General features: G+C 40.7%; 84 protein-coding genes, 2 tRNA genes, 1 rRNA gene and 1 riboswitch (1 of these 88 running past the window's edge). Of the genes, 10 read left to right on the top strand and 77 right to left on the bottom strand.

From position 1 onward, the window contains the following. The 9 genes from G586_RS0104905 to tsaE all read right to left on the bottom strand — a co-directional run. Positions 1-185: ribosomal RNA gene (locus tag G586_RS0104905) — 16S ribosomal RNA — on the bottom strand; the annotation flags it as partial. Positions 186-370: 185 nt separating this feature from the next. After that, a tRNA-Ser gene (locus G586_RS0104900) sits at positions 371-459 on the bottom strand. 38 nt (positions 460-497) lie between these two features. Beyond that, positions 498-583 (bottom strand) — tRNA-Ser (locus G586_RS0104895). A 141-nt stretch (positions 584-724) separates the two neighbouring features. Further along, on the bottom strand, positions 725-1,441 hold the full coding sequence (ispD, locus tag G586_RS0104890; protein ID WP_026526832.1) for a 2-C-methyl-D-erythritol 4-phosphate cytidylyltransferase: 717 nt from the start codon (positions 1,439-1,441) through the stop codon (positions 725-727). Positions 1,442-1,456: 15 nt separating this feature from the next. Beyond that, positions 1,457-2,542, bottom strand: a complete 1,086-nt coding sequence (gene tsaD / locus G586_RS0104885; RefSeq protein ID WP_051204543.1) for a tRNA (adenosine(37)-N6)-threonylcarbamoyltransferase complex transferase subunit TsaD — start codon at positions 2,540-2,542, stop codon at positions 1,457-1,459. Between the two features lie 63 nt (positions 2,543-2,605). Continuing rightward, positions 2,606-3,196, bottom strand: a complete 591-nt coding sequence (locus tag G586_RS0104880; protein ID WP_026526830.1) for a DUF6715 family protein — start codon at positions 3,194-3,196, stop codon at positions 2,606-2,608. 37 nt (positions 3,197-3,233) lie between these two features. Next, a complete protein-coding gene (locus G586_RS0104875) occupies positions 3,234-4,163 on the bottom strand; it encodes a ribonuclease Z (protein ID WP_026526829.1) in 930 nt (309 codons plus the stop codon). Further along, positions 4,156-5,391 carry a tRNA (adenosine(37)-N6)-threonylcarbamoyltransferase complex dimerization subunit type 1 TsaB gene (gene tsaB, locus G586_RS26520; protein WP_026526828.1) on the bottom strand — a complete coding sequence of 412 codons (1,236 nt, stop codon included), beginning with the start codon at positions 5,389-5,391 and terminating at the stop codon, positions 4,156-4,158. Before tsaB ends, G586_RS0104875 begins: the two co-directional genes overlap by 8 nt. A 4-nt stretch (positions 5,392-5,395) precedes the next feature. After that, positions 5,396-5,836: a tRNA (adenosine(37)-N6)-threonylcarbamoyltransferase complex ATPase subunit type 1 TsaE gene (gene tsaE, locus G586_RS0104865; protein WP_026526827.1), complete on the bottom strand. Its 441-nt coding sequence runs from the start codon at positions 5,834-5,836 to the stop codon at positions 5,396-5,398. Between the two features lie 92 nt (positions 5,837-5,928). Beyond that, positions 5,929-6,057: riboswitch (FMN riboswitch) on the top strand. 116 nt (positions 6,058-6,173) lie between these two features. On the opposite strand from tsaE, the gene G586_RS0104855 reads away from it, so the two are divergent. Continuing rightward, positions 6,174-6,944 (top strand): ECF transporter S component, encoded by a 771-nt coding sequence (locus G586_RS0104855; RefSeq protein ID WP_035772509.1) that lies wholly within the window; start codon positions 6,174-6,176, stop codon positions 6,942-6,944. 134 nt (positions 6,945-7,078) lie between these two features. Beyond that, positions 7,079-8,155 carry an HD-GYP domain-containing protein gene (locus tag G586_RS0104850; RefSeq protein ID WP_026526825.1) on the top strand — a complete coding sequence of 359 codons (1,077 nt, stop codon included), beginning with the start codon at positions 7,079-7,081 and terminating at the stop codon, positions 8,153-8,155. Between the two features lie 65 nt (positions 8,156-8,220). Here the strand turns inward: G586_RS0104850 and G586_RS0104845 are convergent, their stop codons facing one another. The 34 genes from G586_RS0104845 to G586_RS0104680 form a co-directional block, all read right to left on the bottom strand. After that, positions 8,221-9,513, bottom strand: a complete 1,293-nt coding sequence (locus tag G586_RS0104845) for a UDP-N-acetylglucosamine 1-carboxyvinyltransferase (protein ID WP_026526824.1) — start codon at positions 9,511-9,513, stop codon at positions 8,221-8,223. Positions 9,514-9,626: 113 nt separating this feature from the next. Next, entirely contained in the window at positions 9,627-11,186 is a 1,560-nt protein-coding gene (locus G586_RS0104840) for a peptidoglycan DD-metalloendopeptidase family protein (protein ID WP_242831972.1), read from the bottom strand. 21 nt (positions 11,187-11,207) lie between these two features. Beyond that, positions 11,208-11,783: a hypothetical protein gene (locus G586_RS0104835; protein ID WP_026526822.1), complete on the bottom strand. Its 576-nt coding sequence runs from the start codon at positions 11,781-11,783 to the stop codon at positions 11,208-11,210. Positions 11,784-12,126: 343 nt separating this feature from the next. Continuing rightward, on the bottom strand, positions 12,127-12,762 hold the full coding sequence (locus tag G586_RS0104830; RefSeq protein WP_035772507.1) for a GTP pyrophosphokinase: 636 nt from the start codon (positions 12,760-12,762) through the stop codon (positions 12,127-12,129). Between the two features lie 27 nt (positions 12,763-12,789). Next, entirely contained in the window at positions 12,790-13,719 is a 930-nt protein-coding gene (locus G586_RS0104825; protein WP_035772505.1) for a glycosyltransferase family 2 protein, read from the bottom strand. 60 nt (positions 13,720-13,779) lie between these two features. Next, entirely contained in the window at positions 13,780-14,871 is a 1,092-nt protein-coding gene (locus G586_RS21775; protein ID WP_051204536.1) for an LCP family protein, read from the bottom strand. Positions 14,872-14,949: 78 nt separating this feature from the next. Then, positions 14,950-16,353 carry an undecaprenyl-phosphate glucose phosphotransferase gene (locus G586_RS0104815; protein ID WP_026526819.1) on the bottom strand — a complete coding sequence of 468 codons (1,404 nt, stop codon included), beginning with the start codon at positions 16,351-16,353 and terminating at the stop codon, positions 14,950-14,952. A 63-nt stretch (positions 16,354-16,416) separates the two neighbouring features. Further along, entirely contained in the window at positions 16,417-17,403 is a 987-nt protein-coding gene (locus tag G586_RS0104810; protein ID WP_026526818.1) for a glycosyltransferase family 2 protein, read from the bottom strand. A 21-nt stretch (positions 17,404-17,424) separates the two neighbouring features. Continuing rightward, positions 17,425-18,807, bottom strand: coding sequence for a glycosyltransferase (locus G586_RS24645; protein WP_051204534.1), 1,383 nt, complete (start codon positions 18,805-18,807; stop codon positions 17,425-17,427). Between the two features lie 56 nt (positions 18,808-18,863). After that, the gene (locus G586_RS0104800) at positions 18,864-20,603 is read right to left on the bottom strand and encodes a phospho-sugar mutase (RefSeq protein WP_026526817.1); all 1,740 of its coding nucleotides are present in this window, start codon (positions 20,601-20,603) and stop codon (positions 18,864-18,866) included. A gap of 73 nt (positions 20,604-20,676) precedes the next feature. Next, entirely contained in the window at positions 20,677-22,740 is a 2,064-nt protein-coding gene (locus tag G586_RS0104795; RefSeq protein ID WP_035772503.1) for a glycosyltransferase family 2 protein, read from the bottom strand. Further along, positions 22,740-24,824 (bottom strand): glycosyltransferase family 2 protein, encoded by a 2,085-nt coding sequence (locus G586_RS0104790; RefSeq protein WP_026526815.1) that lies wholly within the window; start codon positions 24,822-24,824, stop codon positions 22,740-22,742. The genes G586_RS0104795 and G586_RS0104790 overlap by 1 nt, the downstream gene beginning before the upstream one ends. Positions 24,825-24,850: 26 nt before the next feature. Further along, entirely contained in the window at positions 24,851-26,977 is a 2,127-nt protein-coding gene (locus G586_RS25525) for a class I SAM-dependent methyltransferase (RefSeq protein ID WP_081674198.1), read from the bottom strand. A 3-nt stretch (positions 26,978-26,980) separates the two neighbouring features. Further along, on the bottom strand, positions 26,981-28,342 hold the full coding sequence (locus G586_RS0104780; RefSeq protein WP_026526814.1) for an ABC transporter ATP-binding protein: 1,362 nt from the start codon (positions 28,340-28,342) through the stop codon (positions 26,981-26,983). A 27-nt stretch (positions 28,343-28,369) separates the two neighbouring features. After that, positions 28,370-29,392, bottom strand: coding sequence for an ABC transporter permease (locus G586_RS0104775; protein WP_051204532.1), 1,023 nt, complete (start codon positions 29,390-29,392; stop codon positions 28,370-28,372). Further along, positions 29,392-29,958: a dTDP-4-dehydrorhamnose 3,5-epimerase gene (gene rfbC, locus G586_RS0104770; RefSeq protein ID WP_026526812.1), complete on the bottom strand. Its 567-nt coding sequence runs from the start codon at positions 29,956-29,958 to the stop codon at positions 29,392-29,394. The genes G586_RS0104775 and rfbC overlap by 1 nt, the downstream gene beginning before the upstream one ends. Before the next feature lie 21 nt (positions 29,959-29,979). Beyond that, entirely contained in the window at positions 29,980-30,309 is a 330-nt protein-coding gene (locus G586_RS0104765) for a hypothetical protein (protein WP_026526811.1), read from the bottom strand. Continuing rightward, positions 30,299-31,168 carry a glucose-1-phosphate thymidylyltransferase RfbA gene (gene rfbA / locus G586_RS0104760; protein ID WP_026526810.1) on the bottom strand — a complete coding sequence of 290 codons (870 nt, stop codon included), beginning with the start codon at positions 31,166-31,168 and terminating at the stop codon, positions 30,299-30,301. Before rfbA ends, G586_RS0104765 begins: the two co-directional genes overlap by 11 nt. A gap of 139 nt (positions 31,169-31,307) precedes the next feature. Then, positions 31,308-32,237, bottom strand: coding sequence for a glycosyltransferase family 2 protein (locus G586_RS0104755; RefSeq protein WP_026526809.1), 930 nt, complete (start codon positions 32,235-32,237; stop codon positions 31,308-31,310). 124 nt (positions 32,238-32,361) lie between these two features. Next, a complete protein-coding gene (gene rfbB / locus G586_RS0104750; protein ID WP_026526808.1) occupies positions 32,362-33,450 on the bottom strand; it encodes a dTDP-glucose 4,6-dehydratase in 1,089 nt (362 codons plus the stop codon). A 160-nt stretch (positions 33,451-33,610) separates the two neighbouring features. Beyond that, positions 33,611-33,961 (bottom strand): multidrug ABC transporter, encoded by a 351-nt coding sequence (locus tag G586_RS0104745; protein ID WP_035772500.1) that lies wholly within the window; start codon positions 33,959-33,961, stop codon positions 33,611-33,613. Beyond that, positions 33,958-34,338, bottom strand: a complete 381-nt coding sequence (locus tag G586_RS0104740; RefSeq protein WP_026526806.1) for an EamA family transporter — start codon at positions 34,336-34,338, stop codon at positions 33,958-33,960. Before G586_RS0104740 ends, G586_RS0104745 begins: the two co-directional genes overlap by 4 nt. Next, entirely contained in the window at positions 34,328-35,302 is a 975-nt protein-coding gene (locus G586_RS0104735; protein ID WP_026526805.1) for an SGNH/GDSL hydrolase family protein, read from the bottom strand. Before G586_RS0104735 ends, G586_RS0104740 begins: the two co-directional genes overlap by 11 nt. 18 nt (positions 35,303-35,320) lie before the next feature. Next, positions 35,321-36,403: a hypothetical protein gene (locus G586_RS0104730; RefSeq protein WP_026526804.1), complete on the bottom strand. Its 1,083-nt coding sequence runs from the start codon at positions 36,401-36,403 to the stop codon at positions 35,321-35,323. An 18-nt stretch (positions 36,404-36,421) separates the two neighbouring features. Further along, positions 36,422-37,852 (bottom strand): MBOAT family O-acyltransferase, encoded by a 1,431-nt coding sequence (locus G586_RS24640; protein ID WP_051204530.1) that lies wholly within the window; start codon positions 37,850-37,852, stop codon positions 36,422-36,424. A gap of 141 nt (positions 37,853-37,993) precedes the next feature. Next, positions 37,994-38,749 (bottom strand): hypothetical protein, encoded by a 756-nt coding sequence (locus G586_RS0104720; RefSeq protein ID WP_026526803.1) that lies wholly within the window; start codon positions 38,747-38,749, stop codon positions 37,994-37,996. 9 nt (positions 38,750-38,758) lie between these two features. Further along, entirely contained in the window at positions 38,759-39,943 is a 1,185-nt protein-coding gene (locus tag G586_RS0104715; protein WP_026526802.1) for a DUF6077 domain-containing protein, read from the bottom strand. Positions 39,944-39,945: 2 nt separating this feature from the next. Then, the gene (gene udk, locus G586_RS0104710) at positions 39,946-40,572 is read right to left on the bottom strand and encodes a uridine kinase (protein WP_026526801.1); all 627 of its coding nucleotides are present in this window, start codon (positions 40,570-40,572) and stop codon (positions 39,946-39,948) included. A gap of 24 nt (positions 40,573-40,596) precedes the next feature. Continuing rightward, the gene (locus G586_RS0104705) at positions 40,597-42,102 is read right to left on the bottom strand and encodes a hypothetical protein (RefSeq protein WP_026526800.1); all 1,506 of its coding nucleotides are present in this window, start codon (positions 42,100-42,102) and stop codon (positions 40,597-40,599) included. Between the two features lie 11 nt (positions 42,103-42,113). Beyond that, positions 42,114-43,517, bottom strand: a complete 1,404-nt coding sequence (locus G586_RS0104700) for an MBOAT family O-acyltransferase (RefSeq protein WP_026526799.1) — start codon at positions 43,515-43,517, stop codon at positions 42,114-42,116. 54 nt (positions 43,518-43,571) lie between these two features. Continuing rightward, entirely contained in the window at positions 43,572-44,789 is a 1,218-nt protein-coding gene (locus G586_RS0104695; protein ID WP_026526798.1) for an SGNH/GDSL hydrolase family protein, read from the bottom strand. Positions 44,790-44,829: 40 nt separating this feature from the next. Beyond that, positions 44,830-45,771, bottom strand: coding sequence for a glycosyltransferase family 2 protein (locus G586_RS0104690; RefSeq protein ID WP_026526797.1), 942 nt, complete (start codon positions 45,769-45,771; stop codon positions 44,830-44,832). A 15-nt stretch (positions 45,772-45,786) separates the two neighbouring features. After that, a complete protein-coding gene (locus G586_RS0104685; protein ID WP_026526796.1) occupies positions 45,787-47,544 on the bottom strand; it encodes a DUF6044 family protein in 1,758 nt (585 codons plus the stop codon). Between the two features lie 20 nt (positions 47,545-47,564). Continuing rightward, positions 47,565-48,560 carry a radical SAM/SPASM domain-containing protein gene (locus G586_RS0104680; RefSeq protein WP_026526795.1) on the bottom strand — a complete coding sequence of 332 codons (996 nt, stop codon included), beginning with the start codon at positions 48,558-48,560 and terminating at the stop codon, positions 47,565-47,567. A gap of 144 nt (positions 48,561-48,704) precedes the next feature. On the opposite strand from G586_RS0104680, the gene G586_RS0104675 reads away from it, so the two are divergent. Further along, positions 48,705-50,531: an ArnT family glycosyltransferase gene (locus G586_RS0104675; RefSeq protein WP_026526794.1), complete on the top strand. Its 1,827-nt coding sequence runs from the start codon at positions 48,705-48,707 to the stop codon at positions 50,529-50,531. On the opposite strand, the gene G586_RS0104670 is transcribed toward G586_RS0104675, so the two are convergent. From G586_RS0104670 to G586_RS0104655, 4 genes are read right to left on the bottom strand one after another with little or no spacing between them, the layout of a single operon-like run. Next, positions 50,528-52,072, bottom strand: coding sequence for a glycosyltransferase family 39 protein (locus G586_RS0104670; protein WP_026526793.1), 1,545 nt, complete (start codon positions 52,070-52,072; stop codon positions 50,528-50,530). The genes G586_RS0104675 and G586_RS0104670 overlap by 4 nt on opposite strands. Next, the gene (locus tag G586_RS0104665; protein ID WP_026526792.1) at positions 52,065-53,318 is read right to left on the bottom strand and encodes a DUF2029 domain-containing protein; all 1,254 of its coding nucleotides are present in this window, start codon (positions 53,316-53,318) and stop codon (positions 52,065-52,067) included. The genes G586_RS0104670 and G586_RS0104665 overlap by 8 nt, the downstream gene beginning before the upstream one ends. Positions 53,319-53,377: 59 nt before the next feature. Then, on the bottom strand, positions 53,378-54,967 hold the full coding sequence (locus G586_RS0104660) for a hypothetical protein (protein WP_026526791.1): 1,590 nt from the start codon (positions 54,965-54,967) through the stop codon (positions 53,378-53,380). Positions 54,968-55,014: 47 nt separating this feature from the next. Next, complete coding sequence (locus G586_RS0104655; RefSeq protein ID WP_026526790.1) at positions 55,015-56,073, bottom strand: NAD-dependent epimerase/dehydratase family protein; 1,059 nt, start codon at positions 56,071-56,073, stop codon at positions 55,015-55,017. 65 nt (positions 56,074-56,138) lie between these two features. Here G586_RS0104655 and G586_RS0104650 point away from each other — a divergent pair, with 65 nt between their 5' ends. Then, positions 56,139-57,674, top strand: a complete 1,536-nt coding sequence (locus tag G586_RS0104650) for a lipopolysaccharide biosynthesis protein (protein WP_026526789.1) — start codon at positions 56,139-56,141, stop codon at positions 57,672-57,674. Beyond that, positions 57,671-58,813 carry a glycoside hydrolase family 88 protein gene (locus G586_RS0104645; protein WP_026526788.1) on the top strand — a complete coding sequence of 381 codons (1,143 nt, stop codon included), beginning with the start codon at positions 57,671-57,673 and terminating at the stop codon, positions 58,811-58,813. Before G586_RS0104650 ends, G586_RS0104645 begins: the two co-directional genes overlap by 4 nt. Before the next feature lie 3 nt (positions 58,814-58,816). Here the strand turns inward: G586_RS0104645 and G586_RS0104640 are convergent, their stop codons facing one another. Next, on the bottom strand, positions 58,817-62,329 hold the full coding sequence (locus tag G586_RS0104640; RefSeq protein ID WP_026526787.1) for a glycosyl hydrolase 115 family protein: 3,513 nt from the start codon (positions 62,327-62,329) through the stop codon (positions 58,817-58,819). Between the two features lie 283 nt (positions 62,330-62,612). Here G586_RS0104640 and G586_RS0104635 point away from each other — a divergent pair, with 283 nt between their 5' ends. Next, positions 62,613-64,283: a putative bifunctional diguanylate cyclase/phosphodiesterase gene (locus G586_RS0104635; RefSeq protein ID WP_026526786.1), complete on the top strand. Its 1,671-nt coding sequence runs from the start codon at positions 62,613-62,615 to the stop codon at positions 64,281-64,283. Between the two features lie 90 nt (positions 64,284-64,373). Here G586_RS0104635 and G586_RS0104630 read toward each other — a convergent pair whose 3' ends face one another. Further along, positions 64,374-65,321, bottom strand: a complete 948-nt coding sequence (locus tag G586_RS0104630; protein ID WP_051204528.1) for a phospho-N-acetylmuramoyl-pentapeptide-transferase — start codon at positions 65,319-65,321, stop codon at positions 64,374-64,376. A 152-nt stretch (positions 65,322-65,473) separates the two neighbouring features. Between G586_RS0104630 and G586_RS0104625 the strand changes: the two genes are divergently transcribed. Further along, the gene (locus G586_RS0104625; RefSeq protein ID WP_026526784.1) at positions 65,474-66,556 is read left to right on the top strand and encodes a GGDEF domain-containing protein; all 1,083 of its coding nucleotides are present in this window, start codon (positions 65,474-65,476) and stop codon (positions 66,554-66,556) included. A gap of 101 nt (positions 66,557-66,657) precedes the next feature. Next, positions 66,658-67,833 (top strand): DUF3048 domain-containing protein, encoded by a 1,176-nt coding sequence (locus G586_RS0104620; RefSeq protein ID WP_026526783.1) that lies wholly within the window; start codon positions 66,658-66,660, stop codon positions 67,831-67,833. A 39-nt stretch (positions 67,834-67,872) separates the two neighbouring features. Here the strand turns inward: G586_RS0104620 and G586_RS0104615 are convergent, their stop codons facing one another. Next, positions 67,873-69,759 carry a putative bifunctional diguanylate cyclase/phosphodiesterase gene (locus tag G586_RS0104615; protein WP_026526782.1) on the bottom strand — a complete coding sequence of 629 codons (1,887 nt, stop codon included), beginning with the start codon at positions 69,757-69,759 and terminating at the stop codon, positions 67,873-67,875. A gap of 198 nt (positions 69,760-69,957) precedes the next feature. Between G586_RS0104615 and G586_RS0104610 the strand changes: the two genes are divergently transcribed. Next, positions 69,958-70,674, top strand: a complete 717-nt coding sequence (locus G586_RS0104610; RefSeq protein WP_026526781.1) for an ABC transporter ATP-binding protein — start codon at positions 69,958-69,960, stop codon at positions 70,672-70,674. Positions 70,675-70,699: 25 nt separating this feature from the next. Then, positions 70,700-73,384 carry an ABC transporter permease gene (locus G586_RS0104605; RefSeq protein WP_026526780.1) on the top strand — a complete coding sequence of 895 codons (2,685 nt, stop codon included), beginning with the start codon at positions 70,700-70,702 and terminating at the stop codon, positions 73,382-73,384. A gap of 53 nt (positions 73,385-73,437) precedes the next feature. Here G586_RS0104605 and G586_RS0104600 read toward each other — a convergent pair whose 3' ends face one another. The 27 genes from G586_RS0104600 to pseB form a co-directional block, all read right to left on the bottom strand. Continuing rightward, on the bottom strand, positions 73,438-74,430 hold the full coding sequence (locus G586_RS0104600) for an ABC transporter ATP-binding protein (RefSeq protein WP_026526779.1): 993 nt from the start codon (positions 74,428-74,430) through the stop codon (positions 73,438-73,440). Then, a complete protein-coding gene (locus tag G586_RS0104595; protein ID WP_026526778.1) occupies positions 74,430-75,593 on the bottom strand; it encodes an ABC transporter ATP-binding protein in 1,164 nt (387 codons plus the stop codon). The genes G586_RS0104600 and G586_RS0104595 overlap by 1 nt, the downstream gene beginning before the upstream one ends. A gap of 11 nt (positions 75,594-75,604) precedes the next feature. Next, on the bottom strand, positions 75,605-77,344 hold the full coding sequence (locus G586_RS25520) for an ABC transporter permease (RefSeq protein WP_081674188.1): 1,740 nt from the start codon (positions 77,342-77,344) through the stop codon (positions 75,605-75,607). An 18-nt stretch (positions 77,345-77,362) separates the two neighbouring features. After that, on the bottom strand, positions 77,363-78,349 hold the full coding sequence (locus G586_RS0104585) for an ABC transporter permease (RefSeq protein ID WP_026526776.1): 987 nt from the start codon (positions 78,347-78,349) through the stop codon (positions 77,363-77,365). Between the two features lie 255 nt (positions 78,350-78,604). Beyond that, complete coding sequence (locus tag G586_RS21755; RefSeq protein ID WP_051204526.1) at positions 78,605-81,061, bottom strand: ABC transporter substrate-binding protein; 2,457 nt, start codon at positions 81,059-81,061, stop codon at positions 78,605-78,607. Between the two features lie 161 nt (positions 81,062-81,222). Continuing rightward, positions 81,223-81,783, bottom strand: coding sequence for a hypothetical protein (locus G586_RS0104575; RefSeq protein ID WP_026526775.1), 561 nt, complete (start codon positions 81,781-81,783; stop codon positions 81,223-81,225). A 243-nt stretch (positions 81,784-82,026) separates the two neighbouring features. Further along, the gene (locus G586_RS26910) at positions 82,027-83,589 is read right to left on the bottom strand and encodes a WecB/TagA/CpsF family glycosyltransferase (protein WP_242831971.1); all 1,563 of its coding nucleotides are present in this window, start codon (positions 83,587-83,589) and stop codon (positions 82,027-82,029) included. A gap of 39 nt (positions 83,590-83,628) precedes the next feature. Continuing rightward, a complete protein-coding gene (locus G586_RS0104565; protein WP_026526773.1) occupies positions 83,629-84,912 on the bottom strand; it encodes a DegT/DnrJ/EryC1/StrS family aminotransferase in 1,284 nt (427 codons plus the stop codon). 30 nt (positions 84,913-84,942) lie between these two features. Further along, entirely contained in the window at positions 84,943-86,886 is a 1,944-nt protein-coding gene (locus G586_RS0104560) for a polysaccharide biosynthesis protein (RefSeq protein WP_026526772.1), read from the bottom strand. Between the two features lie 14 nt (positions 86,887-86,900). Next, positions 86,901-89,621, bottom strand: coding sequence for an O-antigen ligase family protein (locus G586_RS0104555; RefSeq protein WP_026526771.1), 2,721 nt, complete (start codon positions 89,619-89,621; stop codon positions 86,901-86,903). Further along, positions 89,618-91,294, bottom strand: a complete 1,677-nt coding sequence (locus G586_RS0104550; RefSeq protein ID WP_026526770.1) for a DUF6020 family protein — start codon at positions 91,292-91,294, stop codon at positions 89,618-89,620. The genes G586_RS0104555 and G586_RS0104550 overlap by 4 nt, the downstream gene beginning before the upstream one ends. Continuing rightward, complete coding sequence (locus tag G586_RS0104545; RefSeq protein ID WP_026526769.1) at positions 91,275-92,225, bottom strand: glycosyltransferase family 2 protein; 951 nt, start codon at positions 92,223-92,225, stop codon at positions 91,275-91,277. The genes G586_RS0104550 and G586_RS0104545 overlap by 20 nt, the downstream gene beginning before the upstream one ends. Before the next feature lie 19 nt (positions 92,226-92,244). After that, complete coding sequence (locus G586_RS21750) at positions 92,245-92,790, bottom strand: GNAT family N-acetyltransferase (protein ID WP_196811543.1); 546 nt, start codon at positions 92,788-92,790, stop codon at positions 92,245-92,247. 61 nt (positions 92,791-92,851) lie between these two features. Then, positions 92,852-94,708, bottom strand: a complete 1,857-nt coding sequence (locus tag G586_RS0104535) for a hypothetical protein (protein ID WP_155834021.1) — start codon at positions 94,706-94,708, stop codon at positions 92,852-92,854. Between the two features lie 23 nt (positions 94,709-94,731). Then, entirely contained in the window at positions 94,732-95,868 is a 1,137-nt protein-coding gene (gene rffA, locus G586_RS0104530) for a dTDP-4-amino-4,6-dideoxygalactose transaminase (protein ID WP_026526767.1), read from the bottom strand. A gap of 3 nt (positions 95,869-95,871) precedes the next feature. Beyond that, positions 95,872-96,351, bottom strand: coding sequence for a GtrA family protein (locus tag G586_RS0104525; protein ID WP_035772495.1), 480 nt, complete (start codon positions 96,349-96,351; stop codon positions 95,872-95,874). A 45-nt stretch (positions 96,352-96,396) separates the two neighbouring features. After that, on the bottom strand, positions 96,397-98,157 hold the full coding sequence (locus G586_RS0104520) for a hypothetical protein (RefSeq protein WP_026526765.1): 1,761 nt from the start codon (positions 98,155-98,157) through the stop codon (positions 96,397-96,399). Between the two features lie 31 nt (positions 98,158-98,188). After that, positions 98,189-99,940, bottom strand: a complete 1,752-nt coding sequence (locus G586_RS0104515) for an ABC transporter ATP-binding protein (protein WP_026526764.1) — start codon at positions 99,938-99,940, stop codon at positions 98,189-98,191. 63 nt (positions 99,941-100,003) lie between these two features. After that, entirely contained in the window at positions 100,004-101,146 is a 1,143-nt protein-coding gene (locus tag G586_RS0104510) for a glycosyltransferase family 52 (protein WP_026526763.1), read from the bottom strand. A gap of 457 nt (positions 101,147-101,603) precedes the next feature. Next, positions 101,604-102,713 (bottom strand): glycosyltransferase, encoded by a 1,110-nt coding sequence (locus tag G586_RS0104505; RefSeq protein ID WP_026526762.1) that lies wholly within the window; start codon positions 102,711-102,713, stop codon positions 101,604-101,606. 71 nt (positions 102,714-102,784) lie between these two features. Further along, on the bottom strand, positions 102,785-103,999 hold the full coding sequence (locus G586_RS0104500; RefSeq protein ID WP_026526761.1) for a hypothetical protein: 1,215 nt from the start codon (positions 103,997-103,999) through the stop codon (positions 102,785-102,787). Between the two features lie 45 nt (positions 104,000-104,044). Further along, complete coding sequence (locus tag G586_RS0104495; RefSeq protein ID WP_026526760.1) at positions 104,045-105,301, bottom strand: ATP-grasp domain-containing protein; 1,257 nt, start codon at positions 105,299-105,301, stop codon at positions 104,045-104,047. Between the two features lie 4 nt (positions 105,302-105,305). Then, on the bottom strand, positions 105,306-106,487 hold the full coding sequence (locus G586_RS0104490) for a PseG/SpsG family protein (RefSeq protein WP_026526759.1): 1,182 nt from the start codon (positions 106,485-106,487) through the stop codon (positions 105,306-105,308). Beyond that, complete coding sequence (gene pseI, locus G586_RS0104485; protein WP_026526758.1) at positions 106,480-107,517, bottom strand: pseudaminic acid synthase; 1,038 nt, start codon at positions 107,515-107,517, stop codon at positions 106,480-106,482. Before pseI ends, G586_RS0104490 begins: the two co-directional genes overlap by 8 nt. A 394-nt stretch (positions 107,518-107,911) precedes the next feature. Beyond that, a complete protein-coding gene (gene pseF, locus G586_RS0104480; protein WP_035772492.1) occupies positions 107,912-108,616 on the bottom strand; it encodes a pseudaminic acid cytidylyltransferase in 705 nt (234 codons plus the stop codon). A 25-nt stretch (positions 108,617-108,641) separates the two neighbouring features. Next, entirely contained in the window at positions 108,642-109,871 is a 1,230-nt protein-coding gene (gene pseC, locus G586_RS0104475; protein ID WP_026526756.1) for a UDP-4-amino-4,6-dideoxy-N-acetyl-beta-L-altrosamine transaminase, read from the bottom strand. A 166-nt stretch (positions 109,872-110,037) separates the two neighbouring features. Then, positions 110,038-110,655: the 3' portion of a UDP-N-acetylglucosamine 4,6-dehydratase (inverting) gene (pseB, locus tag G586_RS0104470; RefSeq protein ID WP_026526755.1), read on the bottom strand. Its footprint extends 384 nt past the window's final position; 618 of the gene's 1,002 nt are visible here — the last part of the coding sequence; the start codon falls outside the window, past its right edge; it ends in the stop codon at positions 110,038-110,040.

Raw genomic sequence — 110,655 nt, 5'->3', positions numbered from 1 at the left:
TAACAGTCGTTTCCAACTGTTATCCCCCAGTACGAGGCAGGTTGCCCACGCGTTACTCACCCGTCCGCCACTAAGATTTAACAAGCTTTGACCGAAGTCTCTGCAGCGTCAAATCTCCGTTCGACTTGCATGTGTTAGGCACGCCGCCAGCGTTCATCCTGAGCCAGGATCGAACTCTCACGTTTAAATGTATCTTTTCGCTAAATGCGATCAGATCGTTCGTCTGACCAGAACTTAAGCTTGGCTTTTGTTCTGTCCGTTTTACCTTTAGTTAGGTTGTTTTGTTCTCTGAATATTCTTTTTGGAATTTTCAGGGTTGCATTACTATTTTATTGTCAAAGTGCTGCTCATCAGTATTACTGATGAGGAACGCAGAAGGAGGGATTTGAACCCTCGCGCCGCTGTTAACGACCTGCACCCTTTCCAGGGGTGTCTCTTCAACCTCTTGAGTACTTCTGCAAAAGTGTTGACTTATTTCTTCACTCTTCAATTTTGAGCGGAGCGAGAGGGATTCGAACCCTCGTGGCGTTGCCGCCAAACGGTTTTCAAGACCGCCTCGTTATGACCGCTTCGATATCGCTCCATATTTTGTTTCGCTGTTGTTTTGCTTTCCTCAGCAGCGCGAAATTTATTATATCCATATGGCAAAGGGTTGTCAATACAAAATTGATTATTTTTTTATAAATTTAATTTTCCCAGTATTTATGCGGGTTTCAGAGCCTTTTTAAGCTTGATTTTTTCTCTTAATAATCGATTCTGCCAAAATAATATCATCGGGAGTAGTAATTTTTATATTGTCGTAAGACCCATCGACCAGTTTCACCTTTCGTTTTCCGAGTGTCTCCATTACCATAGCATCATCGGTAATATTGATTCCTCTATCAAGTAATTCTGATTCTCTTCTTGCAAGTTCTTCATATAGATCTAGAATTTCAGGATACAAAAACGTCTGTGGGGTCTGTATCATCCAAGTTCTTGCCCTGTCGACAGTTGTCTTTGCAAAGCCATTCTCATCCGATAGCTTAATCGTATCCTTTACAGGCATTCCGACTACACAAGCTCCGAATTCTTTTACTGCGTCCAATGCTCTTTCCAGAATATCGCTACTGACAAATGGTCTTGCTCCATCATGAATAAAAACAGCCTCTGTATCTTCAGAGGCCGCTTCAAGTCCAAGTCTTACACTGTGATATCTTGTGCTTCCGCCAGATACCAGCGCTTTTATTTTAGAAAAACCGGCTGGCTCTATAATATTCTCTTTTATATGCTGTATATCCTCAGCAGGCAGTACAAGAATAATCTCATCAATGAAGCTGTTTTCAAACTCCTCGAGAGCATACAAAAGTAATGGTTTCCCCATTATTTCCATATACTGCTTTCTTACACTACTTTTCATTCTGCTGCCACTTCCCGCAGCGAGTACGATAGCCGTTGTTTTCATATGTTTTCACCTATATCATGATCTTCCGTGATACCTTCTCTCCCTATTTCCCAAAGGAAGATTGGGAACTGCATTTAAATCCATACCGCTACGAACTCCCTTGAGGAATTCATAGTAGCCCGCAGAGCCAATCATTGCTGCATTATCCGTACAAAGTACAGGTGATGGTCTATAGAACGTGTATCCGCGTTTCTTGCACTCCTCTTCAAGCCTCTCTCTTAAAGCTGTATTTGAAGCCACTCCACCTGCTATAGCAATTTTGTTGCAACCATACTCAGCTGCAGCTTCCATTGTATGCTCTGTGAGCACATCAACAACAGCCTTCTGAAAAGATGCTGCAACATCGTTTTTGTTTACCTCTTCACCCTTCATCTCCGCCTGATTAAGGTAATTCAAAACAGCAGATTTCAATCCGCTGAAGCTGAAATCATAGGATTTTTCTGTAGTCTTTGCTCTCGGAAAAGCGATTGCATCAGGGTTACCCTCTTTTGCAGCAGCATCAACCTTGGGGCCACCGGGATAACCAAGTCCTATTGCTCTGGCTACTTTGTCAAAAGCTTCACCTGCTGCATCATCTCTTGTCTGGCCAATAATATCGTATTCGCCGTAGTCCTTTACATATACGAGGTGAGAATGACCGCCTGATGCCACAAGGCACATAAAAGGAGGCTTAAGGTTCTTGTCCTCTATATAATTTGCACAGATATGTCCTTCAATATGATGCACTCCAACAAGCGGTTTTCCCGTGACAAAGCTAAGGGCCTTGGCTTCCGACACGCCAACAAGAAGCGCACCGACCAGTCCGGGGCCATATGTTACAGCAATAGCGTCAATATCATCGAGCTCAAGATGTGCCTCATCAAGTGCTGCTCGTACACATCCATTAATCTTTTCCACGTGTTTTCTGGAAGCAATCTCAGGTACTACGCCTCCATAAATTGTGTGGAGCGCAATCTGAGACGAGATTATATTAGACAGGACTTCTCTTCCGTTCCTTACTACAGCGGCTGCGGTTTCATCACAGCTACTTTCAATAGCAAGAATAGTGATATCCTTATCGGTCTCACCTTCTGCTCTGTTTTCTTCATTTTTAATTGACATAAAGATTACGCCGTCCTCTTCGGTACGGCGCGTTATCTTTTCAGGATTCATATTTTCCATAGTTTACTTTTCCGTGTCCGTTGCTTCTGATATTGTCCAGCCCAATATTTTCCAGAGTCCCTCTGAATCTTTGCGCAGGACAAATAAATAATTATATGGTGTTGTATGTGTACCATGCCTAAGGTTTATCTTTGCAAGTACATTGGCGATTTCTTCACCGTTAGATCTCTTCTCCTGTAGATCCGAAGTAAGAACTTCATAATTTGGGATGGAATAATCTCCTGCCCGCTTTTCATTGACCTCGTTTCTGAGGCTATCAGGCCAATTACTCTGATTTGCCAACAGTTCACTATCAAATGTGCCAGCAAGAACATTGGCCATCTGTTTGAACTCATCATCGGTGTACTCCTGTTTGTACATCACTTTCATGATACGCGCATAGAGATCAACCACTGTTGAAGGAGTTTGGGGATAGTTTTTTGAAAGATCAAGGGTTGTTATCTTCTGAACCTCAGTAAGCTCCTGATCCTCCGTAGTTGTATTTGGGTCTTTACGGTTTCTTGTAATGATCACAAACACAGATAAAACTATCAGTGCTGCAAGAACCATGATTATTATTGCTCTGATAATACCGCTCTTTGTTGACTCTTCCATAGTTCCTCCTCATATAGAATCTCACATGGAAAAAAACTTATTCAGTATCGTCATCAAATCTTAACGTTATCGTTCGGCCATCTTTTGTAGCAATCGTGTTCTTAAAGATTTCCTTGGCTTTTGGTAAAAATTCCTTTGGATTAACAAGCGATGGGCTGTAATGCGTAAGCCACATTTCCTTAACATGAGCTTTTTTTGCAAGCTCCGCTGCTTCATATATAGTCATGTGTCTATTTTCCTTAGCCTTCTGAAGCTTATCGGGCTCACCATACATTCCTTCACATATAAATAAATCTGAATCCATGGCATTTTCGATTATTCCATCGGTAGGTCTTGAATCCGTAACATAGGTAAGGTGAATTCCCTTTCTTGCTTCTCCAAGAACCATATCGGGGGTAAAGACTCTGCCATCCTCAGTGTGGATTATTGCTCCTTTCTGAAGAGGATTCCAGTATTTTTGCTCTATTCCATTAGCTTTTGCAGCCTCAACATTGAACTTTCCAATTCTATCAAGGTTCATAGAATATCCATAGCAAGTGATATTGTGATTGACCTTAAAAGCCTTGATCCTGAATTCAGGCATTCCAGGCAAGGTCATCTCATCTGTTGCATCTGTTATTTCATGATATTCTATAGGAAATGGCAGTTCAGGCGCGATTGTTCTTAAAGCCTTAACCACACGCTCGAGACCTTTAGGGCCTGCTATAAGTAAGGGCTCTGTTCTCTCTGCATTTCCCATGGTAAGCAGCATTCCGGGAAGTCCCGAAATATGATCCGCGTGATAATGAGTAAAACAGATCATATCTATAGGCTTGGGACTCCAGCCGCTTTTCTTTAATGCAATCTGCGTGCCTTCACCGCAGTCTATTAATATGCACTTTCCGTTATATCTAACCATAAGTGCAGTAAGGTATCTGTTTGGGAGCGGCATCATTCCGCCAGTTCCAAGTAGACATACATCAATCATTCGTATTATTTCTCTTCCAATAAATTATTGCGTCATCCTTTGGGCTCTCATAAAAGCCTGGTCTTGCACCTTCATTAGCAAATCCGAGTTTTTCATATAAGCCTCTGGCTGCTTTGTTTTCACCGCGCACTTCCAGAGTAAAGTTTTCACAACCTATTGCTTTGCCACGAAGAAGGAGTTTTTCAAGCATTTCAAAGGCAATTCCTTTTCCTCTGTAGCGCTCTGATACAGAAACGTTAGTTACTTCTCCATCGCCTGATATGTTCCTCACACCACAAAGTCCGACAACTTCTCCTGAAACCTCCGCAACAAGATATACCGTATCGTCTCTTGTGCTTGCTTCCAAAAGCTGCTTCTCAGTCCAGGCCTCAGCCTTAAGACACGCTTTCTCAACTTCAGCCGCAGCAGTGATGTCTTCAGCCTTAAGGTCTCTTATATAAACTGATTTGGCAGAAGTTACGGATTTTTTATCGCTTCTCTTAACAGGCTCTTTTCCTGCGGCCTTCTCCTTAGCTTCACGTTCAGCTTGCGATGATCTTAGATATTCAGGTGAAAAGCTGTCCGCATCAACAGTTTTTCCTTCTCTGAAATACACTTCAGCAAGAGCAGCAAGTGCAGATGCACGTTGTCTGTTCATATGCGCAGGTGCAAGAATATAGTTCACCTTCAAAAGTTCGTCAAGCTTGTCTCTGTAGACAGGTATACCATCACCAAGTAATATCACAGTTTTTCCAAGTCCATTAAGCTCTGCTGCAATCTCATCCACTGCCATGGCCGACTGAGGCTTAATGGTCTTCATTGTGAAATACATTTCGTTTGTTTGTTCACTTTCCTTTTCAGGGATAAATGAATAAATTCCGGTGTACACCTGACTACGTCTGGCATCCATCATAGGACAGATTACATATTCACTTCCATAAAACTGGTATGCCATTGCATCAAGGGTAGGAACTGCTATCATAGGCTTGCCCATGGCAAGGCATAATCCTTTAGCAGTCGCGCATCCGATGCGAAGTCCTGTAAATGATCCGGGACCTGCCGAAACAGCCACGGCATCTATTGTATTTAAATCGAGGGCTATTCTGTCTCTGATCTGTTCCATCATTGGAAGTAAGAGTTCAGAATGTGTTATCTTATGCTGAATAGAAAACTCCGATAAGAGTCTGTCGTCCTCCATTACAGCAACTGTGCAGACAAGCCCTGATGTATCCAGCGCCAATATCTTCATAATTTTATCTGTTATCTATCGTATCAAGCGTAATGCGACGATATTCCGTTCCTTTCTTAAGATCCTTTTCAATTCGAATCTCCATGTATTTTTCGGGAAGTATTTCTTCAATGAGGTTTGCCCATTCTATGAAGCAAAGTCCCTGTCCATAGAAGTAATCCTCATATCCGATCTCATCCATCTCACTGACATCACCTATTCTGTAAACATCAAAATGATAGAACGGAATCCTTCCTTCATCATAAACCTGAAGAATTGTAAAGGTCGGACTGTTAACCGGCCCCTCTATTCCCAAACCCGCTGCAACGCCCTGGGTAAGTACTGTTTTGCCCACACCAAGATCCCCAATCAGCGTGTAAACTGATCCGGGTGCAGCTGTTTCTCCTATGCGCTTACCAAATGCGAAGGTCTCCTCCGCAGAATATGTTTCTAAAATTGTACTCATATAATCAGAATATTCCAGCGTTCAAAAAAAAGCAAGTCAGAGCCCAAAAGGTATTGACGATAGGCTTATGTGTTATATAATGAATGGGTAAAAATAATCTTCGGGGCAGGGTGCAATTCCCTACCGGCGGTGACTGTTTTCAGAAGTCCGCGAACCACTTCGGTGGCCGATTTGGTGAGATTCCAAAACCGACAGTATAGTCTGGATGATAGAAGATGTCGTTTATGATTTTTTCAGTTCCCCGAATCAGCATCTTTGTTGATTCGTTTTTTATTTTCTGAATTAGAGCGCATAGTCTAGTCATTATCCTCCCCGATATAATCAGGAGGAACACACCATGAAAAACAACTTATTAACTTCAATTATGGAGAATACCGCTATGGTCGCAGTTTTTATACTGTTGATAGTAGCCATGTTTGCAGTTTCAAAACTCGCTGAAGCATATGTAGCTAAGCGAAACGGTAGCATCAATACCGGGTTGACCACAAGAAAGATAGTAATCATTGGAATATTCTCAGCAATATCCGCCGTTCTGATGTTCTTTGAGCTTCCAATGCCTTTCGCACCCAGCTTCTACAAGCTTGACATCTCAGATTTACCTGCAGTTATCGCAGGATTTGCGTTTGGACCTATGACAGGTGTTATGATCGAGTTTGTTAAAATCCTGCTTCATCTTATTCTTAACGGTACAAATTCAGCTTTCATCGGGGAGCTTGCAAACTTCATTATCGGCTGCAGCTATGTCCTTCCCGCATCTATAATTTATATTTTCAGAAAAAATCGTCAGACAGCCATGATCTCCTGTCTCGCTGCTACAATGTTCATCACCATTGTAGGAAGTTCATTAAATGCTTTCTATCTGCTTCCTGCTTATGCCAAACTTTACGGTGGAATACCTGTTGAGTCACTTATAGAAATGGGAACAATTATCAATCCCGCCATCAACAACATGTTTACTTTCATCCTTTTCGCAGTCGCTCCTGTCAATCTGCTTAAGGGTTCAGTGATCAGTATCATCACTCTTCTTGTTTACAAGCAGCTTAGTCCGGTAATAAAGAACTCATCACTTGCTTCAGTAAGAAAAGAAACTGCTAAAACAGAGATTTAATTGACATATTTTATATATTATTTATCGATTTTTTATAGCATGAAAATGGCGCCTTTATTGACTTTTGTACCAGTGAACAATAAGATTAATTTGTATCTTTATTCACTAAAAATTGTCAATGAGGCGCCTTCTTGATGAAACGGTTGATTACTAAAAAACTTGTTCCCGGCATGGTTTTGTCGGACAACGTATATGCTCATGATAACAACCAGCTGATTTTACCTAAAGGGACTGTTCTGGACAATCAGGCTATCACAAAACTTTCTTTTTATTCGATTTTGAACGTTCTCGTCGAAGATCCACCAGATGACCTGATTCCTCCACAGGACAACAGTCGTTCTTATGCTGCCAGGCTAAGACAGACTGAGGAGTTTAAAGAGTTTAAGCGTGACTTCGAGAATTGTGCATCCAAATTCAAGGCTGGAATAGAGGTGCTTATAAATGACAAGGAACACTTTGATGTGGATTCTATGATTTCTCCGATCTATGATCTGATCCACAAGAGCAACAGCTCCTCTAATCTTTTTGATATGATCCACAGTTTAAGAAGCTATGATGATGCCACCTACGTTCATTGCATAAGCGTTGCAATGATCTGTAATATTCTCGGACAGTGGCTTAAGATGAGTGAAGATGACATTCTGGTTCTTACAGAATGCGGGCTTTTGCATGATATCGGTAAGCTTCTTATTCCTAATGAAATAATTACAAAGCCATCAGATCTTACTTCTGCAGAATATACTGTAGTCCAGACGCATCCTGCCCAGGGTTATGTAATACTTACAGACCTTAATCTGAGCGACCATGTTAAAAATGCCGCACTTATGCACCATGAGCGCTGTGATGGAACAGGATACCCGGCAAGACTAAAGGGGCCTCAGATCGATTTCTTTGCAAAATGTGTATCGATTGCTGATGTCTATGATGCGATGACTTCCGCAAGAGTGTACAGAGATCCTCTGTGTCCTTTCATCGCGATAGAGATGTTTGAGTCAGAAGGTCTTCAGAAATACGATACTAACGCAATAATGACTTTCCTTCAAAACATCGTTAACACTTATCTTCTGAATAGAGTAAGACTAAACGATGGTCGTGAAGGTGAAATAATCTTCATAAACAGGGATCATTTATCGAGGCCTACTATAAAAATCGATAATGATTATCTTGACCTGACTCAGCATCCTGAGTTGTATATCGAAGAAATTTTATAAAAAGGATTTTCTATCAAATAAAAAGCCACCATATGACATCATTTTCAAGTCATATGGTGGTTTCATTATGCAAATTTCAATTTGAACTTCTGCAGTTCTCTTTCAGTATCTACTTTTTCAATCTGAGCTCCAAGTTCCCTTAGCTTGGCATCAAAATCTTCATAGCCACGCTCTATATATCTGATATCCTCAACAGTGGTAAAGCCTTCAGCTGTCAATCCTGCAATTACAAGGGCAGCTCCGGCACGAAGATCAGGAGCAGCAACCTCAGCTCCGGTGTACTGGTCTACACCCTCTATAATGGCTGTACTTCCTTCTACCTTAATAATGGCTCCCATTCTTGTGAGCTCATCAACATATTTAAATCTGTTTTCAAAAAGCGACTCGGTAACAAGACTTATTCCACTGGCAAGCCCAAGAACTACAGTGATCTGAGGCTGCATGTCAGTAGGATATCCGGGATATGGCAATGTTTTAACATGCGCATTTTTCATACGCTTAGTTGCTACTACTCTTACCGCATCATCAGACTCAAGTACCTGGCATCCCATCTCTATGAGCTTGGCACTGATCGATTCAAGGTGCTTAGGTATTACATTTTTAATGGTCACATCACCCTTTGTAGCTGCTGCTGCCATCATAAATGTTCCAGCCTCAATCTGATCAGGAATAATTGTATACTCTGTTCCATGAAGGCGTTCTACACCTCTGACACGGATGATGTCAGTACCGGCACCCTTAATATCCGCACCCATGCTGTTCAGGAAGTTTGCAAGATCAACGACATGTGGCTCTTTTGCAGCATTCTCGATTATAGTCTTACCTTCAGCCATTGAAGCAGACATCATAATGTTGATAGTTGCGCCAACACTGGCAATATCAAGATAAATATGATTAGCAATCAGCCTCTCAGCCTGAGCACTTATCATACCATGCTCGATTGTTACATTGGCGCCAAGTGCCGTAAAGCCTTTGATATGCTGGTCAATAGGCCTTAATCCGATATTGCATCCGCCGGGAAGAACAACCTGAGCACTTTTATATTTGCCGAGAAATGCTCCTATCATGTAATAGGATGCTCTTATCTTCTTAATATATTCATTTTCAATTCTGTATGCACTGACATGTCCTGCATTGATCGTTACCGAATGACGACCAGTTCTGTTGACCAGAACACCAATGTTCTCCATAGCTTGAAGCATTACATTAGTATCAGCTTCATCAGGCATATTATCAATATATACGGTTTCATCGGTCATTGTAGCAGCAGCCAAAATCGCAAGTGCAGCGTTTTTAGCGCCGCCAATCTCGACCTCTCCTACAAGCGGTGTACCGCCTTTAATCACGTATTTTTCCATAATTTTTTATCGTTCACGCCTTTGTGAATCATTAAGTTGATAAACTTTCTCCCCTAATTTCATTAACGGCTTATGTTATACCACAAAAAACATTATTTGTAAAATCAAGTTTATCAATTCAAGTAATTGAGCGGATTTACCTGAGCTCCATTTATTAGAATCTCAAAATGGAGATGCGCACCGGTACTTACACCGGTATTACCACTAAGTGCAATCTTCTGTCCCTGAGAAACACTCTGTCCGGGCTTAACCAGTATCTTGGACAGATGTCCATATCTGGTTTCCCTACCATCTGCATGGCTTATATAAATTACATAACCATATCCGCGTCCCCAACCTGCTCTTGTTACAACACCTGCATTGGATGCCATAACTGCAGTTCCAACAGGAGTTGCCCAGTCAATGCCCTTATGGAAGGTACTTGCGCCCTTAGTAGGTGCATTTCTTCGACCGAATCCGGAAGACTGTCTTCCTCCGGAAATGGGTTTTATATAAGTAGGCGGTACAATAGTTCCACGCTCTACTATCTTTGGAACAGCTTCATAGGTCACTTCCTCTTTCTGAATATCGCGACCTGTCTCGGTATTGTTGATATATGAAACCTTTGCAACCACCTTACGATGGCCTGCAGATGGTTCCTGAATCACTTCTGTTCTCGTAGTGTACCACGAATCGTTATCTTTATAGATTATGTCTGCCTCATAATCCTCTTCATAATACTGTTGAGTTGTATATACAACAGCCAGTTCCGGCTCAGGAACAGTAACAATAATCTCATCCCCTGCCCTGATCTTAGATTCTTCATTTTCAATAGTCTCATTCATTGCAATGAGTTTATCCAATGGCAGTCCAAAATCCTCTGCTATTGTGCCAAGAGTATCACCTGATTTTATCTCATAAATCTGATTAGTCTCCTGATCCTTAGTCACTTCGTCAATTGCAGTAGCGATATCTGTAATCTCAGAAGCGGGTAAATAGCTCTCAACGACCTCAACCTTATCGCCAAAATCTATTGACATCAGTCCAAGTTGATAATCTTCAAAGCTTTTTTCTTCTATTAATGGTTTTATCTTTCTAAATACATCGGAAATAGCCTGATCAATTCCTGCCTCAGGGAGCTTTAGCTCAGCCTCTTCCTTACGGGCTTCTTCAACAGAAACAATCTGCGACGTAAGCACATTAACTTCTCTTGTAGGATCCGTAACAAGATCCACTTTATATTCACCTTCGGTATCATATTTCCCAAGTGCCTTGGACAGAAGTGTAAACACATCATCCTTACTTGAAAGATTAACCGAATATTTATTTATCTTAACCGTATAAGAGCGCTCAAGTGTTGATGACTTACTCTTTTCAAGGACCTCAATCATCCTGTTTTTCACAGATTTTCTGGAATCAACTTCACCGAAAAGAACATCATCACCTTTAAGTGTTAGTTCGGCATCAGCCAAAATCAGTTCTTCACTTCCTGATGCAAACTGCCTTCTGGCATCACGAAGACACTTTTCAGCAGTCTGTCTGGAGGCAAGTGTTCCTACTTCAACTCCATTTAAATACACCGTAAAAATATTGTCACCGGTATCTTTTATAGGAGAATAAACAGGCAATATCATTAATATCCAGATAACAACTGCATAAACTGTGCCCTTGATTATACCTATACGAGTTTTCATGTGCCTACGAAGCTTCATTCTTTAAACCAAACCTATAATTCTTAAAATTATCAATACCAGATTAGCTATTGTAGCCAAAAGGATAATGACTGTAAGAGGCATAAGCCCTCTGTTTTTTGCCCTGTTAGCTCTCTGCATGGAATCAAGCTGTCTTACAAGTACTGTAAACTCACTTCTTATCGACTCCATCTGCCGTTTGAAATCTTCCTTTATCTCATCAAGCTGTTTCTTTTGTTCATCAGCAACTGATGCCTGAACATTCCTATATATACGTACACCTACGTCATGAGTAGCTTCATCACTTTTGTTGAATCTGTCACTCAGATTATCACTCAGCTCTTTAACTGCTGTGCCAAGTTCTTTAGTTGTTTTCTCAGCATCATTCTTGCCTGTTTTCAGGTCAGCCAGAACATCTTCAATATTATTTAATCTGTCTTCCAGCTTTTTGGCATTTTGACGAAGAACTGCAATTTCTTCCTCATATTGCTTGTTCTGGTTCTCAATCTGCTCTCTGTGAGCTGCTTCAGCAGCTGTGTTAGCCTTGATCATCTCTTGAGCACTGATCTTCCCTGCAACATTTCCCATCATATTTTCCATAGCTCCTCCCATAAGTGAACGAATTCTCTTATAAATATGTCCGCGGCATTAGCAGCTAAATATTAGGTTACAACATTTATGCATTTCGCACAATAATAGTTTCATATCAACTATTCTTTTGTAGATATTAACCTCTAGTTTAAACTTTGTTAATAATTTGTTCATAAATGATTGTTATAATTTAACAGAACCAAACAAAAGAAGGTTCATTTGCGAAGCTCTGATAGTAGCTCCGAAAGATAGATAAATTTTTTCATAATAGCCCGGGTGCCGAGAGGTGCCTGGGCACTCCTCATTAATGGAGCAGTTTTTCTAAAACTGCTTATATTTCTGTAAATATATATTATCCTTGAGGAGTTATCGACTGAATCTCCTCGTTCAAAGATAACATTCTGTCATCAAGTTCGGCAACCATTCTGGCACACTCAAAAAGCTGCGCTTTTATATTAGCAGGCGCCTTTGTTTCGAATTTATACTGTATTTTGTGCTCAAGACTGGCCCAAAAGTCCATGGCTACGGTTCTGATCTGAACCTCAACCTTAACCTCCGCTGCGTGATCCGAAAGATAGACCGGAACTGCCACTATCATATGATAACTCCGGTATCCACTTGTCTTCGGATTCATAATATAGTCTTTTATTGTAAGGACTTTTATATCCTTCTGATTACTGATCATGTCAGCAATTCGGTATATATCCGATGTGAAGGAACAGATTATTCTTATTCCTGCAATATCATTAATATACTTCATCATATTTTCCAGAGTAGATTCATAGCCATGACGCTTAAGCTTTTTGACTATACTCTCCGGAGTTTTGATTCTGGATTTGATATGTTCTATAGGATTGTACCTATGAACCTCCTGGAACTCGTCATTTAATATCTCTATCTTCGTGTTTATCTGCTTAAGAGCAGAATTGTACAAAAGACTGACTTCTTCCCAACTTTTTATATCTCCATCCGATAATCTGGATTCCATAATGATTTCCCCCTTAATACCATTAGATTACTTGTCCCAGTAACCTTTATTCATTGAACAGGCTCGTACAAGCCCTTTAGGAAGTCTCTTATATCTTCTTCCCATTCTATATCCCACAAATCTAAAGCCACACATAACTACATAGTGAGGCACCAGGTAAAGTTTTCCAATATGCTGGAAGTGCCTTATGGTATCTCTTACCATACGCTTTCCCTCAGTCTCAGACTTGATACCGGAAAAAATCTCCGGATGGTCTGTCTGTGAAACACCAAGATCAAAGTTTCGATGAAATTGCTGTGCACATGAATAATTGTGTGAATGTATAACACCGGCCTCAGGAACGTAACAGATAGCATATCCCTGATACATAGCATTCCCGGCATAGACCATATCTTCATTAAAGATCGCTTTATGTAAAAAGCCACCCACTTTGTCAAATACATCTCTTCTGTACATCGCACAGACATTGGAGCAGAAGAACGTCTTTATCCCCAACTTAGGCAGATCTTTAATAGTCTTCCTCATTGCTACTGTAGGGTAGTTAAACTTCCTTGAATAGCGCTCAGCAAGATTGCAATCTGATTTAGGATATTGTCTTGCGTAAGCAGCCGCAACCTGCGGATCCTCAACTGCCTGAACGAGATTTGAGATAAGAGACAGATCTCTAGGCACAGCATCCTGAGTAATCATGAGAAAAAGATCAGCATCAGACATGCTAACCCCCAAATTCCTGGTCTCACCATGATCAAATTCTTTTTTTGTGATGTGATGAACGATGATATTGTCATACTTAGCAATTGTGTCCATCGCATCCTTCCTCTCAACAAGGAAATGCTTCTCTGTATTTACTATTATTATCTTTCCGGGTCTGTAAGCCTGCTTTTCAAGCTCATCAATAAGCATGGATAGTTCCGGTCCCGGTTTATAAGTTGGAATTATTACATCTACTGTCTGCATTTGCACCCTTTTTTCTAAAAAAAGCCCCGGCTGATACCGGGGCCACATTTCGAAAGTCGTTTATCTGTCAATATACTCATCCGTATCAGCAGCAATCTTCTGACTATATTCTTCTACACTTGGTGACACAACATATTCTGTATCATCAAATAAAAACTCATGAAGCCACTTAACATTTGATGAAAGATTTTCAGGAAGAACGCAGCTTCCTTTCTTACCAATTGTTCCTGTTGCTCTCATATCAGCATGCGGGAAGCCGTCACTTGAAACAACATTGTAATTCGTTATATTAGCTAATAACTTTAAAATATCCTCAAGGTCAAGAGATGTATATGTCTCACCAAATACCTTGCTGGCTACATTCTCAAGCTCAGGCAGGCTGATTGTTTTTGCCTTAGTCAAAATTGCCATGAGAACAGTTCTCTGTCTCTCAGCTCTTTTGAAGTCATCTCCTGCTGTATATCTGATACGGCAATATGCTGTTGCCTGAAGTCCGTTCAAAGTCTGTCTACCTGTCTGAGTAACAGGAGTATACTTTACTCCAAGTTCCTCAGCCATTGTTGACTGATAGTTATTGAGGTGAGTTATCTCATTCTCCTCAATGGTGATATCTACACCACCGATCTCATCAATGACATCTGTAAGTCCGCCAAAACCGATAGTAACGAAGTCAGTAATATCCATATCAAGGTTCATGTTCAGCATGGAAATAGCCTGCTGAGGTCCGCCTGTTGCATATGCAACATTACACTTGTTATATGAATCATTACTAAGATTAAGATATGTATCACGATAAACCGATACAAGTCTGATCTCTCCGTTTTCATTATTAATAGAAGCAATAATGATGGTATCACTTCTTGTATTCTTATCAAGATCTCCCTGACGTGAATCAACTCCGAAGAGAGCCAGATTAGTGTATCCTGTCATCTGCTCATTCTCTTCAACTCCGGTATTAACACTCTCAGCGATCTTTTCCTCATCAAGATTGACCTTGCCAACCTTGTCTACCTTCATCTTGCCAAATAAAGTCCAAACTATAAAAAGAAGTATAAGTAGAACTACTATTTCAACACCAAAAATAATCAGTGCTCTCTTTGTGTTCTTCTTTCTGCCTCTTCTGCCTGAGTTTCCACTCCTGCGATTCGACATATCAAAAATCTCCTTTAATTTATGTTTTCCACTGACCTATTTTGCCATAAAAACATAAATTATACAAGCGAAAGGTCATCAATAAGCATTCTTATTAATAAATCCATGGAAGATTGTCCCGACCAGTATTCTGAAATCAAATTCCATTGACCAGTTCTCGATATAATAAATGTCGAATTCAATACGCTTTCTAATAGAAGTGTCGCCTCTGTATCCGTTTATCTGAGCCCAACCGGTAATTCCCGGACGAACCTGGTGTTTAACCATATAACGCGGTATTTCCTGTCTGAACTTAGCTACGAACTGAGGTCTCTCAGGGCGAGGCCCAATGAGGGACATATCTCCGATCAAGACATTCCACAGCTGAGGAAGCTCATCAATACTGGTTGATCTCAAAAATCTTCCCACCTTGGTAACCCTGGGATCATCCTTTGTAGTCCAGCCCTTCTTCTCAGACTTCTCATTCTGTAACTCCATGGTTCTGAATTTATACATCATGAACTTCTGCCCATGAAGCCCAACTCTCTCCTGCTTAAAAATGATAGGTCCGGGGCTTGAGATTTTAACAGCAATGGCTGCCATAAGCATTAACGGTGAAGCCACCACCATACCAATGATTGATCCGACTATATCAACTATTCGCTTAACAAAAATATTAAAGCCATTGGTAAGCGGCACATATCTGATATTTATTACAGGAAGCCCTAAAATGTCCTCTGTATACGGATTACTCGGGAAAAGACTGGTATAATCCGGAATAAACTTAGTGTGAATTCCGGACTTTTCACAGATGTCCACCAGCTCCTCCAACTTATCGTATCTATCCAGAGGAAGTGTGATGGTTATCTCATCATATTCATTTTCTTTAATAAAGTCTGTCAGCTTACTTATCTTAGCTATAACCTTAACGCCATGATATGTGGTACCGAGAGGTACTATATCATCAAGTATGCCGCTGACAACATATCCCCACTGAGGATTATTATTGATTCGGCTTATATAGCCTTCAGCGGTCCTGGAATACCCCACAAGCAAAATATGCTTGAGATTGTAGCCCTTACGTCTGATATACTTAAGAAACTTTCGCAGAAATACTCTGGAAAGACTCATAAATATCACATTAATTACCGAGAACATGGCAATCATCGTTCTGGAGAAGTCATTTTGCTTCAGCATGAACAATGCAACGATAAATGCAATGAAGCCTAATACATTGGCTTTAAGAATATTGTACAGCTCATGTCTCAGTCTGGTAGCACGGCGAGGTGTATACAGGTTCACCAGGTTGTAGAGAACCATATATGCAGGCACCAAAAAATAGAGGGCGGTGAAATACGTCCCCATGGAAAGGTAGCCTCCCTCAGGTTCTGAAATCGGTGACTCGAATTTCAGATAAAAAGCCAGCATATAGGAACAGGCTACAATGATGCCGTCCCCTACGACGTGCAGCATGTTCAAGTTTTTCTGGTTATCTTTAATCATATCTACATTATTTTATAACATTTTATAGTGAATGACAAAAAGTCTTTGCCATTTTATCGCATTTTATCCCACAAATCTACGGATGCAATTAAATAAAAGCTCCAATTCCAGGACAAAATAATTGATAAGGTTCTTCTTATCAAAAGGTACCTTTTTATTAACGCCCTTTGAAATCTTTTTAAAGCCTCTAAGAAGCCCCATAAAATAGGACTTTCCCAAACCTTTTCTTGAAAAATATATTTGTTTCACAATTATTCCAACAAGAAGGAGTGGCAAATTTATAAGAATCTGTAACGCAGGCATATTCTTATAAATCAGATATATATTGTTTGCCGAAGTAAGTTCTTCTTTAAACTCATTGTACCTTGATCCGCTTGTTCCGCTTCCGGCATGATAAACATATGCTGACGGATCATATAAATTTTTGTATCCATATATTCTGGCTCTGTAGCCAACATCCACATCCTCAAGATAACAGAAGTGAGCCTCGTCAAATAGTCCGATTTTGTCAAATATGGATTTTCGATAAATTGCTGCTCCTGCACAGGCTGAAGTCACAGCTGTTTTTTTACCATAACTTTTTGCAGGTTTATCCCTTCCAGGAGAAAAAGCCCATCCGAGGGCACAATATAAATCCCCGCAATCATCTATATTATGTGGTTCCTTCATTTGAAGCATCTTAGCACCTACAGAAAACACTTTTTCATTCTCTGAAATTGCCACAAGAAGCTTTTCTGTCATCTTCTCATTTGCTACTGTATCATTGTTGAGCAGTATCACATATTCTGTCTGCGAAAGCTCTATTCCAACATTAACCGCATTAGCAAAGCCGGTGTTATCTGAAAGCTCATGGATAGTAATCTCAGGATAGCAGTCGGTATGCCTTTTAATAGAGCATCTGAGTGTTTCAATACAGTCATCAGTTGATCCGTTATCAACCACAATAACCGGTGCAGCTACTGTCTGTTTTTTAAGGCTTCTAAGACATGCATCTAGATATTTACTGCCGTTATAATTCGGAATAACTATTGTTACTTTATTATCTGCCAAAACTCATCCCTCTTATAATGATCAAATAGTCGTTTCATAACCGGGATCCCAAAGCACCTTATACCCAAGCTGTCTGACTGCCTGGCCGAAACGAATACATTTATCTCTGACTTCCTCATCACTTCCAATCTTTGAGATATTAATGGAAACACCGTCTAAAGTCTCAACATATGAAATGCCAAATATCTCCTTATATAGTCCCTGAAGATCCGGCCTTATTTTCATACATCTGATATCAACTGCATCTGTATCCTGTTCGAGTACGGCAAGATGCTGCAGACCACCGCTGAATCCCTTTGGTAGATCTTTGAATCTTATTTTTCCATCGGCTCTATAGTTACCACCGATAAGTCTGCCATTTTTATCAGCTATTCTTCCACCTATAACACCAATATCTTTTCTGGACTCAAAAATATCATCATAATTAACGCGGTAAAATCCCACGTGTTTCAAATGACTTACCTTTGCCGGAATTCCGCTCACATCAAGAAAATCCTGAAGAGCTCTTAGTCCCGCATCATAAGCATACATCTTGCTCTGTGGATTACCGGATGTAGAACCGTCATGACTTCTCCAATGGTATAGAACCTTTGGAATATGAACAATCTGTTTCTCATAGTCGGAGCTCCACATAATTCTTCCCACAGCTCTTAAGAAAAGATCATAATCCTGCGCACCATCATATTCACTCCTGAATCTGCAGGTATGGATAACATCTGATCTTATCGTAGTAAAATGACAAATATAGTTATTTGACATAAACAAATCAGGATTGAACTTTTTCTTTCTATGGTAGTCAAAGAACTTGCTTCCGTCAGCATTACATTTATCCTCGTCAGAATAGATCATCCTGGGATAATTCTTTATTGCGACGATCGCCACTTCACAAAGTGCATCCTTAGTAAGCACATCATCATGATCAAGAAGTGCCATATAGTCACCCCTTGATGCATCCAGTGCTGCATTTGTATTCTCTGAAATACCGGCATTGGACTTAAGGCGTACATGCCTGATTCGTCCATCAATTGCAGAGTATTGATTAATAATTTCAGTGAGAGGATAATTCGGTTTTCCTCTTGAAATAACAGGTGCTTCTGCAAGAATAAGCTCCCACTTACCATAAGTCTGGCTCTGTACTGATTCAATCATAGCCTTAAAATATTCTCTGTTAGTATTGTAACAGGGAACAAGAATACTTATGAATGGAAGCATTCTGGATTTCTCTGCATTATTAAGTAATGCCCGATACCATTTTCGCTGTTTTTCCAACTCTTCCTCAGATGGCTCAGAATAGGTATAATTCTCTTCTCTCTGATTTCGAAGTCTCTCCACAGCGGCGACAACAGCATTACTTACGCCATTTCTCCGCGCATATGAAATTGTCTTCTTAATATTATTGATCATATCGGATAAGAAAAAAGGGCTGCCAGGCAAACTGACAGCCCTAAACTAATTTTTTGTTATTCTATAAGAGCCTTAACTGCTGCAGTTAATTCTTCCTGCTTCTGTTCAGCATCTTCAAGACTTGTACCCTTAACACCCATGTAGAACTTAATCTTGGGCTCTGTTCCTGAAGGACGTGCACAGCACCATGAATCATTATCAAGAGCAAAGTACAGAACATTGGACTGCGGAAGACCTGTGCTTCCCTTCTCACCTGTCTGAGGGTTAACAGTCTCTCCTGTCTTGTAATCACGGAATTCCTCAACTGTCCATGAACCAAAGCTCTTAGGCGGATCATTTCTGAGCTTATCCATAAGCGCTGCAATCTCCTTTGCTCCCTCAAGTCCCTTCATGGTAATTGAATACTGACCTTCCTTATAATAGCCATAGTCCTCATACATATCGATCATGGCATCCCAAAGGGTCTTATTATTCTTCTTGCAGAATGCAGCTACTTCGCAAAGCATCATAACAGCTACGATGGCATCCTTGTCACGGGCATGTGTGCCTGCAAGGCATCCATAGCTCTCCTCAAGTCCGAATACATAGTTGTATTCCTGATTATTTTCCTCAAAGAGTCGGATCTGCTCTCCAATATATTTAAATCCTGTAAGAACTTCAATGTAATGAAGACCATATTTTTCAGCAACGCGCTTAGCCATGTTAGTTGTAACGATTGTTGTAACAAACGCCGGTCTCTCAGGCATAGTGCCTGTAGCCTTTCTCTCACGAAGAATATATTCTCCGATAAGCATTCCAGACATGTTTCCTGTAAACGGTACATACTCTCCGGTCTTAGTATCCTTTGCATAAACACCAAGACGGTCAGCATCGGGGTCAGTTGCAAGAACAATGTCAGCATCCTTCTCCTTGGCAAGCTCAAGAGCAAGCTTAAATGCCTTGGGATCTTCAGGATTAGGATAATCAAGTGTAGTAAAATCAGGATCCGGAAGCTCCTGCTCCGGAACTATAAATACATTCTTAAATCCAAGCTCAGCAAGAACTCTCTTAACAGGAACGAGACCTGTTCCGTGGAAAGGAGTATAAACTACTGTGAGCTTTTCAGCCATCTCCTTGATTACATCAAGGTGAATGATCTGCTTTTTCAATTCAACCATGTATGCATCATCGATATCTTTACCAATGATCTCATAAAGACCTGCCTTCATGGCATCATCTTTGGACATAGTCTTAACATCATTGTAATCGGTTATAGCCTTAACCTCAGTAATAATTCCTGTATCGTGCGGAGGTGTAACCTGAGCACCATCCTCCCAATATGCCTTGTAGCCGTTATATTCCGGCGGGTTATGACTTGCTGTGATCATTACACCTGCAATGCAATTAAGCTTTCTAAGTGCAAATGAAAGCTCCGGAGTAGGTCTGAGCTCATCAAATACATAAGCTTTGATTCCATTTGCTGCAAGGCATCTTGCTGTCTCATCAGCGAACTCTGGAGAAAATCTGCGGCAATCATATGAAATTGCAACGCCTCTCTTAGCACCATCAGCTCCACCATTTTTCTTAATGTAATTTGCAAGTCCCTGAGTAGCCTTGCGAACAACATATTTGTTCATTCTGTTTGTTCCGGCTCCGATTACGCCTCTAAGACCACCGGTACCAAACTCAAGCTCCTGATAAAATCTATCCTGAACTTCTTTCTCGTCATTTCGGATTGATAATAACTCGTTTTTTGTATCCTCATCAAAATAAGGATCATTTAACCAATATTCCAGCTGTTTTGATACGTCACTCATCTCTATCCTCCTTATAAGTGAGGTTTATCCCCTCAACATATTTAGTTAATCATTACTAACAGTAAAAGTCAAATCATGCATCACGTAAACTGCTATAACCTTCAACATTCAATGAATAATCGCTTCTGTCCAATGAAAAATTGGGGTTGTAGTAGGGATCTCCCTTATCGAGTACAGCCTTCCATTTTGTACGGAAGTGCTCTGATTCCGCATCATAGCGCTTAGCGTTTTCGCCCTCAAGATCAAGTCCTCTTGAAGCTGACTCATAATGATACATCTCTGCAAAAGGTGTGAATATATTAAGGTAACCTTTATCGCGTAATTTCAAACAGAAATCAACGTCATTAAGCGAAACTTTGAATCCTTCATCAAAGCCCCCAACTTCATCATATTTCTGTCTGGAAACCATGAGGCATGCCCCTGTTACAGCTGACACATCCTGTGCATAACACAGTCTTCCCATATATCCAAGATTCATTCCCTCCTGACCATAATGGGAATGTCCTGCGGTTCTATGTGCGCCTAATCTCAAAACAATTCCGGCATGCTGTATTTTTCTATTAGGGAAATACAATTTTCCTCCAACAGCACCTACATCAGCACGCTGGGCATACATCAGGAGCTCCTCCATCCAGTTAACAGTAATTACCTGTGTGTCATTATTTAGAAGCAGTATGTAATCTCCTGTAGATTTTTTAACGCCATAATTAACTACAGCTGAGTAGTTAAATGGCGGCTTAGATCCATCTTCATTCAGATTGTTCTTATCTTCATAATAATCAACAATCTTAAGAACAGAACTCATAGCTCCGTTTCTCAGCTCATCATAATAAGCTCTGATTTCCTTGGAGGTGCTTCCGTTTTCAACAACAATAATCTCATAATTATCATATGTTGACTTTTCATATATAGAGGTAAGACATCTCTTCAAATCCTCCATGTGCTCACATGTAGGGATCACTATTGAAATCTTCGGCATCCCCTCAACTTCATAAGCGATTTTGAAAATTGTCTCAAATGCTCTGGTACTTGTTATCTTAAAATGCTCATAACCATGCCTTCTTAAATGATCAGCTACGGCGCCTCTTGCAGCATCAATTGCGTAGCTCTTGGCACTTATATCTGATGCGACACTTCCTGGATGGGATCTCCAATAATACAGAAGTCTCGGGATATGAACAATATGCTCGGCATTATCAGTAAGCCTGAGTATCATATCATGGTCCTGGCTTCCGTCAAATTTAGACCTGAAAAGTTCAGTGCCATCCAAAAGTGAACGCTTAAATACACTGAAATGGCATATGTAATTATTTGCTCTCAGATTATCCGGTGCGTAATCAGGCTTAAAATGCATGGTTATCATGTGATCTATACTTTTTCCCGAGAAGGTAGCTTCGTCACAATACAGATAATCCGCATTTTCATCATTGATTGCTTTAACATAGTAGTAAAGAACTTCAGGGTGGAGTATATCATCATGATCAAGCAGACCTATATACTCTCCGACTGCGAGTTTTAAGCACTCGTTGGTATTACCTGAAATTCCTGTGTTTTTCTCAAGCCTGTGATAAAGAATTCCCGATTCCTTGTCTATGCCTCTTCCGGATCTTGAATCTTTCTGATATTCCTTGACGATAGCCTCAACATAAGCATGCTCTGCATCAGAGCCATCAGCGAGACAAAGCTGCCAGTTCGTATATGTTTGCTCAAGAACCGACTCAATCATATCCCTTAAGAAATTCTCAGGAGTATTATAAAGCGGCACAAGAATGCTTATAAGCGGCATTTTCTCAAACTTGGCATTTCTCTCGATGTTAATAGTCTCTTCCGTCGGGAAGCTTTCCGTTCCGTAATGAACCTTTGCTTTTCTCTCAATCTGCTTATACTTGATTTTAGCGATAACACCTCTGACCGAACCGGCATTCTTCAAGCGGTCCTTCTGTCTAATCACAAAGTGCATTGCATTTCTGGCAGGTGTACTAGCCTTCCAGATTGGATTGCTCTTAATTCTGTTAAGCTTGAACTCAAGCTCCTGGTTCTTATCTTCAAGATCAGCTATTCTCTGAGCGAGATCTGCGCTCTTTAGCTTCTCTTTTTCATATGCTGTTTTAAAATCAAAATCTGTATTTTCAGTCATTATTTCACCTTAAGTAAATTTGGTACCCAATTTATAAGCTTGAGGCTTCCGGTCTGATCCAGAGCCGCCATTCCCACCTGATAATACCCCGGCGCAAGCTTTCCCGTCGCGATTCTCACCTTGTATCCGGTAAGATCAACGTCAATCTGATCCTGAAGTCTAAGCTTGATATCAGGTCTGTACCATGTATAAACAGGCATGCTGTATACAACTGAAGATGCAGGCCTTGCGCCTTCATCTGACCGTTCAACCTGCCTTAAAACCAGCCTTCTTTCAAAAAATGCATTATCAGAGCCGATAACAAAGCTGTAGCCCTTCACAAAATAGCCATCCTCTGCATTGCCATCTCTAATACCATACATCCAGTTTTCCATGGTTCCGGCATATTCCACGCCAACTCTGAGGCACGCATCCTCTCTTGCTTCAGCATAACCATTTTCATGAACCTTGACATTGTGGAAAGGAATATCCAATACAGATGTAAAATCTTCACAGGGTATGATAGCGCTTATAGTCTCGTCATCAGTCAGGTACTTACTATAAAACGGATCCATGTTATAAAAACCGGGATGTCTCTTCATAAGCACTTCATACTCAGCTGCAAGGCGCTCCATCTTTTTTATGTCAAGTGTATCAAGTCCTCTGCTAAGGGACTCATGATGGTACAGACTTATATGATTGCAGCAGACATTGTAATAGCCCTTCTGAAATACACTATAACAGAGATCAACATCATTAAATGCAACAGGCAGTTCCTCAGGAAAGCCGCCAACCTCATTGAACTTCTCACGGCTTAGCATAAGGCAGGCTCCGGTTGCGCCTATAAGATTATGAATACCTCTGTTAAATCCAAAATAATGTGATTTCTGATCGTGCATCTTCTGCAGCTTATGCACAGGGCCAAGTCTTACATTGGTTATTCCAGCATGCTGAATAAGGTCGGAATCGGGATACAATAGCTTTGCTCCTACAACGCCGACATGACGAAGCTGAGCCTGAGACAGCATCTCACGCATCCATCCGTCCTGAGTAGCTTCGATATCATCGTTAAGGAATAACAGATATTCGCCGCCCGATCTTGCCGCACCGCGATTGCACATATGAGAAAAGTTAAATTCCTCAACCTTATAAAGATATGTAATATTTGTTAATCCATTAACTTTATCAATCTGATTTATGTATGAGCCATATCTTACACGGTTAAAAGCACTGCTTCCGTTATCAACTATTACAACCTCATACTTAATATTCTTCTCATGAGTTGTGTTTACAATTGATTTAAGACACTGAAACAGAATCTCCGGATGATCCTTAGTGGGAATCACGATACTTAACGTAGCCGGCTTCATCAGCATATGTCTTGAATTATGAAAGCCTCTTCCATAAAAAACATCTGTGTCGGAATTTCTGTGAAACAGTATCTCACCTATATGACCTATGGGGAAGGACGTGTCATGCCTTTTCCCGAATGCCCGCTCTTCAATCGCAAGCATACAAAATAAAACATCTGCCGAAAGCATGCTGGCTTCCCGGCCCATCGCTTCAGGAGAATTCTTCTTGACTCCCGATGTTCCGCCAAGCATCCTTAGTGCATTGTCATACTCTGAGGCAGCTGCTTCATAAGTATTAGCCCTGCACGCAAATACGCTCCCTATGTAGAAAGCATTCAGGTAGGTATCAGGTGACCAGTCCGGCTTAAAATACGGGTGTCCATACTTTCCTCTGCTGATGATTTCATCCTCATCACCATAGGCAACATTTATTTCCGGATGTGCCTCAAAATATCTCCGTATATTCTCAACAGCATGCCCTGCAAGCCTTCCTTTAGGGCTCACGAAAATAAGGATCTTCTCAGCTGTGGCAGATGGATCCGCTTCTCTCCACACCTTGGTGTAAGAAACGACCTCTGTTACAAGCTGAAGTCTCCCGGTAACCTCGCTGGCACTCCCCCCTGTGACAAAAATAGGATGCTTCTCCTGCCGGTGCTCCCAGATATTGTAAGCGTTTTTACAATCCTTAACCTTATTCTGGTAGCCTCTTTTTCTGTTGTTAATAAGAAAATTCTTTGCTATCTCTTTAAGCATCTCTTACTGCCTTTTCAGGCATCCCCTTATTTAGGAAGAAGTTTTCTTTTGATTTTTTCGAAAAATTCTCCCCTCTCCTCTACAGTATCATCTTCACCTGATCTAAGTGAATCCTCAAGGGTCACTGCTGTATCCTTGGGAATAAGTGTAGTCATCATTGTAACCTTAAGATGGTTTTCTCTCTTTTTAGTCACCTTGTCATCAGCAAAGCCAAACTCAATATTAGGGTCTTCCGTTCCAAAAACAATGCTATCTTCAGAAATCCATGATCCGTTGGGATGAATCGAAATAAAAGTATCGCCTTCCTCAACAGACACCCCATTCCAGACAACCTTCTTGATTGTAACAATACAGCTAGAAAAAGCAGGATCAATTCTGATATTCTGAATACTGTCGTTACACTCTATATCTATTGTAACCTCGTTGTGCTCATCATAAGTCTCATCAGGAAAAATGGAACTATCTTCACTATATCCATCTCCTTCATCAACATAGACCTGTATTTCCTCTGCACTTCTTGCAGTATCACTGCTTCCGGCCAATTCCTTTGGTACAATTGCTGTTCTTCCTATTGCCTTCCATAACTCGACAGAGGATTTTCTCCGTCCTGTCACGTATTTCTGGAAATCAGCCTCTTCGCTAAGCAGTGCCTTAATATCATTTTCCGAGAGTTCAATCTGATCATAAAGAGCCTTGACATCTAATTTATCTCGGCTTCTGTCCTCAAGCATATAGCTATATAGAGCCCTGAACGCAATCTCCTTTGGCGGAATACATTTACCATAAGTCCACTCATAGTCGATAATCGTCCATATAGGACCATTTACAAGAATATTCGGGAAAATAAGATCATAATCCGTAACCGGATAATCCGGTCTATATCCCATCCTCCTCATATACTCTCTAAACAATGCATTGAATGAATCCATATCATCGGACTCAAGACAAGCATCAAACAGCGCTGTGAGCGGAATTCCATTAACATACGAAAACATTGCGCACCTTGACTTTTCATCAAGCTGACAATCGTTAACCTCTAAGTCACCGCCCCTGTATCTCTCACGTAGTGCATAATATGCATCCTGCATACCAAAAATATGGTCCTCAGCAGCCTCTGTAAGAGGATATTTCTTGATAAGCTTTCTTCCAAGCTTATCTACAGTAATATCTGTTCTTATTTTAAACTCATCTGCCCTGTCATTAGAATACTTACAATATACCGTATCAAATCCGGGGCCTAAAATAACTTCGAAGGAATTGGCAAAATCGCCGTACATTCCATCATTTATCAAACATTCATAGGCTCTCTTTTCATTGAAAAGAAGAAGTCTGTCTCTATCGTAATTGCGTACATTATCCTGCAGTTCACCGTATGCAGGCAAATATCTGTCAGAATGCAGGGAAGTCATCAGCTTATAATCAGGGTAAGGATAGTAGAAATGATAATCCTTAATTCCGCACTTCTTGAAAATGCGGATAAGTCCGTTCCTGGTAAACGTCCTGGCAACTGAATCTTTTGAATATCCTTCGATTCCGTCGAAATATCCTCCAAGGTGATCCTCCGGAGCGCCTGCAAAATACTTAAGGCCGATTCTATTCTCAATTGCTATAACAATACGGCCATCCTTCTTCAAATGCTTCTGAAGCATTGAGAGGAAGTTCTCATAGGGATTGTCAGTACCAATGTAGCCTTGACCATACTCAAAAACACCTATAAGAAAAATAAAATCAAAATTATTGGGAAGATCTGGCTCTATATCCCTGAAATTACCTACATGTATAGTTACATTATCGCACTCGGAATTTCTGGTGGCATTGATCTCACTTCTCCTTCTGGAGAGATCACAGGCTACAACTTCTCCGGCTTTTTCTGAGAGCATGCCTGTAATAGCGCCACAGCCGGCACCTACCTCCAGTACCTTTTCCTTTCCGGTCATCGGAATCCATTCAACTATATTACTTCTAAGTTCAGAGAGGTGATATAGTATCGGCCAACTTGCCTTCTTTTCGATGATCTCAGGATATTCTTCCTTCTTATGCTTCCTTACAATTTCGAAGATTTCCTTCTCAACAGGGCCATCGCTGTAGAGATCAAGTCCGGCGTAATGCTTGAAATTCAGTTTTACATTGCCAATAAATACTTCTTCCTGCATGTCTTAATCCTTTTTCGCATCGGTTACGCATACTGCCGACTCCATATCGACATAGCCAACCGTGTTCTTGTCAGAAACTACAGTAATGCTCAGTGCATCATACAAACGATGATAAACAACAAAGTCATCCTGTTCAAAACCGGTTACTCCAAACGAGATCAGATAATCTCCCCCCTGTAAGAGCATTCTCTGCTTAAATGTAATATATTTTTCATCTCCGGCTTTAACGGGTTCAAGGAACGCCTTTTCCACCATAGAATTAGTTCCGGTTATCTCTATACCCATAATGTTCTTAATTGTGTAAGCAAAAATGGGTGCACTTATATCCTTAAGGAATTTCACTTTCATGTGGATAGTAAACTCGCTTCCCTTAATAATGGAATTGGTCTTAAGTCCTTTGGAATCAGTAATAAATATCTCAGATATCTGGGCACCACTATTACCATACTCAAGAAGCTCCGGATTCTGCTCGCCAAAGGCTATTGTTCCTTTGCCCTCCTCATTATCCTCAGCCTTGTCTTTTGTAGCGGTCTTGTCTGCTTTTTTACCGTCAGCCTTTTTTCCTGCTGCCTCCCTGATATCATCGTCCTCAAGAAGTGACTTAAAATCATTTTCCGGAAGTGGATACTGTCCAACTAAAACCTGCTTGTAAATATCTATCATTTTCTTGGGCGTTCCCTCTCCGAGGATTACACCCTGATTGAGCAAAACTGCTCTGTCACAATATCTGCTGATAGTCGATAGATCATGAGATACAAAAAGAATAGTCTTACCCTGCTTTTTGAACTCTTCAAATTTGTGATAACACTTTGCCTGAAAGAATACATCTCCAACAGAAAGCGCCTCATCAACTATAAGTATCTCCGGGTCGATATTGATAGCTACAGCAAATGCAAGTCTTACAAACATACCACTTGAGTATGTCTTAACCGGCTGATACACATAGTCTCCAATATCCGCAAACTCGAGAATCGCATCCATCCTGGCTTCAATTTCTTCTTCAGAAAAGCCAATCATCATACCGTTAAGGTAAATATTATCTATTCCGTTGTATTCGAGATTAAATCCTGCTCCAAGTTCAAGAAGAGCTGAAATATGTCCATCTACTTCAACGGTTCCAGACGTTTGTGATAAAACGCCTGTTATTATCTTAAGAATTGTCGACTTACCTGAACCATTAGTTCCGATAATACCTATTGTCTCACCCTTTTTAACAGTGAGATTAACATGATTTAAGGCCAGATGCTCAGTGCAGGAATCACCTTTCAAAAGTCCAAGCGCATCCTTTAGCCTGTCGGAATTCTTATTATAAAGTTTATACATTTTTGTCAGGTCAGTGACCTGAATCGCTATATCTTTATCCATAAACCAGACTTTCTATGCAGTCGGTAATTATAATACGTCTGCAAAATGTGATTTGGAACGCTTAAAGATCAGTGATCCTATGCAGAACAGCACCACGACTACAATCCAAAAATAAGTGCTTGAGTAAAAATGCTCAAAAAACCACTCATCTCCATAAACCGCATTCCTGTAGCCATTTACTATATATGTCATAGGATTAAGCTTTATGATCCATTTGAGATTATCGGGAAGCATGTTAATATCCCATAAAATAGGCGTAGCCCACTGTCCTACCTGCAAACATATTGCCAGAATCTGTGTCAGATCCCTGAAAAAAACAACTACAGAACATGTGGTATAGCAGATAGACAAAACGAGAATAAACTCGCATATAGCATAATAAAATATCTGAATGGTATAAATTGTTGGTGTATAGCCATACATTATAGCTACCACAAGCATTACACCTGCAAAGAATACATGTATAAAAAGCGCTGCAATTACCTTTATCAGCGGTAATATACTAATCTTAAACAAAACCTTTTTAACAAGGTAATTGTATTCCAAAAGTGATGTGGTTCCATTCATCAATGCTTCATTAAAGAAGAACCATGGAACAAGTCCTGTTGTGAGGAACAAGACATAAGGAACATCCACACCCCCGGCAACCATCTGAGACTTAGTCTGAAAAATCCTGTCAAAAACAAACCAGTACATCAAAACAGTGACCACCGGTTGAACCAGTGCCCACACAACGCCCATATAAGAGCCGGCATATCTTTTTTTGAAATCATTGACTGCCAGCCTTCGTATAAGTTTTCTGGAGTTATAAAGCTCCACAGGCAGGACCATGAGCTTATCATACCAAACCGTAACCAATATCATTGACATTACGATAAGAATGCATGCACAGATTTTTTTAAGCATCTCCGTATGCTGATCTGCAAGTGTATTGGTATGCATGACAATTATCAGCATTAAAACTACTGCAATAGCATAGAAGATGCCAAGTCCAACCTGTTTGGGAAGCTCACTAATAATTGGCAGTTTCTCAGCTTTACCCTTCGCCATTATTCAACTCCGTGGCTTTTTTTATAGTCTGCAAAAGAACCTCTCTTGGTATCTTTCTCTGAAAGAATGAGTTCTGATTCATCCTTGAAAGGCCACTCAACGCCAATGTCGGGGTCATTGTACATAATTCCGCCTTCATCCTCCGGATGATAGAAATCTGTACATTTATATGCAAACTCCGCATAATCAGACATAACTAAAAATCCATGAGCAAAGCCCTTGGGAACAAAGAACTGTTTCTTATTTTCTGCTGAAAGCACAACTCCGAACCATTTTCCGAAAGTAGCTGAACCCTCTCGAAGATCAACGGCAACATCAAAAACTTCACCCTTTAAAACACGGACAAGCTTATCCTGCGGATAATTATTCTGGAAATGAAGACCTCTTAAAACACCCTTTTTAGATGCTGACTGATTATCCTGTACAAATTCATACGGGATACCAATCTTCTCGAAATCTCTCTTTGAGTAGGTCTCCATAAAATAGCCTCTCTCATCCCCGAAAACCTGAGGGGTGATAACCTTAAGGCCTTCTATTTCACATGTTTCAACATTCAACTGTCCCATTATAAATAAATCCTCCAAAAATTAGTAATCTGAATTTCCATCCGACACATCTGGATCCGCATTAGCAGGCACAGGAACATTATCAACAACAATAACAACTGAAGGGCGCTGCTCACTCTTATCAAAAAAATCACCGGCCGTAAGAAACCCCTTAAGGTTATCTCCAATCTGCTCGCCAAAATCGGTAAGAGTCGCCTCCTCCTCTTCGACTACAGACACCGCCTCTTCCGTTTTTGAAGCGCCTATCATGGAATTGATTTTGTCCCTGTTTACGGCATAAACCACCACTCCGATCAAAACGACCGTAGTGATGATCGCCAATATAGACAACCTGAATGCCTTAGAGTCCATTCGCTACCTCAACAAGATATTTGCCGTAATCTGTCTTCATCAAAGGCTCAGCAAGTTTAAGAAGCTGCTCCTTATCAATGAATCCTCTCTTATATGCAATTTCCTCAATACAAGATACATAAAGTCCCTGTCTCTTCTGGAATGCACATACAAAGTCAGCAGCGTCAAGAAGTGAATCATGATTACCGGTATCAAGCCATGCAAAACCTCTGCCCATAGTCTCAACCTTAAGTGTTCCGCGACGAAGATACTCGTTGTTAACACTTGTGATCTCAATCTCGCCTCTTGCTGAAGGCTTAACATTTTTTGCTATTTCGATAACATCATTATCGTAGAAGTACAGACCCGGAACAGCATAGTTGCTCTTGGGATGCTCAGGCTTTTCCTCAATTGAGAGTGCCTTACCGTTTTCATCAAACTCAACAACGCCATACTCTCTGGGATCTCGTACGTAATATCCAAAAATTGTTGCTCCCTTTTCTCTTGATGCAACCTCTCTAAGAAGCTTACTGAAGCTCTGACCATAGAAAATATTGTCACCAAGAACCAGTGCTACGGAATCAGTGCCGATAAACTCAGCTCCGATAATGAACGCATCTGCAAGTCCTCTGGGCTCTTCCTGCACAGCATAAGAAAATGACATTCCAAGCTGCTCTCCTGTACCGAACAGGTCTTCAAAAATCGGAAGATCTCTGGGTGTAGATATGATAAGAACCTCACGTATACCCGCAAGCATAAGTGTTGAAAGTGGATAGTAGATCATCGGCTTATCATAAACAGGCATGATCTGCTTTGAAATGGCTCTTGTGAGCGGATACAGTCTTGTTCCGGAACCTCCGGCAAGTATAATTCCTTTCATGGAAATACCCTCCAAAATAATAATCTAATCAATAAAACTTTAATTTTTTACACATAAAAACATAATATGTGCAATACTACATCATCCTATAATATAACATAAAACACCAGTGTTTATCATTGGTTTATTATTAAGTGAATTATTTATCGTTTTTGCGAATCTCATCAATAATAAACGGTGGTCTTTTGCGGGCTTCTTCAAGCACACGCCAGATATATTCGCCCAAAACTCCCAAAGTAAGCATTATCATTCCTGATGCAAACAAAACCACACACATTAGGGATGCATATCCGGCAATCGGAGTGCCAACCGTAAGCTTTTCATATATAGCGCTTATTATGCCTATGAATGCGGCAATCGCAAACAGCACTCCACAGATACTCATCATGCGAATGGGAAAATAGGAAAAGCTCATCATTGAATCCACGACCAGCTTAAACTTCTTACCGAATGTCCATCTGGAAATTCCAACAGTTCTGTCCTTTCTGTGGAAATATACCTTGGCTGATTTAAAGCCTATCCACATGACCTGAAGCGTAAGTGATGAATTCTTTTCATCCATCATTTCAAGTACCTTTATGGCCTGTCTGTCAAGGAGGTAGCAATCACATCCACCCTGAGGCATATCTTTGTTGATTGTCTTTCTTACAAGCCAGTAGTACATACCTGCAAAGAACTTTTTAACTGCACCCTCATCTCGCTCTGAGCGAATAGCAAGTACAACCTTATTGCCTTCCTTCCACTTCTCATACAGATCAAGAATAAGTGTTGAATCCTCCTGAAGATCCGCCTGCTTTGTAACAGCACAATCGCCGGTACATACTGACAGTCCTGCAAGTATTGCCGCGTGTTCTCCAAAGTTTCTGGAAAGCCTCGTACAAACGACATTCTTATCCCTGGCTGCTATCTTATTCATGATCTCCCAGGAATTATCACCTGAGCCATCGTCTACAAATACAATCTCATAATCTCCAAGTTTCTCGAAGATTTTCTCTTTCATATCCTCATAGAGCATCTCAAGAGTGTCTGAGTTATAGTAGACGGGTATCACGATTGATATTTTGCTCATAAAATCACCTAGTCCTTATAACGCAACAACAGAGAGCCTGGCATTTATATGCCATAGCTCTCTTGTCATAGTCTAATTTATCGCATTTATTCTTCGGCAGTCGGAAAAAGCTTGTATCAAATAATCAAAGCTTATCTCCATACATGCTGTCATAATATTTCTGGTAGTTACCGCTTGTAACATGCTCCATCCAATCCTCATGTGCAAAGAACCACTCGATAGTCTTTCTGATGCCTTCCTTGAACATGGTCTCAGGCTCCCAACCGATTTCCTTCTTGATCTTATCGGGAGCGATCGCATAACGGCGGTCATGGCCCTTTCTATCCTCTACATAAGTGATAAGGTCATATGTGAGCTTTTCTTTTCTGGGATCTGAATCATCAAGGGACTCTCTTAAAACATCGATGATTGTCTGTACGATCTCAATGTTCTGCTTCTCATTATGTCCACCGATATTGTAGGTCTCAAAAAGTCTGCCCTGCTCCTGAACCATGTCGATTGCCTTAGCGTGATCCTCAACATAGAGCCAGTCACGAACATTCTTACCATCGCCATAAACAGGAAGTGCCTTACCCTCAAGTGCGTTGTGGATCATAAGAGGTATAAGCTTCTCCGGGAACTGGTAAGGTCCATAGTTGTTGGAGCAGTTTGTGATGTTTGCAGGGAACTTATATGTATCCATATAAGCCTTAACAAGCATATCTGAGCTTGCCTTACTTGCTGAGTAAGGGCTGTGAGGATCATACGGTGTATCCTCATAGAAGTATGCATTAGGATCCTCAGGGAGTGAACCATATACCTCGTCTGTACTTACATGAAGGAACTTCTTGCCCTCTTTAAAAGAACCATCCGGGAGCTCCCATGCCTTCTTAGCAGCATTAAGCATTGTAGCTGTTCCGAGAACGTTGGTCTCAACGAATATCTCAGGATTTACAATTGATCTGTCTACATGACTTTCAGCCGCAAAGTGAACAACTCTGTCAATGTCATTCTCTTCAAAAATCTTGTTAATGGCATCTCTGTCACAGATGTTTGCCTTAACAAATGTATAGTTATCTCTGTTCTCAATATCTTTGAGATTCTCAAGGTTACCTGCATAGGTAAGAGCGTCCACATTTATAATACGGATCTCACTGTCATACTTTTTAAACATGTAGTGAATGTAATTGGATCCGATAAATCCGGCTCCTCCTGTTACAAGATATGTTCTCATTTTAACTCTCCTAATTTCTTATTTTTCTTTTAATGAATCTATAATATTCTCTCGCAGGAATTATGACAAACTCCTACAAGATAAAATTATAACCGTAATATTAATAACACGCAAGACAGGCAAAACTAGCCGCCTAATCCAGAACTTAATGCTCCGGATATTAACTGATAATATCTTTAGAGTAAAACAACAATATTCCACATATTATCAGAACCATACCCACAAGCTTGTTTCTTGTGATTTTTTCCTTAAAAATGATTCTGCTGAGAAACATCACAAGAATATATCCAACCGGCTCAATTATGACCACATACATATACGGCATATGACCGTAGCATATGATTGCCACAAGCATGGACACCACCAGAAGTCCATATCCTCCTATGACCAGTATATTGAGATACTGTCTGATAAAGGATGAATATTCCTTCTGTGAACTTCTTTTGAGAAGCATCTGTGATATAGAGGCAATAAGCTGCCCGCCTAGAGCAAGTAAAATGAAAGGTATCATAAGTCGTCACCTCCCACTTCTCCGTTTTCCTTATCTCCGCTTCTGGAATTAAGGACAATCGTTCCGGCAATAACCATCAGCACTCCCAAAACCTTGACCAATGTAACCTCTTCGCGAAAAATCAAAGCGCTCCACAAAAGTGACCATAAAAGAGTCATTGCTTTATTCGCATATGCTATTGAAAGCTCAAAGCGTTTCAAAAGCTGCTGCCATAATATGGCATATACTCCAAGAACCGCAAAGTCGAGCAAGTAAAGAAGTATAAATTCTTTCGATAAAAACCTATAATTCGAAACAAACTTACTTATAACCGTAGTAAGAGAGTAGATAAAAACCGCTCCCTGAAGAAAAATTATCGCCTTTATCTTATTTTGCATAAATTACCTCCGCAAAATGCTTGGCAATGTGCTTGTTTGCATCCTTATTTACATGAATATTATCAAGCAGGAATTCTGAGCTGTTGCCCTCATCTATTGTTCCATAATAGTTATCAATAAATGAAACTCCGGTTTCACCACAGGTATCGATCATATGCTGGCGATAGGTAGTAAGCTTACCATTTCCAAAGTCAACCCTGTCTCCATTTTTCAGAACGCCATCTGCATCGAAGGCATAGCAGAAGGTGAAGGACATGCAGACAATTCGTATAAAAGGATATTTTTCCTGAATCATTTTTATTCCGGAATCAAGTGCCCCCATATAAGTCACAGGATCCATCTTATCACCGGGATTCATTCCGGGACGAAGCTTAATGTAATCATCTGCATCATAGTAAACAACCAATGTATCTACTGTATTCATATCAAGATCACAAAGCTCCTGCGCATGCTGCTGCAATGTAATATCTCCCAAAGCCCATGCTGCATCAAGAATCTCATTGGTTCCACCCTGGGTTAAAGCCTTGGAACAATTGTAAAAACTGAATTTGTCCATAGCATCGCCATCACCATCAGGTGCAGAAAGAGCAATAGTGCTTCCGCCAAATCCTGCATTTATTACTGTTGCACCAGTAAGCTTCTCTATCTGTGCGCAGAGACCATCATCCGACATATCATAAGTGACAGAATCATTGCCAAGGACAAGTATCGTCTCCTTGCCATCATCCTCATGACCTTCTTTTTTCTCAGCCGGAAGAAGGAAAATCTGATCCTCTATCTCAACCTCGAACTCTGTAGGGTCTACATCAGAATTATCAATTTCTCTTCCCTTATTCCACTTGATCAGTCTGAATGCGCCAAAACCGATCAAAAATACAATAAGTCCAAGAACCACCAAATGTACCCAAAAAGGTATACCGGCTCCTGTATTGTTTTCTTTATCTTCTGACCTAAAATCTGCCATAATAACCTCTCTTACTTATTACCAGTACTCAGCAGAAAACAATCCATCAAAATCAAATTCCTCAACTATCCGCCTCATTTTTTCAAGTTCTGTATCGAACTCTTCGATACTTTTTACCTCATGTGTTCCATCTGAAAAGCACTCAGTCATATAGCGGTTTATTCTGGGATGATAATGCGTATAATCTGCATAGTTACCTAGGTCTGTCACTATATCTTCCATATTCTGAAAATAAAACAGACGCACATTATCATACTTCAAAAGCTCGCCGGCCGCAAATCTATACTGTTTCATGGTAGCTTCTAAATGGTTTTCCGTTAAAACATTATTCCAGTAAAGAATGCTGTAAGGCGGAAAGAATACGAAAAATACGGTGTCCGGGTTATCTCTTATAAACGGAAGAATATTAGTTTCAAGATTCTCCTTTGTCTGGGGCAAAAGAAGATCCTCATCCATTTCATCCTCTACAGGCTCCGGAGCCTCATAACCATGCATAACATAGTTGATGTTATAGTAATCATCAGTCCACCAGCTGGCATAAACTTCCGAAAGATCTGTCCCCTTCTTTTGAATGATGGGCTTAAGAATATATTCAAGTACCACATCCTTATTCCAAAGATACTTCACATCATTTATAGGGTTATTGTCATACAGATACATCGGAAGCTCATATTTGATTTCATCCGTTGCCGCTGTCAATGTAGGGATATCCAGCCCTAGAAAAACTGCTTTTACTGCGGTCTTTTTTCTTGAAGGTGAGTTTTTATCAAAAACAATGCTAAGGATATTATAATCATCTCTGGGATATGCACCGCTATATGAAAGCTTTAACGTATTAAGTCCCATGAGCTCCATAAAATCACTTGTATGAAAATTCACAGTCATAGAGGATCCGATTATACAGCTGTCATAGTCCATTCTCTTCGCCATTCCCGGATTCTGCGAAAGCTGATTATCAACAATATATGGAAATCCCTCAAGGGGTTCATGAAAATGAAAGAAAGGGTCCACATATAATACAAGAGCAGACACCAAAAGAAGCAGCACGAGGACTACTGCGGCAAAACGGAATATAAAGTTTTTGGTATTGTTATTATTCAAAGCTTTATCCTCGTATAATCAGAAATTAACGTAAAGGAAGCTGCTGACTCCTCCAAGACTCAGCACTCCCCACACAAAAATAATCCCATAAAAAACAGACAATCCCCACACCTTTACTCCTGCGACCTCTCGCTTTCCCAAAACAATCTCAGCGCTTTTATCCGCAAGCTTTCTTGCTGTTTTTCCACTAAAAATGAAAAATGAAGAAAACACAAGAATTATCCACATACAAATGTAATTACTCTTATTCCATGAAGGTATGGGTGTAACCTTGAACATATACCAGATTTCATTCATCATAAAGCACTCTGCAAACTTAACTGAAATATGCAGCCCCCTCCATGCATCAATGTTTACTATTTTTCCAAGAAGAGTAATCGCCTCATTCACACCGGGTGCACGGAAAAATACCCATGCGGCAGTTACATATATGAATGTAAGAGCAGTGTTAATGACTTGCCCAAAATTACTATAGCCACCGCCATTACCCATTTTGGTACTGTCTCCAGCCAAATTACTGTGCTTAAAAGTATCAATAAATAAGCGTCTTATCACCATAAGAATTCCGTGCATCAACCCCCATATAACGAAATTCCATCCATTACCATGCCATAATCCGCTAATAAAGAACACGATCAGAATATTCAGATAGGTTCTCAAACTACCTTGTCTGCTTCCTCCAAGAGGAATGTACAAATATCTTGTAAAGAACCTTGTCAGTGAAATATGCCATCTATCCCAAAACTCAGCTATATTTCCTGCTGTATAAGGTGCATTGAAATTGTGTGCAAGATCCACTCCGATCATTCTGCAGATTCCCTCTGCCATATCGCAGTATCCGCTAAAATCAAAATAAAGCTGGAACGAATAAGAAACCGCCACCAAAATTGCATCAAGCGCAGTCATAGTTGTGACCATACCATATCCAAAATCAACCGCTCCGCCCAGAACATCAGCCAAAAGTACCTTCTTGGCAAGTCCAAGCGAAAAAAGCATAAGCCCTGCAGCAAAATCCTCCAGGGTGAGTTTTTTATCGGAAAGGCTCTCCAGACCAGCCGTTATGCTCTTATAATCTGCAATAGGCCCCTGTAATATCTTTGGAAAAAACAGAATATAGCATAAGTAATCAAGCAGATCAAAATCACTGCTTATTCCCACACAAAGCTCTGCAATAAACATAATCTGCGAAAAAGTATAAAAGCTTATGGCTACCGGCATAGCCCCGGTGCCAAAATACTTAAATCCGGCAAGAAGTACAATATTTCCGGCTATGGCAATTCCCTTAAGTAAATCTACAGTCTTATCACCTTCAGCCGAATTTTTACCTACACTGGATATTTCAAAGGAAAAAGAAAGATTCCAAACAATGCTCAAAAGAAAAACAGAAATACTAAAAGCACCATATCCCACGAAAAAAAAGGCTGACATCGCTATCAGCCATAATTTCATCAGCGCTCCCTTTCTCTTCTCTTGAGAAATGAATCGCCTGATCCCCCACACTCCTAATAAAAATGCGGGCAAAAATATGAAAATAAATGAATAAGAATTAAAGGTCATATCTATTCACTATTTCCGAAATGCTTGCAATTTTCACTGCAACAATTCAGGATCCTCATAAATGTTATAACCGCCAACCGTTTCTACCAATGTAAGCCCCATATCCTCGAGCTTTACATCTATAGCTCTATCCTTGTACATAACAATATATCTGCATTGTGCCTGTCTTGTTGCTTCAAGAAGCTCTCCTGCATTAATAACTTCCGGCTTCTCAAATGCTTCATGAACAGCATTGTAGTATTGATTGTGTGGAACGTCACGGCCATAGGGCATAAGAATACTAGTATCGTACTGCCTCACAAAATGCAAAAGCTCAGAAGGAAACACTGCTCTTACTCTGGGTTCCCCTTCCTCAGGGCTTATCACATCGCAGACATCGACTACAACCTGAGGAATATGATAAGCATTTTCTGCCTTAAGCATATACTCATTTTTATACACTATACTTCCGCCGAGAATAATAATAGCACTTACCACAGCAAGACCAATCCGCTTATGGTCCATAAAAAGCTTGCATCCTGCATAAGCTATCGATACTGTCATTGGAATCATCCATAAAATTCGATAATATGTATCGCCCTCTTTAACAGCCGCAAAGACAATTCTTGTAAACGGTGCGAAAAATCCCACCAATATGATAAGTGGTGCCACGGCCATGACAAGCTTTTTTCTCATATCCTTTTCAGCAACAAGAAGATAGAGCATTGAAGCCACATACAGAGCCAGTAAATAACCATTGCCGCCATATAATTTGAATATGACCCAGCACTCCATGAAAATTCCGTACATCAAAGCACCTCACTTTAGAAAAACATACAAAACAGAAAGATAAATGCCTGTCGGAATCACAGACAAAATTGCCTTGGGAATGATCCTGAAATCCCTTGTGTAAATAAGGAGTAAAAATGAAAACAATCCTGCGAGACCAGTTCCGAAAACAATTCCCATTGAACTCATAATTCCGGCAGTCATATTGAGCAGAAATAGTAAAATCCATGTACTATTACGTACAATTCTGCTACCTCCGCCTGTCTCCTCATTCCATAAAAATCCAGGCTTCCTGCAATCATCAAACATCCACAAAAAAAGCCATACAACAAAGGGTAATACAAAATTTGAAGTCATGGATTTCCCCTGCCATGTTCTCATCATCAGAAATGTTTCCGCTGTATAGATTGAGGTGTTACCGAACATTGTAAGCAGAGATACAAAGATCATATAGATTGGAAGCATGTCCTGTCGTCTTCCCATAAGGATACGTCCAATCTCCAAATATATAAGGTATGTCATGGGCAGTATAAGAAGCGGCATTATGGTATGTGAAACTATTGTCGCATGGATACCACTCATTTTTGCTATAAAAGCAATCCAAAGTGTAAATACCGCCATAGCATGCCTTAGGTCAAGTGCGGTTGAACTGCCTGTATAGGGATGTATTGTATTCATAACCCCTACCTGCTGTGCAAGCACTGATTCAACAACATAATAGGCATCATCTCCATCGAAGGGCGCCATGGTCACTGCTTTATACAGCTGAAAAATGACAATCAGACCAAAAATCCCCCAATACAAAAGGCTTTCCCTTGAGTACTGAAATTTCATAACTCTGACGTCAGTTCGAGGACTGATCATTGCCTCGGGCTTAGCTCTCTCATCACCGGGAAAAAGCAGATAAAAAAGATTGGCTCCTTTATAATACGCCTTTTGTACATCCCAGATTCTTAACGCATAACCAATGACAGCCAGAATTCCTTCCATTCCTGTATAGGCTACAGAGCACTTGTCAAAAGCTCCATATTGTATTTTGAACATGCACCAGATAGCGATGACCTCAAAAACCGCAAAGGACAAAAGATATCCGCACAAAAAAGTAATACCTACTGTCTTTTTAGTACGCGGAAGAATTCTTTGCACCAAAAAGCCAATCCCCATAGGAACTATAAAAAGCCACAATATAAGAGTAAGTGCGGACAAAACCACCATACTCAGTTGACCTCCTCCCTAAGCATAGCCTCCAAATGTTCAGTAAATATATTTATTCCGGTAAGGTTTTCACCACCTCTTGGAATAATAAGATCTGCGTATTTTTTACTGGGTTCCACAAACTGCTCATGCATAGGCTTAACAGTCTGTGAATACTGTGTCAAAACAGATGAAACGCTTCTTGCACGCTCAATAGTGTCACGTCTTATACGACGCATAAGTCTCTCATCTGCATCAGTGTCAACAAACACCTTTACATCCATAAGGTCTCTTAAAGCCCTGTTTTCAAGGATAAGGATACCCTCAAGAAGTATTACCGGCTTAGGCACAATGTGGATAGTCTGATCAGAACGATTGTGAATTGCATAATCATATACAGGAATATCCACTTCCTCACCTCTCTTGAGCTTTTCAACATCCCTGATAAGAAGCTCTGTATCAAAAGATGACGGATGATCATAATTTAATCTGGATCTTTCATCGTAAGAAAGATCGTTATGTGCCTTGTAATATGAGTCATGGCTGATAACTACGATATCATCTCCGAATTTCTCTCTTATCCTGGTTACGATGGTGGTCTTTCCGGAAGCTGAGCCTCCTGCTATACCTACAATACAAATTTTCTTCATAAAAACCTCACTTTCCGAACTGTATCACTCATCGATTTCATAACTGTGTGATGACTCACAATAGATGTGTGCGAGCATTTCTCCGCTCTCATTATCATATGTAATTATCTGAACATCATCCTTCAGATAATTATCATCATAGAGAAAATTGTTTTCCTCATCCGAAGTAAGATACAACAGACGGAATCTTTTTTCAATAGGAACATATGTCATCTCACCCATGGAAGTTGACATATTCTCAATCTGTTCATAATCCACAGCCTCATAAATATTTCCTGAAGCCCTGTCTATAAGCATGAAATACTGCTGATGATTTTTTGATGCCTCATAAACCCTGTCAGTTCCCGTGAGATTAGAAATAATATGTGTAAACCACGGATCCTGAAGAGCCGGTGAATCTTCAGTCAGATACACGATTGCACTTGCTTTTCCAAGAGTAAGCTCATTTAACTGAGTCGTAAGAAGTCTGTGCTTAATTGATATTGAACGAACTTCCTTATTATAATCCTTGCAGAGCTTATCCCAGTTTGAATATGAATCATCGCCCCTGTGATCTGGAAGATCAGCATTCTCGCTAAACCAATTTCCAATGTAATCAGTAACCTTTTTGGCACCTGTAGACGACAAATGTCCAGGGTCGCATAAATCCGTCATGGGATCAATGAGCCCTTCCATCTGAAGCATATTTATATAAGGCACTCCATAATTTGCAGCAACTTCTGCAGCAGAGTTAGCTGACTTTATATCCTGCTCCTCAGCAGAAAAAGGAAGATATGTAACAAGTACACCTATCCCATCCCTCTGGCACTCATCAATGATTTTCATAAGATACTCTTCGCAGACAGTATGTTCCGAGAGCTTATCATCCGGGTTATACTCTGTCATACCATTGTCATTCCACTCGAGCTCATGCTTCATCTCGGCACCCATAAGAGTGTTATACTCGGACTTCCCGGTAAGCTTCTGAAAATCCTTCTGCTCAAGCTCACTCCATCTGTTGTGATACACAATGAAATCAAACAGATACTCATACTGAATCTTGGGATCATGTACAAGATCTTTAACAGCAGCAATCTTAAGCTTACTCAAAGGATAAGCATCCATATTAAGATGAAGCTGACTGACTGCTGCCTGCTTGAATTCCTTAGGCGTATCCTCATACATTTCATCTACATATTCATAATTTCTGTCCATCATGTAGCAGTCAACCACAACGTATTTGGGCTTGCAGTAATCAAGCGCCCTTATAAGCTGCCAGTAGCTCTCCTTAAGAAGGCTTCCATGACCACCCAGATTATATGATGTGATTCCGTAATCCTGATACAGATCAATGGGATTAATACCGTTGATCACATGAGATGAACCTATGAAAAGAACATCAAGATGATCCTTTTTTGCTTCCTCAAAGAAGCTCTTGTTTTTCATATAACTGGTTTTTCTCTCGGTTACAACCATAACCGTAAATAACGTAGCTGCAAGCAGAAAAAGAAATACAGCCGTCTTTATTACAAGAATAATTTTTCTCTTCATGATATGGTCCCTTAAAAGTTTTGGTAAATGAATCCGGCAGCATCATATCCGGGCCCCCAGATTCCGCAAGTAACAATCACTGTGACAGCCACTATATATATAAGCCATCTAAGCCAGATTCCCTGCCTTGTAATTCTCTCGGAAATTTTGATATCTAGTCTGTTAGCGATATCAACGCCTATCAGGATGCATATCGAGATCAGTAGCAAAAGAACATTCGGCCTGTCCAGTCCGAGTTCATAAATAGTACCCTTCGAAATGAACCAAGGCGCGGGTTTCAATATATGTAAGACCATATAAATTGCTGATGAAAAATCCTTAACCCTAAAGAATATCCACGCGATATCTACAAGAATAAATGTGGTAACAATCTTTAAAAGTCTGTGAGAAAAGCTTCCGGTCTCAACCTTAAATACTGTGCACAGACGCTCTTTTACAGGCTTAAGCATATGTCCCGCAACCTGATAAAGTCCGTGTAGCAAGCCCCAAATCGCAAAGGTATAAGTTGCACCATGCCACAAACCACTAAGAATAAATACAATAAGAATATTTATATACTTTCTCGCTGTTCCTTTTCTGTTTCCGCCAAGAGGAATATATACATAATCCCTGAACCATGAGGATAAAGAAATGTGCCAGCGTCTCCAGAACTCCTGAATTGATGATGCCATGTAAGGTGCATCAAAGTTCTTCATGAGATCAAAGCCAAGAATCCTTGCACAGCCAATAGCTATATTGCTGTATCCGCTAAAGTCGCAGTAAATCTGAAATGTATATAATATCGAAGCTATCAGTGTTGCAGTACCGGCATATTTTACAGGATCAGCGTCAATAGCCGACACAAGTATCGCACACCTGTCAGCTATTACCATTTTCATAAAATATCCCCAAATCATCTGAAGAAGTCCATCTCTCATTCTGTCATAACTAAACTTCTGAGGATTTTTGAACTGCCTAAGCATATGTCCGGCACGCTCAATAGGTCCCGATGTCACCTGAGGGAAAAACGAGATAAAAAGTGATAATAAAAGGAAATTCTTCTCAGCATAAAGATCCCCTCTGTAAACATCCACGAGATAGCCAATTGCCATAAACATGAAAAACGACATACCCGCTGCTGCAAGAAAGGTTAATCCCGTATACTTTGAAAGGGCAAGAATTACCAGATTTGCAATGACAACAACTGAAAGTACAGCCTTTTTCTTTCCACCCTCCAGCTTCTCTATAAGTCTGCCTCCCACATAAGTGGATACAGATGTAAAAAGAAGTACCGGAAATCCCCTGAGGTCAAGGGACAGATAGAAGCCCCAGCTCATCAAAAAGAGCCAGATATATCGGATTTTGGCGGGAATCAGAAAATAGATTAACGCCATAATGGGCAGAAGTATTATAAACTGTACTGAAATCAGTTGCATTATTTGACCTCATTTAATTCATTATGTATTTTTTGTCCTTACAGGACCTAATTATCAGCGACCAATGCTTTTCTTATATTCCCAGAAATCAAAGCCATTGAATTCAAGGTAAGGCATTTCACTGTCATCCTTTCCTCGAACCTTCTGAATAAGGTGTGCGAGGACTGCGGAATATATCTGCCTTCCTTTTTCGTTATAGTGAAGTCCGTCAGAAAGATAATCCTCTACTGTCTCAAGCTTAAGATCAAACATAGACGCATACATTGAATCCATGTACATAAACCCTGAAGAACCCGCAAAATTGCTTGCAGTGTTTGCATACTCACAAAGAGGTCCGATTCCCTTACTTATTACATAGCTGTCACCGATAAGCTGACCTGATCCATTGTACCAGACGCAGTACGAAGGGCTACACATGATAAATTTCGCATTAGGACTTATTTTCTGAAGTGTTTCAATTCCCTCTGTCAATGCACCATTGTAGGTATGGATATCGTTATTGTTTGAAGCATTAAACAAATCCTTACCGTTAATATAGTCATTGGCGCCGTACTCAATAACGTAAAGGTCAACATTCTCAGGCTTTACCTTCTTAAAGTCCTCAATCATTGCATATGGCTCAAGAAAATCGGAAGAGCATTTACCTGCAAGCGCATAACATATTCCAACAAAGCATGAATCATTGAAAGCAGATACATCATCGAAATAATCTTCTCTTCCAAGAGATGCTGATGTTCCGCCTATTGCAAGGTTATAAAACTTAACGTCCTTATCGAGGAGGCAGCATGTATAGGCCGGTATCTCGGAAGCAGTGCCTCTCGCATTATCAAACTGGCTGTCTCCCATGAAAACTATATCATAGTTTTTATCTTCTTCAGGTACTACAGGCTCTGCAGTCTCTGCAACTTCCTCTGCAGGAGCTTCTTCCGGAGTCTCTGCGGGCATTTCAGCAGGCTGAGTAACTTCCTCTACAGGTATCTCCGGCTCTACTATCTCTTCAGGATCAAAGGATACTCCTTCTGGTGATACGTTTGATACAGCATCTCCCTGAGATACAGCATCATCTGAAGCGGTCTGGGCACCGGTATCAGATACTCCATCAGACACTGATGCACTTTCCTCCACTGAATCAGCATTCTCCGCTGCATTTGCGGTATCATCCTGTACTGCGGTGTTTTCAGCGTTAGCAATCGGCCTTGAAGGGTCATCGCATCCAAAAAGGGTCATGCTAAGCATAACCGATGTCATTAAAATAGCTATTTTTCTTTTCATAGTTTCCTCCAGTCACAGCGTCCCCTCTAAAAACCGGCGATCATTTTCGTAAAAGACGCTTTTTCTCTGAATTGAGGCTTATAAGTCTCATCTCAAATTCCCTTCTGTGATTTATAGTAAGATTGTGTAATATCATACCCGCAAACAGTGATAAAATCGCTGCGAGCATGACAAATCCGCAGACTATAAGCGTAGGAAATCGCTCAACCAGACCGGTTTCAAGGTATTCTGCAAAGATCGGAATGAAAAATGCAACCGAAATAATTGCCAGAATCAGTGAAACGATCAAAAAAAATCCCATGGGCTTATAATCCCTGTAAAGTCTTGCAATAGTCATGAGAACTCTCATGCCGTCCGAATAAGTATTGAGCTTGGACTCTGAACCTGCCGGTCTGTCACGAAACTCAATGATATAGTTTTCAATCTGCATATGGTTATTGACCGCATGTATTGTCATCTCGGTCTCAATCTCAAAACCTGTTGATAATACCGGAAAAGTCTTGGCAAACTCAAAGCTAAAGGCCCTGAATCCTGTCATTACATCTCTGATATCACAATCAAAAAGACGATTAATACTGCCTCTGACCAAGCTATTTCCAAAATTGTGAAACGGTCTCTTATTTTCAGTAAAATATGTGGAAGATAATCTGTCTCCCACAACCATGTCAGCGTTTTTTTCCAGTACAAGCTCGCACATTCCCGGAGCTGAATCCATGGGATAAGTATCATCCCCATCAACCATAACGTAGCACTCCGCATCTATCTCGCGGAACATTCTTCTGATTACGTTTCCCTTGCCCTGAACATATTCATGGCGTACAACCGCGCCGTTAGCCATCGCAATCTCAGAAGTCCTGTCTGTTGAGTTATTGTCATATACATATATAACAGCATCCGGAAGCGCTGCTCTCGAATCCTTTATAACTTTTTCAATTGTCTGTTCCTCATTGTAGCAGGGAATCAAAACTGCTATCTTATCCATTTAAACCCCCGATTATCAATTATTCACTCCGTACACATAGATTTTGTATGGTGATGTGGAGTCCTCATAAACTCCTTTAATAAAAAGCCCCTTTTCAGTGGCGTTACTAAGCTCAATCCTTGAAAAAATGTAGCTGCAGGAAAGATCAGCAAGCGCATCTGTATCGATGTATATATCGTTGTCAGTCACTCCGCTATAGCTTCTCGTCGCCATAACAATTGTATCGTCTGTACCCGAATACAGATAGCAGCGCGCGCCCCAGTCATCAAAATATATTCTGGTATTTTCCTTTCTCTCAAGAGCCGGCGCAATGACCTTTCTGAATCGCTCTTTGTATTCCTGCGAATAAAATCCGAGATACCCATCAAGCGTTGATATGCCATTATATTCAAGCACTGCAGGATGCATTCCATATGCAACTGCCCACTCACCTTCGCCATAACCGATATCGCTTTTTATTTTATCAAAAAGGCGGCAGGAATAAAACTCTCCGTAGCTCAGCCTGTCAACCTCATGCCCGGTCTTAATCCTGTACGCAGTTCCGTAAGCAGTATCGTACAAGTCATTATAATGCTTAGAACCAAGAAGAATTACAAATACAGCGATTACCGGAAGAATTCTCGCAAGAAGCCTTAAGAAAATATTGTCTCTTCTGGCCATTCTTATACAAATAATAAATAGAGACGCATACCATAAAAAGGGACTGAAGAATATAGTTCTGTTAAACTGCCATCCGGTAAGCGGCGGTAGCACAAAGGCCACAAAGTTTCTCATTCCTTCACTGTAATATATTCCATATACAAAGCTGTTAAATACCAGTAGTACAGCGAAAAGATTATAAATGTCATGTAGCATGCCCTTAAAATCTCTGCGCATGATATATCCGGCATTCAGATATATGAAATACAATGTACATACCGGTAATACCAAATACTCATGTGCATCGTCAGCATGCATCATGCCCCGCCTAAACACATCAAAGCTCTCTGCCACAATCTGAGAAAAGCCCATAGATGCATCCTTCATCGTACTTCTTATTGTAACTTCATCGGAAAAGAGCATAGCTCCAAACAACCGATATTCAAGTATCACAAAGCCTGCTGCAAGAACAATAAGTGAGAGGCATAGCGGAACCGAGAGCTTTCTGTCAGCAATAAATCTCCAAATGATCGCAAGCACCAGATAACCCAGTATGAACATTCCAAAATACGAAAAATATGATACCACCGGATAAAGGAAAAGCAGGACAAAGTATTTAATGGAATCTCTGCAGAATCCAAGTATATATATTTTTCTTAATAAAAAGATCACCAAAGGTATGGATGCAAACGGAATTCCAAAAGCCGGAAAAAGATTAAGTATTCCATACGCAAATGCACAGATCCACGCGATATCTCCCGGATTCTCTTCCTTCATCATATCCTTTGCAAGAAGAAGGCATGACACAATAGCAATCACAATTTTCAACAGATATCCAAGGACATATGCGACATACGCAGGAAATATCATATATAGAACACTATAGAGATAGAACTCTCCCGGCAGATTATCTCTGCTTATTCCATTAAGAAATGGGACATTCGCGCCATGAGCAAAGAATGTCCCTGTGTTTTTCATCATTTTGTACTGGGCCACAAACAGGTCCAGATTGTCAGGTATCGCTATGTAGCTGTTCTCTCCCACTATCATATATAAAGCAAAAACAGCTAGCATAAAAATACTTATAAGGCAGATATACCACCTTGTTGCGATTTTTCCGGCTATTGACCTCACAATTCCTCCAATCGCTGACTTTAGTCTTCCTTCTTGAAGATACCCATTCTCTCGTGTCCTCCGAGCTTATTAGGATCTCTTCCCTCAAGAATAGCCTTGACAATTGTCATTCTAAAGCCTGCATCAATGAAGTCACAATGCTTACAGAAGGGTTCATTCTGACGCCCCTCTGCAATCCTTCTTCTAACCGCCATGAACTCCTCCGAAGCCCATCCATCCTTAAGACTTGTGGTAGAAAGATCAGCATAATTCGTAACTTCATAGTTATCGCAGCAGCAAAGTCCAAGCTTACCATTAGGCATAATCCACATATCCGTAAAGGGAAGAAGACATGTCTCCTTTATCACCTTCTCAGTTGCCTGCTTATTCGGCGCTGAACCCGCTCTGTTTGTAAGAACCTCTTCAAGATATCTCATCTGAATCTCAATCTCAAGATCCTTAAACTCTTCGGGATTAGCCTTAACATACTCATAGAGTTCCTGGATATTCTTGTGCAGCTTATATTCCATGCTGTAATTGTTGATAATAAGCTGATTGATATAGGGTTTAATTTCCTTAACCTTATCAATAGTGAGAATAAGACCATTGGTACTCATAAAGATAAAGCTATCCGGCAGCTTCTCCCTGGCATATTTATGCCTCTCAACTATCTTAGTATCAAGTAAGGGCTCATTATTACCATAAAGTGTAAGATGTCCCTTATATCCCCAATCAGCGAGCTGATCGATAATGCTCTTGTAAAGATCGTCATCTATTTTGCAAAGTGGTCTCTTCTCAGCATGCACATTAGCTGTACAGAATGCACAAGTAGAATTACATCTGTTGATGGTCTCGATGTTTACCACGTTTGGCATCGGCACTTCCTTGGCATTCATGAAGTAATTTATATAATCCTGCTGTTGTTTATTTCTGGTTGCAAACTGAAGCTTAAGATACGCTTCACTGGCAAGCATAGGGAAATGTGTTCTCGCAAACCATCCGAACTTGCCCATAAAACTGTTAACCCTGATTGGCATTTCATATCCTCCAAAATAATAACTACAACAGCGCTTATTATAACATAGGTAGTAATTTTTTCAACATAGCGTTTGACTTAGTACAATGGTGTTACCTATAATAAACTAACTGATTTTTTCGCATTTCTTGCATGGGAGTTGTTTATGGGGACTATTAATCTGATATCACTTATCATTTATTTGGGGATTGTCGTTTTTGCACTGTTTTTGCACTTTAAAAGCAACCAGAATTCAGTCTTTGAAGTAAATGAATTATCAGACGTAAGTTTTAATGCCATATTCACCTTTCTTCTTCCCATCTTCGTTATTTTAATCGGCTCAGCGCTAAGGCTTTACATGCTTTCCGCAATTCCTAAAGGATTGCATCAGGACGAAGCTTCTATCGGCTACGAAGCATACATTCTCTCTGAATATGGTATGGATCGCGATGGAAATCACCTTCCTGTCTATCCTATAACCTATGGCTCAGGTGGCGGAAGCCCTCTTATGATCTACCTCAATGCCCTTACTACGTCTGTCTTTGGCAGTAGTCCTTTTATTCTCAGAGCTCTGCCGGCTGTTTTGGGTGTTGCTACTCTTGTATTATTCTTTTTTCTTATAAAAATACTCAGTAGGGAATCTTTACGCAGCAGCAAAGCTAATCTGCATCTTCAGTATATTTCCGGCGAATATCTCTGGATACCTTTAGTAAGTCTTGCAGTTATTGCCCTTACTCCGTGGCACATCATGCTCTCAAGATGGAGTCTTGACTGCAATACCACGCCTTTTTGGGTAATCTCTGCACTTTTGTCATTCTCAGCCGGTGCATACAAAAAAGAAAAAGGTACCCCTTTTTACATGATCTCTGCCATCCTGTATTCACTTACTCTCTATAGCTATGGCGCCGCCACAATAGTTATTCCTCTGCACCTTGTCATCATGTGCGTGATATGTATAAAAAGTCGAAGAATGTCAGCGCTCCAAATGATATGGGGCATTATTGTATTTCTCGTGGTTTCACTACCACTTATCGTATTTTATGTGATCAACATCTTTGATCTTCCCGCCATAACAACTCCGTTATTCTCGATTACAAAGTTCACTGCAAAACGCTCTGTATTCGCCTCCGGATCAGAGCTTATGCCTTTTGTATGCCAGAATTTTATTGTGATGGTAAAGAACATAACGATTGGAAACTCCTCGGAGCAGATTCTGAATTATTTACCAGGTTTTCCGCCGCTTCTTTTATTCACCTTTCCCATGACTATTTTGGGAGTGATTCTAAGTATAAAAAGAACTGTTACAGGGATTTTCCTCGATCAGGTGATAAACAGTCTTTTCTTTCCTGTGTTTATTTTTGGCCTGTTTGTCGAGGAAGACATAACACGAATGGTACTGATTTTTATTCCGCTTACTTACTTTATGGCCCGTGGTTTAATTTTCGTAGTCAATGAATTTGTTACCATCCAAAAAAATGCGGACTCAACGCCTAAGCGTCTCTTCGCAATTGGGGCAAAAGCACTTGCTCCCGCGCTTTTCTTCCTTGGAGCATTTTTATTTTCCAAAACTTATTTCACGCAATACAATGCGGTAAATGCAGAAGCCTTTATGCCCGGATATGGAGAAGCCTGCGCTTACGCAGATGAGACAGTTGAAAAGAACGCTACTGTTTTCTCAACATATGAGCATTTATCAGCGCCTTTTATGATCGCTCTTTATTACACAAAAACACCGCCCAAGGATTTCCTTGAAACGGTGCATTATAAAGATCCAAATTCCGAATTCAGAATCGCTGATTCGTTTACGCATTTTAAATTTGGGATTCCGGATGATTTTACAGAAAAAATAACAGCATATCTAAATAGTGGAAATGTGTTTATTTTGCATAAAACACAACTTTCATCCTTAAAGGAAATCCCCGGCTATGATGCTTCTGCCACGAAGGTTGCTCTTTTCTACGACTTCATCGTGGTTTCCAAAGCTAATGATTAGTGTCTTTTTCTTCCGCTGAGAGCTTTGGAAACAAAGAGTATAAGCCTTGATATTCCGTAAGCAGCAAAGGGAAGCAGCGTAAGGTAATACCTTATGATGTAACGGGAAGACCCCTCCCATATCTCATGAAAAAGCATACCACCGAATACGAATAAGATCAGAAGAGCCTGTGGCAAGTCAAGGCTCTTTTTCTTTATTGTAAAGAGGCAATATATGCAGACTCCCAAATAGACCATAAAATGAGCTATGTCCATAATCCCTTGAAAAATACGAGACCAGATACCGTAAACAAGAGAGTAAGCAAATACCGATTTTGACTCCGAATGTCGCATTGAAAGCTCATAATTCCTGATTGAAATATGAGTAGGATCAGCCCATTGTGACAAAAACTTTCTCATATAAAACTTAATGGCATGTAAAGGTCTTTTACTGAACTCAGAGATTCTCTCTGATATAGCCATCTTGGCTGCCTTATCAGTCAATTCTCTGTCATAATCCATATCATTAAAGGTATTTCTGTTAAAACCGTTGTACCAGCCCCACTCTCCTTCGCCCTCCTGCATCGCCATAGCAAAGTAAGTAGAACTCGGTACTCCTTTAGGATACTCAGACAAACCTGCTTTCCCTGCGTAAATACTACCTATTAGCTTAAGAGGGCAAACCGCCATCACTGCAAGCAGTACAACAAAACAGAGATTGATAAGGCATCTCTTTAATAATTCTTCTCCGTTATTTAAAAGATATTCCAAAAAATCAACAAAAAGAAGAATTGCCATTGCTATAAGCGCTATGTAGAGATTGGTCTTCAGCATACAACCAATTCCAAGAAACAGCGCCGCTGACAGTTCGTCCTTGACAGCATGTTTTTTCAGATAACATATCTCAAAATATAGCGCCAGTATGCCAGGTGCCAAGGACCAAACATCATTGTAAACATATGTCACATATGAAAACAGAAAGAACATTGACAGAGACAATACATCAAAGATGTCACATACAAAATCATCTCCAAACAGCTCCTTCGTCGTTTTGTGCAAAAATATAACCGATACAACTATCGAAAGAAGGTTGATCAGCTGATACACAAGATAATTGCTGGGGCCGAAAATTCTCGATATTATCTGACCTATTGCCACATAGCCTATCTGAAAAGGATATACGAACATATACCCGCCTTTAAAAAGGCTGCTATAATCCCCCAGATCAAACGCATTTATTACCTCATCAAGCGTAAGTCCGTCCGTGACAGCCACAGCTCTGGAGGTAAAAATCAAAACAAGGCATAGAAGAGCTTCTATGCAGACAGCAGCCGGTAATAACCACTTTTTATGTGTTTTGGTGAAAAAATAAAGAATAAACCCGAATAGACATACTCCCACTATGAGCCAAAGAAAATTCTGACCTCCAAATCTTGGAAGATCAGCCTCCTGATCCGTATCATAATAAATTGTGGTAACAGAAGTTACCACAAGAATAAGAAGCGATAAAGCTGTAAATGGTACAAAAAAGACCATTGAAAGATTTCTGAGAATCTTATGCACGCTGACCTCCAATTCTTTTAGCAAGATCAAATGCCACCACTGCATAAATAACAATCTGTACCGCTGAGATTACAGTAATAGGAACAGTACTCTCCCTGAACAGAACCATGATATAAACAAGCGTTGAATTGACATTCATAAGTGCAGCTATCCAGAGCTTATCACGTTTTACCGCTATGCACAGCGCTGTCATTAGAAGTACAACAGCATAATCGTATCTCTCATGCATTCCGGGTAAGAACATACAGCAGGTCCATGCCATGAAAATCCCAAAATAAAGAGTATTCTCTCTCTTCTCAAGATATTCACTGTGATGAAGAATATAAACTGCAAGCACTCCAAGAATTGCTGCCGCCACTAGTACCGCAGGAAGTGTCAGAAGGTCATCGAAATTATCCAATCCAAAATTATAAAAGTTGGGATAATAGGATACCATCCCATACCCTTCAGTTGAAACCTCCTGTGTCTGTAGAAGGTAAGCAAGATAAGTAGCCTTTAGTCCTCTCCTTGCCAAAACGCATGGAAGTCCAAGTATCAGATACATTACAGGTATCCAGAAAAACTCTAAAATGCTGTACTTTTTTCTGGCAAAATAGAGTACCAAAAACAGTGGTACAAAGAAAATTGCCTGTAATTTAAACCCAAATGAAATTGAAAGAAAAACAAATGAAAGTCTATAGTTATCCTTCAAAAGATGATATATTGCAATCACCAGAAATACCACATAGATTGCGTCGCACTGCTTCCAAAGCGCTCCATTCCAGATAACAAAGGGTAAAAACAATGTTAATACAGCCCCGAATGAAGCCTGGATTTTTGCTTTTTCCCCGGATATACCTCTCTCATCAAGAATAATAAGCAGTATCTTTTTAATATAAATAGCACTTACAAACTCGGCTATCATTGAAAAAACAGCTATGGGAATATAGGGCTCACACGGAAAAAGCGAGCATATGGCATACATGACATTGTAAGGTACGTAATAGTCTCCGATATCTTTGGACAATCCTCCGAAGAATCCGTATTCTCTGTATGCTTCAACCCATGGTAGATAGTAACTCTCATAGTCGGGAGAAAGAGTTGTCTCAGGAATAAGCTTTACTCTGATAATAACCGACAAAATAACAAGTATTACAATTGCTATCTTATCAAGATTATTGTTTATAAGCCCGATAAGCCATCTGTCAAATCCGGTTATTCCCAAAGCCTTTCCGCTTTTTGTATCTTTATCTGTATTAGCTCCCAAGAAAACCTCCTAAATAAACCATAATTTGTACTTTTACACCATTTTGCAGCATAGGCCGATCATGGCTTAAGTACTACATTTTCTTTATGATAATACTCAGCCATAGCCTTGTTAAGCCAGTCTTTTTTATTGTCAGTAATATCAGAAAAAAACAAAAGCTGTGGATGAACTGAATAAGGCAAAAATTCCGCTTTTTTCACAGAATCATCCTTAAGAATTTCTAGTCGCTTATCAAACTCCCTGCGATATGTGGCAGCCTCACCATTTACAAAATCCATAGCTGCAGCAGTCCCGGTAAACAGATAAGGTTCAGGTTTAAGTGCAAGAGCTGACAAAACGATAAATGACACCCCCACAAACACAATTACCTTCGAAGCATTCTCACCAAGAAATGCCTCTTTAAGAAAATCTCCCGGCTTGCCCCTTTTAAGTTCATCTCCTTCAATCAGCTTGGCCGGCTTTATTACATATCTTATCCATCCGCACATATAACCGACCATCAGTATCAAAAGAAGCATCCCTTGCATATAAAAAAGTGCCTGAATTCTTCCTGCTTCAATGCTCCCCGTTGCATATATCGGGGGTGTAATACTGGCTGCCGTTAGAAGAAAGCAGAATATGATAAAAAGAACCGGATGATCAAATCCGTAAAATCGCTTTATTCTGCCTGCTGCCTTCCACAAAAGAGGAATCAGCAGCATCATTAGTACTACAACCGGCCATGTCAGCCATTTTCCAAGCATAGCATCAAAAGTATAATATATCGCCATAAGGACAGCTTTTATCGGATTATATGCTGCTCCCGTAGACCTTTGCGCATTACCCGGAGCAACAACTGCCAGCATCAAGCCAACAAGCATACAGACAGCAGGTGCCACAAGTCTTCTAAAGCCCGAAAATCTCTCAGCTATTCTGACAACTGAGTATTTTCTATACTCAATCTGCTTTTCCAGCGATGCATTTCCTGAAATCTTTGCGATAAGTGAAATTATCAGAATACAAATAGATATTATCCCGAGACTTAAAGATGTCATATAATTGGCTCCACCAAGAGCAAAACCCAGAATTGACACCAAAACTATTTTATATCCCTTATAATATTCCGCATTAGCAATTTTCAAGAGAAAACCTAGCCAGAAAAGGCCCAGTCCAAACATGAACAGATAATTTATAGCGCCGCTGTACCAGAAAAAGATCTCCACTCTTGGCAATCCTACCGGCATACAATGAATCATAATGAAATATATGATACTGGTTATACAGCCGGTCAGATGCTTCTCAACACGCAAAACTCCATAAAAAAACTGTCTTAAAAAATAACAAATCCCGACAGTAAACATCAAAAGAACAATCCATGTTCCCAGAAAATAGAGGTGCTCGCTAAAAACATGCGGAGCAAGTGCTGTGAGAGCATTGCTGAAATACACGCCCGTCCAGTTGAGATAATACCATGCCCCCATATAAACAGCTTTTGCTATCGCGACAAAAACACCTCCCGAAATAAAAGCTTCATGGACCTCAAACGCCATGCTGAAATCATCTGCAGACGGCACATTATATAATGACACCAGCAGTATGGGCAGAATCGCTATGGCGTTTATAACAAACAGAATAATTCTAAGGCATTTAACCTCAATATTCTTTTTCATGTATTGGCTCCGATTTACTTAATGGAATTAGTACAGTCTTTTATCTATTATTTATCATCTCTTCTCTTTACGTATCCTGCATACCAGTCAACGAAATTCTTTATTCCATCGCGAAGATCTGTATTCGGCTTAAAGTCAAAGTCTCTCATAAGATCATCCACATCCGCAAAAGTAGCCTCTACATCACCGGGCTGCATGGGAAGAAGTTCTCTGTGAGCTTCGAAATCAAAATCCTTGGGAAGTACATCATGAGCAACAAGCTCTCTCTGAAGGATATCCACAAAGTCCATAAGATTCTCGGGATTGTGATTACCGATGTTATATACTTTATATCTGTTTCCTCTGTCATCCTCATCCGGTGTACTCTGCATAACATTTACAACACCGGTAACAATGTCATCGACATAGGTGAAATCTCTCTTGCAATTACCATAGTTGAATATCTGTATTGTCTCGCCCTTAAGAAGCTTATCCGCAAACAGGAAAAGTGCCATATCAGGACGACCCATAGGACCGTAAACCGTGAAGAAACGAAGTCCTGTTGTAGCCATTCCATAGAGATTGCTGTAAGAATAAGCAAACAGCTCATTTGACTTCTTGGTTGCAGCATAAAGTGAAAGCGGATGATCCACCTGATCGCTTGTACTGAAAGGAAGCTTGGTATTTCCACCATATACGCTTGAACTTGAAGCATATACAAGATGCTCTACCTTGGGATCGCTGTGACGGCAAGCCTCAAGAATATTGTAGAAGCCTATTACATTTGCTTCTATATAAGCACCGGGATTCTCTATTGAATAACGAACTCCGGCCTGTGCTGCAAGATTCACAACAACTGCAGGCTTATACTTTGCAAATACCTCATCAACTGCTGCCTTATCCGCAATATCACCCTTAACAAAAATGAAGTCCTCATACTTGGAGAGTTTCTCAAGTCTCTCCTCCTTTAAGCGAACATCATAATAATCATTAACGTTGTCATATCCGACAACCTTGATATCCTTAAACTCATTAAGAAGTCTTGTGGCAAGATGTGATCCGATAAAACCGGCTGCACCTGTAATAAGAACTGTTTTGCCATTAAGATTAACATTTTTCTCTTTCATTACTAAATATTCTCCTTAAAATGATATAATAACATGATAGTTAAAAAAGTCCTGGAGGTCAATTTATGGGCAGAACAAAGCAAGCTGCCAAGAATATTACATTCGGTTATGTCGGACAGCTGGCAACAGCGCTTATGTCCTTCATTCTGCGCACAATTTTCATATATCGTCTTTCCAAAAACCTTCTTGGTATAAACGATCTCTATAGCAATATCCTATCACTTCTGTCAATGGCGGAACTCGGAATAGGAACAGCCCTTAATTTCAGTCTTTATGCACCTGTTGCCAGAAAAGACACTGAGAAGGTCAAGTCCTATATGCAGATGTACCGCAAGGCATATCATACTATTGCTATAGTGGTTGCAGTTATCGGACTGGCGCTTACACCTTTTCTGAAATACTTTGTCAAAAATCCCGAAGGAATAACCGTAAGGGATATGACGCTTTATTATCTGATTTTCCTTTTTAACACAGTCAGCACATATTTTGTTTCATACAAATACAGTCTTGTAAATGCGGAACAAAAAAATTACATACAGACCAATATAAATACAATAACAAAGATCATTACCGTTTTTTTCCAGATCATCATTCTTCTGGTTATTCCAAACCTGTACCTTTATCTCATCGCAGATGCTGTAGTTCAGCTTATCCAGAAGATTTTTGTAAACAGCTATTTAAACAAGCTATATCCCTATCTGACCGACAAAAACATAACTCCGCTGCTTGATGAGGAGCGCGGAGAAGTCTGGAAAAAGACAAAAGCTCTTGTGCTTCACAAGGTCGGCGACGTGGCAAGGCTCCAGACCGATACACTTATCATTTCCTCATTTATTGAAGTCGGTATGGCAGCCGTAGTGGGCAACTACACCATGGTAACCGGCACGATTGCCAATTTTGTAAATATTATTTTCAACTCTGTCATTTCAGGCTTTGGAAATCTTATCGCCACAGAATCCAAAGAAAAGCAGTATTCAACCTTTAAGGTTTATAGATTCTTTGCATCCTGGGTCTACGGATTTTCAGCCTGCGGATTTTTCATACTGCTGCAGCCGCTTATCTATCTCTGGATAGTAAAAAGACGAGGCCCCGAGTGGATGCTCGGCACTCTGGCGGTTTATCTGTTCTTAACAGATTATTATTTCAAAGGCGACAGAATCGTTCTTTCAAATTATAAAACTGCGGCGGGAGTATTTGAGCAGGACAAGTATCTGGCACTTATTCAGGGATTTGTAAATCTTGTTCTTTCAATCGTTCTTGTTCAGAAAATCGGACTTGCCGGAATCTATGTTGGTACGGTTGTTTCCGGACTAATAGCGAATGTTACAAAGCCGATCATTATCTACAAAGTCTGCTTTGACAAAAGCTCGGTGTCCTACTTTATTGACAGTGCAAAATATACAACCACCGAGGTCTTAACTGTTGTACCACTATATCTTCTTGGCAAAGTGGTTATGAAGGACATAACCATCGTAAACTTTGCACTTATGATCATAATCGTAACGGTTGTATTTAATGGCGCATTCTGGATTATCTATCACAAAACAGAAGAATACGGATATCTCAAGGGTATTGTATTAAGAAAGCTGGGAAAAGCATGAATAAAGAAACCTTAGAACAGATAATAAGAGTTACTGAAAACGACCTTTCTTCAATAAATAATTACACTGCCAAGGATGCTCTTAAAGATGCTGCGAAAAAAGCACTTAAAAGAGCCACCACAAACAGAGATCCCATGTTCTGGCCTGCCGGGCTACTGCTCCTTGGTTTGACAGAGGCAGCCTTTTCGCCATCCAAAGAAGTTTCTTCACTTATAAGTACAGAAATCAGGGATGAGGCTGTTGACCATGTGACCTCCTATCTGGACAGATGGCTTAAGGCAGGTGAAAACGTCTCTTATGTGGATGATTCTCTAGCCGGTCTGTCGCTTATCACTCTCTACGAAAACACCGGAGAAAAGCGTTTTCATCACGGAGCAATCAAAATTGCAAATTTCCTTGCTCAGTGCCCAAAGAACAAAGAAGAAAGCATTATATACAATCCCTCTAAAGGCAATGACCTTATATACGCAGACGGCGCAGGACAGACAGCCATGTACTTGTCACGTTACGCCTCATATTTCGGGAAAAAGAACGCTATGGCACTTGCTGCCAAACAGCTTTTGAATTTTCATGAAAATGGTTTTGACGAGCGCTCAGCTCTTCCCTACCACGCTTTTTCACTTGAAAAAGGCAAAAAGCTTGGCATCATAGGTTGGGGCCGGGCTGTAGGCTGGCTTATGATGGGTTACTCAGAGCTTCTCGCCAGTCTGGAAAGAGAGTCATTCCACGGGAATAACATTGCAAACGAATCCCTTTTAAAGAATACTGCCGATAAGTTAATGTCTCAGTATTATAACCTTGTTCGTGTTACTTTATCCTATCAGAGACCCGATGGTGGATATTCCTGGCTTCTTCCTGCCATAGATGGCGAAGCCGACACATCAGCAACAGCCATGATCTCATATTCTATGTCATCATGGCTTAGAAGCGGTGCTTTCCATGCTCACGCCAAAGATCTGACAGAGGACGTAAAAAAAGCCGTTGCCGGCGCAGGAGAATTTCTCCTTGCAAACACCAAAAACGGCTCTGTTTTACAATCATTAAGCAGCTGTGAAGATATTGCAGTGCACAGACAGGTTTACGGGCATTACCCATGGGGTCAGGGTAGCACCCTGGCACTGCTATCAATACTCGATTAGTTATCAGACTATTGCCGGAGGAAGCTCATCTGTCGCAGTCATATAGAATTGCTCCACCCTTATTCCGGCAGAAAGTGCAAAGTATCTAAGCGTGTGTCTTCCTCCCCGCAATTTCACATCCACAAGCGGCACCCATCTCCAGATATTCTCTGCAGAAAATCTCCAGATGGACTGTCCGCAGTATAAATCCTGCTCGGAATAGATCTTATCATCAACGCCTATTGTGAAATGAGATTTTTCTTCATCCCACATCAGGAACTTTCCCCATATTCTGTAGGTCCCACCCCTGGTCTCAATATTGTAGTGAAGTGAAGGTGCCTTCTTAATAGCACTTGTTCCACCCCAACTGGTTCCCACATAGCTTTCAAGAGCTTTTTCATCTCTTACATACATAGCAAGACCGCTCTCTCCATGAGACGGAGCATTGCAATAATCCCAGCCTCCGCCCTCAGTATAGGCCGCCTTGGACTGGGCAAGAGCTGCTGCAGCTTCAATAAATATCCTTCCATCTTTTTCAATAGAAGTATGCTCTCCCGTCGCTACAATCTCTCCTGCAGCCACAGGTGCCCCATAGTGTGAAAGAAACTCCATATGTTCACCTATCTCGAGGCAATTTCCCTTCTGTTTTCTAAACGCATAATAAACAGGACGCGGAGGAAGCTCATAGGCTTCTTTTCCATAGAAATCCCAGCAAAATCCCGCAGCATCAAAGCTGAGCGGAAGTCTTAAGTCTCCACCTCTGATTCCAAGCGTATTCTCACGTCTTTCCCTGGTATAGATAACAAATCTTGAGAATGAAAAATATTTATCAACAGCATGGAAAATAATTCTGTGGGATCCGGGTTTAATATTCGGCAGGCGAAGATAAAGCTTGTCTACGTTGTTCCTTACATTGTTCTTCCACTCGCCCTTAAACTCATCATTGGCATCCGATTCTATAACTTCCACAGGATTCTCATCCACGGATACTCCGATTCTGATTCTTCCCATGGCATTAAGCGAAGGAAATCTGTGCAGTTCAAGAAGAAATGCACCTTCACTCGTCACGGTTACCTCATAGGTAAGCGTTGCACCTTCGGTTCTGGCCTCAACAAGTGACCCTCTCTGCCTTCCGAGATTTGGAATGCGGACCCATGCACCGGAAAGATCTCTGACCATGTCTGCCTCTATTCTCAGCATTCCATCATCCTCCATATGAGGAGGAAATACTATATTGCCCTGTCCAAGCAGAGTTATTCCCCTAAACAGCTTTGCCTCCACAGGAATGATGTGATTTTCACCTGTCATAAGTGCCATGACATGAATCTCATCCTTTATGGAAACCACTGCGTCATCAGGCTTAACCTCTCCTTTTTTGGTCATCTGCTCTATCATGTCAGAGACCTGCGTCCAATCTACCTCCAGAAGAAGTCTCTCTTCACCGCTGATCCTGATGTCACCATGACCTTCAAATCCAACCATACTCTCCTCAGTAACCCTGAGCCAGTTTGGAAGATCAACCGTGACTAGGATTTCATTTTCACCGGCATTTGCTATCTCAAACCATTTTTCAACAGGCTTAACAAATGTTAGCGAATTTTCCTCATTCTGACATGTTACTATCAGATGATCCTCCGACCTCTTTATCGGAGGCTTACATGCCGGGTACATGGCTGTTCTCGGAGGCGGGAAATCCTCAGGAGTCATCACTCCATCCCACTTACCGTCAGCCATAACATGGTTGTAATAATAAAGCATACTTCTTCTTGCGTGATCAAAAGCAAGAGATCTTGTAGTATAATCGGACGCACTGTGGGTCTTTCCCTGCCTTATGCACAGATTACTTCTGTCGGCATAATAATACATTGCATAAGTGTAATACGCCGCATGGATCTTCATAAGAACAAGTTGGAAAAATGCATCCTTCTCGTTATCGGGAAGAGAATGATATATTCTGTTTCCGGTTTTAAACATATACTCATAGCGATGAATTCTGCTAACAGCCTCATCAGTATAGGCTGTCTGTGAGAATGCATCCACATCCATCTGTTCAACCTTGCGGACATTTGTAAGCTGGTCAAATTCAACAAGCATAGGAGCGAGCTTCTTACCGTGATGCCCACTGAAGGATTCATCAATCCATTTTGCAAGAAACTCAACTTCATCAGCGCAAATAGTATCGCTTTTCCCGATGTCCCAGGCCAACTGGGCATAATATGTAATCTGCTGTTCCAGCGGTTTTATGGCACCGAAGTTTGTAACCCAGAGCTTACGGATACCTTCCTCATAAGCTTTTTTCAACTCGTTTCTTGTCTGTGAGAGCGGAATAGAGCATAAGAAAAGGTAAGATGATCCAGGCGGAGCCCAGTATGAGTTATGATAGTACAAACCATTACCTCCAAGGCGTCGCTTTTCTATCTCACTTGGATACCTTCTTACATGTCCGTAATTGTCATTAACCCAGATAAGAGTAAAATCATCCGGAATCCTTAGTCCGTTATCGTAGAGCTCAAGTACCTCCTTATAGGGAACAAATATCTTCATGGGAGTATATTCAAGGGTCTTTTCCAGAATCTCTTCCTGAGCCTTAATTACATCCTCCAAAATCTCTATTTTGGCATCTCGAAGCTCATCCCCTTTAAGACCTGCCAGTGCCACCGGCTCAAACTCAGTATCGTGAATACCTCTCATTCCCAGAGTATATGTAACCTCATAATCTTTATTTTGCTCAACGGCTTCCTGCCAGTACTCTATGATCGCATCCCTGCTTTTTTCAGAAGCAGTGAAGTCATAGGGCATTCCGCCATAACCCTTCTTCTCAAGCCAGGGTCTCCATTCCTTATTATTGCTTCGCATGAGCATATCGCAATGAGAGGTTCCGACAACAATTCCCATCCTGTCTGCAAGTCTTGCATTCTCGGGATTTGAATTGAATGCATTAACATGCATGGCAGGCCACACATAATTCATCTTAAGGCGCAGCATGAGCTCAAAGATTTTTTCATAGGTCTTTATGCCTATAGTAGTTTCCCCAAGGTATCTCTGTGCCCAATGATCCAGTTCTTCCTCATCATTTATGAAAATACCCCTGTATTCAATGCTCGGATGATCCGATACGTGATAATCATCAGGAAGTGATATTTCTGTCTTTGGATGAATAGGTACGTCAGCCATAAAATACCAGGGAGATACCCCCAGGACGCTGCGGCAGAATTCATAAATGCCGAAAATAGTACCCCTTCTATCAGATCCGGCTATAATAAGCCTGCCTCTTCTGTCACGAATAACATATGCTTCTTTTCTTCTTCTCCCATGGGAGCTGAAAAGTCCGACAAGGTCCTCTTCCTCAAAATCTTCGCACACGCCAACAGTCCCCACCAGCACTTGCTGCGAGTCGGGATCGTGAACCTCCGTATTTATTTGAAGTACTCTTTTGAAATCACGGATCAGATTTGATACCGCAATCTTGACTGCTTCAGATTCGCGCTCACTGATCGTCACTACGACCGATGAGTACTGCCTGATAGTTATCCCCATCACTCTCCCCCCATGAGACTTTGGTTGCTAACATTTTTCAATAACTTTTTTGTTGCAATATTGAGCTATTCAATAAGAAAATATGAAACTCGTGATACTACATCATTGTATCAAGTTTTATGCAGTTTGTGTTATAGCACATTGCCGAATATTTCTATATAAATTGTGTAATTTGACGGATAATTAAAACTAATATTAAAAGCGATATAAATTCACTTGTACTTAGCATCTTTTTATAGCAAAATAAAAATAGTCACCGCAACAATTTTTTGAGTGGTAATTCATGGATAATAATATTCTCGATAAATTCGTTCAGATACTTTCCGCTACGGAAAACACCATGGAGGCAGCATACAATGCCTTTTCTTTGTTTGCCTTGGATCTTGGAATTTCCAGAATAACACTGGACATGAATATCCCGGAAACCAGACAGACTCCTACTGGTGAAGTCAGACACATCACTGTTTATCAGGGTGAGATGCTCTCTGATGAAGAGCCCGAAATTGTCTGGCTCGAGGAATCCCAACACACTTTTGAAAATGGTACAATCACTGCCCATGTATATGGTTCTGTTGAAACCAACTGGAGTCCTGATGAGAGACAGCTGATTCTATCTGCCATACGAATATTTCTCATGCATGTTGGAAGGTTCAGGCTTGTCGAGCTCGTTCAAAAAAGTGCACTTACTCAGTATTTAACAGGTCTGCCTAATTCAGGCGGTTTCCTTTCCTTTGCAACGCAAAAAATCATCGCAGGTGAAATCACCAAATACAACTCCTATTATTTTAATTTAAAGGGCTTTGGACTGATAAACAGGCGTTTTGGAACCGATGAGACAGATAATATTATTCGCAGATATGCAAGAACGCTTTTAGAATTCTGTAAAGAGGACGAAGTAATAGGTCATCTCGGTGGCGACAACTTTGTTGCACTTATCAGAAAAGAGCGCACGGGAGATTTCCTTAACCTACTTCAGAAGACCCCTGTTTTCGGCATAAGGGATGGTGAAAAGATCCCGATTACCATAAGCGCCATTGCAGGTGTCTATGACATAGACGAATCCTTGAAAAATCCCGGGCAGATACTTGGTAGAAGTTCCATTGCACTTAGTGTAGCAAGGTCGCTTGCCAATGAGCCGTTCCTGTTTGTCACTAAAGAAATGAGTACTCGGGTTTACCGTGAAAAACAGATTGAGGACAGATTTGAAGACGGACTTTCAAACAATGAATTTAAAGTATTTTATCAGCCTAAAGTTGACACTAAAACCCACACTCTTATAGGTGCCGAAGCTCTTTCACGCTGGCTCTTTAAGGGGGAATATGTTTATCCATCAGAGTTTGTGCCGGTTCTTGAGAGAAACAGTTATTCAATCGGACTTGATATTTACGTCATAGAAGAAGTTTGCAGGACTCTTCGAAGATGGCTGGACATGGGGCTTGATCCTGTGCCTATATCGGTAAACTTTTCCAGAAGTGATCTCACCGATGAGAGACTTGCAGATCAGATTCTTGAAATAATCACCAAGTATGGCATTGATCTGTCTTACATTCAGATAGAGGTTACAGAGACAGCAACGCAGCGCGAAAAAAGCCTTATAACAAACTTCCTTAATAAGCTGGACGGAATGAATATCGCAAGCTCCATCGATGATTTTGGAACAGGCTATTCATCCCTGGGAATACTGCGTGACCTACCGGTATCCACCATTAAAATTGATAAGTCCTTCATTGAAAATGATGTACTCACTCACCGGGACGAAGTCGTATTAAGAAACATCATTAACATGGCAAAGGAACTCGATATTGAAGTAATAACCGAAGGTGTCGAGAGAACAGACCAGATTGAGTTCTTGCAGCGCGTAGGTTGTGACCTGGTCCAGGGATTCTTTTATGACAAACCTCTTGAACTTAGTGAATTTGAAGAACGCCTTAAAAATAAAACCTATGACGTTTAAATAAGCCAAAGAAAATTATTAATAATAAAAGCCGTTGTCATTTTTTTGACAGACGGCTTTTTTCATTATCATCCTTCTACAACTAAATTATTACAACGCAACAAACAGGATAGATAAAATAACCTGCATTATTGTAAATCTGATCACCACCTGGGTATCCGACCATCCCAGATTTTTTCTGACATGATCATGTATAGGTGTCCTTAGATTAGACATAACATTCAGCTTGAAAAATCTTATGAGTGTTATCTTTATAAGTCCCAGGCCCCCATCGATTATCAGCACTAACGATAACAAAAGATATGAAAACGGATGACCAGATTTCATAGCTATCAGTGCTATAAAAAAGCCAAGTGCTCTTGAACCCGCATCCCCCATAAGCATTGAACTCGGGGAACAGTTGAAGTACAGATACGCAAGCAAAACAGCCACAAGAAGCTGTCCTGCCGTTCCAAGGCTTCCAAGATTTTCCGGGAAAATAATAACAAATGACATCACCGTTACAATAACAAGCGATGCACAAAGTCCATCGACACCGTCAGAGCAATTGGTAACATTGATTGCCACCCATATAAGAGCTACTCCAAGAACAAAATAAACCGGGTATGGAATATTGAACTCATATGCCATCAGCTTTACCTTCGTACTGTTTTGTGACAAAAAGGTATACATTGTGGCAACAGAAAGTACGAAATCTATAAGTCCCTTTTTATATTCATTCCACGGCTTCTCGGATGCATCATCCAGATATCCGCTCAGCATGATAAGAAAAAGAAGGCCCAGGTAAATGATAAGCTCAACAGATAGCGGAAGAAACAGAACCGCTACCAGAATAAAATCTATAACAAAAACGATGCCGACTCCTCTAAGCTTGCCCTTCGACAGAGCTCCGTTTATCGCAAACGCCCTACCCTGATCCTGTGGCAGAAATGAAAATTTCATGTTAAGAGTAAGAAAAGTAAGCACAAATGAAACCATCATTCCTATGGCAGCTACCTGATGCTGTGTGAACATACTGAGTAATATCTCATAAAGCATTTTAAAATCTCCTGTTTTTATCTCATTATTCAGAAACTTGTCCGTTTATGATATAATTTTGCTTGGTATGTGTTGTTGTATGCAGATTCAATTCTTTCATAATTATCAGCACTTACCAGTCGTTATCATTATATTATCGAAGGTAGGAACTAATGGCAACTTTTTCTGAAGTGAAAAAATCTCTGGCAAATTATTTAAATCCATATATACACCCTTCCATAAAAGAGGGGCTTTACCGTATAAATCTCAAGTCAACTCGTGATATATCCTTTGCTTTCACCATCATTGAGCTGCTTGCTCTGATCTCATATTTTACATTTTTCAGAAGCGTTCTTTCAGAGCCTGCTGTTGTTCCGAGTGCAATCTATTCAACAGTTGTAAGCGCTATAACTTTTGCTATCGCGCAACATGGACTTAACAATTCAAAACTGCCCTTTAGCTCATACAGACATCTGAGCATTATTTATTATGTCCTTATAATAATATTCGGAATCGTAACTTCTTTTTACCATTACGCTCATGGCAATCAGATGTTTGTTTTCTTTGCCATAATATTCTGTCTGGTAAATTTCTTTCTCTTACCGCCAATAACAAGCATGATCCTCATATGGGGATCCTATATAGTGTTTTATCTTATTTTGTATGCCTATGACGGAGCCAAAACCATAAATCTTTTCAATTACGCACTGTTTGCTATTCTTACAGTAATAGGCTCTTTTAACAAGTATCGTATGCAGGCAACAGAACTTGAGCGTATTCACCGTATAGAGACTATGAACGATATGCTTCAGAACGTTCCTGTACATGACAATGTAACTGATATGAAAAATCGTTATGCCCTTAGAGATGACTTTGATTCTTACCAGAATCATCACATAATCGTCGTAATGCTGGATCTTGATGAATTTTCAAAGGTCAATGATGAATATGGTGTTGAGGCAGGAAATGCAATCCTGAACCAGGTAGGAAGCTATATAAAAACTCACCTTACAGACAGCCATTCCTACCGCTATGGCTCAGATTCATTCCTAATAATCCTTCAGGACATGGAGCTTAGTGATGCTCTTCAAAGGCTTTCCATTTGGGAGCGAAGCATGGCAACCCTTAGAATTCCGGAAATTGACAAGCCCATCCATTATACAAGCGGATATTCACACGGAACCCCAAGAGATGAGGATGAGCTTCGTATGCTTATAGAAGCAGCTGACCGCAAAAGGAGAGACTATTCTTCATAATATTTATTAACTAAATTTTTAAATTTTACTTTTTCCGTAATATCTTTTCTGTTAAAATAATGAGGATGTGTCTTTAACACATTTTAAGGAGGATTTATATTATGAAATTTAATAAGCGTATAGTAAGCTTTGCTCTTACAGCTATGATGCTTACATCAATCGTTGGTTGCGGCGACAAAACAGAAGCACCTGCCAATGAAGCTGAAGAGGGACTTTCCTGGGAAGCAATCGAGGATGAGACACCTGCTGAGGAGCCTGTAGAAGAAACTCCTGCAGAGGAAGAAGCACCTCAGGAGGAAATTGTTTCTGCCGAGATACCCGCAGGCATGTACAGAAGTGAGCTCACAGGTGAACCTATAAGCGAGTCACTTAAGGATCAGCGTCCCATAGCTGTTATGGTCGACAATGAAACTGCTGCTCTTCCTCACTTCGGAACAGCTGAATGCGATGTTGTTTATGAGATGATGAACAGTACACAGAACGGCCGTATCACTCGTCTTATGTGTATGATGAAGGATTGGGGTTCAATCAAACAGCTCGGTTCTATCAGAAGTACCAGACCTACAAACATTATCCTTGCTGCTGAGTGGAACGCAGTACTTTGCCACGATGGTGGTCCCAAGGTTCATATCGATCCCTATCTCAAGAAGGAGTGGGGTACAAACCATTTCTCCGGAACATTCTCACGTGTAGACAATGGTAAGAAGAGAGAGTACACAGAGTATATTCTTGCAGGTGATCTTGAAAACAATTTCTCAGCAAGCAATTTCTCTACAACATATAACGAGTTCACTCCCGATGGAGTAAAAGAAAATCACTTCAATTTCACTCCCTGGGGCAACGAAGTACATCTTGAGAACAAGGGCTATTATAAGTGCCTTGATGCTACAACAATTGACATAGTACCTTTCACACACAACAGCTCAAAACTTGTTTATAACGAGCAGACTCAGGAATACGAGTATTATGATTACGGCAATCCTCACAAGGATGGCGAAGATGGCGAAGTTCTTTCATTTAAGAATGTAATTCTTCAGAAGTGCACATTTAACCAGCTTGATGATCACGGTTATCTTATTTATAACTGTATCGATATCAACCAGCCAGGTTACTACTGCACAAACGGTAAGGCAACTGATATCGTTTGGACAAAAACAGGTGAACTTGTAAAAACTCAGTACTTTGATTCACAGGCTAACGAGCTTGAGATCAATAATGGTAAAACTTACATCGCACTTGTTCCCGCAGATACTTGGGATCAGCTCGTAATCCAGTAAACAGACATAGAAAAGGCGTCGCAATCAAAGCGGCGCCTTTTATTTTATCAATTCTCTGAAATCATCAGCCGGTACAGGTCTTGAAAAATAATAGCCCTGTATCATCTCACAGCCTATGGATTTAAGATATTCATACTGTTCTTCTGTTTCCACTCCCTCTACCACTATAGGCATATCCAGCTTTTTAGTCATATCAACTATTGTATTGATAACTATTTTTCCCTTTTCGGATGATTCAATTCCATCCATAAACTTCATGTCTGCCTTAAGGATATCAACGTGAGCGTCCTTGAAAGTATTAAAGCTAGAATACCCACTTCCAAAGTCATCCATTAGAATCCTGAAACCAACCTCTTTAAGAACATCTACAGTCCCAAAGAATTTCTGGTTATCTGCCACAAAAGCACTTTCGGTAATCTCAAGTTTAATATCCAACGGAGACAGGTGATACTTTTTAATTAGGTCCAGCATTATTTCATACAGATTTTCCATCTGCAGATCTCTTCTTGAAATATTAACTGAAATAGGCGGAACCAATATCCCTTCTTTTCTCCAATCCGCTATCTGCTTACATACAGATTCCCACATGTAAACATCCAGCTTATTGATGAAACCATTCCTCTCAAATATAGGAATAAAATCACCGGGACTTATCAGTCCATATTGCTTGTCTTTCCATCTTATCAGCGCCTCAGCACTGCATATTTTCTTCGTCTTGGCATCATAGATTGGTTGAAAATACGGGACAAAATCACGTTCATGTATCGCCCTGTCACAGTTGTGGAGCATATATGCCTGCATTTCAAATGAGTGCTCGAGCTGTTCATCAAAAATCTTTTCATGTTTATCATACTCATAGCGGATAGAATCCATCGCAAAACGGGCTCTGTCGCACATGAGAATAGGATTCATCGTTCTATCCTTGATGGGATAAACGCCTGAATAGAGAGAAAGATTATAATCCATATCCTCTCCGGGATACATATCATCAAGCTTCAAAATTCCCTGAAGCATCCAATAAGACCCTTCCGGAAAAAGTCCGACAAAATTGTCCTCGCCAAGATATGCCAGTTCAACTTCCCAGGAAAAGCTCTGCCTCATCGCTATGGCTACACGCCTTAGGATATCATCGCCTCTTTCAAAGCCAAAACGTTCATTTACATCCTGAAAGTCTCTGATATCCAAAAGACAAATCTTATATTCCATATGCGGATTCAGTATCAGATCCTCCTCAACCGCACGTAAAAAAGCCGGCTTTGTATATAGTCCTGTCTTTGGATCAGTAGGATTATCAACAAGATAAAGCATTACCAGATTAAATGTAACACCGGCTGCAAAAGCAGCTCCCATAAATCCAAAATCCTCAATTTTATGATTTAGGACAAGCATCAAAAAATCCAATAGCACAATAAACGTTATAACCGCAGGTGCATATTTCCCAAGTCTCCTCCTGTGCTTCCATGCAAGCGCAACAGATACTGACGCGTAAAACAGACTTATAAGTGTCGATATAACAATATAAGCTATCCTTTCAACAGAATCAACTCCCTTCACTTCATCAAAAAACACAAAATGATTTATTGGATTAAGCACGAGCAAATAGATAAACTCAAGAATAATTGGAACAAGGGATAATACCGGACTCTTTTCCTGATATCTTACAAGCCCTACAGTGACTTTAAAGGCGCAAAGAAGATAAGTGTTGAGCGCAAGAATAAAAATGGTCACGGTTGCAACATAGAAATAATTGCTATCAAGGCCAAAATATTTATCATAAGTACGAAGAGCCCATACCAAGACGATATATGCAATTGTCACATTTACTTCCAGATTAATCCAGACAATACCTACTGTACGGCTTATACTTCTAGCACGCATAGCAAGAATACCGACCGCAATAATCCCCAGACTAAGTATTGTGATCATAATCGACTCCCTGCGCATTCTTATCCAATATCAATTATACATGAAATTAGACAGTAGCCTCTATCCTATCTGTTTTTTCAGAATTTATTTATAACTATTTAACATTCTAACTCATTACTTAAAATTTATTGACTTCACATTATGCTATATTATTCTTGAGGTATTACTTTTTCTGTAATCGTAGGCCACGGAGATACTATGTCAGAAGATAAAAAGGTAATCATATCCCTAAAGGATGTAACTAGAGAATTTAATACCGGTGATGGTAAGCTTGAAGCTCTTAAGGCTATTTCCCTTGATATTTATGAAGGAGAATTTGTTGCTATTCTTGGCGAGAGCGGTTGCGGAAAAACAACCATCCTGAACATAATGGGCGGTATGGATCACCTGACAAACGGCACTATGTTTCTCGATGGAAAGGATTTCTCCCACCCCTCCCCGGATGAACTAACTGCTTACAGGAGAAACTATATTGGCTTTGTTTTTCAGGATTATCATCTTATGCCTAATCTCACAGCACTTGAAAATGTGACATTCGTTGCAGAACTGATTCCTGATTCAATGCCTCCTGAAGAAGCCATTGAAATGGTTGGATTATCTGAAAGAAAAAACAACTATCCATCGCAAATGAGCGGAGGGCAGCAGCAGCGTGTATCCATCGCCAGGGCAGTATGCAAGCGCCCTCGTCTTATTCTTGCAGATGAACCTACAGCAGCTCTCGACTTCACTACCAGCATTGAAGTATTGCAGGTTTTTGAAAATATCGTAAAACAAAACAAGACTACTGTTGTCATGGTTACTCACAATAATGAGATTTCAAAAATGGCAAACCGAGTCATCAGAATAAAAGATGGCCAGATAGCTGAGATAATTGAGAACCATTCTCCAAGCTCGGCTACTGATCTCTCCTGGTAACCACTGATCCTTTTTGGTGATGCTCATGAAAAAAACCCAGCTCAAGGATGCTCTTAGAAACATCAAAAAGCAGCTTGTTTCATGGCTGTCCATCATTGTTATTTCCTCATTTGCCGTAGCCGCATATCTGGGGCTTACTTACTCTGCCTACGGTCTTTCTACCGCTGGGAAAAATCTCTATGAATCCACGAATTTCAGAGATATTCAGATTTCTTCCAATTGTATGCTCTCTGAGGATGATCTAAACGCAATCAAAGCCGTTCCCGGTATAACTGACGTTGAAGGTGTTTACAGAATAAACGCAAAAATCGATGCCGGAGCCAATACTCAAAATGTTTATGTCACATCCGTTCCCTTTAGAATCGGTATTCCCATCATCAGCGAGGGAACATTACCTTCTGCTCAAAATGAATGTATGCTGGAAGAGAATCTTGCCCAAAAACTGGGGATTACATTGGGAGATGAATTAAGTCTGACCGACGAATACGCTGAAGATATTCCTGAACTTACAGATTCAGAATTCATAATAACCGGCATCTTCACCCACGCAGAACACTCAACCTTTGATATGGACGAGACTTACTGCGTCCTTGTCACAAAAGATGCCTTCGACATGGAAAAATTGGATAATTGCTACACTCTCGCCGAAGTCACCTTTGATCATTCAGCATATTCTGACATTTTTGGGCAGCCCTACTTTGATGCTGTAGCTGAATATGTAGATGCTCTGGAGGAACTGGGTAAAGAACGCGCCGGAGAAAGATATGCTGCTCATCTTTCTTTTTTGCAAGACCAGATTGATGACAGTAAAAAGGAGCTATCCTCCGCAGAGGGAGAACTAAGACTGGCAGGTCGTATGGTCAAATCTATGGACAGCAAGACCGGCGTTGTAATGTCAGATCTCTCCAACATGCTATCGGTTTTCATTTCAGAAGAGCCCTCTGAATACAGAACCCCTGATGAACAGATTAGTAATTACGAGGATGCCAAACGCTCTTATGATCATGCGATAAAGCGTGTTGATGATACGTGCAAGCGTTATGAAAAGATGAAAAGTAAAGGTCAATGCGACTGGTATGTATTTAACCGCAACGCCAGTGCTGATTACTCAAATCTAAAAAACAACGCAGAGAATCTGCATAGCCTTAACAAAACCTTTGCTGTTTTATTTGTAGTTATCGCCATAATGGTCATATTTGCCTCTTTATCAAGAATGGTTTACGAGCAAAAAACTCAGATTGGTGTTTCAAAGGCTCTTGGCATGTTTGCACCTGAAGTATTTTCGAAATACCTTATATTTGGTTTGTCATCCTCCATACTTGGCATTGCTGTAGGAATCATTCTATCATATACAGCATTAGAATGGGTTATCGGTCTCGGGTATGCTGATCACTTCATTTTTGGTGCATTTCCTTATGTTATCAGCCCTATCCCTACAATTGTAACTATCGTCCTTGCGATAATCGTTGCACTTACCTCTATTTACTTTTCATGCTCAGAACTCCTTAAAAAGTCAGCCAAAAAGCTTCTCGCGCCTCAGGCTCCCGATAAGGAGGCTGCAAAGCTGCGAAATAATCCTCTTCTTAAAAGCCTTTCTCTTTACAATAGAATGATCATCCTGAATATGCGCACTGATATCGTAAGGATTCTTGTCACTATCATCAGCATTTCAGGCTGTTGCGCTCTGATTGTTATTGGCTTTTCACTTCGTTTTAACATAATAGGTACCATAAACCAACAGGTAGACAAATACATGCTTTATGACGGCAAAATTGTCATGAACACTAACCTTTATGAAAACGCATTAAAAGAAGTATCCGATGCGCTTTCATCAAACGGTATCTCCTACGTTTCAATTCTAAGTAAAAATGGAAGCGTACAGATTGATGATACAATGGAATTTACAGAGTTTATAATCACTGATGATTTCGAGAGCCTACATAAGTTCAGACCACTGCCTGATCAGGATATTGATTCTCTAAAAAACGGCCTTGTCATAACCAATAAACTGGCGGAAATTTATTCTCTAAAGCCCGGTGACGACATAACACTTATGGATGACCTCGGTTATAAACACCCGGTAACCGTAAGCGGTATTATGGATAATAACATCGGTCGTTTTACAGTAATATCAAAAGAATACTATGAGAAAACATTAAATGACACCTATAAAGACAACGCATTCTTAATAAAACTTCCAAAGGACATGGATACGGATGCCCCAGAGGCCCTTATTAGCAGCCTCAAAGACATTGAAGGCTTTGAATCCTACAAACCTTCATCTGAAGTTATAGCAACCTTTGAAAGCCTTGTGATGGTCCTTAATCTCATTATTGGTCTGCTAGTCGTCCTGGCAGGTGTTATGGCTCTGTTCGTCCTTCTTAACCTGGCTAACATGTATCTTATTTCTAAAAAGACAGAACTGACAGTTATGAGAATAAATGGTTTTACAGAAAAAGAAACCATAGGCTTCTGTGTAAGAGAAGTCTACTTCACAACAGTTATCGGTATAATACTTGGTATCTTTTTTGGAGTTATAATGGTTCATTCCATACTAAAAAGCATGGAACAAATCCATCTTGCCTTTATTCTATCGCCGAACATTCCTTCCTGCATATTCGGAGCAATGATCACAGCAATATTTGTATTTGTTATTTATGCAAAAGCCATGAATGGTGTAAAAGATTTAAACCTTCGAGATATAAAGTAAAAAATGTTTTGCTTACAAAAAACTCCGACCAAATTGGCCGGAGTTTTAAAATATTATTTATCATAAAGATGACATCTTACAACATGTCCATTGCCCATATCCTTTGCCTTGGGCTCCTGCTCCTTACAGATACCCATGCAATGAGGACATCTTGTATGGAACTTACATCCCTTAGGCGGATTAGCGGGTGAAGGAATATCTCCCTCAAGGAGAACTCTCTCCTTCTTGATATCCGGATCAGGCATAGGAATAGCACTGAAAAGTGCCTTTGTATACGGATGAAGCGGATTAGCAAAAATATCATCTGTAGCACCTGTCTCTACAAGGTTACCAAGATACATAACACCTACAAAATCTGAGATATGCTCAACAACCGAAAGGTCATGAGAAATAAACAGATATGTAAGGTTATTCTTCTCCTGAAGATCCTTAAGAAGATTTATGATCTGTGCCTGAATTGAAACATCAAGCGCAGATACAGGCTCATCACAAACAACAAATTCAGGCTTTACAGCAAGTGCTCTTGCTATACAGATACGCTGTCTCTGTCCACCGGAAAACTCATGAGGATAACGATCCTTATGGTATTCCTGAAGACCACACTCTTTCATAACTTCAGTAATGTAGTCATTAAACTCAGCCTTAGGCACAAGATTATGCTCACGCACAGCCTCTCCGATAATCTCACCGATAGGAAGACGGGGAGAAAGTGAAGAGTACGGATCCTGGAAAATAATCTGCATCTTAGTACGAAGCTCACGAAGCTGCTTCTTGTTATATGTGCTGATATCCTGACCGTTGAAAATGATCTCTCCCTCAGTCTTCTCAAGAAGTCTGAGAATAGTTCTTCCTGTTGTTGACTTACCACAGCCTGACTCTCCTACAAGTCCCATGGTTGTTCCACGCGGAATTGAAAATGTTACATCATCAACAGCCTTAACATTTCCGGTAACACCGCCAAAGAAACCTCCCTTAATAGGGAAATACTTTTTGAGGTGCCTTACTTCAAGAATGTTTTCCTTAATTTCATTGGTTTTTTCACTCATTAGTTTGCACCTCCTTCCTCATTTTTTGCATCGCCAATTACCTGTTCACATCTGTAGCAGCTTACTTCATGAGTAGGTGATACCTTGTAAACACCGGGATATTTTCCAGAGCACTTCTCTACGCACATCTCACATCTATCCTTAAAATAGCAGTAATCAGGCATATCAATAGGATTAGGTACGTTTCCGGGAATACTGTAGAGCTTGTCTACATGCTTACCAACAACGGGCTTAGAATTCATAAGTCCAATTGTGTAAGGATGTCTGGGATCCTTGAAGATCTCTCTTGCAGTACCTTTTTCAACAACACGTCCTGCGTACATAACAACAACGTAATCAGCCATCTCTGCGACAACACCAAGGTCGTGAGTAATGAGCATGATTGAACTGTTGATCTTGTCCTTAAGGTTTCTTAAAAGATCAAGAATCTGAGCCTGAATAGTAACATCAAGTGCAGTTGTAGGCTCATCGGCAATGATAAGCTTGGGATCACATGCAAGCGCCATAGCGATCATAATACGCTGACGCATACCACCTGAAAGCTCGTGAGGATACATCTGGTATACACCCTCTTTGTTTGCAATACCAACCATCTGAAGCATCTCGATTGTTCTTGCTTTAACCTGTTCAGGTGTCATTTCAGGGTTGTGAAGTGAAATAACCTCATCAACCTGATCACCAATTCTGAAAACCGGATTCAGTGATGTCATTGGCTCCTGGAAGATCATTGACATCTTGTTACCACGAAGCTTCTGCATTACGGAAGCCGGGGCATTAACAACATTTATTGTTCTATTACCATCGTTAAAACGAATCTGACCTTCAACAGTCTGTCCTGCAGGTCTCTGAACAAGCTGCATGAGTGAGAGACTGGTAACGGATTTACCACAACCTGACTCACCAACTATTCCTACTGTCTTACCCTGGGGTACCTCAAATGATACTCCGTCAACAGCCTTAACAGTTCCTATATCTGTGAAGAAATATGTGTGTACGTTATCAAACTCTACACAGTTATCAGGATTCTTCATTGATGTAACATACTCAATCTCGGGAATATGTTTTCTATTTCTCTTTTTCTCTATCTCGGAAGTAATCTTTCTGTTCTCTCTTGAGATTTTTCTTGACTCCTTAGCCGAGATATAATTTGAATTCTTTGCCATATTATTTCTCCTTACCTCTTCATCTTCGGGTCAAAAGCATCTCTTAAGCCATCACCAATAAAGTTGAACGCAAGAACAGTAAGAAGGATAAGTGTTCCTGCAGGAAGCCATACAAAGAGATAGTTAGTCATGACATATGAATCGTTAACAGCGTTGATGATACTTCCCCATGAAGCAGCAGGATACTTGATACCAAGACCAAGGAAACTGAGTGATGCTTCTGAAAGGATAACCTCACCAAGGCCCATACTTGCAAATACGATGAGCTGAGGTATTACGTTAGGAATAAGGTGCTTGAATATTCTGCGGTATGTGCTGATACCAAGTGCATCTGCAGCTACCATGAATTCCTGTTCACGGAGTGAAAGAATCTGACCTCTTACAATACGGGCGATTCCTACCCATCCGATAACACCCATGATTACACAAAGAAGATATATACGTGCTCTTGGGCTTGCCTGATAGTAGTCCATGATTGAACCAAGAATCAGATAAAGCGGCATAGCCGGAATACAGTAAACTACATCAACAAGTCTCATAAGCAGATTGTCTACCCAGCCTCCAAAGAAACCGGCAACACCACCGATAATCATACCGATAAATACTTCAATAAAGACAACTACAAAACCAATAAGCAGTGAAATTCTGCCACCATACATAAGACGTGCAAGAAGGTCCATACCGTTTGCATCTGTTCCTACAAGATGATCCTTGGAAGGAGCTGCATATGTATCTATTAGTCTTGAATCCTGATACTTTTTGATTGTGTACTGACCTGTCTTTTTCTCAAAACGGTACTCAACCATATTCCCTTCTTCATCGGCATACTCAAAGGAGCCTGAATTTCCTGAGGTTTCAAAAGCTTCAAGCGCTGCAGCCTTATAATCAGGGCTAAGGAAAACTGCTGAATCAATTGCATTGAAGTTCATATTTGAAACAACCGCATATGCATCACCATTCAGCTCAACAAGACCATCACTGATGTTATATGAATTTCCGTCTGCTTCGAATGAATTAGCTTTTGTTGCTACCGCAACAAGTGAATTGCGATAAAAATCGTAACTAAAATTAGTTTCCTTGCTGTAGCCTGTAAATGATCTCTTACTTGCAACTGCGATTTCTGTAGCCTCATAGACGTCCGCCTTGAAGTCCTCGCCGTTGAACATGTAAATCTTTCCATCCTGCTCAAAATCATTTCTTCCTGCTTTTACAGCTGAATCAAACTCTTTATTTCCCTTAAGGAAAAGCTGAGTGGGCTCAAGTGCATACACCAGAAATACATCTGAATCCTCAGCAGCAGGAATAAGACCAAGCATCTCACCGCCACGTGTCTCAAAAACATATTTCTTCTTTGATACCGCAATAAGAGCTTTTGAATTAATATCTGAAGGAAGCTCAACTCCATCGGCTGTCTGGAACTGGAACTGATCAATTTCAGTAGCTCCTGCAAAATCCTTCATTACCAGCTCAGTCTTATAGAATACCTGACTCTCTGAATATGGATAGAGTGCGCCACCAACAAAAGTAAACAGGAACATGGCTACTATAATAAACATACCAACTATAGCAAGTCTGTTTCTAAGGAATCTCTTAAGGACCATCATTCCCGGAGAGAGGACACGGACTCTGTTAGCATCATCGAGATGCATTTCTAATTTAAATTCTACTTCTATGCCTTTTCCGTCTTTTTCATCTTTAGCTGCTTCGTCATTTACTACTTCAGCTATATTTTCTTTTCTTTCTTCTGACATTTCATCCTCCTCCTTTCCTTAGTTTACTCTTACTCTGGGATCAACTACTGCATAAAGAATATCTGCAATAAGATTTCCAAGTAAAATAAGTACTGCCATAAATACCATGTAGAACATAACAAAAGGTATATCACCCTGTACTACACACTGGTATGATGTATATCCGATACCGGGAATCTGGAACAATGTCTCTGTGATCATAGCACCTGAGAAAAGTCCCGGAAGTGATCCACCAAGAAGTGTTACTATCGGAATAAGTGTATTTCTGAAGGCATGATGATTAACCACTCTGTCCTCAGAAAGACCTTTAGCTCTTGCTGTACGGATGTAATCCGCATTCAAAACCTCAAGCATGTTTGTTCTTGTGTAACGCATCAATGAACCAACACTTACAACAGTCAGCGTAATAACCGGCATGATCATATGTCTGGCCATATCAAGTATCTTACCCACTGAAGTATAAGATTCATGATATCTGCCAACTATTCCATACAGATCAAGCCATCCAAGCTTAACTGATAAAACATATTTCAAAATCGTCGCAAAGAAAAAGCTCGGAAGCGAAATTCCGATAAGTGCGATAACCGTTACGGTATAGTCTGTTGCAGAGTACTGTTTTCTTGCAGCAGCAACACCGGCAGGTATTGCGATTATAATCTCCAAAATAAAAGTTACAAGTCCAAGTGCAAATGAATACCAGATAACACTCGCAAACTTCTTAAGAACAGGTTGATTCCAAAACCATGAATCACCAAAATCAAGTCTGGCCGCTCTTGACGCCCACTTGAAATATCCCTGGATTACCCCCGTGTCCAAGCCATATTGTGCATTGAGCTGTTCCACCCACTCAGAGTAGCTCTTAGCACCGGGCTTTGTTGACAAAGCCATTGCCTGCTGTTCAACGTATGATGTAGGCATACATCTCATGATTGTATAAATAATCATAGATACGAAAAACAGTAATACTACTGATATGAGTAGACGTTTTAGTATGAACTTCTTCATTGTTGTCTATACTCCTTCTATTGTTAAATATCTTCTACCTGTAAATTTTTCGCATTCCTCGGGGAGTAATGCAATCTATATAAAAATTTCGCTATGCGAAACATATTTTTCGAAATCAGCTTTTTTCTATATAAATTGAAAAGTCAATTCTCTGTCAGTTTAAAGTCATGAAGTATTCCACAACATAACATGTCCGTGGAAGCCATATAGGCCCCCACGGACAAAGTTACGTGCATTTCAATTTTAAAACACGAATTACTTAGTCATAAGCTTCTCAATTCCATCGTGAGCACTTGTGCTTGCAAAGAAGTGGAAGTATGTTGTCTGATCCTGAAGCATTTCAGAATTATCAACATCAACACGCTCTACAGAGTAGATAGAGCACTGCTGTCTCTGATAAACCGGAATTTCAACTGCATAATCAACGATATAATCAAGAGCTTCTTTATAAATTGCTTTACGAACTGACTGATCAGTTGTTGAACGAGCTTCAACTACAAGGTCATCAAGTTCCTTCTGGTTGATTCTGTACATGTATGCAGAACCACCTTCTGAGTGATAAATCTGATACATATCAGGATCGATTGATGAGCCCCATGCTGCACACCAGATCTCTGCTGTGCCACCTTCAGTTGCTGACCAGAGAACTGAAGAATCTGAAAGGTCATTGATAATAAGGTCAAAGCCAATTTTTGCAAGGTCTTCCTTAGCTGCTGTAAGGATACCGAATGAAGGGTGATCACCTGAACCATCTGCAGGAATCATAGCCTCGTATGAAAGCTTAGCACCTGCAGGAGCTGCAGTAAGCTTACCATCTTCTACTGTATAACCAGCCTTCTCAAAGAAGCCAAGTGCTGCCTGAAGAGCTGCATCATACTTCTCATCCTCACTCATGCCATCTGTATAGATGTCGTTTCCATCAGCATCAACAGAGAAAGCAACCTTGTAATCAGGGTCTGAAGCCTGAGGTGCTGCCCATGATGTGTTAGAAATAGGATAGTTAATAACATTAGCTGCATCGCCATAGTAAGAATCAATAACAACATCACGGTGTACAGCAAGAACAGTTGCTATAGCCTTACGGAGAGCCTTTGACTCATCACTTGAAGGATCGTCGCCAACCTTAACGTTCTCAGAGTTCATTCCAATGTAACCATAACCATTGTTATCAACAAGTGATGTAGCAATCTTATCACCTATAAGCTCACCATTTGAGTTGTCACCTGCAATCTGCTCAAGTGTTGACTTATTTGCTGAAGGCTCAGCAACATCAATTGTACCCTGAACGACAGCGGGTTCAGCATCAGCCTGCTGAGTAACCTTCATCTGAACGTCCTTTATGATAGGAGCGCCAAGATAATAGCTATCATTTGCTGTGAAGTAAACAATCTTGTTCTCATACTTCTGGAATACATAAGGGCCAGCTCCAAGAGGCTCTGTTGTCTTAGCTCTTACAGTTGAAAGATCACCCTTTGAAAATCCGAACTTGTTGTTATCATAATCGTACTCAGCCTTATCACCATAGTAGTGAAGAGGAGCAATCTCTACAGGAAGTGAATAGATAGCTGTTGCATCAAGCTTATCCATATGTACTACCATTGAGTAGTCGCCTGTCTTCTCGATACCTGTGATAGAAGTTGCAGAATCACCTGTCTCGATTGAATTCTTGTAATCATCACTGAGCATATCAAGAATGCCGTCACCAGCCTTCTCAGCATCAGCAGCTGCCATAACGTCTCCATCATATGCAGCAATAATCTCATTCCAGAAATCATCTACTGTAGGAGCCTGGCCACCCTTAACATCGAAAGTAGCACCTGAAGGAGCTGTAAGAACGCCACCCTCTGCTTTACCATAGCCCCAGTTAGCCATAGCATTTGCAATAGGATCCTTTGCAACATCTTCATCTGATGAAACTGCGCCGTTTGCTGTGCAGTAATCAGCGATGTCATTTATAAACTGCTCTTTAGCTGCAGGGAAATCTGTCTCCCAGAACTTCTTCTGCTGGTCTTCTGTGAAGTATGTGAAATCTGTGTTATCCTCACCAGCCTTAACAAGAAGGTTGAAAAGTGTATCAGATCCACTTCTGTAAGCTTCCATACCATTGATAGGAAGTGCATTGAACGATGAAGGTCCATCATAAGAAGGATCTGCAAGTACATACATTGAGAAAATTACATCATCTATAGTGATAGGCTCACCATCTGAGAATGTAAGATCATCACGAAGCTCAAATGCATAATCAACTGTACCATCCTCGTTCTCTGTAACCTCACAGTTTGCGGGTCCCTTGTACTCATAGCTGTTACCATCATATTCCTTGGTCTCACCCTCGATACCGTTCATGATGATCTCACCCATACGATCAACCTTAAGAAGCGGTAAAGAAGTCATCTGCTCAACGTTGATATCATAAGCAGAATTTGCGAAGAAAGGACTGAATTTCTCAGAAAACTCTGACTCACCAATTACAAGGGGAGCACCGCTTCCTGTATTCTCCGTGGTCTCTGTTGCTTCTTCTGTAGATTCAGCCTCAGTAGCGTCAGAACTTTCCTCAGCCGCTTCTGCAGTAGAAGCTTCTGCAGTAGACTCTGTTGTTTCTGCAGAATCAGTTGCAGGCTCATTGCTTGCAGTGTTACCGCCACAACCAACTGCGCTGGCAACCATTGTTCCGGCAAGTCCTAATGCCAGAAATTTGCCTAACTTTTTCATTTTGCCCTCCATTCCGGGGTTTTTCTTCCCCCCAAATATTTATGTGCATCCACTTTAGTGGTTGTCACCAAATATTCCTTCATCAGAAAGTATATAGGACATAAAAAACACTTTCTAATAGACATATCTTATTACTTAATATAACAAGAAGTTATCATCAGTTAATCCAGTTTCTGAACTGAGATTCCGGAAAATTTCCTATTATAGTATCCGGCAAACAAACATGCCACAACAATTACAGGCACATGTAAAACCAGGTATGTCAGTTCACGAACCACATCATACTGACCATGCCTGATAATGAGATATATAACATCACAAATAGCACTTACAACAGCCAGCACAATAACCGCTATACCGCAAAAATGCATGCGACCTACGCCCTTATCATATTGCTCTCTGGTCATCCTTGGAGTTGCTCCTACATATTCCATTATTCCAATAAGGAAGAAAAGCACAGGAAGGAACTGAATAAAATAAGGAAGAACCACCCACAGTGTACGTGAAGATGTCTGATTAACTAATCCCTGAACAATCAGAGAAGCAAACATTCCGACGCCGAACAATATGCAGGGCAGATAGGTCTTCTTTTTTTCAGTTTCATCATAAGGAAGCACATAGATATCCCCTTTATAGAAGAATCTGTCGCGGAACCTCCCTTTTTTATCCACCTCGGGAAAGTGATCATAATCTCCCTTGTATGGATTATTCAGAATACTCATGACCCCAAAATCCTATTTCAGCTTATAGATAGAATAAGCGTTCCAATCTTACACCTCGCAAGTAGGAACGCCGTTGTTCTAAATGTAAGCATTACATTATTAATCAATAAAATATCATAACCGAGATTAAATTATATCAAAAAGTTAAAATAAGTCAAGCACTGACGCACTTTTGTCTTTGTGTGGCGGACACTCTGTCGATTTAAAGTGGCGTCACGGAAACGCGATAAATTTCGCATTTTCTTATTTTCTGAGTACTATTGCTTTCCAAATAAACTTTATATTTGACTCAAAGTATCTCTTGAAAAGACGTTTAGGGTCCTGGAATAGTCTGTAAAGCCATTCCATGCCGATTTTTCTTACCCATCTTGGTGCTCGCTTGATATTTCCGGCAAAGAAATTGAACCCGGCCCCAACACCAAGCATTGCTCCATGAATGCGTCCCTCATGTGCAGCCATCCACTTTTCCTGCTTAGGAGCCCCAAGGCCTATCCATATCAGATCAGCTCCGGAAGCATTGAGCATATCAACTATCTCTTCATCCTCTTCCTTAGTAAGCTCTCTGAACGGCGGAGAATAGAAACCTCTTATATCCATACCGGGAAATCTCTCCAGAAGTTTTTTCTTTAACAGTTCAATAGTTTCCTCAGAAGATCCATAAAAGAAGTGTGAAATTTTGCCATCCATGGTCGCATTGAACATCACTTCCATAAAATCAGGACCTGCAATTCTCTCAGCTTTCACATATCCTGCCTTTTGAATCATATTAACAATGGGCTGTCCATCAGGGAAAGTTAATGCAGAGGAATTCTGAATCTTCATATACTCAGAATCTTCGCTGGCTTCGACTGTAGTATGAACATTACAAAAGCAAATGTATTTTCCATAGAAATTCTTCAGATGCGTTCTGACATATAAAACTGCATTTTCAACGTTGGATACGGCAAAATCAATCCCAAGGACTCTGCAGCGTTTTGCCATTGCAGAAAAATATGTTGCCTGATAATATCCTATTCCCCTTAACAGGTTCTGAGTGATCCACTGCCCGTCCAAAGACAGTCCAAAATATGTATTGATTCCGACATCACCCAGTCTTTTCACTATATCGCTTCTTACAAAGCCCGCTATATCCAGCTTGTCAGGAACGCAAATAAATGCATCTGTACAGCCGGCATCCTTCACGTACTTTATAAGTTCGTTTCTTTTCCTTGCTACCTCATCATCTTCCGATAATCTTAACCCATTCTTCGGATACGCCTCATCAAGACTGTGAACTCCTTCCAGTGAAAACTCCAGTCCAAGATCATTTTGGAGATGTACTCTTGCCGACTCAATATCCTCAGAATACACAAGCGCAGCGAGCTTTCTTCTGTGAATTTCCGGATTGCCGTTCTTGATCAGAACACCTCTGTAGACCATTCGGAATATTAGCACAAAAAGAAAATTGGTAATAACAAGAATTCCCATGGCAATCCTTGATACCCTATTAGTGTTTTTAGTAACCATTAGTACTATCAGTAAAAACACAAACAGGATTGCCTGACTTTTGAACACTTCCACAAAGACTTCAAGCGGATCGCAGTCCTCTATGGGTTTGTAATCCAATCGTCTGCCTCTATATACTGTGACAAGTGTTGCAAACAATATCTCCATAATAAACAGCATGGAGTAAAGGGGAATCATCCAATCCTTTTTGAAATACCAGTTAAAGCGCAGAGTAATCATCAAAACATAAGACAGCGCCAATGAAACCCCATCTACAAATAATAGTATTCTTTTTCTTTTATGTGAGCGTGACAAGCTCATAACAAGCGCCCCTTATCCTTTGTTTATCGAAAAATCCATTTAATTGAAACATCTGTGGATAATATCAATAACTACATCCTGTTCCTGTTCAGTCATTTTTATATCTGAAGGAAGACACAAACCTCTATCAAAAATGTCCATACTGATATCTACAGCATTACCCTCATCAATATATGCATTACTTCTACCGCGAAGTATGCCCTCGATAGTTACAAAGCTATTATTCCTATATATGGGTTGCATATGCATAGGCTTCCATATAGGTCTTGCGTCTGCATTAAAAGCGGCCAGTGTTTCAAAGATTTCTGTCGGACATGATTTACCCGGCTCAGTCTTATAAAGAGCCTTCCTTTCAGATCTGACCTGTTCACACATAGCTTCCCTATCTATCAATAAACAGCTGAGCCAATAGTTGGGCTCTGTGTTCTGCGGGATAGGATTCATTGTAACCGGTAAATCCTTTAATCCTTCTCTATATCTTTCATAAACCTTTTTCTTAAGTGCAATATGCTCATCAAGGTACGGAAGCTGTCCTCTGACAATACCGGCAACAATATTGGACATGCGATAGTTATATCCAAGCTCCTCATGCTGATACCACTGCGCATCCTCTCTTGCCTGTGTGCTGAGCTTTCTCACCTTATGGCAGTCAAATTCTGAATCTGTAAGGAAAAGTCCTCCTGCACTGCCTGTGATTATCTTGTTACCGTTAAAGGAGATAATGCTATAGTCTCCGAATTTCCCTGTCTGTATTCCATTATATGTAGCGCCAAAGGACTCCGCAGCATCTTCAACTATGATTGCTCCGTGTCTGTCTGCTATTTCTCTGATTTCACTTATTTTTCCGGGAGTTCCGTACAGATAAGCCACCACAATTATCTTTACATCAGGAAAAATCTCAAAAGCCTTTTCCAAAGCCTCCGGGCTCATATTCCAGCTATCATATTCCGAATCAATAAAAACTGCTTCTCCGCCTTCATATGCCACAGGGTTAACTGTCGCATCAAAAGTCATGTCTGAGCAGAATACTTTCTGTCCCTGAAGTGTTCCAACATTTGCCGGCTTAGGTCCATACACTCTCTCACCTGCAAGTCTTATGGCAAGATGAAGAGCAGCTGTTCCTGAACTCAGTCCGACAGCATACTTTCTACCTGTTATCTCCGAAGTTATTCTTTCAACTTCGTTAATATTCTCACCAAGAGTGGAAACCCAGTTAGCCTCTATAGCACTGTTTATCCACTTAAGCTCATCGCCATGCATAGTCGGTGAAGCGAGCCATACTCTGTTTTCGAATTTCTTTATACCGTCAAATCTCTTATCCATAATCCCTCCGCTATAAACCGGAATTAAACGTCACTCCGTCTCATTGATCAGCTCAGCAGCTCTCTCCAAAGCTCTCTGATGTTCAAGCGAGTGTGAATCAGCATTGTCCTCGGGATGATATGTTGTAACAATCTTTTGGACAATCTCTCTGATCTCATCAGCATGCTCTGCCTTGGAAGCTCCATTAAGCTCCTCAAGCTGTGAAAAGAACTTCATATCATCCATATTTATCGGCTTTCCGATATGTATCATTCTATTGGCTGTATCCTGAAGCCCTTCTTCATCCATGAGCATCTCTTCATATAACTTCTCTCCCGGACGAAGACCGGTAAACTCGATTTTTATGTCCTCTCCCACTTTGTAGCCTGAGAGCTTTATCAGATTTTCAGCAAGATCAAGTATTCTTACCGGCTCACCCATATCAAGGACAAATATCTCTCCGCCCTTGGCATAAGCTCCAGCCTGCATTACAAGGCTGACTGCTTCAGGTATCGTCATAAAATATCTTATAATATTAGGGTCTGTTACAGTTACAGGACCGCCTGCCATAATCTGTTTCTTAAAGAGCGGTATTACAGATCCATTGGATCCCAATACATTACCAAAACGAACAGCAACAAACTCAGTATCATAGTGCTTATTAAAGGTCTGCACTATCATCTCACAGATTCTCTTGCTGGCACCCATGATATTTGTAGGGTTAACAGCTTTATCTGTTGAGATCATAACGAACTTCTGACATCCATTCATGGCTGCTGCCATAGCCGTCTTAAATGTACCAAATACATTATTCTTGATGGCCTCGTTCGGACTATCCTCCATGAGCGGCACATGTTTGTGTGCTGCTGCATGGTAAACGATCTGAGGTTTGTACTCCTCAAAGATCCTGTTAATTCTGTTCGTATTTCTTACTGATGCTATCAGCACCACAAGATCCAGATCAGGATGGTTTCTCTTAAGCTCCTGCTGAATATCGTAGGCATTATTCTCATATATATCAACTATCACAAGTCTCTTCGGCTTGTGATTGGCTATCTGTCTGCAAAGCTCAGAGCCGATTGATCCGCCTCCGCCTGTAACAAGAACAACCTTATCGCTGACATATCCCGCAATCTGATTGAGATCAACAGCAATAGGATCTCTTCCCAAAAGATCTTCAACCTCTACTTCACGGAGCTTGCTAACATTCACTTCGCCGTTTACAAGCTGATAAACACCTGGAAGTGATCTAAGCTTACAGTTGGTCTCCTTACAAAGATCAAGAAGCTTTCTCATTTCACTCCTTGATAATGAAGGAATGGCTACAATTATCTCATCTATATCATAGAGATCAGCACATTCAAGGATCTTATCTCTTCCGCCAACTACGCGGATTCCCTGTATATAGTGTCCCCACTTACTTCTGTCATCATCAATGATACATCTGATAACCATTGTGGAAAAATTGCTGTTAACAATCTCCTTAATGATTATATTGCCGGATTCACCTGCACCGATAACCATAACGGATATTGTATTTTTTCTGTTTTCCGTCTTGTGCTTTATGCTTCTGAAAAACCTATAACTGAACCTGCTAATGAAAATAAGCGTGATCAGAATAAAGGTATACAGAAAGTAATAGCTCTGAGGAACAGGAAGTCTTCCCACTCTGAAAAACTGAAGTCCTATTGCATTTACTACTCCGCAGACAACACATCCTGTAACAAGGTTCTGAAGCTCAGTCTCCCCGGCGTATGCCCACAGACTGTTATACAATCTGAAAAAGTAAAAAATCACTAATGAGAGCACTATATTGATGAGCAAAAAGTTTGATACAGGAGCCATAAACTCATATGGCACCAGATCCACATTAAACTCGTATCTCATCAGAAGTGCGAAGTAACTGGCCGCTATGATACTTAGGATATCGTATATAATCAGTCCTGTTCTTCTATAGAATTTTGCATAATTAAAAGGTTTCTTTTCTTGTTTCATATCATTTTATAATATCATAAATCGTTTTTACGGCATACCATATTGGTTTTCCTGTCGGTAAATGCTATTGGCATGAGTGATAACACAAGTGCTATCGCCATAGGATTACTAAACTGGAACACCCACTCGGAAAGAGCTGCCACACCAACACCCACAGTCATTCCAAATGAAAGGAGAGCACCCGGAACATCATCCTTATACTTCCTGTAATAAAATGCGCCGCTAAAAAATGCGCAGGCAAACATCAGTAAAAATACTAATCCCGCAATAATTCCATTGTCATACATAACCTGAAGGTATGTATTATGAGCATGTACTGCAATCTCTCCCGAAGGAAGGACAGCACCCATCTCATCATGTCCAAAAGGAGTCATCTGCTGAAGATATGCTTTGAAAATAGTGATTCTTCCATTTGAAAACTCTTCAATTCCATCTCCAGATGCTCCGCTGTTTTCCGCTGATTCATCGCTACTGTCTGAATCACTCTGAGATTCACTACTCTCTGCTTCGTTAAGCTCAGCGGCAGCTTTCTCAGCTTCCATTCTGGCCAAAAGCTCCTCGCCACCGGTCTTCATCAAGTATTCTTTGAGCTCAGGAGTAGTCTGTTTTGAAGCAACAAGCTCAGGGAGTGTGTAGACCATTCTCCTTGACTGATCCTCTGTAAGAGGCACTCCGTTGGCACCAACAGTAGATTTACCCTCACTGTTATAGTTGAGATTATCTTCAGGATAATTGTAATCCATTATATCCAGATTCAATATCTTTTCAGCAAAAAGATCAACGAATCTCTCAATATTCATATAAAGATGACTGTCAGGCTGTCCACCTCCATATAGGCCAAAATTCCCTGTTTCCACAAGAAACTTCTTAGGATGCCCAACTATTGCAGGTAGCGTTCTCTGCAACATGAATGCTGATGGGAAGCAAAGAATTACTGCAAGTGCCATTGTTCCTATCTGTGTTCCAAGATAGCGCAGCTTCCCTTTCTCACAGTCACCCAATGTAAGCACAAACATGCAGAAAAACATAACGATACACGCAAGGTATGATGTTCTTGAAATTGTAAAAAGCATATAAGCGGTTACAAATCCAAACAGGATAAACTCTTTCCACAGATACTTAATTCGTGAAATAAAAGAAGTCATCTCCCGTGTCATATATAGCTTATACAAAAGAAGTACCGCAGAAGCGCACTCCATAACAGTCATATATTCCGCAGTTATTGTAACCGTATGGAAAACAAACGCGTATCTTCCTGTGTTAAAAGCCGCAAAATTCCTAAACAGCCAACAGTATATCATCGATACCACAAAGTTAAGCAGCAGTCCGCCGATAATGAGTTCCGGATATGCCTTAAATCCATATAAGAAATAGCTGAGCATTAGTCCTATAACAAAGACCGCAAGCGCAACTCCCCACCATCTGGTATTTCTGAAAACAGTAAGCACAACAAAGAGAACAAGCAGCACAATACCAAAAAAGCTTATTTTAATATCAGGTAACTCAATATAGCCACTCTCTTTTTTATCGCGAAGTCTACGATAAAGCTCAATAGCCATATTCATAATGATAAATCCGGCAAGTATTGCCACAATTATTCCATAGGTCAGTATGGCATTGTGAAGATCAAACTCTTTTTCCGACTCAGGCATGAGATGCCTCTGTCTATATACATAGCCTATAAAAATGGATACCACTGCGTAAATGCAGTTCCTTCTGTTCAAAATCCTTTCAGCAGGAATTGCAAGACATAGGAATAAAAGGAGACAGATCATCTCCTTCCTCTCAGCAAGCGTCTGATAAATGGTATAGAGAGCATTCATGTACTCACAGCAGAACCAGATTGCAGCAGCAATTGTGCCCATCTGCACAAAGCTCTTTACGTTGTGCCAGAGCTTTTCGTCAAGAGTCGCATCGTTTTCATGGTTTATCGCATAAAATACAAATCCGGCAGTAATGATCACACCTATTTCCAAAAACAGGTTTTCAACTGGCCTTAAATCAAAGTATTTTACAGGATAAATCAGTATCATCATCGCAACGGTTGCCACAGTAGCCACCGGATTTCCAACTATTCTGATAACCTTATGCACTGTTATCAGTGAATCCTCTTTATTTCTGAAAAGAAATCTTTCAAGAGCTATAAGTAATACAGCAAGCAAAGCAATTTCGAAAATATAAAGAAGCGATGTTTTCTTGGAAAGAGGCTTTGCATAATTATATTTTGCAGCGAGCTGCAAGCCTTCCATACCGGTGTCATGATATGCGAAGGACACAAAATACGGCGAAGTATCCTCGCCAGCATGCTCAAAGGCCACATAATACGTTGAAAATGCTCCGCTAATGACCATCGTATAGGTCTCGCCCACATTGAGGTCAAGCCCCACTCTTACATTGAGATATCCGGGGCACTCAGCGTCATGCAAATTAACATATCGCTGATACATTACCTCCATATTCTCATTGTAGAAAACCATGCTCATGTAATTGCCGAGTTCAACACTGTCCACATAGATATCAATTGACTCAAGTCTGTCATACTGCGCAATAAATCTCTGAACAACATCGTAAAAATCATTTACTCTGTCAGAGGTCTGGACAATCTCTCCACCCCCCTTTTCAGTTACGGTTGTCTGCCATATTCTAAACGGGAAGATTGAAAGAATGGCTAAAAGAGCAAATATTAATATTACGGCTCTGATTGCCGTGGATCTGTAAACAACTTTTCTTCTCATAACTCCTCCACTGCATTTTTGTTATGCAGTAAAACTGTATAAATAAGGATAGGAACAGCATACCACAGGTAAACTGTGTACCTGACCAGATATGTAGGTCCAAGTAAAACCGTGAGCCATACAAGTCCCATAAGTATCCATGGATACATACCGGCTTCTTTTCTTATCTTGGCTGCAGTCATCATAAGATACAAAAAAGCCCAGAAATATGCAGCCGGAGAAAACAAAAGTGAAATAATCGGTATGTTCTGCTGAAATTTCTCAATTGACAACTTTCTGTAAAACGCATCAATCGCCGGAATTAAGCTGTGCCTCTCCCCCGGAAGCTCAACTTCGTATCCGAAATATGAACTGTCTGTATATGTAAATGTAAATACAGTATTCCCCTGGTAAACGTTTATAACCGCTCCGGGATACCAATATCCATAGGATGTCAAAAACCACCCATTAAGGTAGCTCATGGGATTCTCGGCACCCTTCTTAAGCCACATCTTCCAGAAAGAAGCCCTATCTTCCTCATATGCAGAGTTATCGAAGTATATTTTCAAGATATCGGAAATCCTCGGTGTATAGTGAGACAGTCCCTCCTCGCTTAAGTACCTGTGAAGTATCTCCTTTTCTTCCTCCGTAAAGCTCTCAGGTTCATAATAGTAAACTCTGGCAATCTGTTGGATCGGTACTGTCAGCATTTCCTGGTGTTCCCCTGTCTCTGCGGAAAGAGCCATCCCAATTACCATATTTATACAAAAATATAATATTACCGGAGCAATAAGAAACGTATTTCTGTGGAACCTGTCATTTTCTCTCATGATCCGGGCAGACACCATGACTATCACCGCAAAAACAAGATAAGCATAAAAGCCATTATGTCTAAAAAGCATCATCAGTACAGCTGATATTATTATCTGAAATGCTTTTTTCTTTTTCTCACCTCGACCTGTCAGTTCTTCCCACTCAAGCATCAGAATAATCGTAAGTACAAGGAATGCTGAGAAAAGGCCATCCTTACACGAACAGAGATTATACATAACTATCGTAGGAAAAAGCCCGAAAAAAGCACCGGTAATAACTCTGAATTTTTTTCCAGCACCGTGTTTTTTCAGGTAGCTGATAACATAAGTAAATATCCAGGTCATAAGAAGCATCTGGCAGAGAATATAAAAGAATATTCCCAAATTATAGCTTCCTGTAAACTTGTGGAAAAATGCCACACTCCCGCCAAGCAGAAGCACATGTAAAAGCGGATGATGCGTATTAAAGCTTCGGCTAAGCACCTCTATGACTTCTGTTTGCGCATCGTACACAAAAAAGCCCGGATAAACTCCAAGAAGTACAACAAAATTACAAGCTGCTATTGCCATCCACGTCCTGAAAAACTCATCCCGGGTATAGCCCTTCTTTACAGCGGAAAGCCTTAATGATCTTGCAGTTGTAATAACCGTAACTCCGCTTTTTTCCTTCTTTTGTTTTTCCTCCAACACCTTCCAGCTGTATTTTACAAGTATAGCTATAACAGCCGAGAGCCCAAGAAACAAAAGAATCATAAATACATTTCCGACATCTATATGATCAGTTGTCTCAAGCTGATATCCCCATACACATGCAAGGGATGCACTTACGCCAAATAAGACCGGCATCAGCCAGGTCTTATTATTACTCCTCTGATTTCTCATGTGAAACCTCATCCCTGATAACATATTGTGGATTATTATTCTGAGAAATATATATTCTCCCTATATACTCTCCTGCAAGTCCCACCATCACCATAAGCATTCCGCACATAAATACTATTGCGGACATAAGCGCAGAAAAACCGACAGTAGGAAGATCCGGATACATAATTTTCTTAATAATCGTATAAATTCCATATACAAAACCGGCTGCAGCAGAAATACCGCCCATCAGAGTTCCGATGCGCAGCGGCTTTATACTGAATGCGGTAAACCCATTGATCCAAAGCCCCATGAGCTTGGCAAATGTGTATCCGCTCTCACCAATCTCTCTCGCTCTGTGTGTCACATCGACATTCACGATATTTCTGGTGGTTCTGAGCACAAGCCCTATCACGTAGGGATAGGAGCTCTTATACTTTATCATCTCATCAACAACAAATCTTCTTACCGCAAAGTAGCTTGACACATGAAGTTCCTTCGGCTTCCCAAGCATCACATGAGCCATCCATTCGTTCATGGCAGTTCCGAAATTCCTGAAAAGATTGTGCTTTTTCTGCGCATATCTGGCATAGGCAACATCCGCACCCTTTTCAATCTGGTACAAAAGTTTTCCAACCTCATCAGCAGGAGTCTGCCCATCATCGTCAAGGCACACTACGATATCGCCCTTTGAAGCATTAAGACCTGCCATAATAGCGGCATGCTGTCCAAAGTTCTTTGCAAGGCTAAAGCCTCTTATCTCGTCATGCTCCTTCACAAGCTCGCAGATTTTCCCCCAGGTATTGTCGGGAGAACAATCATTCACAAGAATGATCTCGTAGCTGTAAAGGACAAGCATGTCCATAGCGCCTTCAATTTCATTTATTACATTTTCAATAGTCCGTTCCGAGCGATAGCAGGGAATCACAAAACTCACTAATTTATTTCGCATATCGTTATTCTACACCATTTCACAACGTCTTTTCCATCAGTATCATATCACCCAGGGCTCCATCAGAGCACTCAACAGAGGGCATATCTTCCGTTTTGATAAAACCTGCATGTTCATAGCTTTTACGAGCAGCAGTATTATCCACAAAAACTCTTAGAATAAGCTTCTTTAGCCCAAGCTCCTCCCTGGCATATCTGCACATAAGATCAGCGGCTTCATTTCCAAAGCCCTTCCCGATAGCATCATCCTCACCGATAAAAATGCCATACTCTGCGGTTTTATTAGCCATGTCAATATCTCTTAAATATACGCTTCCAACAGGATACTCATCAGCATCTGCTTTTCCCGGAATACTATCATTCTCCTTTTGGCAGATTATAAGCTGAACAACTTCTCCTGTCTCCACCTTGGTTTTCATCCAGTTGTTATGTATCTCTTCAGTGAAAACCTCTCGATATATAAAATTATTTCTAACCCTCGGATTATTCCTCCATCTCACAACCATCGGAGTATCCTCATAGGTTATCTTCCTTAAATATACCTTATCCCCTTCAATCAATTTCATCTTCATCCTGACTTTCATAAATTTATAAGAACAAAAAGTCGCTTAACTCTTAACAACAACTCTATCTTACCTTCCAGACAGAGAACTCTCCTGCAACCTCATCGGTCTTCTCAATGCTTATGTCTCTTCCCGTATCACTGTAGTAGTCCATCATCCATTCAAGATCACTGTCCTTATCGGCGATTATATATGCCCTGTCATCAAAGATAGCTTCTCCCATTGTCTCATTAAGTCCAAAGTAGTGAAGCTTCTCTTTTTCAGCAGGACTCTTTGATGCCCATCCTCCCATAAGAGTCATGTTGGATGCATCATTATTACTGCCAAACATCTCCTGAGAGTATGTATAACCTGTATCCTCATAGGCTACAGAAGTGTATACATCCACAAAATAAAATCTGTCACCATTCCCTTTGCAATAGGTTTCAAGCTCCTCATAAGCCTTGTTATATTCAGCTCTTCCTTTGCACTCAGTATCTGCTATTTTCAGATTCATGGAAAGATATCTGAAGCTTATGGAAAAGAATCCGGCAAGGCAAAAGCCCGCAAAAATATGAATGACTTCTGTGACAATCCTCTTTGTATCATCATACTTGCCATCTAAAGAATCATCTACAATTCTTCTTAGCATTTCCTCGGAAAGGACTACCAAAAGCGTTATCTCTATCAGATAAAGTGAATGCGTTATTCTTATCGGATCACGCTCTCCTGCCATTATGTATAGCCATATCATAGTCCTTCCTGCAAGAAGAAGAGCCAGCCTCCAGATCGCAGAAACAGCGATTGCCATTACCCCTTTTTTCCTTCTGCTCTCATGCAAAATAAGCATCACAAGCGCAATAAGATACATCAGGTTCGCAACTATATTCCATGGAGAATCTGTCTGCGGATACTCGAAACTTACAGGCTTTCCGATATTCAGAAATCTGTAAACATAGAGCCTCAGGCAACCGGCCATCCTGGAAACAAAAGATCTTTGGCCACTTAGCTTTTTACCATACGCTGCAATATCAGCCATCTTAGCTGCATCAATATTGTCATCTATTCCAAAGTTATAATTCTTAAGAAGCTCATATTCACTCTTTTTTAGCTCAATCGAATCATAGAAGTCCCTGTTCTCTTCATAATCCGGTATCTGATAAAAGTCGTAAACCTTAGTTCTGCTGTCAAAAAATGAATTAAACTCTCTCCACTCTTTTGATGAATAACCTGCAAAATTAAGAAGTTCCGAAACAACGAGAACTGCTATAACCGCCAGGACAGGAATAGCATGCCGCCTGATATTTTTCTTATCAGTAATGCCTCCATCAGCAAATCTGTAAAAAAGTGCAAGCATAACGAATGGAAGCATCAGCAACGTCATCTCAGACCTTGTGAGAAATGCAAACGCAATAAAAGCAGTCGCTGCCACATCCTTCTTCTCAAAACATAAAACTGCAGCAGCAGAGCACATCATGGCAACAGTAAAAGTATACTGAATAATTACAAAATGCCCCGCAACCACTGTAAGAAACACAATAAGGACTATGAGATTACATATTATTTTGATTAAGACCCTTGCTAACCAGGATGCATCTTCACCTATGCGCTTTAAAATAACATCCGCAGGAACTCCCGCAAAAGATCTCAACAGTACAAAAAAGCTTAAATACTGGCATACAATCAGATAAATCCCATAGCAGTCGGCATTCTTAAATAGCATATATACCCGGCTTATCAGAAAACTTATAGGATAGAGCATCTGAATATTATGCGCACAGGGCTTACCGGTGAAAACTCCTGACAATATATCTTTCATCAGTACATCGTCATTAAGGTCAAACCAATAAGAGTACAAAAGTCCCATAACCACTGCAAAAGCAATAGTTATGAGACCTGAAATTATAGAATTGGATGATGGGAATCTCTTTTTATTTTCCATGTCACTCATTTTCTACAGAACGTTTATAAAGCTTTATAATACTCCTTAACACGCATCACTACTTCATCAAGATCTTCATTTGTGAGACTGTAATACATCGGAAGTCTGAGCAGGCGAAGGCTCTCTTTAGTCGTATACTTATCCTCGCCGTGGAACCTACTGTACTTAAGTCCTGCAGTTGACGAATGAAGCGGAACATAATGGGATGCGGGAAGAATATCATTAGCTTTCAGATACTTTATAAGACCTTCTCTCTCCTCAAAGTCCTTACACTTAATATAAAACATGTGCGCATTATGCTTACATTCTTCCGGAACATAGGGAAGCTCGATCATTCCTGCTTCTGCCATATCCCTAAACGCCTCAGTATATCTGTTATAGTGATCCATTCTGGCATCATTGATCTCATCCGCCATCTGAAGCTGTGCATATAGATAAGCAGCATTCATATCGCTCGGAAGATAGGATGATCCCGGCTGAAGCCATGTGTACTTATCCACCTTACCAAGTTGATACAGGGTTCTGTTAGTGCCCTTTTCTCTTACGATGATCGCATCATTTACATAGGTCTCATCCCTAAGAAGGAGTGCTCCACCCTCTCCCATACTGTAATTCTTAGTCTCGTGAAAACTGTAATTACCAAAATCTCCAATAGCACCAAGTGCCTTGCCTTTATAAGTGGACATAACTCCCTGCGCGGCATCCTCGATAACAAACAGGTTGTGACGCTTTGCAATATCCATTATCGTATCCATCTCGCATCCAACACCTGCATAATGCACGGGAACAATCGCTCTTGTCTTTGGAGTAATCGCATCCTCAATAAGCTTTTCATCGATATTCATGGTATCAGGCCTGATATCAACAAATACCACCTTGGCGCCACGAAGTACAAACGCATTAGCCGTGGAAACAAAGGTATATGAAGGCATTATTACCTCATCACCTTCCTTTATGCCTGCCAGGATCGCAGACATCTCAGTGGCATGAGTGCAGGAGGTCGTCAGAAGGCACTTGTTAACACCTGTCTTCTTCTCGAACCACTCATTATCCTTCTTTGTGAATTCACCATCTCCGCAGATTTTCTGGTTTTCCACACATACCTTTATATAATCCATTTCCTTCCCGGTGTAGGGAGGCACGTTAAAATTGATACGCATAGGTCAATCCTCTTTTTTCCTAAATACTATCAGTTTACTGATAAAATAGTTAAGAACTATCACGACAAAAGTTGCAGCCAATTTTACAGGCATCTTGGCAAATCCCAGTAAAGTTATAAAAATAAATATCAGCAAATCTTCGACTACAAGTGTAAATAATCTTCCTGCAGTAAAAGATCCTGCCTGCTTTAAGAAATCTTTTTTTGTATCAACTTTACCATCAAACACCCAGGTCCTGTTGGTAAAAAACTGAAATGCCACACATATAACCCAGTCAATAGTGTTGTTTACCACCTCATTCAGATGCATCACACTATCCATAAACCAAAAAAGAAAAATACTCAAAAAGAAGGCCAGTCCTCCAAAGAATAAATATAAAAGTCCTTCCTTGTACTTCTTATAAAAAGGTTCAAATATATTAAGAACCGGCAATGACATGATTTTGTCAAAGATGTCCTTTTTTTGTACTTCGTTTAATTCCATAATTCCTCCGTGTTCTAAAACCGCGGAACAGATCTCCCACATTCTTTACCAGACCGCATAAACTTCAAAGCGGTCACTTTCAAAGACTTTATTATACTTCCAAGTCTTAAGGAAGTCCAATAACATATCATATTTTTTCTTGGCACTTCTCTCTCCTTCAAAATCAGGATTGATGATGACCACCGGTAATTCCTCATTATCAGCCCCCTCAAACTCTGAAAGAGCATCCTCAAATCTTGTCACTGTATTGGAATCAAGATCAGGCCATGTAGTGAAAATTGCCGGCTCCATATCAAGAAGATATGAAAGTCCCGGTGCTTTTCCAAACTGTAAAAGCTTTTTGTCCTCAAGACCCCTTTGTCTTATAAGGGTATGAAGCTCCGAAAGACTACTAGCATTCTCCTTAGTGGTATACATGCCTGCTGCCTTTGGAACATCCTGTGTTCCGATAAGCGCCAATCTTTTAGTTCCATCAGTACCGTCTACAAAGCTATATTTGCAATGAAAAATCGAACTCTGGAAAAATATCAAAACAAGAATCGCCATATACATAGCTTTCCAGGTGAAGTGAACCTCCTCAGAGCCACCTGCCTGTCTTACTCTTCTGAACATCCACATTATAAAAGGTGCAACTATAAACAGGTTGTTTAGAAGCGGATATGTATAATTATTACTTCCAAGAGGAGTAATAATTATTATAAGAAGGCTCGCCAGACAAAGACTTCTCTCAGATGCCTGCCCATGTATATACGGTGTCACACCAATTATAAAGAAACATATTCCGCAGATAAGAAACATCATTGCAGGCTCAAACACAGAATCATAGTAATGATAGCTTCTTGTAAATACGCTCTCTTCGTAATAGTAGTAAAACAGCAGCAGTATTCCGCCTATGTATATTATTCTTTTTATCCAGTAGAACTTGCCGGGCTTTAAGAACATCATAATGGATCCCACGATCATGCAGGGAATCATTATGATCATATGCATAAAGCTCGTATCCCACGCTGTTAATATGGCTCCGATCATGCCTCCGGCAGAGTAATCCGTTGCTTCCTTTGACATGGAAAACAGTGACATGATCATTTCCGGGTAGGCCGTAATCCCATATTCTATGCTTATCATAATTAAAGGAATCAATAAGCCGATAAAATACCCACCGATGCAAAGACCGGTTTTCCGCATTATCTCCTTCATGTCCCTTTTATGTAGTCCGTCATAATACCAAAGGACAATTATCATTGCTGCTTCTACTACATTAGGGAACCTGACCATTACTGAAAGTCCCAGGAAAAATCCCGCAAGAAGAAATTTCCATCTTGTTATCTCATAATCAGTCATTGCATGCAAAAGCAGCAGCGTTCCGGTAGTAAAGCAAAAGTATGTAAGGTAATTGTAAAGGATTGCCCTGGGGCACCAGCAAAGATTTATTGCTATCAGTTCTCCGATAAAAGTCATCCATCCCGGCATCCAGCGCTGTAGCATATAATATCCTGCAAGTGCGGTGGCACTTATTACAAATGAGCAATAAATATTCATACCAAGCATGGTACTTCCACCGGGAAGCACCATAAAAAACCGTCCAATCAGATTAGGAATATATGTCGCGATCATCCACATCGGGTCAAGCGCATCCGCAAACTGATAATTTCCAAGACTATACGTAGTGTCGGTAATATCTACCCCCTGCGCCACCCCGATAAGCGGATACAAAAACAGAATCACAGGAAAAATCCACTTTTCCAGTGGTTTCTGATATTTTTTAAATCTAAAAACTTTTTCCCTTACGGTAAGTAATGTAAGCATACGTGTTCCCCCAAGTCTGCTTCCCCGTTTTTTATCTCTCCTGAGATACCTTCTGTCCTTCTACCCTATAAACCATGTCGCACTTTTCAATGGTCTGAAGTCTGTGCGCGATTATTACGAGCGTCTTTCTGCCATGGAGTCTGTTGATGGAATCCATGATCGCAGCTTCAGTCTCATTATCAAGAGCACTTGTAGCCTCATCGAGAACCAGTACCTCCGGATCCTCAAAAAGAGCTCTAGCGATACCTATACGCTGTCTCTGACCTCCTGAAAGTCTGATACCTCTTTCCCCAATTGCGGTATCAAGTCCATCAGGAAGATTTCTTACATATTCATCGAGCTGAGCCTCCTTAAGAGCAGCCCAGACCTTGTTATCATCTATATCCTCATCCGGAACACCAAAGGCAACATTCTTCCTTATGGTTGAATCCAGCATGAAAATTGTCTGCGGAATATAGCCGATATTCTTAAGCCACTCCGGATAGTGTTCTCTTATCTCAACTCCGTCAGCCAGAATCTGTCCTGTCTCAATTTTCAAAAGTCCGAGCATGATATCGACAATAGTTGTCTTACCTGCACCTGAGGTTCCCACAATACCGATGGACTTTCCTACAGGAATAGTCATGTCGGCATTTTTAAGAACATAAGCCTCAGAATTAGGATAGTGGTAAGTGATGTTTTTAAGCTCAATTGTCTTGTGAACAGGGAGCTTCTCCACTTCCTTCATCACCCTGTAATCCTCAGCCTTATATGATACAGAACCGTCGTTGATCTCCTGCTGGAGGTTATCACTTACATTCATGAAAAATGGCTCAAAATAAGCTATTGATGTGAGGTAGTTGTTGATTCTGTTGGCACTTGGGAGTAGTCTTGCTGCAGCTGCGCCCACAACAGTGATCATTCCAACCATAGCCTTGAAATCTCTGCCACTGGCAATCATGATCATCATATATCCGATCATTCCTGCTACTCCTATAGTCTCTATAAGAAGTCTTGGAGTTGAATTGTAAAGATTGTACTTTTGGACCGCATTTACATATCCGGCACCGCAATCCGCATAGCCGTTAATGAAGTAGTTCTCCTTATTGGCAATCTTGATTTCCTTGATTCCCATAACAGACTCTTCAATCCACTTGAAAAGTCCGCTGTAGTAATCCTGATTATCCTGACCTGCCTTAACCATGATAGGCTTGATGATGTACTTTATTATCAAAAGAACGGTAACAAGCAAAACCGAAATAAAGAGCGTCATCCTGAAATCCTGAATTAGCAGCATGATAACAAGACATGCAAATACAATCATTTCCGAAATGAGCTGCAGGCAGCTTAAAATAAGTCCGTACATATTATTAACATCAGAAGTAATATTTCTCTGTATTACTGACGTATCCGCATTGAGATAATACTCATAAGGTCTTTGCATGAAGTTGATCATCATTCGCCTTGAAGTAGCGAACTGATTGGTATAAACAAATCTAAGCTGTATTACATTTATTATAAACAGCACAATATTCTTAATAATAAATACCGCTATAATGGATGCAAATATTATTAATGCAAATTGCTTAACGTCGTTACATCCAAGGAAATTATAAACTGCATAAAGCTTTTTGCTGCTTGGGAGGTCATCCGGTTTAAGAACTGTCTGCATAGCGGGTAATAGCAAAGCTATTCCCAGTGTCTCAAGAAGGCCACCCAAAAGCATCAATAAAACAATAAGCACCATCTGCTTCTTCTGACGGGCATCCAAAAGCACCATCATTTTTTGATAAATCTTTTTCATGTTTCTCCTATATTACCTTCCCCTCTGGGGAAGGTGGCGTGTAACGCCGGATGAGGGCGTTTTTTAATTATCTATTATCTGCTCATTAAGTCGATGGATTTCAGGAGCTTCATATTTGTCCATGAAATCATCGCCGAGGAAAAGTTTTTCATCGACGAACTTGATTGAGTCTACAACTGTGTATACAGATACTAGTCTATCAAATTTTAGTCCATCGATAAAGTTGAGCATTTCCATGGGAAATGTTCCCGCAAGAAGGATTACATCCGGGAATTTTGCTTTGTAATCAAGATAATCCCTGGGATGCTGCTTAATCATTACTATTGCTTCTTTACCCTTAAGGTTTCCGTACTCATTTACAAGATCCCTGAAAAGTCTCTCTCTGGTTTCAAGATCGCAAAGAGGCTCTGAAAGGATCAGTACTCTAGGCTTGTCCTTTCCCTTTTCAAGCTGATCCTTCAGCTCATCCATGTTTTCAACAAAGAGCTTAAGCATGAGATCCTTATCGGCCTGTGTAAGCTCCTTAACAAGCGGATCTCTTGGCACTTCAATATATTTTGGGCATGGATAATCAAGTATAGATATGTCATTGACCTCCATATCTATGCAGTATCTTCCCCAACCATTCTGAATAAAAATAAGTCCTGTGGATGCAAGCCATGCCTTGAACTTAAAATGTCCATTGTTATCATATCTGGCCTGATCACCGTATTTTATACAATTAAGTCCATCCTCAAGAGCATGGTATCTAATCTTTTTATAATTCAGATAATAGCCTATAGGATCCGAATCACAGAAAACATATATATCCTTGTACTTCTTAAAATCAACAGGAACATATTGCTCCTGCAGCTGTGCAAATCTCCTGCAGAATTTTATTCTGTTTATCATGTTCTTCGGAAGGCTTCCGGTATTTGTACGAAGTGGCTTTAGCTCAGGGAAAAAGGTATCTACCTTTTCATCGTACTCAATAACTTCTTCAAATAGACCGCAATCTCTTGCTCTGTCCACCATACTTCCAAACTTATTGCTCATCTTGGAAAGCACCAGGGTTGCCCGGCCTGCCATATCACTTCCACCGCCGGACTTAGACGCGCCAAAAGTATCACCTCCTTTTCCCGCGAACTGATGCAATATATGAAATTCCTTAAGGCATGCCACATACACATGATAGAAGGTGTGGCACACATAAATTCTCTCGTGCACGTTAACTCCTTTTTTCCCTCATCCGGCGCTTCGCGCCACCTTCCCCCAATGGGGGAAGGCTCTATTTTTTTGTTTTCCCCATTGAGGGAAGGCTCTATTTTTTGTTTTCCCCATTGAGGGAAGGCTCTATTTTTTTGTTTTCCCCATTGAGGGAAGGCTCTATTCTTTTGTTTTCCCCATTGAGGGAAGGCTCTATTCTTTTGTTTTCCCCATTGAGGGAAGGCTCTATTCTTTTGTTTTCCCCATTGAGGGAAGGCTCTATTCTTTTGTTTTCCCCTTTGAGGGAAGGCTCTATTTTTTTGTTTTCCCCATTGAGGGAAGGCTCTATTTTTTTGTTTTCCCCATTGAGGGAAGGCTCTATTTTTTTGTTTTCCTCATTGAGGGAAGGCTTTGCTTATATTATTTTTTGTCTTCCCCCTCTGGGGGAAGATGTCAGCGAAGCTGACAGATGAGGGTTCTACTTTCTAAAACCTCTATACAGCCACAATAGCCTGTAATACACATAAAACAGTAGGTGCGACTTCATCTGCATCCCTATAAGCTTCTTCTCCTCAGCATGGATTCTCTCTTTATAATAGGGATTCTCCTGGAAATTTGGAAAAGCTCTTTTCATCTCACTGCCCATTTGCTTAGTGAAATTATAGCAATCCTCTATATGCATCTCCTTTGGCATAGCTGAAAACAGGGTGTTTACGTAAAACAGTACCGTATACATAAACTCTATCTCATCCTTGAATTTCTCAAGATAACCATTCTCTTTAGCCTCAGAGAGTATCTGTCTTCCGGCAGTCATTCTGTCCTCAAGGTTTTTCTTTGAAACGGTGTGAACAGTTGATGCATCATGCTGAAAATAGAAATACAGCGGCTCTTCAATATACTCAAAATGCTTTACTCTGAGCATCCAGGTGTTACTGACAGCATTGTCCTCATAAAAAATATCCTCAGGGAAAATATCAAGCTTACGTGTAAGAGCTTCTTCTTTCCTAATACGGATATCACTGCCAAGCCCGCTTTCCGAAGCTTTGGCCCGGGTATCCTTATCCCCGAGTACTATATTTCTTTTGTATATCTTGACCACAAGACTTCCGGTATCAAGAAGGAGCTTTTTGTACTTCTCCTCATCCATTATTCCGGTCTGCTCCGAGTTATTATTATGAACAATCTGTCCCGGAGTAAAAGTATAATTTTCAACAAGGCTGTAGTCACAGCCAACCATATCTGCCCCTGTCTCGTAAGCCTTCCTAAGAAGTCTCTCATAATAATCGGGGACTACCCAGTCATCCGCATCAATAAATCCAAGCCAGTCACCTTCTGCGATACCAAGGCCGATATTCTTGGCTCCGCCCTGATGATGGTTAACCGGACTGTGAATCGCAATAAATCTGCCAGGATATCTCTTTTCATAATCCTGCATAAGCTCAAATGAACTATCTGTTGAGCAATCATCTACAGCAATTATCTCGATATCACCATCCGGCAGTGTCTGATTCACAAGTGAATCAAGACAGTGCTTCAATTTATCCTCACCCGCCATGTTATAGACGGGAACTATTACACTAAGTCGCATAGTAAATCTTTCCGTAAGCTCTATCTAAATAAGTTTTATCTAACACTATATCATCTTCAGTCTTAAAGCCATCAGAGTTTACTGAGTTCCTCATTAAACGCCCTGGCTACCTGCTCCATATCAAAGCGGTCATAGCGCTGATCGATCCAGAATGCCAGCATATTATCCGAAAAATATGCTGATTTCTCACAGGCACTGCGGGCCCCGTCAAGAATAGGCCATAAAACAGGCGCATATATTCCGCGCTCTGCAAGCTTTCTCTCAAAGCCGTCACGGGTTATGCTCTTCCCTTCATCTGTAATGGCACTTCTGCGCATAAAATCAACATCAAGCACGATGGGAAGCATGAAAGGTACATGCTTAAGATCTCCATCTTCAGTCTTAGCAATTTCCGGCAAAGCTCTGAAGGCTTTACCGCACAGCGGCAGATCTAAAAGCTTTTTATATAATATGCTATAGTTGACACTCCTTCTATATCTTATCTTCGCAACATCAATATCACTAAGAATATCTGCACTGACATCGGAGATATGATATGGATCAAGTCCATCACTTAAGGAATCTTCTGCATCTGACAGAAGGCTTCTAAAATGAGTCTTCAGCTCTTCATCGCCATTATCTAAGTACTCTGTCTTTTCTAAGAGAGCATCTCGTCTTAAGGCTGTAAAATCTGTCTCTCCGGTAAGTGCCCCCATAAGGAATTCTTTTTTACTTACAGCAAAGGCTCCGTCGGGAACACCCAGCCATTTTCTGATGCTTCCCACATGATAGTCGGTAGCTGAGCTACCGTTAAAGCAGCCCTGCTCATCCATAAGAAGATGCGTCACATCTTCGATTATCACTGAGTCCTTATATTTATCCTTGATCACATCTGCAATCACTGATGTTTCCGTAATTCCAAAGTAGTTCATGATAAGAACAACAGGCCTGAAATCATCTGATCCTGATGCCGCATCAAGCTTTTCAAGAAGATTCTCTGCATCTATAGAAAGATCGTCACCAACCTTGTAATAAACAATGTCATAACCGCGCACCTCGAAGGGAAGTACCATGGAATCACATGCAAGTGCAGGCAAAAATGCCTTATAGCCTCCGTCTCCCCTGCTTATGCCATCATCCTGAAAACCCGCTATGATATCATCCGCAACAAAACCAATGGCATCTCTTCCGCATCTCAAAAACTCGATATATCTGCCTGCTGCCTCTGCCGCTTCTGTAAAATCTCCCAAAAGATTTCTTCGCTGCGCATCTCTTTCTAAATTAAATTCGCTTCCGATCTCGTACATATTCTCTCCCCTGTTTTCTTACCGATATTAGTATTCCAAAACAAGTTACTGTTCCAATATAAATCTTATTCTTGATGCCGCATCCTCGGCTTTTTTTGCTGCATCCTCGGCACTTTCTCCCTCAGCTATGACATGTCCCCATCTGTCACCGCTATTGGTCAGATTAGTGGCTTTATCCCCGGGCTTTTTATATATAACAACCTCAGTGACCCCGGGCATCCTTTCTGCATCAGCCGCGCCTTCCACAGAAGAAATGATCATATCCTTTGAATCACCTGCGCTCTCTGCCTCTCCTTTTGCAAACAAAAATCTGATGGCTGATCCTGCATTCTTAGATGTCTGCCATTTAACCTCTTCACCCAGCGTAGAGGAAAGGCAACAGTCTATGAGATCAACTCCTGTTGATAAAGGTACCAGCTTTGATGTGATAAAATCGCCCCCTAGACGAGCTGCAATTTCCACGAGCTTTGCTCCGTTCTTTGTAACCTTGATCTCTGTATGAGATGGTCCGTTTACTATTCCAACAGCATTTATAGCTGCCTCTGCCACCCTCATTATATCCTCTCTCACATCCTGCGGTAGTCTTGAAGGTTCAGTGTGTCCGGTCTCAACAAAGAAAGGAATCTCCGTAACCATCTTATCTGTGATAGTTATAATATGCGTCTTACCTTCTATCGTAAAGGATTCAACACTCACCTCCGGACCTTCCATAAACTCCTCAAGAAGTACCTCTCCGCTCCTTGAATACTTTTTTGAATATGTATAGATTTTTAGAAGCTCATCATCTAAACCTTCTTCTCCACCAGCTTTTTCGATAAGCTCCTTTTTATCTATAAGGACTACACCACGGCTCGCTGCATTGTCAGCAGGCTTACACACAAATCTGTCTCCGAGCTGGTGCATTGCATACATAAATTCAATTTCATCTGAAGCCACATAGAATTCGGGAATCGGTACTCCCTTCTCCTTCATGCGTCTTCTCATTGCAGCTTTATCCGTAGCACAAATAGCATTTTCGTATGAAATGTCATTTTTTCTTCCAAGCTGCTCATTCACCCAGGCAACTGTTCTTACCGGCATATCACTTGTCGATGTAATGATATAATCCGGCTCATATTTCTTAGCAGCCTCAAGTACTGCTTCCTTATCTATTGTGCTGATACATAAAAATTCATCTGCATCGGCTATACCAACAGCCTCGGGATCATAGTCAAGAGCATAAACGTAAAGCCCCTTTTCTTTTGCTTTTTTTATTGCAGGTACCTGTAATGCACTGGCACCTAATATAAAAATCTTTTTCATTTAATCACATCTCCATCAGAACTTCTGCTATTCTGTCAGCGCCCTGCCCATCAATAAGTTTTTTGAGCTTTCCTGATATCTCAAGACGCTCGGATGTATCCATGGACAGAACCTCCTCAAGGTACGCCAATATGGCCGTCAATGCTTCATTGATATCATCTCTGAAATCTCCTGCGTAAGGTATATATCCCTCATCTGCAAAATAGAGTGCATCCGGCTCCTGATTTTCAGCAAAAACAAAACTTACCGACAATACTCCGACCGCACACAGCTCGTAAAGAGTTGTCCCTGCAGGCGTTATGGCCACATCGCAGCCACTCATAATCTCAGCAACATTCGATACATTCTGGTGAAGGACAACATAGCCATCCTCAACATATTGCTGCATTTTCTCAGTAATCCTGTAAAAACGTCCGGCCAAAAGGTGTATCTTTTTCTCCTTACTATCACGGAATTTCAGCTCAGGATCCCTTAGGATTGCTGTCGTGATAATCTCCGAAAGCCCCATAGTATCCGCGCCTCCGGTGGTAAGAAAGATGTTTTTTATCTCATTTATTTTGTAGCCATATGTTCTGTGAGCACCTTCAAAGGCTTCAGCATTCTCACTTGCTACTATATCGATATCAATATTCTGTATGAATTCTCCATCGGTTCCGAAAAGCTCCTCAGAACTGGCTTCTCCGGTTCCTCCGCTCTTTCTGCTCTGCTTCACAAATTGCTCACGGATAGGAATATACTTGGTCCCAAGAAGAAATTTGGGTGAATAGTCCTTGTAAAATTCCTCATATCCAAGCTTTATAGCCCCCGGACTGTAATTTAGTATAACCGATGCCGGATACTGTTCCTTTTGCATATCATCGATGTACATGGTATGTATACCATTTGACTCCAGCATCCTTATATACTCCGGAGTAGCCTGGTAGCTATCAACAAGTATCCTGTCTATACCCTCATCATGTAAAAAATCCAGAAGACTGATTATCTCCTGTTCCATGTTTCTCCAGTCAGATTCCAAAACATGATATTTAAATTCTTCCTTGATATAAGGTTCTATATTGTAATCGGCAGACACAAAAACGACAGAGCATCCCATCTGCAAAAGGCTGCAGGCTATTGTCCTGCAGCGCATGATGTGCCCCGTCGCCACTATTTCATTTGCATCAACTCGAATCGCGATCTTATTCAATGCAGCTCCAATCCAGCGGTGTTCCGCGTGTCAGCTTCTGCTTTGCTTTTTTTCCAATAACTTCTTCATAATGCTTGGGTTTCATTCCCTGAATGTTATATGACCTGATGCTGCGCACATTTTTATCCGTCAGCACTTCTCCCGCTTCAACATCCTCAACTATGAAAAGAGATCTGCGGTTGGTATATTCTCCTGCTTCAGCTTCGGTAGGCCCATAAAAAATCTGTCCTAAGGCAAGCTCTGCATCATGAACGCCCTTGACCATATCAGCAAATTCTTCAGGCTCCATGGAAAAAGCTGAATCAGCTGAAGGAATATCCCTATCGAGACAGAAGTGCTTTTCTATTACAACTGCGCCAAGTGCTGCAGCAGCAATAGCAGCTGTTCCACCCATTGAATGATCTGAAAGTCCGATTGGCACCTTAAACTTTTCTCTCATATCCGGTATGGTTCTAAGGTTAAGATCAGCTGATACAGTAGGATAAACGCTGCAACATTTAAGAAGAATAATGTTGTCATTACCCTCTGACCTTATGGCTTCCACGGCCTCTCTGATTTCCTCCTCGGATCCCATGCCCGTCGACATTATAATAGGTTTTCCTGTTCTGGCTATATACTTTATAAGCGGTATATCCACAAGTTCAAAGGATGCAATCTTGTAGAACTCCTCGCCGATATTTTCAAGATAATCCACCGAAGTGGTATCAAAGGGTGTTGAGAGAAAATCAACTCCGCACTCCTCACACTTTTTCTTGATAGGCTCCATCCACTCCCAGGGAGTATATGCCTCCTTGTATAAATCATGAAGATTGTAGCCGTCCCAAAGACCGCCATGAATCTTAAAGGCCTCCGCATCACAGTCGATGGTAATCGTATCTGCGGTATAAGTCTGGGTCTTTAGACAGTCTGCTCCTGCCTTGGCAGCAGCCTCTACTATCTTAAGCGCATTATCAAGAGAGCCACCGTGATTGGCGCTCATTTCAGCAATTATATATGCTCTGTGGTTATCTAAACATTCCTGTAATCTCATATGCCCTCATCCGGCGCTACGCGCCACCTTCCCCCAAAGGGGGAAGGCTATACTTATAGCTTTTATCTTCCCTCATATAGCCTTCCCCCCAAGGGGAAGGCTATATTTATAGCTTTTTTCTTCCCTCATATTGCCTTCCCCTTGGGGGAAGGCTATATTTATAGCTTTTTTCTTCCCTCATATAGCCTTCCCCGTGGGGGGAAGGCTATATTTATAGCTTTTTTCTTCCCCCATATTGCCTTCCCCTTGGGGGGAGGCTATATTTATAGCTTTTTTCTTCCCTCATATTGCCTTCCCCTTGGGGGGAGGCTATATTTATAGCTTTTTTCTCCCCTCATATTGCCTTCCCCTTGGGGGGAAGGTGGCACGAAGTGCCGGATGAGGGGTTACTCATTCACTTCAAAATTCCCTGCTCCGTCAGGAACCTGTACTTCAGCTCCGCCAGTAGCCAGTCACTCTCATTATCTATATCCTGTGACTCTACAGGGTCGATAATATATGGTATAGACCTCTCCATAGTAGTATCCTTCTGGATTCTAAAGGCATCATTTCTGAAAATATAAAACTGTCCACACTCATGGTAATGCTTCTGTAAATCCTGACTTCTTGTGGTAGCGTACTCAGGATGAAGCATTTTCACAAGTCCCTTGTCATCTATAAAAAGTCCTCTCTGCGGAGGATATGAAAACTCCTGCATGGGAACTATGGATTCGGCGCCTGACTTCACAAGCTCATCCATAGCTTCCTTAAGCTTCCTGGCAGTAACAAAAGGAGCAGTAGGATAAATACAGCAGCCATACTCAAAGCTCTGACCGCGCTTTTCATATTCATCAAGTACCTCTAATAGCACATCTGCTGTTGTTGCAGTGTCATTTGAAGTCTCTGCAGATCTGAAAAACGGCACCTTTGCACCTGCTGCCCTTGATATCTCGGCAATCTCCTCATCATCAGTAGATACCATGACCTCATCAAAAATCCCCGATTCAAGTGCAGCCTCTATCGAGTAATCAATAATAGGTTTGCCGCAAAATTCCTTAATATTCTTGCGAGGAATACGCTTGCTGCCGCCTCTGGCAGTTATAATAGCTATTGCGCTCATAAAGCCCTCTTTCATTCCTTCAAAATCAGATATGATACCAGCTGATCAATTTCTTCACAGCCTTAATAACACTTTCCACATCATCATCTGTCATTCTGGGATACAGCGGAATACTCATTATGCCTGAATAAATCTTCTCAGCAACCGGACATTCGCCCTTCTGGTGTCCCATTTTGTGATAAACAGGCATCCAGTAAACAGGAACATAATGCACCTGACACTGTACATTTTCAGCGGACATAGCTTCAAAAAACTGTTTTCTTGTGCACTTTAGCTTATCAAGATCAAGTCTGATTATATATAAATGTCTGCTGGTATCGGACTCAGGTAATTCCTTCTGAACTATTATTCCATCCAGATCCGCAAATGCCTCGTTATACTTCTCTACAATTTCTTTTCTTCTGGCAATAAAGCTATCCAGTCTGTTCATCTGGCTGCAGAGCAATGCCGCCTGAAAATCTGTCATTCTGTAATTATATCCAAGCATCTGCTGCTCATAGTACCAGATGCCTTCCTGCTCTTCATCAATATCATCAATAAAAAGTGAATGATCATGCTCCATACCATGCGATCTGTATAACAGAAGCTTTTTGGCATATTCTTCATTGTTGGTAAGAACCGCTCCGCCTTCGCCACAGGTAATTGTCTTTACAGGATGGAATGAAAAACAAGTCATATCAGCATAGCTTCCGACACGTCCGTTTACCACTTTTCCATTGTACCTGCTGCCTATTGAGTGAGCAGCATCCTCGATCATGATAAGGTTATGCTCATCACATATTTTTCTGATCTCATCAAAATTGCAGCACTGACCGGTAAAATCGACGGCAACTACTGCCTTTGTTTTGTCTGTTATTTTCTCTCTTATTGAATCCGGGCAAATATTATATGTGTCCGGGTCCACATCAGCAAAAACCGGCTTTCCTCCACAATATAATGCGCAATTGGCAGATGCCATGAATGTAATCGGAGTAGTTATAACTTCATCCCCGGGTCCAATGCCTGCTGCCAGACATGCAAGATGGAGTGCCGCAGTACAATTGCTGCATACGACCGCATAGGATGCTCCTGTATACTCTTCCAATTTGCGCTCAAGCTCGTCAACCTTAGGTCCGCAGGTAATGAAGCCCGAAGTAAGCGTAGTCGCTACTTCATTAACATCATCCTCATTTATCCACTGCTTTCCATAATATATTTTTTCTTCTCTGACAGGAGTCCCACCTTCAATTGCCGGAATCAATTCTTTGTCTGCCATCTCCATATCCTTTCTGTAACACTTATCAACATCTATTTTAGGGAATATTTTCTCCCTAACGGGCGAACCCCCGCAAATTGCAGGGATTCCAAAATTTCAATTATTTATTTTTTCTCATCCGTCAGCTATACTGACGTCTTTTGCATAAAAGTAAATGGCATGCCACTTAGTGATCTACTGCCTCATGAAGTCTTGCCCTGATATCCTCTACACTCATCCACTCTTTGTTATTACCTGAGTCATATGAGAATCCATCGGGAACTCTCTTACCTCTGGGATCAGGCTGCTGACGATCATTAAATGTAACCTGAGGATATACGATAAAATGCTTATCAAACTCGTATGTAAAAGGAGCATCCTCTACAGTCACCATGCATTCATCAAGCTTCTCACCGGGTCTGATTCCGATCTCTCTTGTAGCAATTCCGGGACACATAGCTTCTGCAAGATCCTTAACATTGAAAGAAGGTATCTTGCTGATGAATGTCTCACCACCCTTAGCCTCTTCGAGAGCCTTGAGAACAAGCTCAACACCCTCCGGAAGACTGATCCAGAATCTAGTCATACGGTAATCGGTAACGGGAAGTTCCTTCTCGCCCTTTTCAATAAGGCTCTTAAAGAGCGGAATAATTGATCCGCGGCTTCCTGCCACATTACCATATCTTACGATTGAGAAATTTATATCCTTGTTGCCGGCATATGCATTGGCAGCAATGAAAAGTTTATCGGAAACCATCTTGGTAGCACCATAGAGGTTGACAGGATTAACTGCCTTATCGGTACT

Origin of the sequence: Butyrivibrio sp. VCD2006, from assembly GCF_000423925.1 — a bacterium.
GTDB lineage: Bacteria > Bacillota > Clostridia > Lachnospirales > Lachnospiraceae > Butyrivibrio.
Note: the sequence above shows the minus strand (reverse complement) of the source record. Positions and strands in the feature narration are given on the sequence as shown.

Bases quoted from the DNA above. Each gene is read 5' to 3' on its own strand.
- ispD (WP_026526832.1), bottom strand. From the start codon at position 1,441: ATGAAAACAACGGCTATCGTACTCGCTGCGGGAAGTGGCAGCAGAATG.
- tsaD (WP_051204543.1), bottom strand. From the start codon at position 2,542: ATGTCAATTAAAAATGAAGAAAACAGAGCAGAAGGTGAGACCGATAAG.
- G586_RS0104880 (WP_026526830.1), bottom strand. From the start codon at position 3,196: ATGGAAGAGTCAACAAAGAGCGGTATTATCAGAGCAATAATAATCATG.
- G586_RS0104875 (WP_026526829.1), bottom strand. From the start codon at position 4,163: ATGATTGATGTATGTCTACTTGGAACTGGCGGAATGATGCCGCTCCCA.
- tsaB (WP_026526828.1), bottom strand. From the start codon at position 5,391: ATGAAGATATTGGCGCTGGATACATCAGGGCTTGTCTGCACAGTTGCT.
- tsaE (WP_026526827.1), bottom strand. From the start codon at position 5,836: ATGAGTACAATTTTAGAAACATATTCTGCGGAGGAGACCTTCGCATTT.
- G586_RS0104855 (WP_035772509.1), top strand. From the start codon at position 6,174: ATGAAAAACAACTTATTAACTTCAATTATGGAGAATACCGCTATGGTC.
- G586_RS0104850 (WP_026526825.1), top strand. From the start codon at position 7,079: ATGAAACGGTTGATTACTAAAAAACTTGTTCCCGGCATGGTTTTGTCG.
- G586_RS0104845 (WP_026526824.1), bottom strand. From the start codon at position 9,513: ATGGAAAAATACGTGATTAAAGGCGGTACACCGCTTGTAGGAGAGGTC.
- G586_RS0104840 (WP_242831972.1), bottom strand. From the start codon at position 11,186: ATGAAAACTCGTATAGGTATAATCAAGGGCACAGTTTATGCAGTTGTT.
- G586_RS0104835 (WP_026526822.1), bottom strand. From the start codon at position 11,783: ATGGAAAATATGATGGGAAATGTTGCAGGGAAGATCAGTGCTCAAGAG.
- G586_RS0104830 (WP_035772507.1), bottom strand. From the start codon at position 12,762: ATGGAATCCAGATTATCGGATGGAGATATAAAAAGTTGGGAAGAAGTC.
- G586_RS0104825 (WP_035772505.1), bottom strand. From the start codon at position 13,719: ATGCAGACAGTAGATGTAATAATTCCAACTTATAAACCGGGACCGGAA.
- G586_RS21775 (WP_051204536.1), bottom strand. From the start codon at position 14,871: ATGTCGAATCGCAGGAGTGGAAACTCAGGCAGAAGAGGCAGAAAGAAG.
- G586_RS0104815 (WP_026526819.1), bottom strand. From the start codon at position 16,353: ATGATTAAAGATAACCAGAAAAACTTGAACATGCTGCACGTCGTAGGG.
- G586_RS24645 (WP_051204534.1), bottom strand. From the start codon at position 18,807: ATGATCAATAATATTAAGAAGACAATTTCATATGCGCGGAGAAATGGC.
- G586_RS0104800 (WP_026526817.1), bottom strand. From the start codon at position 20,603: ATGAGTGACGTATCAAAACAGCTGGAATATTGGTTAAATGATCCTTAT.
- G586_RS0104795 (WP_035772503.1), bottom strand. From the start codon at position 22,740: ATGACTGAAAATACAGATTTTGATTTTAAAACAGCATATGAAAAAGAG.
- G586_RS0104790 (WP_026526815.1), bottom strand. From the start codon at position 24,824: ATGCTTAAAGAGATAGCAAAGAATTTTCTTATTAACAACAGAAAAAGA.
- G586_RS25525 (WP_081674198.1), bottom strand. From the start codon at position 26,977: ATGCAGGAAGAAGTATTTATTGGCAATGTAAAACTGAATTTCAAGCAT.
- G586_RS0104780 (WP_026526814.1), bottom strand. From the start codon at position 28,342: ATGGATAAAGATATAGCGATTCAGGTCACTGACCTGACAAAAATGTAT.
- G586_RS0104775 (WP_051204532.1), bottom strand. From the start codon at position 29,392: ATGGCGAAGGGTAAAGCTGAGAAACTGCCAATTATTAGTGAGCTTCCC.
- rfbC (WP_026526812.1), bottom strand. From the start codon at position 29,958: ATGGGACAGTTGAATGTTGAAACATGTGAAATAGAAGGCCTTAAGGTT.
- G586_RS0104765 (WP_026526811.1), bottom strand. From the start codon at position 30,309: ATGGACTCTAAGGCATTCAGGTTGTCTATATTGGCGATCATCACTACG.
- rfbA (WP_026526810.1), bottom strand. From the start codon at position 31,168: ATGAAAGGAATTATACTTGCCGGAGGTTCCGGAACAAGACTGTATCCG.
- G586_RS0104755 (WP_026526809.1), bottom strand. From the start codon at position 32,237: ATGAGCAAAATATCAATCGTGATACCCGTCTACTATAACTCAGACACT.
- rfbB (WP_026526808.1), bottom strand. From the start codon at position 33,450: ATGAGAACATATCTTGTAACAGGAGGAGCCGGATTTATCGGATCCAAT.
- G586_RS0104745 (WP_035772500.1), bottom strand. From the start codon at position 33,961: ATGATACCTTTCATTTTACTTGCTCTAGGCGGGCAGCTTATTGCCTCT.
- G586_RS0104740 (WP_026526806.1), bottom strand. From the start codon at position 34,338: ATGCAAAATAAGATAAAGGCGATAATTTTTCTTCAGGGAGCGGTTTTT.
- G586_RS0104735 (WP_026526805.1), bottom strand. From the start codon at position 35,302: ATGGCAGATTTTAGGTCAGAAGATAAAGAAAACAATACAGGAGCCGGT.
- G586_RS24640 (WP_051204530.1), bottom strand. From the start codon at position 37,852: ATGAAATTATGGCTGATAGCGATGTCAGCCTTTTTTTTCGTGGGATAT.
- G586_RS0104720 (WP_026526803.1), bottom strand. From the start codon at position 38,749: ATGTACGGAATTTTCATGGAGTGCTGGGTCATATTCAAATTATATGGC.
- G586_RS0104715 (WP_026526802.1), bottom strand. From the start codon at position 39,943: ATGGTGGTTTTGTCCGCACTTACTCTTATATTGTGGCTTTTTATAGTT.
- udk (WP_026526801.1), bottom strand. From the start codon at position 40,572: ATGAAGAAAATTTGTATTGTAGGTATAGCAGGAGGCTCAGCTTCCGGA.
- G586_RS0104705 (WP_026526800.1), bottom strand. From the start codon at position 42,102: ATGAAGAGAAAAATTATTCTTGTAATAAAGACGGCTGTATTTCTTTTT.
- G586_RS0104700 (WP_026526799.1), bottom strand. From the start codon at position 43,517: ATGCAACTGATTTCAGTACAGTTTATAATACTTCTGCCCATTATGGCG.
- G586_RS0104695 (WP_026526798.1), bottom strand. From the start codon at position 44,789: ATGAAAAGAAAAATAGCTATTTTAATGACATCGGTTATGCTTAGCATG.
- G586_RS0104690 (WP_026526797.1), bottom strand. From the start codon at position 45,771: ATGGATAAGATAGCAGTTTTGATTCCCTGCTACAATGAGGAACAGACA.
- G586_RS0104680 (WP_026526795.1), bottom strand. From the start codon at position 48,560: ATGCCAATCAGGGTTAACAGTTTTATGGGCAAGTTCGGATGGTTTGCG.
- G586_RS0104675 (WP_026526794.1), top strand. From the start codon at position 48,705: ATGGGGACTATTAATCTGATATCACTTATCATTTATTTGGGGATTGTC.
- G586_RS0104660 (WP_026526791.1), bottom strand. From the start codon at position 54,967: ATGAAAAAGAATATTGAGGTTAAATGCCTTAGAATTATTCTGTTTGTT.
- G586_RS0104655 (WP_026526790.1), bottom strand. From the start codon at position 56,073: ATGAAAGAGAAAAATGTTAATCTTAATGGCAAAACAGTTCTTATTACA.
- G586_RS0104650 (WP_026526789.1), top strand. From the start codon at position 56,139: ATGGGCAGAACAAAGCAAGCTGCCAAGAATATTACATTCGGTTATGTC.
- G586_RS0104645 (WP_026526788.1), top strand. From the start codon at position 57,671: ATGAATAAAGAAACCTTAGAACAGATAATAAGAGTTACTGAAAACGAC.
- G586_RS0104640 (WP_026526787.1), bottom strand. From the start codon at position 62,329: ATGGGGATAACTATCAGGCAGTACTCATCGGTCGTAGTGACGATCAGT.
- G586_RS0104635 (WP_026526786.1), top strand. From the start codon at position 62,613: ATGGATAATAATATTCTCGATAAATTCGTTCAGATACTTTCCGCTACG.
- G586_RS0104630 (WP_051204528.1), bottom strand. From the start codon at position 65,321: ATGCTTTATGAGATATTACTCAGTATGTTCACACAGCATCAGGTAGCT.
- G586_RS0104625 (WP_026526784.1), top strand. From the start codon at position 65,474: ATGGCAACTTTTTCTGAAGTGAAAAAATCTCTGGCAAATTATTTAAAT.
- G586_RS0104620 (WP_026526783.1), top strand. From the start codon at position 66,658: ATGAAATTTAATAAGCGTATAGTAAGCTTTGCTCTTACAGCTATGATG.
- G586_RS0104615 (WP_026526782.1), bottom strand. From the start codon at position 69,759: ATGATCACAATACTTAGTCTGGGGATTATTGCGGTCGGTATTCTTGCT.
- G586_RS0104610 (WP_026526781.1), top strand. From the start codon at position 69,958: ATGTCAGAAGATAAAAAGGTAATCATATCCCTAAAGGATGTAACTAGA.
- G586_RS0104605 (WP_026526780.1), top strand. From the start codon at position 70,700: ATGAAAAAAACCCAGCTCAAGGATGCTCTTAGAAACATCAAAAAGCAG.
- G586_RS0104600 (WP_026526779.1), bottom strand. From the start codon at position 74,430: ATGAGTGAAAAAACCAATGAAATTAAGGAAAACATTCTTGAAGTAAGG.
- G586_RS0104595 (WP_026526778.1), bottom strand. From the start codon at position 75,593: ATGGCAAAGAATTCAAATTATATCTCGGCTAAGGAGTCAAGAAAAATC.
- G586_RS25520 (WP_081674188.1), bottom strand. From the start codon at position 77,344: ATGTCAGAAGAAAGAAAAGAAAATATAGCTGAAGTAGTAAATGACGAA.
- G586_RS0104585 (WP_026526776.1), bottom strand. From the start codon at position 78,349: ATGAAGAAGTTCATACTAAAACGTCTACTCATATCAGTAGTATTACTG.
- G586_RS21755 (WP_051204526.1), bottom strand. From the start codon at position 81,061: ATGAAAAAGTTAGGCAAATTTCTGGCATTAGGACTTGCCGGAACAATG.
- G586_RS0104575 (WP_026526775.1), bottom strand. From the start codon at position 81,783: ATGAGTATTCTGAATAATCCATACAAGGGAGATTATGATCACTTTCCC.
- G586_RS26910 (WP_242831971.1), bottom strand. From the start codon at position 83,589: ATGAGCTTGTCACGCTCACATAAAAGAAAAAGAATACTATTATTTGTA.
- G586_RS0104565 (WP_026526773.1), bottom strand. From the start codon at position 84,912: ATGGATAAGAGATTTGACGGTATAAAGAAATTCGAAAACAGAGTATGG.
- G586_RS0104560 (WP_026526772.1), bottom strand. From the start codon at position 86,886: ATGAAACAAGAAAAGAAACCTTTTAATTATGCAAAATTCTATAGAAGA.
- G586_RS0104555 (WP_026526771.1), bottom strand. From the start codon at position 89,621: ATGAGAAGAAAAGTTGTTTACAGATCCACGGCAATCAGAGCCGTAATA.
- G586_RS0104550 (WP_026526770.1), bottom strand. From the start codon at position 91,294: ATGAGAAATCAGAGGAGTAATAATAAGACCTGGCTGATGCCGGTCTTA.
- G586_RS0104545 (WP_026526769.1), bottom strand. From the start codon at position 92,225: ATGCGAAATAAATTAGTGAGTTTTGTGATTCCCTGCTATCGCTCGGAA.
- G586_RS21750 (WP_196811543.1), bottom strand. From the start codon at position 92,790: ATGAAATTGATTGAAGGGGATAAGGTATATTTAAGGAAGATAACCTAT.
- G586_RS0104535 (WP_155834021.1), bottom strand. From the start codon at position 94,708: ATGGAAAATAAAAAGAGATTCCCATCATCCAATTCTATAATTTCAGGT.
- rffA (WP_026526767.1), bottom strand. From the start codon at position 95,868: ATGCGTATCAATTTTAACGTGCCTCCCTACACCGGGAAGGAAATGGAT.
- G586_RS0104525 (WP_035772495.1), bottom strand. From the start codon at position 96,351: ATGGAATTAAACGAAGTACAAAAAAAGGACATCTTTGACAAAATCATG.
- G586_RS0104520 (WP_026526765.1), bottom strand. From the start codon at position 98,157: ATGCTTACATTACTTACCGTAAGGGAAAAAGTTTTTAGATTTAAAAAA.
- G586_RS0104515 (WP_026526764.1), bottom strand. From the start codon at position 99,940: ATGAAAAAGATTTATCAAAAAATGATGGTGCTTTTGGATGCCCGTCAG.
- G586_RS0104505 (WP_026526762.1), bottom strand. From the start codon at position 102,713: ATGCGACTTAGTGTAATAGTTCCCGTCTATAACATGGCGGGTGAGGAT.
- G586_RS0104500 (WP_026526761.1), bottom strand. From the start codon at position 103,999: ATGTACGAGATCGGAAGCGAATTTAATTTAGAAAGAGATGCGCAGCGA.
- G586_RS0104495 (WP_026526760.1), bottom strand. From the start codon at position 105,301: ATGAAAAAGATTTTTATATTAGGTGCCAGTGCATTACAGGTACCTGCA.
- pseI (WP_026526758.1), bottom strand. From the start codon at position 107,517: ATGAGATTACAGGAATGTTTAGATAACCACAGAGCATATATAATTGCT.
- pseF (WP_035772492.1), bottom strand. From the start codon at position 108,616: ATGAGCGCAATAGCTATTATAACTGCCAGAGGCGGCAGCAAGCGTATT.
- pseC (WP_026526756.1), bottom strand. From the start codon at position 109,871: ATGGCAGACAAAGAATTGATTCCGGCAATTGAAGGTGGGACTCCTGTC.